Source organism: Micromonospora sp. NPDC049900 (genome assembly GCF_044461025.1).
Taxonomy (GTDB): Bacteria; Actinomycetota; Actinomycetes; order Mycobacteriales; family Micromonosporaceae; genus Micromonospora.
Genome location: NZ_JBITKM010000005.1, coordinates 227149 through 342491, shown reverse-complemented (window position 1 = coordinate 342491; position 115343 = coordinate 227149). Strand labels below are relative to the sequence as shown.

The following is a 115343-nucleotide window of genomic DNA, read 5'->3' as shown; positions in this document are numbered from 1 at the left end:
CGCCCGCGCGGACGTGGACCGCGCGGGCGCCGCCGCCCGGTGGCGAGGGGTACGCCGGTCCGGGGTCAGGCGATCGCGCAGGGCGTGGCGTTGAGGGTGAAGGCCGACGGTGCGGCGGTGTTGCCGCCGTGGGTCGCCTGGAAGCCGATGGTGACCGAGGCGTTCGGGGCGATGGTGCCGTTGTAGGCGGCGTTACGGGCGGTCACCGCACCCGACGACGGGGCATAGGTGGCGTTCCAGCCGCCGGTGATGGTCTGCCCGCCGGGCAGCGTGAAGGCCAGACTCCAGCCGTCGACCGGGGTCGGGCCGGTGTTGGTGATCGTCACCGAGGCGGTCAGCCCGGTGTTCCAGGCGTTGACCGTGTAACCCACCCGGCAGCCCGTACCCGGCGGCAGGGTCGGGGTCGGCGGCACGGTCGGGGTCGGCGGTGGGGTGGTGGGGGTGGTCGTCGGCGTCGGGGTGGTGGTCGGCGGCGTGCCGTCCAGGCCGAAGAACCGCAGCGCCCCGGCGGCGTCGACCGGCAGGTTGTGCGACACCCCCTGCATGCTGATCGCCTCGACCGGCGCGGTGCCGCCGCTACTCCCGTAGCGGGTCCGGGTGTAGCCGGCCTGCGGACTGTCGGTCGCGGTCGGGGTCTGGCTCAGCCCGTGCACGTTCGTCCACTGTTTGACCTGCTCACCGAAGTTCGGATACCGCAGGATGTCGTCGTTGGTGCCGTGCCAGATCTGCATGCGCGGTCGCGCTCCGGTGTAGCCCGGGTACGCGGCCCGCACCAGGTCACCCCACTGCTGCGGGGTACGCGTCACCTGCCCGTTGGCGCACTCGCTGTTCCACTCCGAGCCGTTGGTGGTGGCGAAACAGCCGAACGGTACGCCCGCGAAGGCCGCACCGGCGGCGAACACGTCCGGATAGACCCCGAGCAGCACGTTGGTCATCATCGCGCCGGACGAGACACCGGTGACGAAGATCCGTGACGGGTCGACCGGGTAGCGCTGCCGGACGTGGTCCACCATCGACATGATGCCCACCGGGTCGCTGCCGCCACCCCGGCGCAGCGCCTGCGGCGAGGAGACGTCGAAGCACTGGCTGCTGCGGGTCACCGACGGGTAGACCACGATGTAGCCGTACCGGTCGGCCAGCGACGCGAACTGGGTGCCGGAGTGCAGGGCCGGGCCGCTGCCGGTGCAGTAGTGCACCGCGACCAGCAGCCCCGGCCGGGGTGCGACCCGGTCCGGCACGTAGAGGTACATGCGCAGGTTGCTCGGGTTGGTGCCGAAGTTGGTGACCTCGGTCAGCGTCGCTGCCGAGGCGGGGGTCGGGATCGACAGCGCGGCCAGCGCCGTCAACGCGATGGCCGCCAGGGCGGCGCAACACAGTCTGATCGCCGTTCTCATCGGGGCGTGTCCTCCGGACGGGGTGCGGACAGGGCTGTTCCGATCGAGGGCTGCCCGGTGCCCATGGTCGTCCGGCTCAAGGAACATCGATGATTATCAGTTGGCGGGGTGGCGGGTGGCAAGCCGCCGCGCTGTCGACCCGACCCGGCTGACGGTCGCCGTCAGCGCCGCCGGGCAGGGGTGCCCGTGCTCACTGCTCGTCGTCGACCACGTCGGTCTCGCCGTCGTGCGAGAACAGCGACGGCAGATGCTCGTCGGGCTGTGGTGCCTGCGCCGGGTCGTGGTGCGGGTCGCCGTCGGGGGAGAAGAGCACCTGGTCGGTCTTCGCGGTCTTCTCGCGTTCTTCCTCCGGCTCGGTCACGACCCGCTCCTCCGCTCGTGGGCGTTGCTCCTCGACGCTACGTGCGGTCGGCGGCACGTCAGGGTGGGCGGTGCCGCCGACCACCCGAACGAGGTCAGGGCCGCAGCAGCACCGGACCGGCGTCGATCCGGGTGCGGAACAGCGCGTACGGCTTGCGGCGCAGGTCCCGTCCCCGGTTGAACGGCGGTTGCCGGTGCACCTGGTTGGCGATCACGTACAGGTGTCGGTCGACGGCCACGCTCAGCGTGTCCGGCCAGAGCAGCCGCGCGTCGTGCACCACGGTCTCGTACCCGCCGTCGGGTCGTCGGCGCAGCACCGCGTTGTGCTCGTAGTTGGTGAGGTAGAGGCGTCCGGCGTCGTCGGACTCCAGCCCGTCGGCGCCGCCGCCCTTGTCTCCCTCGTCGACCACGCTCGCCGCCACCGCCGCGTCGTCCAGGGTGCGGTCGGCCAGCGCGTCGGTGGCGACGCTGTACCAGCGGCGGGTGGCGAGGGCGCAGTAGTAGAGCCGGGCCCCGTCGGCGGAGATGGCGATGCCGTCCGCACCGACGCCCACCGGTTGCGGCGGGCCGTCCGGCGGCCGGACCAGGAACGGGCGGCCCTCGACCACCGGGCGGAAGTCGGCCAGCGGTGCGGCCTTGGTCGACGGGTGGTCGTTGAGTCGGCGCCACGACTCGCCGCTGGCCAGGTCCACCACGATCAGCGCGTTCGGCGCCCCGTCGGCGGAGTCGGTGAGGTACGCCAGACCCGCCTCGCCGCGCCGCAGGTCGAAACGGACGTCGTTGAGGTACGAGGTGGGCAGTGCCACGTCGGGCGGGAACGTGATCACCTGGGCGACCCGGTCGGTGCGCAGGTCGATGCGGACCAGCTTCGGCCCGCCCGGTTCGGTCGGTTGGAACATCGGGCTGCCGGTGTCGAGCGCCCAGAGCCGGTCGGCGGGGTCGACCACGACGCTCTGCACCGACACGAAGGCGGAGGGGTCGTCGTTGCCGGACGGGGTGTTCCACGCCCGGTCGGGGTAGGCGACCTCGCGTCCGCGCCGCAGCTCGACCACGGTCGCGGGCACCTCGTCACCCCAGCGGGGGAAGTTGACGAAGATCCGCCCCCGGTGTGAGACGGTGACCCCGGTCGGCATCGGGCCTCGGAACCGGTGCACCACGTCCAGCGTGCCGACCGGTTCGTCGGTGGGTAGTCCGTTGCGCATCTGCGACCTCCCGGAAGATCCCGGCATCGGTTGATCTCTCTATATCAATCATTGCAAATCGGGCAGGGGGTTCGACACCTCGCGTCAGCCATCCGACCCACCGACGGCCGGAAATCCATTCGTCACGCAACCGTCATGCGTCCGCGCGGTACCCGCCACCTGCCGTCGGCAGGGTGGGTCAAACCCCTCCGTGTGGAAAGGAGCGCGCTATGGCCGTCGGACTGGACGACCACCTGGTCACTCTGACCTGCGACAACTGCGGTGACATCGTCACCGGGTCGGGTGCGCCCTCGGGCGGCGAGGTGGTGTGGACGCTGCTCTCCGAGCACGGCTGGAGCGGCTCCCCGCTCGCCGACGGTCCGCACCGATGCGCCCACTGCACCCGACTCGGCCCGGCCTCCGACGGCGTACCCGGCGGCGTCACCGGCATCGAGCACCTCGACGGCGTGACCGTGGTGACCATCGCCGGTGACGTCGACCTCGACACCGGCGACGCCCTGGAGTTGGCGTTGCGGCACGCGACCGACATGGGCGGCCACGTGATGGTGGACCTCGGCCGCACCGACCTGATCGACTCCACCGCGCTGGGACTGCTCGTCCGGGCCCACCACCGCCTCGCCGAGCGTGGCGCGGCGCTCTGTGTGGTGACGAGGTCGCCGCTGATCCGTCAGGTGCTCCAGGTCACCCGCCTGGACGAGGTGTTCCCGCTCGTCGAGACCCGCGCCGACGCCTTCGCCCGGCTCGGCGGCGCTGCCGCCGACTCCGCCCACTGACCGGAGACCGACCCGGTCGCGATGCCCGGTCCCGTTCGCCGATCGGCGGGCGGGACCGTCGTCGTCTCCGGTGCTGTTCCGCGAGCGACACCGCGACGGGTCGTGTCGCCCGATCCCGGGCCCTGGGGGAGGGGCCCGGGACCGGTCCGGCCGCGGGACCTGGCCGGGGGATAGGCGACACGGGGTGAACAGATCCGGCTCGCCCGTACCAGCCGGTGCCTGGCGGTACGGGCGAGCCGAAGCTCAGTGGCGGCTGCGCCGGGTGTTGGCCAGCCGCAGGGCGTTACAGACGTCCACCACACCTTCGACGTCCCAGGCCAGCTCACCGGCGGCCCGGCGGGTCTCCGCGCTGCCGACCAGCCCGGTGAGGATCACCACGCTGTTCTGCACCATCACGGTGATCTGCTGCCGTCGGGTGGTCCAGTCGGCGCTGAGTCGTTGGGCGACCAGGGCGGCCAGGCGGACGTCCTCGTCGTGGTGTTGCGGTTCGTCCCAGAGCGCACGGAAGGAGTGGTCGTCGGGCATCGGCCAGGGCCACGGCATCACCACAGCGGTCTCCTTCGTCGTCGACGCCGGCGACGCGAGGCGCCGTCCCGATCGACCACCACACTGCGCAACGACCTTGGAGTGGACCGCACGGTTGGATGACATTTGCATGACAGATCCTGCCGATGCCCGCCGCCCACCGATGCCCGCGCCCGGCGTCGGGCCCGTCCCGGCCCGGCAGCCACGCGGCAGAAGGCCAGGTCAGAGTGGTGCGGTGACCGGCGGTGGGGCGTCGTCGGCCCGGTCCGCGGCGGGCAACCACAACACGAAGACGCTGCCCGCGCCGGGCCGGGAGAAGACCGCCGCCTGCCCGCCGTGCGACTCCACGATCTGCCGCACGATGGCCAGCCCGAGCCCGGTACGCCGGTCACCCGAGTCGCCCCGCCCGGTCTCGCCGCGCCAGAACCGGTCGAAGACCCGGCGCTGGTCGTCCTCGGCGATACCCGGCCCCTCGTCCGCCACCGCCAGCCACAACCAACCGCCCGACCGACCGGTCGCCACGTGCACCGCACCGCCCAGCGGGGACAGGCGTACCGCGTTGGAGAGCAGATTGCCCGCCGCCCGGCGCAACGCGTCCGGGTCGCCGATGAGACCCAGGTCCGTGCCGAGCGCGTACCGCAGCCGCAGCCCGCGCCCGGCGGCCAGCGGGGCGAAGTCCTCACCCGCCTCGCGGGCCACCGCGCTCAGGTCGACGTCGGTGTCGGCCATCGCGTCGGCGTCCCGGCGTGCGGTGGCCAGCAGATCCTCCACCAGCCGCGACATCCGGGTGGTCGCCCGGTCGATCGTCGCCACCGCCGCCGTACGCTCCGGCTCGGTCGCCTCCGGCGAGTTCAGCGACGCGTCCAGGTTCGCCCGGATGATCGCCAGCGGACTGCGCAACTCGTGCGAGGCGTCGTCGATGAGCTGACGTTGGGCGTGGAAGGCGTGGTCCAGCCGGTCCAGCATCGAGTCGATGGTGTCGCCGAGATCCCGCAGCTCGTCGCGGGGACCGGCCAGCCGGATCCGGCGGGACAGGTCGGTGGCCTGGATGTCCCGGGCGGTACGCGCGATCGCGCCCACCGGACGCAACGCCCGCCCGGACAGCACCCACCCGATGCCGAGACTGGCCACGAAGAGTCCACCGAGCGCGATCAGCGAGTAGTCCCGGACGGTCTGCAACAGCCGCAGGTTGACCTCGTCCTCGATCTGCTGCACCTCGGCCACCTCGATGGTGGTGCCGGTGGCCACCGTCCGGCCGTCCTCCTTCTGCTTGTAGAGCTGCGCCTCGTACCGTTTGCTGATCGGCTTGGGGTCCACCGCCCGGTCCACCGCCACGTACGCCACCGCCAGCCCCGCCCCGGCCAACGCGAACAACAGCGTCGAGTAGAGCACCGTCAACCGGAACCGGATCGACCGGAACAGCCTCACGCCGCCACCTCGCTCACGCCGCCACCTCTCGCAACCGGTAGCCGCGCCCGATCACCGTCTCGATCGGTGGCTCGGTGTCGGTGCCGGTGAGTTTGCGCCGCAGCGTACCCACGGTGACCCGGACCGTCTCGGTGAACGGGTCGGCGTTGGCGTCCCAGACGTGCTCCAGCAGTTCCTCGGCGGGCACCACCCGACCGGGATGCGTCATCAGGTACTCCAGCACCCCGAACTCCTTGCGGGTGAGCTGGAGTTCCCGTACGCCCCGCCGGGCCTCCTGCCGCGCCACGTCCAGCGTCAACGCCCCGACGGTCAGCACCGCCCCGGTGCCGCCGGTGTCCCGCCGCAACAGCGCCCGGACCCGCGCCAGCAGCTCGGCGAGGGCGAACGGCTTCACCAGGTAGTCGTCGGCGCCCTCGTCGAGCCCGCGTACCCGGTCGCCGAGCGCGCCCCGGGCGGTCAGCATCAACACCCGCAGGTCCTGCCCAGCGGCGACCTCCACCGCGCCGGAGCGGATCGCCCGGCACACCGCGAACCCGTCCTCGTCGGGCAGGTTGACGTCCAACAGCATCAGGTCGTACGCGTTGACCAGCAGCAGCTCGTACGTCTGCGCCGCGTCCACCGCGACGTCGACGGCGTAACCGGCGCGGACCAACCCGAGCCGCAACGCGCCGGCCAGGTCCTCCTCGTCCTCCACCACGAGCAGCCGCATGTCCCGTCACCCTCTCGCGATCAGCCTCTGCGCCACCTGCGACGCGCGGTCGATCGGGACCGCGAAACCGATCCCGATGTTGCCGCCCCCCTCCAGTGTGGCGATGGCGGTGTTCACCCCGACCACCTCGCCCCGACCGTTGACCAGCGGCCCGCCCGAATTGCCGGGGTTGATGGACGCGTCGGTCTGCACCGCCGGCTGCCGCGCGCCACCACCGAGCCGGACCGGGCGGTCCAGCGCGCTGACGATCCCGGCGGTCACCGTGCCGGAGAGCCCCAGCGGCGAACCGACGGCCAGCACCGGCTCGCCCACCCGAGTCTGCCCGGTCGGGGCCAGCGGCAGCGGGCGCAGCCCGTTGCCCGGATCGACGCGTAGCACGGCGATGTCCGTACCCGGATCACGGCCGACCAACCGCGCGGTCAACCGACGGCCGTCCTGACCGACCACCTGGATGGTGCCGCCCCGGGCCACCACGTGGTCGTTGGTGACCACGTGCCCCCGGTCGTCGATGAGGAAACCGGAACCGGAGGCACCGCGCCCGCCGGACGAGGTCTGCACCGACACCACCCCGGCCAGGACCCGGTCGGCGGCGGCCACCAGGTCGCCACCGGGCCCGAGGGCGAGCGGCGGTGCGGCGGCCTCCGCCGCCTCCGGCGCGTCGTCGCGGGCGGCGAGGTGACCGGCCACCCCACCGGCGCCCGCGGAGACCGCCACCAGCGTCAACCCGACCAGCAACATCCGGGGCCACCGCGACGGCCCACCGCCGGGGGAGACGTCCGGCGGCGTGTCCGGCCCGACCGCCCCACCAGCCCCGGTGGGTACGCCCGGCGGAGCCGGTGTGCCTCTCGGTACGCCGTTCGGGGCGGCACCGGGATGCAGGTTCGGGGAGACGAATCGCGGCCCGCGCGGCTCACCGAGGCCCGGAATCGTGCTCGTCATGAACTGTCCCTTCGAAGTCGTCACGGCAGGCGGGAGAACCAGAACATCGACGCCGCCGCGGCCAGCAGCGCGAGCACCAGCCCGCCACCGATGAACCGGGCCGACACGTCCTGGCGTTCCATCCGGTAACCCACCGACGAACCGATGTCGGCGTACGCCTCGCGCAACTCGGCGCTGCTGCCCGCCTCGTAGTAGCCGCCCCCGGACTGCTCCGAGACGACCCGCAGGGTCTCCCCGTCGACCGGTACGCGCTGACCCGCGCCGATCTGACCGTCGAGCGTGCCGAAGGAGATGGTGTCGACGGGTACCCCGGCCTCCACCGCGTCGCCCGCCGCCGAGGTGGGGTTGCGTCCGGTGGTGTTGGCCCCGTCGGAGAGCACCACCACCCGGGCCGGTGGCGGCTCGGTGACCGCCTGCGCGTCCAGCGTGCGGATCGACTCCAGCGAGGCGTCGATGGCGTCGCCGATCGCGGTGCCCTGCACGCCGGTGACGCCCTCGTCGAGCCGGTCGATACCGGCCGCCATCACCTCCCGGTCGCCGGTGGGCGGCACCATCACCTGGGCGCTGCCGGCGAACGCCACCAGCCCCACGTTGAACTCCTCCGGCAGGTCCGCGACGAACTCCCGGGCCGCGTCCTTGGCGGCGATCAACCGATCCGGCGGTACGTCGTCGGCGAGCATGGACCGGGACACGTCCACCGCGACCATCACGGTGGCCCGTTCACGCGGCACGCGTACCTCGTCGGTGGGCCGGGCGAACCCGACCACGAGCAGCGCCAACATGGCGACGAACAGACCGGCGGGTACGTGTCGACGCCACGCCGGACGGCTCGGCGCGACCTTGTCCAGCAGTCGCAGGTTGGTGAACCGTACCGCGTACCGGCTGCGTCGCCGCTGCGTCACCAGGTAGCCGACGACCAGCGCGACCACCCCGGCGAGCAGCCACAACCTTTCCGGGGACTCCCAACTCACGCGCTTCTCCCTCCAGCCGGTCGGGTGGCTCGGGCGAGCCGTCGTTGGGCGTGGACGTGACGGACGATGTCGGTGATCCAGTCCCGGTCGGTGCTCAACGGCAGGTGTGACGCACCGGCCCGACGCAACGCCCGGTTCACCGCCAGTCGCTGGGCGGCTGCCGCCGCCGCGTACCGTTCCCGCAGCTTGCGGCTGCCGGTGGACACCTCGCGGCGCCGACCACTCTCCGGGTCGACGAGGGTGATCAGGCCGACGTCGGGCAGCTCCAGTTCGCGTGGGTCGCGGACCTCGACCGCGAGCACCTGGTGCCGGGCGGCCAGCCGCCGCAGCGGTCGCTCCCAGTCCGGCGGCGGCCCGTCCGCGCCGCCCATCCCCTCGTCGGGCAGGCCGTCGAGGAAGTCGGAGACCACCACGGCGAGCCCACGCCGACCGGCGGAGCGGCGCAACCCGTCGATCCCGTCGGCCAGCGCCACCGGCTGGGTGGCGGGCCGGCCCCGGGGCACCTCCATCAGCGTCCGCAGCAGACTGATCAGGTGGTGCCGTCCGGTACGGGCGGGGAATCGGCGTACCCCCGCGTCACCGAGCAGGTGCGCGCCGAGCCGGTTGCCGGTGCCGGCGGTGAGGAACCCGACGGCGGCCACGGCCGCCACCGCCAGTTCCCGCTTCTCCAACTCGGCGGTGCCGAAGTCCATGCTGGGCGTGGCGTCCACCAGCGTCCAGGTGGTCAGCTCCCGGTCCGCGTCCACGGTCCGCACGTGCGGCACGGCGGTACGCGCCGTCACCGACCAGTCCATCCGCCGAACCTCGTCCTCACCGGCCCGGTACTCGCGGCTGCCCGCCGGCTCGCTGCCCGCACCGGGCAGCAGCCCCAGGTGCTGGCCGTGCAGCAGCCCGTCCAGGCGGCGGGTGACCGTCAACTCCAACCGGCGCAGCCGACGCTGCGGTGCGAGCCGCCCGACACTCGTCGTGTGCGCGTTCACGCCGCCGCCCCCAGGCCGGGCCCCTGCTGCTCCTGAGCGGGGGCGATCTGCGGCGGCGGCACCGCCTCCACGATCCGCCGCACCAGCTCACCGGCGTCCACGTCGTCGGCGACCGCGTCGAAGCTGAGCACCAGCCGGTGGGTCAGCACGTCGGCGGCGATCTCCCGCACGTCGGCGGGAAGGACGTAGTCGCGGCCCCGCAGCAGGGCCAGCGCCCGTGCCGCGGCGACCAGGCCGAGCGTGGCCCGGGGACTGGCCCCGTACGCGAGCTGGTCCGCCACGTCGGCCAGCCCGAAGCGGCGCGGGTCCCGGGTGGCCAGCACCAGGCGTACGACGTACTCGGCCAACGCATGATGGACGAACACCTCGCGCGCCCGGGCCTGGAGCGCCACCAGTCGGCCTGGGTCGAGCACCGACCGCGCGGCCGGGCTGCTGGTGCCCATCCGATAGAGGATGCCCAGCTCCTCGTCGTCCGTCGGGTAGTCGACCACGACCTTCATCAGGAACCGGTCACGCTGCGCCTCCGGTAGCTGGTACACCCCCTCGGACTCGATCGGGTTCTGGGTGGCCAGCACCAGGAACGGGGTCGGCACCGGATAGGTGCGTCCACCGAGCGACACGTGCCCCTCGGCCATCACCTCCAGCAGCGCCGACTGCACCTTCGCCGGAGCCCGGTTGATCTCGTCGGCGAGCACCAGGTTGGCCATCACCGGTCCCAGCTCCACGTCGAAGCTCTCCGTCGACGGGCGATAGATTCGGGTGCCGAGGATGTCCGACGGCACCAGGTCCGGGGTGAACTGGATCCGGGCGAAGCTGCCGCCCACCGCCGTGGCCAGGGTCTCGGCGGCGAGCGTCTTCGCCACCCCCGGTACGCCCTCCAGCAGGCAGTGCCCCCGGGCCAGCAGCGCGGTCAACAGCCGCTCCACCAGCCGGTCCTGCCCGACGATGACCCGCTTCACCTCGAACAGGGTCTGTTCCAACAGTCGGGCCGCCCCGGCGTGCTCGCCGATGACGTCGAATTCGCGTATGTCGGTCGTCGTCACGCAGTCGCTCCTCGGTCGCGTCAGGGACGCGGGTACCCGACCCACGGGGAAGGCCGGGTACCCGCTCCTGACCCATTGGGCCAGAGCCCCCCGAAAGACAACCGAACGACGACCGTGAAGGCCGGGGACCGCCAGGTCGATGGACCCGGTCTCCTTCCCGGCGAGGTGAAGTGGGGTTTGCGGGCACTATCGAGCTGATGGCACAGACGGATCGCGGCCCCGGCCCGCGCACCGTCGCATCACGACGGTGCCCGTCGCGATCGCAGCTCGACAGGTCCCAGACCCACAGATGCACGCCGACCCTGGTCGCGCACCGGTTCGGCAGTTGAGCGTTCGACCGCCTCGCCGAGATCACGCTCGATCCTGGATCGAGTGGCATCCCAGCGCCACGACAACCACTCGATCCAGCATCGAGCACGACCTTGACGTCGAGGCGCGAGTGAGCCGGCGTAAGCACCGCCCACCGGCTCGGCGACACCATCGAGGCGGCACGCCGACGCCCAGCCCGAGGTGATCAAGGGGTTTTGGCCCCGTAGACGCACCGCTAGCGACCAAAACTTCTTGATCTGGAGGCGGCACAGGGCAGGTCGACCCGTCGGGGCGGCTTCCCGGACCTGCTGGGGTGATCAAGGAGTTCTGGTTCTGTGGGCGTACCAGGGGTGACCAGAACTCCTTGATCAACGGGCCGAGGGTGGGTGGGGTGGGGGTGGGGTGGGGGCAGGGGGTAGGGGGCAGGGGGGTCAGGGGCGGTTGCGGTGGGTTCGGTAGCGGCGGATGAGGGCGGCGGTGGAGCTGTCCAGGGTGGTCAGGTCGGGCTGGTCGCCGGTGAGCAGGGGGGCGAGCTGGTTCGCCATCACCTTGCCGAGTTCCACGCCCCACTGGTCGAACGGGTTGATGTCCCAGATCGCGCCCTCGGTGAGGACGATGTGCTCGTAGAGGGCGACCAGTTGGCCGAGCGTGGCGGGAGTGAGACTGAGGGCCGTGATCGAGGTGGTGGGGTGGTTGCCCGCCATCACCCGGTGCGGTACGAGGTCCGTCGGGGTGCCCTCGGCGGCGACCTGCTCGGCGGTGCGGCCGAAGGCCAGCGCGGCGGTCTGGGCGAAGAAGTTCGACATGAACAGGTCGTGCATGTCGCCGATCTCGTGGTTGGGCTCGCTGAACCCGATGAAGTCGGCCGGCACCAGCCGGGTGCCCTGGTGCAGCAACTGGTAGAAGGCGTGCTGGCCGTTGGTGCCCGGCTCGCCCCAGAAGATCTCCCCGGTGTCGTACGACACGGGCTGACCGTCGGTGCGGACCGACTTGCCGTTGCTCTCCATGGTGAGCTGTTGCAGGTAGGCCGGGAACCGGTGCAGGTACTGCGAGTAGGGCAGCACCGCGTGGGTCTGCGCGCCGAGGAAGTTGACGTACCAGATGTTCAGCAGCCCGAGCAGCACCGGGGCGTTGCGGGCGAGCGGCGCGGTGCGGAAGTGCTCGTCCACGGCGTGGTAGCCGGCCAGCATCTCGTCGAAGCGCGCCGGGCCGATGGAGAGCATCACCGACAGGCCGACCGCCGACGGCAACGAGTAGCGTCCGCCGACCCAGTCCCAGAAGCCGAACATGTTCGCCGGGTCGATGCCGAAGTCCGCGACCCGCTGGGCGTTGGTGCTGACCGCGACGAAGTGCCGGGCCACCGCCTCGTCGCCCGCGTCGAGCCCGGCCAGCAGCCAGCGTCGGGCCTGGTGGGCGTTGGCCAGGGTCTCCTGGGTGGAGAAGGTCTTCGACACGATCACGAACAGCGTGCTGGCCGGGTCCAGGTCGGCGGTGGTGTCGTGGATGTCGGTGGGGTCGATGTTCGACACGAACCGGCAGGAGATGCCGGCGTCGCGGTACGCCTTGAGCGCCTCGTACGCCATCACCGGCCCGAGGTCGGAGCCGCCGATGCCGATGTTGACCACGGTGCGGATCCGCTCGCCGGTGTGCCCGCGCCACTGGCCGGACCGCACCTGCTCGGCGAACTCGGCCATCCGCTGCCGGACGGCGTGCACGTCGGCCACCACGTCCTGGCCGTCCACGGTCAGCGTGGCGTCGCGGGGCAGCCGCAGCGCGGTGTGCAGGACGGCCCGGTCCTCGGTGCCGTTGATGTGCGCTCCGGCGAACATCGCGGCGATGCGGTCGGTGAGTCCGACCCGCTCGGCCAGCGCGGTCAGCAGGGCCAGGGTCTCGTCGGTGACCAGGTTCTTGCTGTAGTCGACGTAGAGATCGGCCACCTCGACGGTCAACCGCTCGCCCCGGTCGGGATCACCGGCGAACAGGTCCCGCAGGTGCGTCGCGCGGATCTCGTCGGCGTGCTTGCGCAGGGCCTGCCACTCGTCGGTGGTGGTGACGTCCGCAGCCATCGGATCGATCGTCTCCTCGCAGGGTAGGCACGCCGGCGTCGTCCGTCCGGCGGGATGGGACCAGCCTGCCACACGAAGATCGCCGCACCGGGCCGGACGCGGTCGGACCGGTCACGATCCGCGTGGGTGTCGATGCGCTGCGCGCACGGGCGGCGGATGACGGCGGGGTCGCTGCCCGGTCCCGGAACGGACAGGGCAAGGTGGAGGCATGACGACGTCGGCACCGAAGGCTCCCGCAGCCGCCTCCGAGACCTCCGCCACCCCTCGGCAGACGCTGCTGGTGCTGGGCGCCAGCGGCGACCTGACCGGTCGGCTGCTGCTGCCCGGGCTGGGCCGGTTGCTGGCCAGCGGCGCGGTCCCGAATCTGCGGCTGATCGGCAGCGGCATGGACGACTGGGACGACGAGCGGTGGCGTCGCCGGGTGGCCGACTCGTTCGCCAGCGTCGACGCGCAGGGCCCGGTGGAGAACGAGGTGCTCCGCGAGACCCGGTACGTGAGCGCCGACGTGACCCGCGAGGAGGACCTGCGGGGGCTGCTCAGTGGCTGTGCCGGCCCGGTGGTGATCTTCTTCGCGCTGCCGCCGTTCGTGACCGCCCGGTCGGCCGCCGCGTTGGCCCGCATCGGCGTACCGCCGGGCACCCGGTTGATGCTGGAGAAGCCCTTCGGCGTCGACCGGATCTCGGCGCGCTCGCTCAACGAGCTGTTGGCCACGCTGGTGCCCGAGGACCAGGTGCACCGCATCGACCACTTCCTCGGCAAGTCCACCGTGCTGAACCTGCTCGGCCTGCGCTTCGCCAACCGGATCTTCGAGCCGGTGTTGAACAACAACCACGTGGCCTGCGTGGACATCGTCTTCGACGAGACCCTTGGCCTGGAGGGTCGGGCCGGCTACTACGACCGTGCGGGCGCGTTGGTGGACATGGTGCAGAGTCACCTGCTCCAGGTGCTGGCCCTGCTCGGCATGGAGCCGCCGCCCACGCTGAGCGCCAAGGAACTGCGCGGGCGCAAGGCGCAGGTGCTGCGGGCCGTCCGGCTGTGGCAGGACGACCCGGTGGCGGCGAGCCGCCGGGCCCGGTACACGGCGGGCGACGTCGACGGCCGCCACCTGCCCGACTACGCCGCCGAGGAGGGCGTGGACCCGGGCCGGAACACCGAGACCCTCGCCGAGGTGGTGCTGGAGGTGGACACCTGGCGCTGGGCGGGAGTCCCGTTCCGGCTGCGCTCCGGCAAGGCCACCTCGGCGGTACGCAAGGAGGCCGTCATCACCTTCAAGCAGCCGGCCCGGGTGCCGGACGGTCTGACCGGGTACGAGGAGCCGGACCGGCTGCGGATCGGGTTCGGGCCGGACTGTCTCGGGCTGAACCTGAACATCAACGGCCCCGGCAACCCGTTCGACCTGAACCAGGTGCACCTGACGGCGGACTTCGGCCCCGGCGAGTTGCCCGCGTACGGCGAGGTGCTGCGCGGCGCGTTCGAGGGCGACCCGACGCTGTCGGTGCGGGGCGACGTGGCCGAGGAGTGCTGGCGCATCGTCGAGCCGGTGTTGGCCGCCTGGAAGGCGGGGCACGTGCCGTTGCAGGAGTACGCGGCCGGTTCGGCCGGTCCGGACGACTCACTGCTCGGCCCGGTACGCGGCTGACCAGGGCGGCAACCGGCCTCCCACGTGAGGGACTCTCACTGATGGTGACAGTGCGATATCTCTCAGCTACTTTTCAGCCGCCGGTGCTAGCTTCCCGACTCGACGGGATCCATGATGGACGGCGCCGATCCCGTTGCGACGCAACGGCTTAGGCGTAGAAGTCTCACGTCCGTGCCACGGTCGCGCCTGTTGTCGAGGGAGAAGCTCGTGGTGTTCAAGAAGATGCTGGGTGCCTTCGGGATCGGCGCGCCCAGCGTCGACACGGTCCTGTCCGACCCGGGCACCCGCCCCGGCTCGGTGCTGACCGGCCAGGTGAACCTGACCGGCGGCAGTCAGGACGTGGACATCGACCAGGTCGTGTTGAGCCTGGTCACCCGGGTCGAGGTCGACGGCGCGGACGGCGACCACGACGCGACCGTCGAGTTCCACCGGGTGCCGGTCGCGGGCGGGCTGCGCCTCGCGGAGGGGCAGCACCTGGCCCTGCCGTTCCAGATCCCGATGCCGTGGCAGACCCCGGTGACCGACGTCTACGGCCAGCGGCTGCCCGGCATGACCATGGGCCTGCGCACCGAGGTCGCCATCCGTGGCGCGGTCGACAAGGGCGACCTCGACCCGGTGTTCGTGCACCCGCTGCCGGTGCAGGAGCGGATCCTGGAGGCGTTCGGACGGCTGGGCTTCCGGTTCAAGGGCGCCGACCTGGAGCACGGGCAGATCGCCGGGGCGTACCAGACGCTGCCCTTCTATCAGGAGATCGAGTTCTTCGCCGCGCCGCAGTACGCCCACGAGGTCAACGAGGTCGAACTGACCTTCCTCGCCGACGAGCAGGGCGTCGACGTGGTGCTGGAGTTCGACCGGCGCGGCGGCCTGTTCACCGGCGGGCACGACACCTACGGCCGCTACCGTGTCGCGCACGCCGACGCCGACCAGCGGGACTGGGCCGCCGAGGTCGACGGCTGGTTCCGCCAGGCGCTCGACCAGTACCGCACCCTGCACCCCGGCGCGGGCTTCGCCCAACCCGGCCCGCAGGGCTACGGGCAGCCAGGTTACGGGCAGCCCGCCTACGGCCAACCCGGTTACGGGCAGCCCGGCTACCCTCAGCCCGGGTACGGGCAGCCGGTCGGCTACCCGCCGCAGCAGCCCACGTACGGGCACTACCAGGAGGAGCACCACGAGCGGCGCGGGCCGGGCGTGGGCGCGGTCGCCGCCGGTGTGGTCGGCGGCGCGGCGCTCGGATTCGTCGGCGGCATGGTCGCCGAGGAGGTCTTCGATTCCTTCGGTGACGACGAGGGTGGTGACGAGGGCGGCGAGGAGTGAGCCGCTGATCCTCGTCGCCCCGTCGACGTCACCACGAAGCGGGTGTCCACCCGCGACGGCCGCCCGGCCGCCAGGCTCCCCACTGGTGGTCGGGCGGTGTCGTGTGCCGGGTCAGTGGTGGGTCAGCACCGGTCGGTCCGCCTCGAACCGGGCCCGGGTGAGGAAGGCGAGCTGAGCCCGCTTGTCCGGCATGTCGATCTCCTCGGCCAGGGTGAACCCCTCGGCGAGCAGTCGACGGCGGGCCGCGTCGTTGCGCACGTCGGGCTCGACGACGATGCGGTCCCGGGTCGGGTCCAGGAACAGGAACCGGGCCAGGGCGGCGCCGACCGGGCTGGCCAGCGCGCGGGGCAGACCGGGTGGCGGGGCGAGCAGCAGGTGCATGCCGATGTCACCGGGGCGGACCGGGTAGCGCTCGCCGACCGGGTCGGCCGCCGGCTGGTACGTCTGGAACAGGCCGATCGGCACGTCGTCGAGCCGGATCAGGTAGGCGTGGTGGGTGGTCAGGGCGTCGACGAACTCGTAGATCTCGCGTACCTCGTCGAGGGTGTGCGAACCCATGCCCCAGAACACCGCACGGGGTTGGGTGACCCAGCCGTGCAGGAGTTCCGCGTCGACCATCGGGTCGACCGTGGTCAGGCTGAGGGTGCCGAGGTCGGCGATCTTCTCCTGGTACATGCTGCCTCACTTCGGAGGTGTCTCTCGCCAAGATCGGCGAGTTAGGTTAACCTAACCTAACTTTTCGGCACGGTAGCAGGAGGCACGGGTGAAGCGGAACTGGGAGTCGCTGGTCCTCAAGGCGATGGGCGGACGGAACTTCCGACTGACCGTCCTGGACTCCGCGCCGGTGAACGAGCGCTACCAGCGCCTGCTGGTCGACGGTGGCGGGCTGCTCCAGGAGTGCGAGGTCCACCCGACGATGTGGATCCGGCTCTGGTTCGACAACGACGGACGGGCGCACCAGCGGGCGTACACGCTCGTCGACCCGGACCCGGAGACCGGCCGCTTCCATCTGGAGTTCGCGCTGCACGACGGCGTCGCCGCCCGCTGGGCCGGCGCGGCCCGCCCCGGCGACACCATCGAGGCGACCGTGCACGGCACCGGGTTCGCCCTGCCCGACCCGGCGCCCCGGCACCTCTATCTCGTCGGGGACGCGGCCTCACTGCCGGCGGTGAACAGTCTGCTGGACAGCGCGCAGGACATCCCGGCGACGGTCTGGATCGAGTACGCCCACGAGGACGAGAAGGAGCTGGCCGCCCGCGCCCGCGCGCACCACGAGGTGGTGTGGGTGCCGCGCCGCGACGACGGGCGGCACCTGGTCGACACCGTCCGCGACGGGATGCCGGCCAGCGACGGCGGTTACTACTGGGTGGCCTGCGAGGCGGCCACCACCCGCAGCATCGTCAAGCACATCCGGCGCGGGCTCGGCGTGGGCCGCCAGCAGTTGACCGGAGTGGGCTACTGGAACGCCCGCTGAGCGGCGACCCCGGCGGATCTGCGCCGGGGCCGCCCCCGGTCAGCTCGTCGGGAAGTCGTCCGGCGTCCGGATGCGCTCGCGCATGAACGCACCCGAGGTGGTGAGCACGGACGTACCCGTGTAGTTGCCGCCGTTGCAGGTGCCCGGCCGCAACGCCGCGCTGCCCTCGGCCTTGTCGGAGAACGTCCAGTTGGCGTACCCGATCTTCAGCCGGTCGAGCAGGTCCAGCCACTGGGTGCTGCTGGCCAGGTCGGCGGCGCCGTCACCGGTGTAGTCCACGGTGCCGAACTCGGTGACGAACAACGGCAGCCGGGCGGCGGCCCGCTCGACCTCGGCCCGGTAGTTGTCCCGGTGCGACGCGGCGTAGAAGTGGAACGCGTACATGACGTTGCTCGCGTTCACCGGGTTGTTGACGATCTCGGTGTGGTTGGCGCCCTCCGAGACGCCCAGCGAGGACCAGCCCCGGGTGCCGACGATGACCACCGCGTCCGGGTCGTTGGCGCGGATGACCGGGATCACCTGGTCGGCGTAGTTCTTGATGGTCGACCAGCTCACCCCGTTGGGCTCGTTGGTGATCTCGTAGATCACGTTGTTCTTCGACGCGTGCCGCGCGGACACCGCGGCGAAGAAGGTCTTGGCCCGCTCCAGGTTGTGCATCGGGTCGCCGGGCGTGAGCGTGTGGAAGTCGATCATCGCGTACATGCCCCGTTCGGTGGCCTCCTCGACCAGGGCGTTGACCCGGTTGGTGAAGCCCGCCGGGTCGGTCTCGTACCCGTCCTCCTGGACGTACATGGCGATCCGGAACAGGTCGGCCCGCCAGTCGGTGGCGAGCGCGTCCAGCGAGGCGTCGTTGTAGCAGTTGCCGAACCACTGGAGACCGTGGCTGCTCATGCCGCGCAACTGGATCGGCCGGCCGTACTGGTTGCAGAGGTTGACCCCGCAGACCCGCAACTGTCCGTTGATCGCCACCGGGGTCTGCCCGCCGGGCGGCGGGGTGGTCGGTGGTGGCGTGGTCGGCGGGGGAGTGGTGGGCGTGGTCGAGCCGGTGCAGACCGTGCCGTTGAGGGTGAACGAGGTCGGTGCCGGATTCGCGCCGGTGAAGGTGCCGTTGAAGCCGATGGTGGTGCTCGCGCGGGTGGCGAGCGACCCGTTCCAGCTCGCGTTCCGCGCGGTGACCTCGCTGCCGCTCTGGCTCCAGGTGGCCGACCAGCCCTCGGCGAGGCGCTGGCCGCCGTCCGGGAAGCGGAAACCGAGCGTCCAGCCGGTGACCGGGTCGCCGACGTTGGTGATGGTCACGCTGGCGGTGAACCCGCCGGACCAACTGTTCGTCGTGTAGGCGACCGAGCAGCCGGGCGCGGCCATCGCGGCGGTCGTCGGCAGGGCGGCCAGCGTGCCGAGGGTCAGCGCGCCGACGGCACCGGCCGCGACCAGGAGGCGTCGGGTACGGCGCGGGGGATGCTTCATGGGGACCGTCGCAATCTGGTCGTGGTGGGGTACGGCCCTCCGGCGAGAGGGGACGGAGGCTCGGGAGCGCTCCCACGGGAGCCTACGATGGCTGGAAACATCGGCGCAATATTTAGCGCCATCGAAGCGATCTGACGCGGCGACGCCCCGGGAGGCACTCCCGGGGCGTCGCGGTGGACGTCGCGACGTACGTCAGAGTTCACCAGCGGCACGTCGCCGGTCGGCCTCGGCGTCGGCGGCGCCGACCGGGGTCGGGTCGGTGTCCCGCTGCGCTCCGGTCAGGTCGATGTCGGCGCCGGCCCGGGCGGCGTCGGCCGCCGCGTCGTCCGCGCCGACCAACTCGCCCGCCTCCGGGGCGCCGTCGTCGCGTACGAGATCTCCGGCCGCGGCGAACGCGATCGGCGTGTATCGGGGCTCGGTCATGTCGTCCTCCTCGTCGCCGGTGTCCTGGTCTGGATACCCGCCACCGGCGCGGCGCACACCGGCACGGGGTGTCCACCCCGGACCGGTCGGGGGTCTCCGCGAGAGCCGCCCCGTTCCTGAACGCACGATCAGGCGTGCGGGGGAGTTCGTCGATGTCCGGGATCGTTGCCGATTCGTTGCCTCCGCTTGTCGTATGGCAAAGATCACGCTGAGTGCCTAGGATGGCCCGTTTTCCCATGGAGCAAGGTCGAAGATCGGCGCTCCGCAGCACAGTGGATACCCAGAGTGAGGGTTCTCGGGAGGTCGCGTGTCCACGTCACGGGACCGTGGCACAGGTGTGCCACCAGGATTTGCGCTGCTCACTACCCTGATCCTGATCATCGGTAGTGAGCCTCTCGACTTGACAAGGGTTTCAGATGAGCGACAGCCACTCTCCGTACGGAGGGCAGCCGGACCCGAACGCCGCCCCGTGGGGTAACCCGCCCGGTTCCCCGGTCGGTCCGCCGCCGATGCCGCCCGGCAGTCCGGTGGGCTACCCGATGCCCCCGGGTTCCCCCACCAGCGGGCCCGGTGCCCCGGGGTACCCCACGAGCGGACCTGGTGCGCCGGGGTACCCCACGAGCGGGCCCGGTGCCCCGGGGTACCCGTCGTCGCCGTACGGCGCACCCACGCCCCCTCCTCCGCCGCCCTACGCCGTCCAGCCGCAGAAGTCCGGTGGTAACCGGGGCGTCTGGCTCGGCCTGGGCATCGGCGCCGCCGTCATGGCCGTGCTGGTCGCCTGCGGCAGCACCATCGGGTACTTCGTGCTCGGCGACGACGACGAGCCCACGCAGATCGCCGCCAGCAGCAGCCCCTCGCCCGACGGCGACAACGGCGGCGAAGGCTCGGAGCCCTCGCCGACGCCGGCCGAGCCGGACAACGACGGCGGCAACGGCAACAACAACGCCGTCACGGCCCGCAACTCCAGTGACTTCAACGCGGTGTGCGACGGCAACCCGGTGCTCAACGCGGCGCCGTACACCTCCGCGAAGGGCGCCAAGGTCTACACCTTCGCCAACAACCCGGACCGCCCCGGTTCCTGGCTGAGCAAGTCGGTCGGCTTCAACAAGCCGTACTACGCCCGGACCTCCGACTGGTCGACCGTCTCGGTCGTCGGCTGCCTGACCTTCGTCCAGGGCAGCGAGGGCGAGCCGCGCAAGTGCCAGTACAAGGACCGCGACGACAAGCAGATCACGGTCGACTACATCTCCTCGCGCTACACGCTGACCTTCCACAACGCCCAGACCGGCGAGAAGATCGGCGACGGCGGCCGGATCAACGCCCCGGCCGGGCGCTGCCCGAGCTTCATCTCCTACAACCGGGAGACCCTGAAGTCGTACGCGCAGCCGGACAACGGCGCCATCGAGCTGGCTCTGGACAAGTTCACCTCCTGAGCGCAGACGTCTGATCGGCGGGGGCGGGACCGGAAGGTCCCGCCCCCGCCGTCGTCGCGGTGTCCGACCCGGGTACTAGCCTGTCGTCGTGACGCGACGGGCGGGCGGAAGGGGTCCTGATGGCTGACGCGGACGACGTCCGTCGGCTGGCGCTCGCGCTGCCCGAGGCGGTCGAGATCGACAGCGACGGCTTCGACTTCCGGGTGGCCGACCGGGGGTTCGTCTGGTCCTATCCCGAGCGCCTGCCGGGCCGGCCACGGGTGATCCGCACCGACGTGGCCGTGCTCTACGTCGGAGACGAGGCCGAGAAGCAGGCCCTGCTGCTCGGTGAGCCCGACCTGTTCTTTACCACCCCCGGCTACGACGGGCTGCCCCTGGTCATGCTGCGTCTGGCGGCGGTGCAGGTGGACCGGCTCGCCGAGCTGGTCACCGACGCCTGGCGGATGCGCGCGCCGGAGTCGCTCGCCGCCGACCTCGACGAGGCCGCCGTCCGCTGACCCCGCCGCCCGGCGTCGGCGCGGGCGGGCGGTGTCGGGTTTCCTCCTCGGGGACTGCGTTGCGCGAGGGCCCGGTGACAGACTGGACGACAGTCGATGTCTCGGGGGTGCGCGATGTTCGGTCGTTGGCGCAGGCGCAGTGCACCACCGTCGGGCGCGCAACGACCGTCGGGCGGGACACGGCCGGCCGGGGCCGGCGGACCGGGCTTCACCGTCACCGCGCTGCCCAGCGAGACGGCGGCCCGGCAGGCGGCCGAGGGCGGGTCGCCGGAGGACATGAACCGTCTCGGCATCACCCTCAAGCTCGGCGGCCGGGCGGACGAGGCCGCCGAGTGGTTCCGCAGGGCGGCCGAGGCCGGCAACACCGACGGGATGGCCAACCTGGCCCTCTACCTGATGGGGCAGGGCCGCAACCGGGAGGCCGCCGAGTGGTTCCGCCGCATCGGCGACCCGCTCGGCGAGGCGTTCGCCCGCCGGTTGTCGGCGGAGCCCGACACCCCGCCGGACCGGTGACCGGCATCCCCGACGCCTGGGGAACACCGCAGTACCACCTGCTGGTCGGTGTGTGCGGACAGGCCGAGGCGCACCACGACACGTACGAACGCACCGGGTCGCTGCGGGAGCTGGAGCTCGCCCTCGCCGTCTTCACCGAGGTGTTGACGGTCGCCCGGAACGTCGACATCCGCAGCACCGCCGCCAACGGTCTCGGTACAGCCCGCTGGTCCCGCTACGAGCGCTTCGGCGACCTGGCCGACCTCGACGCGGCGATCGGGCTGTTCCGCGACGCGTTGGCGATGTACCCGAACGAGCGCACCCCCGCCACGCCGTCCTTCCACGCCAACCTCGGCGGCGTGCTGCGGCTGCGCTGGCGGCGTACCGGTGTCGAGGCGGACCTGGTCGAGTCGGTGGCCCAGGCCCGTGCGGCGCTGGCCGAGACCGTCCCCGCCCACCCGCGCCGCGCGGGCCGGTTGACCAACCTCGCCGACGGGCTGCTCACCCTGTCGCTGCGGTACGACGACTCGTCCGCCCTCACCGAGGCGGTCGAGTTGTCCCGCGAGGCGGTGGCGGTGGCCGGGCCCGGTGACGACCTCGCCGGGATGCTCTCCAACCTCGCCGAGATGCTGCGACTGCGGTACCGCTCGACGAACGGTCGGGAGCGGGCCCTGCTGGACGAGGCGGTCGAGCGGGGCCGTGAGGCGGTGGCGGCGGCCGGTGACCGACACCCGCTGCGGGCGCGCTTCGAGTCGAATCTCGCGCTCGTCCTGGTCGAGCGGTACGCCGCCGGGCGGCATCCGGCCGACCTGGCCGAGGCGGGCTGGCTCGCCGAGCACGCGGTGCGGGCGACCCCCGAGGGGCACCCCAACCGGGCGGAACGGATGCTCGTGCTGACCAACATCCGGCGGGCGGAGGTGACCCGGCTCGCGGCCGAGGTGCCCCGTCCCCGGGAGGCCCGCCGGGTGGCCCGGGCCGCCCGGGACGCGGCGGCGGCCGTGCCCGACGGGCACTACCTGCGGGCCGATGCCCTGCTCGGCGAGGCCGCCGCGTTGACCGTGTGGGCGGTCAGCGGCGAACCCAAGGCGTACCGGGAGGCGATCGCGATCCTGCGCCGGGTCGCGTGGGACCCGATCGCACCGGTCCGGGTACGCGTCGAGGCCGCCCGACGGTGGGCCAACGCCGTGCTCGCCAGTAGCCGGGGACGGGACCTCGCCGAGGCCCGACAGGCGTACGATCTCGCGGTCGGACTGCTGCCCCGGACCGCGCCGAGGCGCGTCACGCACACCGACCGGGAGCGGCACCTGGCCGCCTTCGTCGGTCTGGCCCGGGACGCCGCCGCCTGCGCCCTCGCCGCCGGTGACCCGCTCGACGCGCTGCGGCTGCTCGAACACGGCCGGGGGGTGCTGCTCGGACACGCCCTGGACACCCGGACCGAGCTGACCGAGTTGCGGCGGCGGCGAGCCGACCTGGCGGATCGCTTCGAGGCGTTGCGGAGCGCCTTCGACCGGCCGGAGGGGGTCGGCTTCAGTTCCCGGCCGGACGACGTGACGATGCCCGGCGAGGACCGGCACGCGCTGGCCCGGGACTGGGACGCGCTGCTGGACGAGATCCGTCGCGTCGACGGTCTCGCCGGGTTCCTACGCCCGCCTCCGGTCGACGACCTGCTCGCCGAGATCGCCCGGCGCGGGCCCGTCGTGGTGCTCAACATCAGCGGGTTGCGGTGTGACGCCCTGGTGCTCACCGGGGGCCGGGTCCAGGTGGTGCCGCTGCGGCTGGGTCTCGATGAGGTGGTCGATCGGGCCCGGCGGCTGCGCGCGGCCGTCACCCGCACCAACCGGCCGAGCCTGCCCGCCCGACTCCGCGAGGAGGCCCGGGCCACGGTCGCCGAGACGCTGGTCTGGCTCTGGGACACCGTCGCCGCTCCGGTGTTCGACGTGCTCGCCCCGCCGCCCGGCTCCCGGATGTGGTGGGTGCCGACCGGGCCGCTGAGCAGTCTCCCGCTGCACGCCGCCGGGCCGGCGGACGGGCCGGGCGTGCTGGACCGGGTGATCTCCTCGTACGCGCCGACGGTGCGCAGCCTGGTCACCGCCTGGCGGTCCCGCCCGCCGACCCGGACGGCCGTGCCGCTGGTGGTCGCCCTGCCGCAGACACCCGGACGGGGTGATCTGCCGAACGTGCCGGCCGAGGTGCGGATGCTGACCACCCGGTATCCGGCCGGTCGGGTGCTCCTCGGTGATCGCGCGGTCCGGCGGTCGGTGCTCGACGCGCTGCCCCGGCACCCGTGGCTGCACTTCGCCGGCCACGCCGTCACCGCGGCCGACGGGAGCGCCGACGGTCACCTCGTCCTGCACGACCACGCCGCCGCCCCGCTGACCGTGGCCGACATCGCGCGGCTGCGGCTGGCGCACGCCGAGGTCGCCTACCTGTCGGCGTGCGACACCGGGGTCTCCCACGAGGACCTGGACGACGAGGCCCTGCACGTGGCCGGTGCCTGCCACATCGCCGGCTTCCGGCACGTGGTCGGCACGGCGTGGGCGATCGACGACGCGGTCGCCCCCGGCGTCGCCGCCGACTTCTACGCCCGGCTGGTCGGCGTCGACGACGCCGCGTCGGCCCTGCACCAGGCGGTGTCCGCGCTGCGCGCCGCGCGACCGGACCGGCCCACGCTCTGGGCGCCCTTCCTGCACGTCGGTCCGTGACACGATGGTCGATGTGACCGAACCGCGTGACGACGTCAGCCGTGGTGTACCCGAGCTTCTCATCGGTGCGCTGGCCGGGTCCGCACTGCTGCCGTTCGTCCAGGCGCTGGCGACCAAGGCGGGGGAGGACGTCTACCAGATGATCCGGGACAGGCTGTCCCGCCGGGCCCGCCGCGACGTGCGGGACGAGATCCGGGCCGAGGGCACCGTCACGCTCACCGCCGCCGCCGCGCGGGTGGTGCTGCGGCTGCCGGAACGGGTGACGCCCGAGATGGCGCTGCGGTTGGAGAACCTGCACCTGCCGCCGTACCGATCCGGCTGGTTGCTGCTGTCCTGGGACGCCACCCAGCGCCGCTGGGTCAGCACCGGCCTGTCCGGGCCGCCGGAGACCGCCACCAGTCTCGACCCCTGACCGTCCCGCCCGCCACCGGCCGGGAAGCCGGGTCCGGCTTTTCGATCTTGTTGGTGCCGTGTGACATGGTGGCGACATGGAACCGCAGGTGGATGCCGAGCGCCGCGCTCTGCCCGAACCCGTCCGGGTCGCCCTGCGGGTGCTGCGCGACTACCGGCCGACCTTCGCCCGGGTCCGCGCCCTGGTGCGCAGCATGGCGGCCTCGTTCCTGGTGCTCAGCGTGACGTTCTGGCTGCTGCCCGGCGTCACCATCAGCGGCCTGGTCGGGCTGCTCTGGCTGGTCGCCCTGGTCACCGGCGTCGGTGCGGTGCTGCGCCCGGTGCTGCTGGCCCTGGCCACCGCGCTCGGCGGTCTCGGTGCGCTGACCATCGGTGTGGGCGTCCAGGCCGTGGTCATGTACGTGGCGTTGCAACTGGCCCCGGAGGCGCACGTCGCCGGGTTCGCCGTCGCGTTCGCCGCCGCCTGGCTCGCCGTGGCCCTGGCCGCCGCGGTCAACTGGCTCGCCGACGCCGGCACCGACGACACCTTCGTCAGCGAGATGCTGCGGCTGATGAGCCGGGTCCGGCGGTCCACCGACCGGGACGGCCGCCGCTGGTGGCGCTGGCGCCGCCGCGCGCCGGCCCGGCGGGACGCGGTCGGTGACGCCCCGCCCGAGGGCCTGCTCGTCGTCCAGCTCGACGGGGTGGCCGCACCGGTGGTGCAGTGGGCGGTGCGCGCCGGCAACCTGCCCACCATGGGCCGGTGGCTGCGGTCGCGCAGTCACCGGATGACCCGCTGGCACACCGGACTGCCCGCCACCACGCCCGCCGCCCAGGCCGGCCTGCTGCACGGGGAGTTCGGTCGGGTGCCGGCCTACCGCTGGTACGAGAAGGCACCGCCCGGCCCGGACGGGACCACCCCGGCCGGGCGGCTCGTGGTGACCAGCCGTCCCCGGGACGCGGCCGAGGTCGAGCGGCGACTGTCCACCGGTCGGGGACTGCTGCGCGACGGCGGGGTGAGCATCAGCACCGCCTTCTCCGGTGACGCCCCCACCACCCTGCTGACGGTCAGTCGCGCCGGGCTGCCTGGCCGCTCCACGGCCGGCTACGCGGCGTTCATGACCAGCCCGTACGGCTTCGCCCGGACGGTGGTGCTCGGTGCCGGGCAGGTGCTGCGGGAACTGCACGCCGCGCGGCGGCGACGGGTGCGCGGTGTACTGCCCCGGGCTGACCGGGGCGGCTCGTACCTGGCGTTGCGTCCGCTGGCCAGCCTGCTCAACGACCTCAACGTGTCGCTCATCGCCGAGCAGATGGCCCGGGGCGCCCCGGTCATCTTCTGCGACTTCGTCGACTACGACGAGGTGGCCCACCACGCCGGCCCGGCCCGGCCGGAGGCGATGGCCGCGCTGGAGTCGCTCGACCACACGCTCGGCATCCTGCAACGGCTGGCCGCCGAGGCGACCCGGCGCTACCACATCGTCGTGCTCAGCGACCACGGCCAGAGTCAGGGCGCCACGTTCCGCCAGCGGTACGGCGAGTCCCTGACCCAGGTGGTGTCCCGGCTGGTGGCACCGGGTGCGGCCGAACCCGTTCCGGTGCCGCGACGCCGCCCACGCGGGCCGGGCCGGGACACGACTCTCGCCGGTGGCGAGCACGAGACCACCCGCAACGCCGAGGAGCGGGCCCGGGTGGACACCCTGCTCAGCGAGGTCTCCGGCCGCAGCGGGGTGACCGCCACCGCGACCCGGATGGCGGTCCGGGCCCGCCCGGCGACGGCACGCGGCCCGCACCCGCCGCCGCATCGGGCGCACGAGCGGGCTGCCGCGTCGACGCGTACCGAACCGGAGACCGTGGTGGTGGCCTCCGGCAACCTGGCGATGGTCTATCTGACCCGGCATCCGGGGCGGCTCACCCGCGAACGGATCGACGAGGTGACGCCGGGGCTGGTGGCGGGTCTGGCCGCGCATCCCGGCGTCGGGATGGTGGTCGTCGACTCGGCCGCCGGACCGCTCGCGGTGGGCCGGTCCGGGACCCATCGCCTGTCCGACGGGCACGTCGAGGGTGACGACCCGCTGACGCCGTACGGGCCGAGGGCCCGGCACGACCTGCTGCGGCACCAGGACATGGACCACGTCGGTGACCTGGTGTTGATCAGTGCGGTGGACCCCGGCCTGGAGGAGGTGACCGCCTTCGAGGAACTCGTCGGCAGCCACGGCGGGCTGGGCGGCTGGCAGAACGACGCGCTGCTGGTGCATCCGGCCGACTGGCCGCAGGAGGGCGAGTTGGTCGGCCCGGACGCGGTGCACCGTCAGTTGCTCGACTGGCTGTCCCGGCTCGGGCTGCGCAGCCCCGACGGCCCCGACGACCCGGCGGACGGGGCCGACGCGGTGACCCGTTCCGAGGCGGGGGAGGGTGCCGGCAGAACGGCCGGGCCCGAGCCGTCGGATGCGGTGGCGCGGCCCGCTCCGGGGGAGGCGGGGCGGCGGATACCGGTCATGGCGTCGCCGGTGGATGGAGCGGCTCGGGCCGGCGTCGCCCCAGCAGGCTCAACCCCTGAGTGATCAGCAGGACCAGCACGATCGCGGCGAGCACGCTCTGCCACGGTTCGGGGAAGATGGCCCGGCCGAGGACGCCGATCATGGCGTAGAGGACCGACCAGAGCAGGGTGGCGGGCAGGTTGGCCACGGCGAACCGTCGCCAGGTCATGCCGGCCATCGCCGCGGCCAGCAGCACCGGCAGCCGGCCGCCGGGCACCAGCCGGGAGACCAGGAGCATCGGCACGCCGCCCTCGCGGACCCGCGCCGACATCCGGTCCAGTCGCTGCGGCCCGCGCAGCCAGCGCAGCCGCCGGGCGATGCGTTCGCCGCCCCAGCCGAGCACCGCGAAGACCACCAGATCACCGAGGTACGCGCCGAGCGCCCCGGCGAGCACGACCAGGAGCACGGTCACCGGATCCTGGTGGGCGGCGAGCGCGGCGGCCCCGCTGACCGCCGCACCGGTGGGCACCACCGGGACGACCGCGCCGAACAGCACCACCAGCGTGAGCCACGCCAGCGTGCCGAGGATCTCGGTCATGAGCCGGGCACGGTGAGGGACTCACCCGGCTCGAGGACGCGTACCCGGGTGTCGGGGGCGATCCGTCGCGCGTGCCGGGCGAAGTCGTCGCCGGGCGCGAAGAAGCGGTCCGGCCGGACCCGGTCGCATCCGATCGGCCAGAAGGTGCCGTAGTGGATCGGCACCGCCCACGCCGCCGCGACCCGCCGGGCCGCCTCGGCCGCGCCCTCCGGGTCGAGGTGACCCGGGCCGAGCGTGGGTCCCCAGCCGCCGACCGGGATCAGCGCCAGGTCGAGCGGACCGAGCGAGTCCATCTCGGTGAAGAGTCCGGTGTCCCCGGCGAACCAGGTGCGGGCTCGCCCTTCGACGAGGTACCCGATGGCCGGGGCCCGGTGCCGTGACCAGGGGCCGCGTCCGGCGGGGTGGGCGGCGGGCACGGCCGTGACGGTCACCTCGCCGACGGTGGTCGCCTCGCCGGGCGTCAACTCGGTGTACCGGTCGGCGGTGGTGCCCAGCGCCCGCCGCACCAGCGGCGCGGCCCCGGCCGGCAGCACCAGGCGGGTGGCCGGGGGCAACCGACGCAGCGACGCGAGGTCCAGGTGGTCGGCGTGCAGGTGCGACACGAGTACGGCGTCCGGCGCGTCCGGTAGCCGGGGCGTGGTGCCGCGCCGCCGCCGCAGGTGGGCGAGCCGGTCGCGGAGCAGCGGGTCGGTGAGCAGCCTGGTGCCGGAGTCCTCGATCCACACGGTGCTGTGACCGTGCCAGGTCAGCTCGACCACACCGTCACCCGCACCGACGTCGACACGCCTGCCACCGTAACGGGTGTCGGCGGGCGGCCATGATCAGGGGCCGCGCCGGGCCCATCTCCGACCCGGCAAGGGATAGATGGTCATCCTTGTTTGTGTGATCGCTCACATGTTAGCGTTGCCATCGGTGGTGGAGGTGAACACGGCTTCCGCAGCTCTCCGGTGAGCGGCCGAGGCGTTGATGTTTTCGCTAACACCGCCTCGGTCACGGTCGACCGGCACTGCTCGCCCCCGCTGTTCCCGTCCCCGTACGGCTGGTCCGGCGAGCGCGCCACCACCCTTACAGGAGTCCGTTGTGAGCTTCGTGTCCGCGCTGCCGCGCAGCGCCAGAGCCAGACGTGGCATCGCCTGGCTGATGGTTCCGATGATGTTGGTGACCTTCTTCGCCGCTCCGGCGAAGGCGGACAATCCGCTCGTGCAGCACGTCTACACGGCCGACCCGGCGCCGCTGGTGCACAACGGCCGGGTGTACCTCTACACCGGACGCGACGAGGACGGCTCGACCTACTTCACCATGCGGGAGTGGCGGGTCTTCTCCTCGGCGGACATGGTGAACTGGACCGACCACGGCGTCCCGATGAACCTGGGCACTTTCGCCTGGGCCGACGCGAACGCCTGGGCCGGGCACGTGGTCGCCCGCAACGGCCAGTTCTACTGGTACGTGCCGGTGCGGCAGCGCTCGAACGGGCAGATGGTGATCGGTGTCGGCGTCTCCAGCTCGCCGACCGGGCCGTTCCGCGACGCGCTGGGTCGGCCGCTGGTCGGCAACAACGAGATCGACCCGCACGCCTTCATCGACGACAACGGCCAGGCGTACCTGTACTGGGGCAACCCGAACCTGTGGTACGTCCGGCTGAACGCCGACATGATCTCGTTCTCCGGCAGCCCGACGCAGATCCCGCTGACCACGGCGGGCTTCGGCACCCGGACCGGCAACGCGAGCCGACCCACCCTCTACGAGGAGGGGCCGTGGGTCTACAAGCGCAACGGCGTCTACTACAACGTCTTCGCCGCCGAGTGCTGCTCGGAGTTCATCGGCTACTCCACCGCGCCCGGCCCGACCGGCCCGTGGACCTATCGGGGCACGGTCATGCCGAGGCAGGGCAGCAGCTTCACCAACCACCCCGGCATCATCGACTTCGCCGGGAACTCGTACTTCTTCTACCACAACGGCGCGCTGCCGGGCGGTGGCGGCTACACCCGGTCGGTGGCGGTGGAGCGTTTCAGCTACAACGCCGACGGGTCGATCCCGACGATGAACATGACCACCGCCGGGCCACCCCAGGTGGGCACGCTCAACCCGTACGTGACGCAGGAGGCCGAGACCATCGACTGGGCCAACGGCATCGAGACCGAGGCGTCCAGCGGGGGCGGCATGAACGTCGGGTTCATCGAGAACGGCGACTGGATCCGGGTCAAGGGTGTCGCGTTCGGCACCGGTGCGTCGTCCTTCACCGCCCGGGTGGCCTCGGGCACCAGCGGCGGGAACATCGAGCTGCGGCTGGACAGCACCACCGGCCCACTGGTCGGCACCTGTGCCGTGCCGGGCACCGGCGGCTGGCAGAACTGGGCGAACACCACCTGCAACGTCAGCGGCGCCACCGGCACCCGCGACCTGTACCTGCGCTTCACCGGCGGCAGCGGCTACCTGTTCAACATCGACAACTGGCGGTTCACCGGCGGCACCGGCACCGGCGGCAACCTGGTCACCAACGGCGACATGGAGAGCGGTACGACCGGCTGGACGGTCTTCGGCGCCGGCACGCTGGCGTCGAACACCAGCGTGGTCCGGGGCGGCACGCGCTCGCTGCTGCACTCCGGGCGTACCGCGTCGTGGAACGGCCCCAGCCAGGACGTGACGTCGAAGCTGACCAACGGCCGCACGTACACCACGACGCTCTGGGTACGGTCGCAGAGCGGCACCCCGTCGGTGCGGCCGACGCTGGCGGTGACCGCCAACGGCACCACGAGCTACGTACAGCTCACCCCGGCGGCCACGGTCAACGCGAACGGCTGGACCCAGCTCACCGGCACCGCCACGGTCTCGTGGAGCGGCAGCCTGACCGGCGCCCGCCTCTACGTCGAGACGGCGGCCGGCACCGACGGCCTCTACCTGGACGACGTGTCGTTCCAGTGAACCGCCGTACCGTGGGCCCGGTCGTCGGCCGGGCCCACGGTCGTGCCGGTCAGCGGGCGTCGAGTTGGGCGAGCAGGGTCTTGGGTGCCACCACCCGATACCCGTCCTCGATGACCTCGGCGAGTTCCGTCTCGTCCACACCGGTGTCCAGGCGGACACCCACCCACCCCCGATGCCCCACATAGGGCGGACGGAAGTAGGTCTGCGGGGCGGACGCGATCAGCTCCTCGGCCGAGCCCGGTGGCGCGGCGCACCACAGGTGCGGGAAGTCGTTCTGGTGGTGGCCGTCCGGCCACACCTGGGCGAAGGACTTCCGGCCCCGGATGAACCAGGCCGGCGTCCCGTGGCTGGGGCGTTCGGTGACCTCGGGCAGGTCCAGGCACACCCGCCGGATGGTCGCCACCAAGTCGGTCATCGGCACACCGTACGGCACCCGGACGCCGGGCTGGGCGAACGCCTCGCGGCCGTCACCAGCCGGCCGGCGGTGGTGGCGGCACCACCGGCGGACGGTCGTCGCAGGTCAGCGTGTTCGGCAACAGCCAGTCGGCCAGCCAGCCCCCGTCGTTGCCGCCGAGGTCGGTGAGGCGGAACTCGGAACCGGCCGGGGTGAAGCGGAACGTGCCGCAGTTGTTGACGCCCACCGCGCCCACGTGCCGGGCGTCGACGTTGGCGAAGGAGGCCGATCCGGCGGTGCGGGCGCTCACCACGGAGGTGCCGGTGCCGTCCACCCGGACGTCGCGGAAGTGCACGCCGTCGATCGCGTACAGGTCCTTCACGCCCCACTCGCTGACCAGCATGATCGCGTTGTAGGTGTTGTCGAGGTACGCGTCGCCGGTCACCTCGATGCGCGCGTCGATGCTGCGGTCCAGCGCGTACAACCAGATCGCGCCGAGGCCGATGTTCCAGTTCAGCTCGTACGTGCCGGCGCGGGCGGTGGTGTTGTCGCTGATCCGCAGATACCCGTCGAACGGTTCCGCGCCGAAGCGGGCGCCGACGTGCAGGGCGCTGCCCTCCCGGACCGGGTCGGCGATCAGGTTGCGGGAGACGGTGTTGTCGGTGCCGCCGTAGATCGCGATGCCGTTGGCCAGCACCGGCGACTGCACGGTGTTGCGGTCGATCACGTTGCGCGCGTTCGCCGTCGACTCCGACCAGAGGGCGAGGCCGTCGTCTCCGGTGTTGCGGACGAAGTTCTCCGCGATCAGCGAGTCGGTGACGCCGGTGTGGAAGTTCACCGCGTCGGCGATCTGGTCGACGATGATGTTGCCGGTGATCCGGACGTTGCGCATCGGGCCGTCCAGCCAGATGCCGACCTTGGTGTGCCGGATGTGCAGCCCGTGGAAGGTGGAGTCGGAGAACGCGCCACCGATGGCGTTGACCTGGTCGGTGTCGATCCGCTCCCGGACGTCGCCGAGGACCGCGAACCCGGACAGGTGCACGTTTCGGCTACCGCCCTCGGCGGCGTCCCGGCCGTAGAAACCGACGCCGGTGTGCACCGACCCGTCCGGCGCGGGCGTCGGCAACGCCACCTCGCGGCCCCTGACGACGGTGTACCAGTTGCCCGCGCCCTCGATCGTCACGTCGTCGACGGCGATGTGCCGGTTCACCTGGTAGGTGCCGGGCGGCAGGTAGACGGGCAGTTTGGCACGCTTGGCGGCGACGATCGCCCGTTCGATCGCGGGGGCCGCGTCCCGCCGCCCGGTGGGGTCGGCACCGAAGGCCAGCACGTTCGCGGCGCGCAGCCGGACCCGGGGCGGCCCGACCAGCTCCGAGTCGAGCAGGTCGATCACGGTCCAGGCGGCGGTACTGCCCTGCGGCATGGTGAGCCTGATCTTCTCGCCCGCCCGGTGGGTGCGGCCGAGCAGCAGGCGCTCCTCGTCGTAGAAGTGGCTGGGCCGGAAGGGCTTCTGGATGCTCGGGTACGGCGTGGTCTCGGCCGGTACGCAGGAGCACTCGGTGATCCACCAGTCCGGGTGCAGCAGGTCGGCGTCGGGATCGTTGGTGAACGGATACTGGTTGTAGAGCCAGGAGTACTGCGAGGTCAACGTCATGGTGCGCAGGTGCCGGCCGTTGGCCGCGACGTCCAGCGGCGCGGTGATCCCGCCGCCGCCGGGCGCGTCCGGGATGCTGTAGCGCACGGTGATCGCGTTGGCGGCGGCCGGCAGCACGAACTCGACGTACTGGCCGGCGCGCAGCTTCACCGCCCGCCGCCCGCTGGCCTCCGACGGCAGCGTGTAGGCCCGCCGGTCGGGACCGATCACCTCGCCGTTCGTGGTCGCGTTCTCCGCCTCCTGCTCCAGGAAGGCGACCCGCGCGCCCCGGCCGGTGACCAGGGCCGGATCGAGGGCGGCCCGGGTCACCACCGGCCCCGAGGCGTCGGGCCGGCCGGCGGCACCGGCGGGTGGCCCGGCCAGGATCGCGCCGACGGTGGCCAGGGCCGTGACGGCGGCGGTCACCCGCAGCCGGGCCGGGGATCTGTCTCGGTGCATGGGTGACTCGTCTCTGCTCGGTGGTGGGGGAGGCGACCGGGCACGGTCAGGCGGCGTAGACCTCGAACTGGGAGAGCTGGCCGGCGGGCCAGCCGGTGTTGCCGGTGAACCGGACCCGGACGTACCGGGTCGGCGAGGCGGCGACGGTCAGCGTCACCTGGTTGCCGGTCGCCGGGTCGAACACCCGGCCGGCCTCGGCGACCAGCGTGGTCCAGGTCGTGCCGTCCGTGCTGCCCTGCACCGCGAGCGTCTGGGTGCGGGTCTGCCAGGCCGGTGAGGGCGGCACCCGGAGCACCACGCGCCCGGCGGTGCCGACCGTGCCGAGGTCGACCTGCACCCACTGGGGGAAGGCGTGGTTGGCGCTCTCCCAGTAGCTGTTCGGGTCGCCGTCGACCGTGGCCGGGCTGGGGTAGGCCGGCAGACTGCTACTGGCGGTGGTGGGCCGACCACGGGCCAGGTCGGTGCCGGGCGGTGGTCCGTCGCCGACGACCGGCGGGGTGGGCCGCACCGGGGTGAGCGCCAGGTGTCCCTTCAGCATCCGTCCGCCGTCGGCGGTGATCCGCAGGTAGTAGTCGGCGGAGCAGAAGGTGCCGTCCTCGTCGAGCGCGCGGATGCCCGCGCCGGCCGGCGTGCTCGCCCGCGTCTCGGTGGTCTTGGCGATCTGGTTGCCCTCGTTGTACTCGTCGAACATCGACACGTAGAGGCCCTGCGCGCCGAGCCGGACCATGTTGTAGAGGTGCCGCCAGTAGAAGTCGCCGTGCCGGCGGTGCCCCTGGGACAGGTCGCCCGGCATCACGCAGGGCTGGTAGTCGATGCCGTGGGCGGCGCAGTCGGCCAGGTCGGGGACGTTGACGTTGGCGTGGAACCAGTCCAACCCGTCCAGGGTGCCGGTGCGCCCGACCATCCACGGCGAGAGCATGTGGAACGCGCGGTAGACGTCGCCGAAACCGGGCCGGGAGTCGTTGACGCCCTGCCGCCAGTAGGTCGGCACCCCACCGATCACGTAGCAGCCCTGCGCCTTGAACCAGGTGACCACGTCGAGGCAGGGTCCCGGGGCGAACGGACGCCCGTCGTCGGCGAAGCCGAAGCCCCAGATGCAGACGACCGGCCTGCCGTTCTGCCGGGCGTACGCCGACGAGGCGGTGTACGCCGCCATCCGCGTCGTCCAGTCCTGCTTGATCTGCGACTGCATCGACGTCCAGCCGGTGACGTCGTACATGATGTAGAACCTGCGCCCGTGTCGTTCGGCCGCGTCGCGCACCTTCGCCGCCATCGCGTCGCGGGTCGGCCCCTCGTCGCCGAACGGGTTGAACCGCTGCAACGCGGCGGTGTCGCAGCCGTGCTCGCGCATCCAGCGGAAGTGGGTGTCGACCGTCTGCTGGTCGTAGGAGGAGAACAGCGTCGCGGGTCGACCGTCGCCGAGGTTCGGGTACGCGGTCGGGTAGCCGCGCGTGTACTCCCGCATGTCGGGCCAGGACACGATCGTGGTGTTGCCGGGGGAGGGCGGCTGGAACCGGTCCCTGCTCCAGTGCCACCAGCCGCCGATCGGGGCGCCGTCACCCGGGCAACTGAACCAGCCCTGGTAGCCGACGGTGACCTTGCCGACCACGTCGCCGGGCGGACTGGCCGCGTACGCGGCGGGGGTGACGGCGGGCAGCGTGTCGCCGACGGCGGCGAGCGCGGAACCGGCGGCGATGGAGCCGAGCACGGTGCGGCGGGTGAGCGCCATGCCGACCACTCCTTCGAATCCTACGAGGGCAGGGGGTGAATCGACGGTCATGATGCCAGCCGTGGACACGGACTCGCAATACTCCGACCATCGAATGAAAGACTGCGGCAATATGAGTGTAAGAAGCGCATGCTCATGTCGGCCGCCGCCGGTCGGAGCAGAGCAAAGGGGACGCACGGCGGCCACTGCCCGGGGGTGGGACGTGGCGTCGCGGCGGGAAGCGGGAGTGTGAGCGGAAGCGGGAAGCGGCCTCAGTGACGTGGCGCGGGCGCGGCGATCTGCTGGTGCAGCCGGTCGAGCCGTTCGAGCACGTCGAACATCATGATCCGGAGCGAGGCGGTGTCCGCGTCCCGGTCCGTGGCCACCCGACCGAAGGTCGCACCGTAGTAGAGCGCGGACAGTACGGCGGGGGTGACCACCTCGGTGAGTCCCACGTCCCGCAGCACTGCCCCGGCCGCGCCGTCGTCGGTGGTCAGCCCGAGCAGCAGGTGGCTGCCGGCGATGGTGGCGGACCCGTGGTCGGCGGCCTGGGTGGCGGCTGTGGCCAACGTCGTGCGGGCGCCGGCGCCCAGCGTGGGTGGCGTGGCCCCGCCGTGGCGTCGCGAGGGGCGGGACCGCCCCGGCCGACGGCCGACGGCTCCGTCGATCGCGGCCTGGATCGAGGCGGCCGGGAAGCCGAGCAGGTCGACGGCGTTCAGCACCAGGCTCTCGCCCTCGTCGAGGAACGCCTGGAGGAGGTCGACCGGTTCGACGACCGCCGACCCGCGAGCCGCCGCGACGTCGTACGCCTGGCGCAGGATCGCCGCGACGTGGTGGTTCGGCGGCGGCGTCAGCGTGACCGGCTCGGGCAGTGCGAGGTCGGACACCGCGTCGTGCGCGACCCGGTCCACGCCGTCGAGCGCCCGGGTCAGCGCGGTCTGGCAGATCCGGGAGATCGGCAGCCGCGCCTGGCGTACCCGCTCGGCGAGCGCGTCGGGCAGGTAGACGTTGATTTTGGGCATGGTGGGGGGTCCTGTCGCGGCTCGTCGGTGTGGGGGCGGGGTCGGCGTGGAGGCTGGGGTGCAGGTCACAGCGTGCACCGGCTTGATCTCCTGTAAATCCTAGGGGCATACTAGGGTTATGCCAACGCCGCTGACCGCCCGCCGCGCGGTCGACTACGGTCGCACCGGCAGCGCGCTCTGTCCCTGCCGCTGACCCGGCCGCAGATCGCCGGGGCCCGCGCGAAGGCATCCACCCCCCACGCACCGGTACACGTACGCGTCCGACCACGGACGCGACCCGCGCCTGCCCGCCGCACGGTGCGTCGACCGGCACCCCGACTACGACAAGGCAGTCACCCCATGACCCAGCACGTCCCCACCCCCTCGGCACGACGGGCCGCACCGTTCGGCACCGACGAACTGGCCGCCGCCCGCACCGACCTCACCACCGCCGTCAACCGGATCTTCGCCGCCTCGGCGATGTCCGCCAGCGGACACGGCAACATCAGCGTCCGGTTGCCGGGCCATCACGACCTGCTCGCGATCAACGCGGGTGAACTGCTGCGCCCGTGGCCCGCCGACGACCTGCGCGTCGGCGTACCCGCCCTGCGGACCGTGAACGACGAGGTCGTCGTGGTGAACCTCGACGGCGAGGTGTTGTACGGCACGCCCACCACGTCGGTGGCGGCCATCCTGAAGATGCACGTCGGCGTCTACCAGGCCCGCCCGGACGTGGCCGCCGTCATCCACACCCACTCGCCCCACGCCACGGGCTACGCGCTCGCCTCGACCAGCCTGCCCGCCCGGTACGAGGCGTTGCTGGTGCACGGCCAGGCCGTGGACGTACCGGTCGCGCCGTGGGCGCCGCGCGGCACCGCCGAGGCGGTCCGCGCCATCGCCGACACCTACCGGGCCCACCCCGAGACGTACGGCGTCCTGCTGGGCAACCACGGCCTGCTCGTCGCCGGGGACGATGCGAGGCACGCGGCGAGCCTGGTGGTCGCCATCGAGGAGGCCGCCGTGTCGAGCGTCGTCGCCCGGCCGCTCGGTGGACCGGTGCCCTTCCCGGAGTACGTCAACGACCTCGACCTGCGTCTGCGTTTCTGACCGACCCCGTCAGCCACCCGAGAATCGAGACAGACCATGTTCCGCACGACCCCGACCCTCCGGCGCGTACCCGCCACATCCGCCGTTCGCCGCGGCCTGGCCGGCGTCCTCGCCGCCACGCTGTTGACCACCACCCTCGCCGCCTGCTCCTCCGCCGACGACTCCGTCGACGCGGCCGGCACGGACGGCCTGACCACGGTCCGGCTGGCCTCCGCGCCGCTCGGCCACCTCGCGCCGATCTACCTCGCCCAGGACAACGGCATCTTCGCCGAGCACGGCCTGCGGGTCGAGGTGGACACCCAGACCTCCGACCTGACCTCGGTGCCGTCGGTGCTGGCGGGCAAGGTGGACTTCGCCACCGGCGACCTGACCACGCTGATCGTGGCGCGCACCCAGGGGCTGGACGTGAAGGCGGTGGTGCCCGCGTCCGCGTCGACCGGTAAGGCGGGCGCGGACTACGGCGCGCTCGTGGTGGCCGGCGACTCCGGCATCACCAGCCCCAAGCAGCTCGAAGGCAAGACGGTGGCGGTGAACATTCTGACCAACATCGCCGCAGCCGCCGCCCGCGAGGCGGTTCGGACCGCCGGCGGCGACTCCGACTCGGTGAAGCTGGTAGAGATCCCGTTCCCGCAGGTCCCGGCCGCGATCAGTGAGGGACGGGTGGACGGCGCCTGGGTGGTGGAGCCGTTCCTGTCGGCGGCCAAGGCGCAGGGCGCGGTGCCGATCGGCTGGGGCTTCACCGACCTGGCCGAGGACCTGACCGTCTCCGCCTGGTACACCTCCGGCACCTACATCGGGCAGCGCCCGGAGGTCGTCTCGGCCTTCCGCGACGCCATCCGGGAGGCGTACGCGTACGCCCGCGAGCACGAGGACGAGGTGCGCGCGAAGATCCCCACCTTCACCCAGATCAGCCCCGAGGTGGCGAACACCATCACCATCACCGGCTGGCGGGACGAGGTGAGCCGGCAGGCCGCCGAGAAGCTCGCCGGGTACGCGCGACGCGACGGTCTGATCAGCACCACGCCGAACCTCGACGAGCTGATCCTGCCGTGACCACGAGCAGCCGCACGCCGGCCCCCACCCGGGGGTCGGCCGGCGGCCCGGTCGCCGGTCGCCGGCTGCTCGGCGTGGTCGGGCTGCTGGTCGCGGCGGCCGGGTACGAGGCGGTGACCCGCGTGTTCTTCTCGCCGCTGCACGTGCCGCCGCTGTCCGCCGTCGCCCCGGAGGCACTCCGCCTGCTCACCGAGGCCCGGTTCTGGACCGCGACCGGCCGTACCCTGCTGGCCGTCACGTCGGGTCTGGTGATCGCCGTGGTGGCCGGGATCGTCGTCGGCTTCGCCATCGGCTCGGTGCCGTGGCTGCTGCGGGTCACCTCGTCCACCCTGGACTTCCTGCGCCCGGTCCCGTCGATCGTGCTGATCCCGGTGCTGGTCCTGGTGCTGGACGTCGCGCAGATCACCGGCCTGCTCGTCGCCGTCTCCTGCTTCTGGATCGTGCTGTTCCAGGTGTTGTACGGGCTGCGCGACGTGGACCGGGTGGCCGTGGACACCGCCCGCAGCATGCGACTGGGCCCGCTGGCCCGGGTCGTCCACGTCACCTGGCCGACGGTGCTGCCGTACCTCGGCACCGCGCTGCGGCTGATCGTCTCGGTGGCGCTCGCGCTGGCCATCACCGGCGGGCTGGTGATGGGCGCCGCCGGTCTCGGCGAGCTGATCTGGAGCAGCCAGGAGTCCGGCGAGTTCACCGGCATGTACGCGCTGGTGCTGCTGACCGGCGGGGTGGGGATCCTGCTCGACCTGGGCGCCCGCCTGGCCGAGCGCCGGTTGCTGCACTGGCACGTGGCGACCCGGCGGGAGGTGGCGACCGGATGACCGGCCCACGATCCGTCCCGCTGCGCACCGGCCTGGCCCGGGGTGCCTCCGCCGTCGGATTCGCGCTGGGGCTGCCGGTGTTGCTGTTCGCCCTCTGGTGGGTGCTCAGCGCGGACAGCACCAACATCTTCCTGCCGCCGCTGCGCCGCATCGTCGAGGCGTTCGGTCAGGTCTGGCTCTCCGACGTCCTCGTCCGCGACGTGGTGCCGAGCCTGCGCCGGCTCGCCACCGGGTACGCCGCCGCGCTGGTGATCGGCGTCGGCGTCGGCTACGTGGTCGGCCGCTGGTCGGTGGTACGCGCACTGACCAGCCCGATCCTCGCCTACTTCCGGGTGCTCCCGGCCCCGGTGATGATCCCGGTGCTGCTGGTCGCGGTCGGCATCGGCGACGCCACGAAACTGATCGTCATCGTGCTCGGCGCGGTCTGGCCGATCCTGCTGAACACCGCCGACGGCGTACGCGCCGTGGACCAGGTCCACCTGGAGACCGCCGCCGCGTACCGGCTGCCGAGCTGGACCCGACACGGCCTGGTCCTGCGTGCCGCGAGCCCGCAGATCTTCGCCGGTGCCCGCCAGGCGCTGGGCATCTCGCTCATCGTCATGGTGGTCAGCGAGATGCTGATGAGCACCGACGGCCTGGGCTTCACCGTGATCCGGTTCCAGCGCACCTTCGCCATCCCGCAGATGTGGAGCGGCGTGCTCCTGCTCGGTCTGCTCGGCTTCGCCCTGGCGAAGGTCTTCGAGCTGGTCGAGCGGCGTGCCCTGCGGTGGCACCGAGGCACCACCGGACGAGAGGAGTCATCGTGACAGTCGGACCCGACCTGCTGCGGATCGACGCGCTGGGCAAGTCGTACCGGGCCCGGGAGCGCACCGTGGACGCCCTGGCCGGGGTGAGCCTCACGGTCGGCGACGGCGAGTTCGTCACCGTCGTCGGGCCGTCCGGCTGCGGCAAGACCACGCTGCTGAAGATCGTCGCCGGGCTGCTGCCCGCGTCGACCGGGGAGGTGTACCTGGCCGGGCAACGGGTCACCGAGCCCCCGGCCGACCTGGGCGTGGTCTTCCAGGAGTACGGCCGCAGCCTGTTCGCCTGGAAGACGGTGCAGCAGAACGTCGAGCTGCCGCTGCGGCACCGGGGGCTCGGTCGCGCCGCACGTCGGGAGGCGGTCGCCGAGGCGCTCGACGCGGTCGGGCTGGCCCAGACGGCACGGGCGTACCCGTGGCAGCTCTCCGGCGGCATGCAGCAACGGGTCGCCATCGCCCGCGCGATCGCGTACCGGCCCCGGCTGCTGCTGATGGACGAGCCGTTCTCCGCGGTCGACGCCCAGACCCGCGGTGACCTGGAGGATCTGCTGGCCACGCTCTGGCGGCGGTACGCGATGACCGTCCTGTTCGTCACCCACGACATCGACGAGGCGGTGTACCTCGGCCAGCGGGTCGTCGTCCTCGGTGCCGCCCCGACCGGCGTCGTCGCCGAGTTCCCGGTCGACCTGCCGCCCAAGCGTGACCAGCTCGGCACCCGTTCCTCGGCCCGCTTCGGCGAACTGCGCGCCCAGGTCTACGCGCGGGTCCGCCGCGCACCCGAACCCGAAACCCCGCGAACCCACGAGGTGACCCGATGAGCGAGCAGTCCCCGGAGACCGCACCACGCTGGCAGGACACCGGCGGCGGGGAGGGCCCGCTCTGGTCCTTCCACGTCGGCGAGGTGGAGGTCTTCCCGATCCGCGAGGTCGACTACCTCCCGCGCCCGACGGACTTCTTTCCGCAACTGGAGACCGAGTCCTGGACCGACGGTGCCTTCTACACCGCCGAACCGTTCACCCGCGACGGCCGGATCGTGCTCAACCAGGAGGCCCACCTGCTCCGGACGAAGGACCGGCTGATCCTGGTCGACGCCGGTGGCGGCAACGGCAAACCCCGCAACGGCGGCGTCTTCGACCGCGCCGACCGACCGTTCCTGGAACAGTTCGCCCGCGCCGGGGTCCGCCTCGACGACGTCGACACGGTGGTCTTCACCCACCTGCACGTCGACCACGTCGGCTTCGCCACCAGCGCCGACGGCTCCGGCGGCTGGGTGCCGACCTTCCCGAACGCCCGCTACCTGGTGGTCCGCGAGGAGTTCGACTGGTGGACCGGCCCCGACGGCGCGGCGGCGCTGCGGCGCACCGGCGACTACCTCGCGGACAGCATCCTGCCGCTGCGCGACGCCGGTGTGCTCGACCTGGTCCCGGCCGATCACGTACTGACGCCGGAGATCCACCTCGTGCCGGCGTTCGGGCACACCCCCGGCAACGTCTACCTGGTGGTCGAGTCCGCCGGCCGACGCGCCCTGTTCGCCGGGGACATGCTGCACCACGGGGTGCAACTGGAGCGTCCCGAGTGGAGCATCCGGTACTGCGTGGTGCCGGGCGACTCCGCCGACCAGCGCCGCCGCCTGCTGGAACGGGCCGCCGACTCCGGTGACCTGCTGGTGCCGACGCACTTCCCGTTCCCCGCCGCCGGATACGTGCACCGGGCCGAGCGCGGCTTCACGTACACCTTCATCGAGGTCTGATGCCGCCGCTGTTCGTCGCCGACTTCCACACCCACCACGCCTGTCCGGCCTATCCGGCGCTGCCGCCCCGGCACGCCGCCCCGGAACTGGCCGAACGCTGGCGCGGGCTGGCCCGCCGGATCGCCGACCTGGAGGGGCTGCTGGCCGACACCGGTCGGCACGGCATCGACCTGCGGGTGCTCAGCGCGCCACCGGCGCTGGTGACGCCGCACGGCGAACGCACCCGCCCGGACGACCTGCGGCGGCTCAACGACCATCTCGCCGAGGCGGTGGCGAGCGCACCGGACCGCCTGCGGGGCCTGGCCACCATCGACGCCTTCGCCGGTGACCCGGCCGCCGACGAGGCGGTACGCGCCGTGCGGGAACTCGGGCTCTCCGGGCTGGTGGTGGACTGCGCCACCGACGGGCTCCTGCTCGGCGCGAAGGCCGCCCGCCCCACCCTGGCCGTCGCGGCGGACCTCGGCGTGCCGGTCTTCGCGCACCCGATCAGCCCGGTGGCGATGACCACCGCCTTCGCCGGTCTCGGTCGGTTCGGCACCTCGCTGGCCCGGGGCACGATCAACGCCGCGGCGCTGCTGTCGTTGCTGGTCGACGGCGTGCTGGCCGAGCTGCCGGGGCTGCACGTGGTCTTCCCGATGCTCGGGGTGGCCGGGCTGTCCCTGGCCGCCGCCACCGACGGGGGAGAGGTCCTGACATCGGCGGCGCCCGCGTCGCAGCGCGCGCACGTCTATCTCGACACGATGGGGTTCGCACCGGCCGCCATCAGGTTCGCCACCGACCTGCTCGGGGCCGATCACGTGCTGGTCGGCGGGGACTGGCCGATCGGCCCGCGCGCCACCAGCCGCGCCCGGGTCGAGTCGGCGCTGGCGCGGGCCGGACTGGACGAGGCCGACACCCGGCTGGTCGCCGGGGGCAACGCGCTGCGGCTGCTCGGTGCCGGGCCGGACCGCTGACCTGGGTGGGTAGGTCTCTCGTCGTCCGAGCGACACGAGACCTACCCACCTGCCCGCTCAGGCGGCGGGCCGGTCAGCTCACGGTTGCGCGGCCCAGAGCAGAGCCCGACCCAACTGCGGCTGGAGCCCCTTGGGGTGCAGCCGGAACGTCGGGTTGCTGCCGAACAGCACCACCCCGTTGCCGCCGGGGCTCACGCTCCGGACGATGCTGGCCTGGTGCGCGGCGGCGGCCTGCCCGTTCGCCCCGGTGGTCGCCCACCAGCCGGCGAGCAGCGGATCGGCGGCGTACGACTGCTCCACGGTCACCCCGGCACCGAGGTTGGTGAACCAGACCGGCTGGCTGATGAACGTGTACGGGCTGGCGTCGGTGCTCACCGGGCCACCCCGGTTGACCACGTTCGCCACCCCGCTGGCCAGCGAGGGCCCGGCGGTCGCGGTGACGCTCAGCAGGGAGGTGGCGTTGCCGAAGGCCGCCCCGGCGGTGCCGAGACCGACCACGCCGCCGCCCCGTGCCAGGAACGCGTCCAGCGCGGCCCGGTTCTCCGGCGTCAGCGTCGCCACGTTCAGGTTGCTCGCCACCAGCAGCACGTCGACCTCGTCGGTCAGCGTGCCGGCAAGCGTCGCGGCGGTCACCTGCCGCGCCTCGAAACCGAGGGCGGCCAGGGTGTCGCGCTGCTCCACGCCACCCAGGTAGCCGACGACGATCTCCCCCACCGGGGTGCCCTGCCAGCGGGCCGGAGCCCGCTCGAAGGTCACCCCGTGCGTCCGCACCGCCTCCTGGAGCAGCTTGCGGCTGCCCGGGGTGGACGGCACCACCACCGACCCGTCGGCCAGCCGGTATACCCGCAGTCCCTTGCGGACCAGCGAGTTGACCACGAGCAGGTCGGCGGCGTCCTGGATGTCCAACCGGAGGTCGGCGCTGGCCGGCGGCAGCGTGCCCTCGGCCACCCCGTCGTGGACCCGGGTCAACTGCACCTTCGGCAGCTTCTCGTCCCACAGGGTGTCGACGGTGGCGCCCCAGGTCAGCCCCTGGCTCCACGCGGCCGGGCCGGCGTACAGGTCGTTCACCCGGTCGGTCAGGTCGATACCCGGTTCGAGCAGCGAGTTGACCAGGCCACGCTTGGGCTGGTGCAGGTCGATCACGTACGAGCCGGCGGGGTAGCTCCTACCGTCGGCCCGGAAGGACTGCTTGGCCTTCCACACCCGACCGCCGCTGCCGATCAGCAGGTCGACCAGGCGCGCGGCGGCCGGCGCGGAACGCTGCCCGGCACCGGTCGGGATGACGTACGCCCGGGGGAAGACGGTGTTGTAGTTGTCCTCCGGGCCCCAACCCGGCACGAAGTCGTCGGGGATGTCCCGCAGCGGCTCACCGGCCCACCCGCGCCGGTACACCTCCGCCTGGTCGAACAGCACCTGCGCGCGGTTGTCCTGGATGTACCGCAGCGAGGACTTGATCGCCACCTCGTGCACGTCGGTGTTGATGCCCGAACGACGCACCCGTTCCTGCGGCGTCAGCGTCGTGCCGCGCGGGTTGAGCGGCGCCTCGATCGTGTACGGGATGCTGCTCTGCAACAGCGCGAACGACGGCACGTAGATCGGCGGGAAGTCGTCCCACACCCCGGGAGCGTCGTCCCGGAACGGGATCCGGGCCCGCTGCGTCTCGGCGTGACCGAGCGCCCGCAGGTCCTCCTCGATGCCCAGCGCGTTCGGCAGCGCGTGCTTGATGAACAGGTCGTACTCGTTGTTGACGTTGTGCGGCGGAGTGCTCGGGTGCAGCAGCGTCGGGCTGACGTAGCCGTGCAGGTCGAGCGTGATGATCGGCTTGGTGTCGACGACGAGTTCGCGGATCAGGTTCGTCTCCGGCTGCGAGACGATGGTGAGATCCCGGTTGAGGTCGTACCCGTTGCCGTTGGCCCGGGTGCCGGCGACCCGGCCGTCCGGGTTGGCGGTGATGTTGAAGATCAGTCGGTTACGCGTGAGCAGCGTCGCCACCTCGGGATCGGTGCTGGTGGCGTACTCCTCGATGACCCGCAACGCCGCGTCGGTGCCCTCCCACTCGTTGCCGTGGATGTTGGCGTTGACGAACAGCGGCGTCTTGTACCCGGCCAGCAGCTTGCGGTCGGTGCGGGCCCGGACCGGGTCCTCCTCGATCAGGCGCTTCCACTCCTCCTGCTGGCGGGCCTCCTTCCGGGACTCCGGGGCGGTGACGACGACCGCGTACAGGTCGTGGCCGCCGCTGGACCGGCCGGCCACCCGGGCGGAGACCCGGTCACTCGCGGCCTGGAGGGCGTTGAGCTTCGGGGCGATCTCGTCGTAGGGGATGACGCCGATCGGGATGGAGGCGTCGGCGGGGTTGTCCGGCCAGACCGGCAGCACGTTCTGCCGGGGGTAGCCGGCGATCTCGTGCAGGCCGGGCGCCGACGGCGGCACCGCCGGCAACGCCGAGGCGTTCGCCGGTGCGGCCCAGGCCGTCGTGCCGAGCAGGGTGAGGGCGAGCCCGGCGGTGGCCAGACGTATGGACGTTTTGTGCACGATGGACAGCTCTCCTGTCGGGATGGAGCGGTGCCGGTGACGGGCGCGACGGTAGGGCCGGAGACCTAACGCGGATGGCGACGCCCGCGACGGGCGGAAGAGGGGGAACCCGGCGTCAGCGGCAGGGTCGACAGGCAGCGCTGGCGACGCGCAGGAGGTCGATGTGACCCCGCTTGGTCAGATAGGCGCTTCGCACGCTGAGGATCTTTCCCCGGACCATCCCCGAATGTCAATGTGCTGATCGACCTCGTCACACCGGCGGCGGGTCAGCGGGACACCACACCGTTCTGGTACGCCCAGACGACCGTCTGCAACCGGTCCCGTACGCCGATCTTCGCCATCGCCCGGCCGAGGTGTGACTTGACGGTGCTGGTCTCGATGAACAACTCGGTGGCGATCTCCACATTCGACAGACCCTGGGCGAGCAGCCCGACGATCTCGGCCTCCCGGGCGGTGAGCTGGTGCGCGGCCACCGCGTCGGTGCGCGGTGCGGCGGTGCGGCGGGCGAACTCGGTGATCACCCGACGGGTGACCGCCTGGTCGACGAGCCCGTATCCGCCGGCCAGGCGGCGTACCGCCTCGATCAGCTCCTCGGGCTCGCAGTCCTTGAGGATGAACCCGCTGGCACCGGACTCCAGCGCGCCGAAGACGTACTCGTCGAGGTCGAACGTGGTCACCACGAGCACGGCGGGCGGCGTCTCGGTGGCCGCGCCGACGATCCGGCGGGTGGCGGTGAGCCCGTCGCCGCCGGGCATCCGGACGTCCATGCAGATGACGTCCGGCCGGTGTCGGCGGGCCAGGTCGACCGCCGCGTCGCCGTTCGACGCCTCGGCCACCACCTCGATGTCCCCGGCCTGCTCCAGGATGACCCGGAACCCGGCCCGCACCACCGCCTGGTCGTCGACGAGCATCACCCTGATCATGTCGGGTCCCCCTTCGCGGTCGCCGTCGCGACGCGGGCGGCCTCCGGTCCGGTCGGCAGGCTCACGGTGACCGCCCAGCCGCCGTCGGCGGTCGGTGCGGCGGTGAACTCGGCGCCGATGAGCTGTGCGCGTTCCCGCATACCCACCAGGCCCACGCCACCGGTGGCGCGGGTGGCCGGCTCGGGCCGCCGGGTCGGCGGGTCGTTGCGTACCTCAAGCGTCACCCGACGGTCCAGGTAACGCAGCGCCACCCGGACCGGGGCACCGGGGGCATGCTGGCGGGCGTTGGACAGCGACTCCTGCGCCACCCGGTAGAGCGCCACGTCGGCGATCGGTGGCACCTCGCGCGGCTGCCCCTCACGGAGGAACTCGACCGGGCCGCCGAGGTCACCGGCGGTGCGGACGAGGTCGTCGAGGACGGCCAGGCCGGGCACCGGGACGGTGCCGTCGCCCGCGTCCGCCCCGGTCCGCCCGCGCAGGACCCCCACCACCAGGCGCAGGTTGTCCAGGGTCTGCTTGCCCTGGGCGCGGATCCAGGCCACCCCGGCGCGGGCCGCCGCCGGGTCGCGGTCGATCAGGCGCTCCACCGCCGCCGCCTGCACCACCATGCCGGACAGGTGGTGGGCGGCCACGTCGTGCAGCTCCCGCGCCATCCGGGACCGTTCCGCGCCGATCGCCGCCTGCACGCCCGCCTGCTGCGCCCGGACCGCCTCGTCGGCCCGGAGCCGGACCAGCTCGACGTAGCGCCGATAGGTGGCGACGTAGCCGCCGACGAAGGCCGCGCCGAGGTAGGTCAGGGCGCTCGCGGTGAGGCTGCCGATCGTGGTGAGGAGGAGGTCGGAGGCGGCGGCGACGGCGGTGGTGACCACCGCGCCCGCCGTCTCCGCCAGCGTGGCGGCCCCCGCGATCAGCAGCGCCGTCCGGACCGGCCGCAGCGTGCCGACGGTGTACGCGGCGACGAACGGCGCGATGCCCCGGATCGACAACTCCGGCAGGGACAGACCGACGATCACCAGTTGCAGGGCGACGACCAGGGCGAGACAGAGCAGCGGACGGACCCGGCGCAGGCAGAGCAGCATCGCCTGCACGCCGCAGAGCAGGAGCAGCGGCCAGGCCCGCGCCGGATCGAGGGAGAGCCCCTCCGCCGGTGCGACGATCCAGAACAGCAGCGCCAGCAGCAGCAGGGTGAGCACGGTGAGTGCCGCCGCGAGCAGGCAGTCCCGGGCGAAGCGGCCGGTCACGCCGAGTCGGGTGAGCTGTTCGTCGAGCCGCCCGGTCAGCCGGGGCGACCGGGGAGTCGCCTCGGTCTGCGGATCAGGGTGGGTGCTCATGCGGTGGACTTCCTTGCTCCGGTCCGTCCCGGATCGACGCGTCAGTAGGAGATGCTAGGCGCGAGCAGCATGAACTCGACGGCGAACCAACCCGTACAGGCGAGCGCCAGCAGGATCAGGGCGCTGGCGGCGACCCGGTGCCGGCCGACACGACGCCGTACGTCGTCGACCAGCCGTACCCCGGCGGGCAGCACCCCGAGCAGGCCGATCACCTGGAGCGCCTGGATGGTGCGCAGCGAGGCGGCGGAGACGTCCTGCAACCCCATCACGGTCACCACGCTCACCGCCCAGCCGGTCAGCGCGAGCAGCGCACCGGCGACCGCGACGCGGCTGAGCACCCGGGCGGTACGTCCGGCCGGGTCGCGGCGGGGTCGACCGAGCACTCGCCGGACGAGGGCGCCGAACGGCCAGGAGAGCACGGTCAGCGCCAGCACCAGGACCGAGACGCCGAGCACCGGTACGACCACCGCCGTGGCCCGTGCCGGTTCGACCGGCAGCAGGGTGAACGCGGAGTCGTAGCTGATCGCCGTCACCCGGTCGTCGGTGACCCGCATGGCGAGCGTGCGCTGCCCGCCCACCTCGCGCCAGACCCAGGGGGCCACCTCCTCGTAGCGGGCCGGGGTGGCCGACAGCGGGCCCGGCTCGAAGAGCAGGCGGTTGTCGTCGGTGACGCTGACCGTGGTCCGGCCGACCAGACCGATCAGGGTCAGGAAGTTGCTGCCGATCCCGCGCGATTCGGTGTACGTGCCGGACGCCGCGGCGGCGTGTGCGGCAGTGGTCTCCGCGTCGACCCCCGTCGGCTGGTCCGACGTGGCCGGGAAGTAGCGGTCGGCGAAGCCGTTGACCACCGCCTGACGCAGTTCGTGGCTGTCGAATCCGCCCCGGCCGCCGCCGTTGAGCGAGACGAAGATGCCGGCCCGTTCCTGCGGGTAGATCTGCAGGTGCGAGTGGAAGTACAGGGTGTCGCCGCCGTGGCCGAGGATGCGCCGGCCGTTGCGGCTCTCGTCGAACAGCCCGAGCGTCATCCGGGGGCCGTCCGCGAGGGTGCCGAGCGAGGTGGCGTCGAGCGCGGGCCGCTGCATCAACTCGCGGGTGGGCGGGTCGAGCAGCGGACCCTCGCCGACCGTCTCGCCGGCCAGCGCCAACATGAACCGGGCCATGTCGGTGGCGGGTGCGCTCAACGCGCCCGCCGGGACCGTGCCGACGATCTCGAACGGGCGGGCGACACCGGCGGCGTCGTGGCCCCTGGCCATCCGGTCGGCCAGCGCCTGCGGCAGTGGCTGCGCGAACGTCGACGACGCCATGCCGGACCGGGCCAGCACGTGACGTCCCACGTACTCGTCGAACGGCGTGCCGCTGACGCGTTCGACGACGTACCCGGCCAGGGCGTTGCCGTAGTTGGAGTACGCGGGCGTCGTACCCGGTCGGTAGAGCTGCTCCGGCGGGTCGGTGGCCAACGCCGTGCGCAGGTCCGGGCTGCTGCCGTCGCGGCCGATCAGGCCGGCGACCCGCTCCTCGAACCCGGCGGTGTGGGTCAGCAGGTGCCGCAGCGTGATCGCCTCGTCGTAGCGGCGGGGCAGCGTGAAGTCCAGGTACTCCTCGACGTCGGCGTCGAGGTCGAGGTCGCCGCTCTGCACGTGCTGGAGCACCGCGACGGCGGTGACCAGCTTCGCCACCGAGCCGACCCGGAACAGGTGCCGGTCCGGGTCGACCGGTACGGGCTGGCTGGTGCCGGAGCCGGTGTCCGCGTGGCCGTAGCCACGGGCGGTGAGGATCTCGCCGTCGCGGACGACGGCGACGGTGGCGCCCGGGATGCCGGTCCGCTGGAGCGCGGCGGGCAGCAGGCCGTCGAGCCAGGCGTCGACGTCGGTGGCGTTCAGCGCGGCCGGGTCTCCCGGCGCGCCCGGAGCGGGTGGCGTGGGGACGGGCGCGACGGTCGGCGCGGTGCCGCACCCGGCGGCGGTGGCGGCGACGGCGACGACCGCCACCAGGGTCGCGCCGAGTCGGCGCAGGCGGGAGGCCCGGGATCGGGCGGGATCTTGGACAGGCACGACAGGCTGCTACCTTCCAGGCCGATCGGGTGTCCGGAGGGATCCGTGTGGCGTCACCCGGCGCCTGGGGAAAGCCTGCGGGAACGGGGACGTGGTGCCATCTGGCGCAGGACGGCAATCGGCCTACGACCTTTGTCGGAAATCGACCTAGCTGCCGAGTTCCCGCATATCGCGCCGATGTCCGGGGTACGTCGATCTTCAGCGACCGTGGCGGGGATGGTGCGCCGGTCTCCCGACCGGGAATCCCCGCCGCCGGAGGAGGAGTGGATGATGTCGATGCGTAGGTGGCTCGCCGGTGCGGGCGTGGCGGCGTTGGTGGTCTCGACGGGGGCGTGCGGTGAGGCGACCCCGGACGCCGCCGCGACACCCGACGTCACGGGCACGCCGGCCGCCAGCGCGACCTCCGCCGCGCCCAGCCCGACGGAGGCGTCGCCGTCACCGACCACCGCCAACCCGCCGATGCTCTCCGGTGACCGTCAGGTCACCATCACCCGGGTCGACGCGGTCGAGTCGGGGCTGTCGTTGACCGACGAGCGGCTCGCCGAGGTCGACGGCGACGAGGGCCGGCAGTTGTTCGTGCCGACCCCGGTCGACGGGCAGACGTTCCTGATCAAGTCGTACCGGGGTGCCGGTGGTGGTCCGGGCACCGGCGAGCCGGTCTGCTGGCAGGTGCAGAACCCGGGCAACTCGCAGCCGCTGCGGGTGCAGGGCGCCGAGTGCCAGGAGAGCGAGCCGCGTCAGATCTTCACCATCGCGCCGAACCCGGAGAACGCGGAGACCTTCCTGATCAGCAACAACTCGGCGTTCCTGCGGAACTCGCAGAACAACGGCCTGATCCTTGAGGAACTGGGTGACGCCGCCCCGTTCGACAGCTTCCGGTTCAACGACAACGGTGCCGCGCCGTCGTCGTAGTAGTCGTAAGGAAGGGTCCCCTGCTATACATCAGGCGATAGCAGGGGACCCTTCCTTACATCCCGGAGCGGGCTCTCAGCCGCGCCGCCACTTCTGGTTCGCGCCGCCGAGGCACTCCCAGAGGGCCAGGCGGGCACCGTCGGCGTTGACCCATCCGCTGATGTCGACGCACTTGTTCGCCTGCGGGTTGACCAGGTCACCGGCGGCGGAGAGGACGAACTGCTGCGCCGGGTTGCCGCTACAGGTCGCGATCTGGATCACCGCGCCGTTGTCCCGGGAACCCCAGGCCACGTCCATGCACATGTTGTTCTGCGTACGCAGGGTGCCGTTGACGAAGCTCCACGACTGCGCCGCCGTGCCGTTGCAGTTCCAGGTCTGCAGCGGTACGCCGTCGGAGAAGTTCGAGCTCGGCACGTCGATGCACTTGTTGTTCCAGTTGCTGATCAGCCGGGTCCCGCCGCCACCGCCGCTGGTGACCAGCGTGAGCCCGTACGCGCCGAGGATCTCGTTGACCGGCTGGAACCAGGTCTCCCCGCCGGTGGAGCAGTCGCCCCAGCCGCCGGAGGTGACGCCCTGCGCCTGGTTGCCGCTGAGCCAGGCACCGCCCGAGTCGCCGCCCTGGGCGCAGGCATTGGTGCGGGTCAGCCCGTGCACCGCGCCCTGCGAGTAGTTGACCGTCTGGTTGCGGCCCAGCAGGGTGCCGCACCGCCAACCGGTGGTCCGGCCGGACCGGCACACCGAGCTGCCGATCGCGGCGTCCTGGGAACCGGCCACCGCCACGTTGCCGCCGGAGTAGTTGTTCACCCACGGCTGCGGGGTCCAGTTGCTGTTGGTCCGCACCCAGCCGTAGTCACGGCCGGGGAACGTCGAGCCGGCGAAGGTGCCCTGGGAGACGTTGTTGTAACCGAGCGTCGGGCTGCCGACCCGGCCACAGTGGCCGGCGGTGACGAAGCCGCCGTGCACCGCGAAGCCGACCGAGCAGAGCGTGTTGCCGTTGATGACGTACTGGTCCCCGCCCCGGATGTCGTAGTTGATCCGGGGCGCCTCGGCGGACTCGACGATCCGGACCAGGGCCGCGTCGACGCCGCTGGCCTTGACGAAGGCGGCGGCCTCGGCGGTCGCACCCCGGCCGGCGGTCACCACGATCCGGTTGGTCGGCACGTCGACCGCCCAGCCGTGGACGGCGGCCGGTGGCGCCTTGCCGGCGTGCCGGTCGAGCGTTCGTTTCACCCCGTCCAGGGTGGACTCGCTGCGGGCGGCGGTGGTCACCTCGGCACCTTCGGCGCGTACGGCGGCGGCCAGCGACGGGTCGGTGACGGCCACGGTCAGCCGCGTTCCGCCGGGCGGGATCCAGGCACCGGCGAAGGCCGTACCGAGTCGGGCGCGCAGCCGACGTTCGACGGTGGCGGCGCCGGCCTCGACACGCAGCCGGGTCAGCACCTGCGCGTCGGTCAAGCCGAGGTCGCGGCGCATGGCGCGGACCATCTCCGGCGCGAGGCCGGTGACCGAGGTGTCGGCGGCGGTGGGAGTGCCGGTGGTGTCGGCGGCGAGGGCGGCCGGCGGGGCGGCGAGTGGGGCGAGACCGGCGACCAGGACGGCGGCCAGGGCCGCGCGCAGGACGCGTGGCGCTCGTGGCATGGGACTCCTCCTACGGGGGTGGGGCGACGCGGGGGCATCGCCGGGAGTACGGCCAAGAGAGCGCTCTCACGATCAAGCATGTCGATGTCACGGGTAACTGTCAAGACTCCTGTCAATTGCCGGTGACGCCTGGTTCGTCCAGGTCGGACGGCGGGACGGTCAACGGGGGCGTGGTCGAGGTGGCAGCCAGCCGAGAAACCGCTCGTGCAACTCGGCCGGGTTCGTCCCCGGGTGTCGTTCGGTGAGCTGCCGGAGCGCCTCCTCCCATAGGGTCGCCAGGTAGACCAGCAGGTCGGTGCGCCGGGTGCCGTACTCGGCCACGAGGTCCGCCCTGGCCCGTCCGCACGGCCAAGCGGTCCCGCAGCCTCGGCACCGCCAGGTGGGGCGCGACGCCACGTGGTCGCGGTGGTGCGCGGTGGGTGCGACGTTCGCCGCTCTGGTCGCGGGCACGGCATTCCTCCTCCGTCGGCGGGGGGTGGCGCCCGCCCGGCGGCGGCCCCCGGGCGACGAGGGCGGACCCCCACCGAGCCGCGTCGCCTGACCGATACCTTGCCCAGAGTCTCGGAACTATCACACAGAGTTGCGGCATCTCCCTCTGTCAGTCGCACTGTTCCGGCGAGGAGCAGGCACGAGACAGCGAGACCGGCCCGGAGGACGTGTCCTCCGGGCCGGTGCTCACCACGTCGGTCGGATCAGGCGACGAAGCGGGTTCGTCGGCGACGGGCCAGCAGGAAGCCGCCCGCTCCGGCGGCGACCAGCAGGAGGCCCGCCCCGGCGAGCAGGCCGGTGGAGGCGCCGGTGATCGGCAACTCACCGCCCGCTCCGCCGCCGTTCGGGTTCACCCGGATCGCGGCGGTGTCGTTGCCGGGGTCCAGATCCGCCGTCGGGCCGTCACCCGACCTGGTCTTGAGCGTGACCTTGCCGGTCTGACCGCCGGCCCGGTCGATCCGGAGACCGAACTCGAAACCCACCCGCTCACCCGTGCCGACCGTGCCGCCCGCCTGGCAGACGTAGCGCCGCCCGCCGGGCTTGCCGGGCGCGTACTCCTCGGAGTCGAGGTCGAGGCAGGACGTCGGCACGGTGACGGCGGTGACGCCGTCCGGCAGGGTCACGTGCGTCGGGACCTGTAGACCACCCTGGCCGTCGGCCCCGGCCCGCGCCGGACCGTTGTTGAGATAGCCGACCCGCATCGGGACGGTGACGCCGACCGCGCCTCGGACGGTCGCGCCCTCGGCGGCGACGTCGCCCCGCAGGTCACCGGCGACGTCCAGCCGTACCGAGATCTCGTTGCTGAATCCGTCGATGTCGGTCTGGGGGAGCGAGCGGGCCCGCATCCCGTCCACCGTCACCAGCGTCAGTTCCTCGTCGGTCCCCCGGGGGCCGATCGACCCGGGTTTCCGGATCAGGTCCTGGTACTCCTCCCAGTCGGCCGGGGTGAACCAGGTGTAGTGGCTGTGGTGCCGGTTCGGTGCCCAACTGTCGGTCGGCACGGTCCCGCCGAAGGTCGAGTCGACCCGCATCGTCTCCCCGGGCTCCAGCGAGTCGTCGAACGTGCAGACGAACTGGCTGCTGTCCTGCGCGGGATCCTCGTACTCACAGTTGCGGTATCGCTTCGACGGCGTGAAGCCGAGCGAACCGTGCACATGCAGACGCAGTCCGTGCGCGGTCGTCGTGCCACGGTTCGACACCGCCAGCGGGACGCCGACGCGGGCACCGAGACTGCTGTCGAGGCGCAGGTCGCGTCCGTTCGCGCTGACGAGGTCGACGCCCTCGCCGACGGTGACGGTGGCCCGGTATTTCCCGGCGGCGAAGCGGGGCTCGGTGACGGTGACGACCACCTCACCGCGTCGGCCCGGCTTCGCGTCCGCCGCCGCCGTCACGAGCAGGCTGAACAGCTCCGTGCCCCAGTCGGTGTCGGTCGTCACCGCGCAGTCCAGCACGGGGCCTGTCGTCGTGCAGATCGGAGGGCCCTCCGCGTGCCGGACGTCGGCGAACGCCATCACGTCGCTGCGGTCCACCCGCATCCGGTAGGTGGTGGCGTAGTTCCCGCCCCACTGCTGGACCGACATCCACTTGCGTCCGACGCCGGGAGCGACGGTGACGCTGTGCAGGCGGATGTCGCTTCGCGGTGGGGCCGTCCGGTCGGCGGCGGCCGGAGCCGGTGCGGTCGGCGTTGCGACCGCAGCCGGGGCGCTCGGCGCGGAGGTCGGTTCGGCCGCGGCGGGTGCGCCGCCGACGGCCGTGGCGACGAGTACGCCGACGACGGCCACACTGGCGAGCCGACGCCGGAGAGCGGTAGATGACATGGCGGTTTCCTCATGGTGCGGACGACGGTACGAGAACGGCACGGTCCGGCGGACGGTGTGCCGCGCGGGCCGTTTCCAGGGCACGGAGCCGGAGCGTGGTGGTGCGGCGGATCCTGAGCCGGGTAAGCCTCTCATTGCGACGGGCCGGAGCGGATCAGCCGGCCGGTTGCCGTCGCCGGTGGGAGAGGTCGGCGTGGTGGTGCCCGCCGGGGTGGCTGTCCGGGTCGGTGTGCACGGTCGCGCTGGTCAGCCGGGGCACCGCGTGGGTGAGTCGGTGCTCCGCGTCGGCGGCGATCTCGTGCGCGGCGACGAGGCTGAGGTCGGCGTCGACGACCAGGTCCGCCTCGGCGTGCAGACGATGGCCGATCCACCGCAGGCGTACGGCGGTCACGTCCCGGACGCCGTCCACGTCGCGCAGCGTACGTTCGGTTCGGTCCACCAGCGTCGGGTCGACGGCGTCCATCAGTCGGCGATAGATCTGGCGCCCGGCGTCGGCGAGCACGACGGTGATGGCGACGGCGATGGCGAGACCGACCACGGGGTCGGCCCAGCGCCAGCCGAGGGCGGCACCGCCCGCCGCCGCGACCACCGCCAGCGAGGTGTAGCCGTCGGTGCGGGCGTGCAGGCCGTCGGCGACCAGGGCGGCCGATCCGATCCGTCGGCCGACCCGGATGCGGTAGCGGGCGACCAACTCGTTGCCGACGAACCCGACCACACCGGCACCGGCCACCCAGGGGATGTGGGTCATGTCGGTGGGGTGCAGCAGCCGGTCGACTGCGGTCCACGCGGCGGCGACGGCCGACGCGGCGATGGCCGCCACGATGACGATGCCGGCGATGTCCTCGGCCCGCCCGTACCCGTACGTGTAGGTGCGGGTGGCCGCCTTGCGTCCGAGCAGGAAGGCGATGGCGAGGGGAACGGCGGTCAGCGCGTCGGTGACGTTGTGCAGGGTGTCGCCGAGCAGGGCCACCGAGCCGGAGTACGCCACGATGAGCGCCTGGGCGGAGGCGGTGACACCGAGCCCGACCAGCGAGATCCACAGTGCCCGCAGCCCCTCGCGCGAGGTCTCCAGCGCGGGGTCCACCCGAGTACGCGCATCGTGCGAATGCGGCACCGCCGCGTGCCGCAGCCGGTGCCACCGACCGGGGCTGCCGTGGTCGTGGTGATCGTGGTGATGGTCGTGCCGGCCCTGGGTCACGTGTCCTCCCGGAGGAGAGCGGGGCCTGTGGTCCCGGGCATAATATGTGCTCATGTACGCACGCGACAACGTTGCAGGAGCCAGTGAGCGGCAACAACCCACCCCTGGCGACGATGAGGTCGAGGCGGCCGTACAGATGTTGCGGATGCTTGCCGACGGCACCCGGCTCCGCCTGATGTGGTTGCTCAGCGCCGACGAACACGACGTCGGTTCACTGGTCACGGCAGTCGGGGCGGCCCGCCCGGCGGTCTCCCAGCACCTCGGCAAACTCCGCCTCGCCGGGCTGGTCAGCGTACGCCGGGACGGCCGTCGCGCCCTCTACCGTGCCCGTGACGGCCACGTCCGCCGACTGGTCGCGGAGACGCTGCACGCCGCCTCCCACCGGGTGACCGGAACCCCCGAACACGACTGACCGGCCTACCGTGGCCCCGGAACCATCGCCCATCGCTGAGGGGTCCGCGGGTACGTGTCGGAGTGCTTCGCGGTCGGTTCGGTGGGCGGTCCGCTGCGGCCGGGCACAGGGTGCGTGGACACTGTCGACCTGAGAGCACGAACGGTTCAGCTCGACATGGCCCCCGCTGTAGGTCACCTGCCCTCAGCTTCGGCCACGGCTCGGCCGATCCGAGCACCGGTCAGGACGAGGCGTCCTGCACCAACCGGAGCTGGCCGATCTCGGCGACGTTCTTCATCAGCTCGGCGTTGACCCACGCGAGCAGGTGCGCGACGGTGTGCTCCGGGTCGCGCGACCAGGGGAAGGGGGCGACCTCGTCGAGGTCGGCGTCGGTGAGCCGGTCCAACACCTCCGACCACTCGGCCCGCAGCTTCCGCAACCAGGCGATGGTGGGCTCACCGTCACCCGGCCAGGACACCTCGGTTCGGTCCCGTGGCGGGCGGCCCTTCAGATGGTCGGTGGCCACGCTCCACCACCAGCCGATATGCCAGGTCAGCCAGGCGATGGTCGGGACCGGCACCGGGTCCGGCTCGGTGTCGGCCCAGTCCGGCACCCACCGGCCGGTGGCGTCCGGGCGGACCGTCCAGGAGAGCGCGGCGACCTCGCGGCGGAAGTGCGCCGGCTCCAGCCGCTCCAGGTGGTACTCGAACAGCGACCAGGTCAGGTCGAACTGCCAGCGCAGCAGGTCACGACGGGAGGACGGCATCCGGCGATCCTCACACCCGGCGGCGGACCGGTCGACCGGTTATCCGGGCGTGCCGGTGCCGACCGCCGCCGGGGACCACGGCCAGGGCACGTCGCGGAAGGCCGCCTCGACCAGTAGCGCCTCGACGCCGCGCAGGAACGGCTCGACCCGCTCGGCCGGGAAGTAGCGGGTGTCGGCGGTGACGACCAGTTCGACCGCACCGGGGGCGTCGAGGACCTGGACCCGGCAGCGCCACGGGAACCGTGCCAACTCCGGCAACCAGTGGAAACCGCTGTCACCGACCATCGCCCGCAACGCGGTCTCGTCCGGGGCCACGTCCGTCGGGTCGACGTCGCGCGCCAACCGGGCGTCGTTGAGGTAGCAGTACGGGGACAGGAAGGTCCGGTGGTCGTGGCCGAGGTCGGTGAAGGTGCGTTCCCAGACGGCCGGGTCGTAGTAGGCGTGCCGGTAGGCGTCCAACGCGCCTCGCCGGGCCCGGGACAGCAGTTCGGCGAAGCCGGGCCGGTCGGCCAGGTCGAGGCGGCAGAGCCCGATCTGGTTGAGGGTGCCGACAGCTTCCTGGTGCCCCGGCTGGAAGCGGTTGTTGGCCATCACCACGATGCCGCAGGAGTCCTGCCCAGCGGCTCCGGTCAGCCCGGCGGCGGTCGCCGCCAGCACGACGTTGGAGGTGCTGACGGCGTTGCGGGTCGCGATCAGGCACGCCGCGTGATGGACGGCGCGGGAGACCAGCGACCCACGCCGGTAACGGGGTGCCGGCGCGGCGCCGACCGGCTCGGAGAGGTTCGCCCCGAGGCCCGGGAGCTGCCGCAGCCAGTACGCCACCGCCCGTTCCGACCGTCGTCGTCCGGCGTCGCGTTCCCGCCCGGCGAGGTCAACCGACTGGAGTCCGACCGGCGTGTCCAGCGTGCCGCGCCGCAGGAGCCGGCGCAGGTCGCGCAGGACGACGTCGGTGGCGTGGAAGTCGACGGTGGCGTGGCTGAACACCAGCACGACCTGGCGTACCCGGTCGCCGACGGTGACCAGGGCGACCCGCAGCGGCCACTCGGCGACGTGGTCGAAGCGCGACGCGCGCAGCCGGACGGCCAGCTCTGCGGCGAGGGCGCGGCCGTCGGGGTCGTCCACCGGCCGGGGTACGTCGTGCACGCCGACGGGAAGCCGCCCGGTCGCCGCCATCTCCTGGTGCACCTCGTCGTCGCGGCGACGGAACCGGGTGCGCAACGACCCGTGCCGGGAGACGAGTGCGCCGAGGGCCTGCACCGCCTCGGGGACGGTCACCTCGGTCCGTGCCGACACGGCGACGGTGCGGTCCAGGCTCAGCACCCGGTACGCGGCGGGAGACTCGAACTCCTCGACGGTCCGCCACATGGCGCGCTGTCCCCAGGTCAGCGGTGCGCTGGCGGCCCGCCCACCGGCGAAGTCCGCGTACGTGGTCGCCTCGACGTCCCCGGCACCGGGCGGGACCGGCCCGCTGGCGGCGCTGGACGTCGGCGACCAGGGCCACCGCACGTCGCCGAAGGCCGCCTCGACCAGCAACTCCTCCATGCCCCGCAGGAACGGCTCGACCGAGTCCATCGTGAGGTGCCGGGTGTCGACGGTGAGCGTGACGCCCACCGCGTCCGGTTCGTCGACGACATGGGCCAGCAGGTGCCAGGAGGCGGCGTTCAGCCCGGCGGTCCAGGAGAAGGTGCTCTCCGCCGTGGCGGCCCGCAGCGCGTCCCGGGTCACCTCGGGTGGCTGGTCGAGGCCGCCCAGCGGCAGCCGGACGTCGTTGAAGTAGTGGTGCGGGTGGAACGCCGTCTCGTGGTCGATGCCCCGCTCCTCGAAGGCGTGCCGCAGCGCGGACGGCTGGTAGTACGCGTGCCGCAGGCCGTTCAGCGACGTCGCCCAGACCCGGTGCAGCAGGTCGGCGAAGTCGACGCATCCGGCCAGGTCCACCGCACCGAAGCCGATCTGACCGAGGTTCGCCACCGCCTGGGCGTACTCGGTGCGGAACCGGTTGTGGGACATCGGGAAGAGACCGGACAGCTCGCGCCCGCAGGTGCGTACGGCCATCGCGTGGTAGCCGGCGAGCAGCGCGGCGGAGACGCTGACCCGATAGCGGGCGGCGACGAGCCGGGCGGCCCGGTCGAGGGCGGGGGAGACCAGGACGCCCCGGCGCAGGTGCGGCTCCAGGCCCGGCCCGGACGGGACCAGCGGCTGTCGGGGGAGCCGGTCGAACTCGCGCAGCCAGTACGCCACCGCCCGCTGCGAGCGCGGCGAGTCGGGCCCGCACTGGAGCCGGGCCACGTCCGCCGACTGGGGTCCGGCCGGGGTGGACAGGCTGCCGCGCAGCAGGAGCAACCGCAGGTCACGCAGGACGATCTCGACGGCGTGGGCGTCGACGGTGGTGTGACTGAACACCAGCACGATCTGTCGTACCCGATCGGCCGCCGTCACCAGCGCGACCCGCAGTGGCCACTCAGCCGCATGGTCGAACGCGACGTCGCCGAGCCGGTCGGCGACCTGTCGTGCGGTCGCCGCGCCGTCGCCGGTGCCGGCCTGGACCAACAGCGGAACCAGCCCGGCCGGGGTGATCTCCTGGCGGGGCTCGCCGTCGACGACCGGGAGCCGGGTGCGTAACGCGGAGTGTCGGCTGACCAGCGCACCCACCGCCCGGGTCGTGGTCGCCACGTCCACCCCGGCGCGAGGCGAGACCGGCACGGTCCGCCGCAGGTTGAGGAAGCGGTGGTTGGAACCGAATCGGGCGATCGAGCGCAGGAGGACCTGCTGGGCCCAGGTGGGCGGTGCCGTCCCGGCACCGCCGCCGGAGAACTCGGCGTAGCGCAGCGGCTCTGACGCCCACTCGGCGGGGATCACCGTTTCCGCGAATCGCATTCCCGACGGTACGACGGTCCGTTCCGCCGCCGGATCGATCGATCGAGTCCACACAGTGGACCGATCAGCCGATCCACCATGTGGGAGGCGGGATGCAGACTACTGACTCCCGTCCGTCATCGGATTGAGGCATAGCGTGACGAACGTCGACGTGCCGGCCCGAGACACCACCATCCCGACCACGACTTCGCGCCTCGCCGCGCCCCGACTCTCCTTCGGCCAGGAACGGATCTGGTTCACCGAGCAACTCGTCCCGGGTACCGCCGCGTACCTGGTCCACTCGACCGTGCGGCTCCGGGGAGCGGTGGACGTCGAGCTGCTGCGGGCCGCCGTCGACGCGACCGCCGCCCGGCACGACAGCCTCCGCATGCGGTTCACCGAGAACGCCGACGGCGAACCGGTCGTGCACGTCGCCTCCGACGTCCGGGTACCGCTCACCGTCACCGCCGCACCCGACGAGGCCGCCGCCCGCGAGCTGGTGGCCACCTCGGTACGCACTCCGTTCGACCTCGGCACCGCCCCACTGCTGCGGGTGCTCGTGGTCCGGCTCGCCGACCGGGAACACCTGGTGCATCTCGCCATGCACCACATCGTCAGCGACGGCTGGTCCCTGAACCTGCTGCTCGACGAGATCGCCGCGACCTACGGCGCACTGCGCGACGGCACGCCCCCGCCCACGGCACCGGCCACCGGCTACCTGGACTACGCCGCCTGGCAGCGGGACCGGCTCGACGGACCGGCCACCGGGGACGGGTTCGCCTACTGGACCCGGGCACTGGCCGGCGTACCCGCGCTGGAACTGCCCACCGACCGGCCTCGCCCGGCGGTGCAGTCGTACGCCGGTGGCGTCCACCGCTTCGCCCTCGACGCCGACCTCACCGACGGCCTCCGCCGGCTCAGCCGGGCCCACCGGGCCACCCTCTACATGACCCTGCTCACCGGCCTACAGGCGGTGCTGTTCCGCTACAGCGGCCAGCGGGACTTCGCCATCGGCTCGCCGGTCGCCGGCCGGGTGGTGCCGGAGCTGGAGAACCTCGTCGGTCTGTTCGTCAACACCCTCGCCCTGCGCGCCGACCTGTCCCCGGTCGCCGCGACCGCCGACACCGCAGGCACCGAACCCAGCTTCGCGACCCTGCTGCGGCGGACCCGGACCACCGTCGTGCGCGCCCTGGCCCACCAGGAGATCCCGTTCGAACGCCTGGTCAAGGACCTCAACGTCGCCCGGGACGTGAGCCGCTCCCCGGTCTTCCAGGTGCTGTTCACGTTGCAGAACTACGCGCCCGGCGGCACCCGGTGGCCCGAGGACCTGCACGTCGAGGGCGTCGGGACCGACACGGCCAGCGCCCGCTTCGACCTGTCGCTGTACGTCGGCGAGACCGCCGACGGACTGCGCGGCATGGTCGTCCACAACACCGACCTCTTCGACACCGCCACCGTACGCCGGCTCACCGCGAGTCTCGCCACCCTGCTGCGCGCCGCGGTCGCCCGGCCGGACCTACCCGTGGTCGACCTGGACCTGCTCGACGCGGACGAACGGGACCGGATGCTGGCCCTGGGCCGACCCGAGCATGATGCGGTGGCCGGGGTCACCGGGCCGGCGACCACGCTGGCCGAGCTGATCGGCCCGCACGTCGCCGCCACCCCCGACGCACCAGCGGTGGTGCTCGGCGCGGACGCGCTCACCTACCGGGAGCTGGACCGGCGGGCCAACCGGCTCGCCCACTGGCTGCGCGGCCGGGAGATCGGCCCGGACCGGCTGGTCGGGGTGCTGCTCGACCAGTCGGTCGACCTGGCCGCGACGCTGCTCGGGGTGCTGCGGGCCGGTGGGGCGTACCTGCCGCTGGACCCGGAACAGCCCACCGCCCGGCTGGGCCTGATGCTCGCCGACGCCCGCCCCGCCCTGGTGCTGACCAGCCCCGACCTGCGGGACCGGCTGCCCGCCGGGACGACCACGGTGGTGCTGGACGAGATCGCCGCCGAGGTCGCGGCTCAGCCCGCCCGCACACCGGAGACCGCCACCACCGGCGGGGACCTCGCATACGTCATCTACACCTCCGGGTCCACCGGCACCCCGAAGGGGGTCGCCGTGGCACACCGGCAGGTGCTGCGGTACCTCGACGGGGTGGCCGACCGCCTCGCGGTCGTCCCGGCCGCCCGGCACGGGCTGATGCAGTCGATGTCGTTCGATTTCAGCGTCACCCTCTTCTATCTGGCGTTGGCCACCGGTGGCGCGGTGCACCTGCTGCCACGTCGGTGCACCGGCGCCGAACTCGCCGAGCGGCTCCGGGCCGCGCGCATCGACTACCTGAAGATCACCCCGTCGCATCTGTGGGCGTTGACCGCCGAGGTGGAGCCGGGGGAGCTGCTGCCCGCCCGCGCGCTCGTCCTCGGCGGCGAGTCGTCCGAACTGGACCGGGTCGGCCCGCTCGCCGCCGCCGGGTCGGCCCGGGTGTTCAACCACTACGGGCCCACCGAGGCCACCGTCGGCGTCACCACGTACGAGGTCACCGCCGACGGGCCGAGGACCGGGCCGGTGCCGCTCGGCCGACCCCTGCCGTACGCCCGGGTGTACGTGCTCGACGAGCGGATGCACCCGGTGCCGGTCGGCGTACCCGGCGAGCTGTACCTCGGTGGTGACCGGCTGGCGCGCGGCTACCTGAACCGGCCCGACCTGACCGGCGAGCGTTTCGTCCCCGACCCGTACGGTCCACCCGGCGCGCGCCTCTACCGCACCGGCGACCTGGGCCGCTGGCGCGCCGACGGCCAACTCGTCTTCCTCGGCCGCCGCGACCACCAGGTCAAGATCCGTGGCTACCGGGTCGAGCTCGGCGAGATCGAGGCCGCGCTGCGGGACTCACCCGGGGTACGGCAGGCGGCGGTGCTGCTGCGCGACGACCGGCTGGTGGCGTACCTGGAACCGGTGCCCGACGTGGCCGCGCCCGAGCCGGCCGAGTTGCGTCGCCGGCTCGCCGACCGGTTGCCCGAGCACATGGTGCCGAGCCGGTGGGTGTGCCTGGAGCGGCTGCCGTTGCAGGAGCACGGCAAGGTGGACCGGCGGGCCCTGCCCGAGCCGGTCGACGACACGCCGACCGGCGAGCGGGAGACGCCGACCGGGCCGGTGGAGAGCCTGGTGGCCGAGGTCTGGCGGGCCGTGCTCGGGGTGTCCCAGGTCGGCGCCACCGACGACTTCTTCGAGCTGGGCGGGCACTCCCTGCTGGCCACCCAGGTGGTGGCCCGGCTGCGTCGGGAACTGCCCGACGTGGTCGGCCCGGGCGCGCCGCCGGTCAGCGTGATGGACCTGTTCCGCCACCGCACCGTACGCGAGCTGGCCCGGCTGGCCGCCGGAGACGGCGGGGAAGGCGGGCTGCTGCACGAACTGACCCGGCCGACGCCCGCCGCCACCCGGATCGCCACCCTGGTCTGCGTCCCGTACGGCGGCGGCAGCGCGGTGGTCTACCAGCCCCTGGCCGACGCCCTGCCGGCCGGGTACCGGCTGCTGTCGGTGGCCATGCCCGGGCACGACATCGGCCTCGCCGACGACCCGGCACCCGTCGCGGAGGTCGCCGCCGACGTCGTCGCGGAGATTCTGCGTCGGGTCCCCGGGCCGCTGATCCTCTACGGTCACTGCGGCCCCGGCGGGGCGCTGGCCGTGGAGGTCGCCCGCCGACTGGAGGCCGCCGGCCGGGACCTGGAGGCGGTGTACCTCGGCGCGGTCTTCCCGTTCGCCCGCCCCGTCGGCGGCCTGCTCGGCCCGCTGCTGCGCCTGCGGTTGGCCGAGCGCCTGCGCAGTGACCGGATCTACCGCACCTGGTTGCAGGCGCAGGGCACCGCCGTCGGGTCGTTGGCACCGGACGAGGTCGCGTTCCTGATCCGCGCCATGCGGCACGACGCGGAGGTCTCCGAGGAGTACTTCACCGAACTGATGCGGCAGCGGGTCGACCGGCTGCGCGCGCCGGTCGTCTCCGTCGTCGGCGAGCGCGACCGCAGCACCGACTTCCACGAGGAGCGCTACCGCGAGTGGCACTTCCTCAGCGACCGCACCGCGCTCGCCGTGATCGACGAGGCCGGACACTACTTCCTCCGATACCGCGCCGCCGAACTCGCCGAGATCGTCACGGCCGTACACCGGCACCTCGCCGCCGCACCGCGCCCGGACGGCGTGCCGGCGACCGCCGAGCCGGACGGCCCGCAGCCCGCCTGGCAGCTCGCCGCCGTCTCCCACCGGGGACCGGACGGACCTTCCGGCGCGACCAGCCCGACGGCCGCCGCGCCGCCGCCGAGCATGCGGCGCTTCGGGCTGGTCGCGGCCGGGCAGATCGTCTCCGGCATGGGCACCGCGCTCACCACCTTCGCTGTACCACTGTGGATCTACACGCAGACCGGCTCGCTCGCCCGCTTCGCCCTCTTCGCAGTTCTCGCGCTGATGCCCGGTCTGCTCGTCGCGCCGCTGGCCGGTGCGGTGATCGACCGGTTCAGCCGACGGCGCGTCCTGTTGAGTGCCTGCCTCGCCGCCGGTGGCGGCAACGCCGTGATGGCCGCGCTGGTGCTGACCGACCTGGCCGAGGTCTGGCACTTCTACCCGTTCACCGCCTGGCTGTCGGTGGCGCTGGCCTTCCAACGGCTCGCGTTCGTCTCGGCGGTGCCGCAACTCGTGCCCAAGCGTTTCCTCGGCCACGCCAACGGGCTCGCCCAGACCGCCGTCGGCCTCACCCAGTTCACCGTGCCGCTGATCGCCGTGGCGTTGCTCCAGGTCGTCGGGCTGCGCGGCATCCTGCTCATCGACGTGGCGTCGTACCTCTTCGCGGTCGGTGTGCTGGCGGTGGTGAGGTTCCCCCGTACGCTCGCCCTGCAACGCCGCGAGAGCATCGGCGCGGAGATCGTCGCCGGGCTGCGGTACGCGCTGCGCCGCCGGGAGTTCCGCGCCATGCTGGCGTTCTTCGCCGCGCTGAACTTCTTCCTCTTCCCGGTGCTGTTCCTGCTCTCCCCGCTGGTGCTCGGCTTCGCCGACCTGGACGAGGTGGCGCGGATCGCGCTGACCGGCGGGGTCGGCGCCGCCACCGGCGGCCTGGTGATGCTGCTCTGGGGCGGCCCCCGCAAGCGCCGGATGCGGGCGGTGCTGCTCGGCACGCTCGGCATCGCGGTGGCCGCCGTGGTGACCGGGCTGCGGCCGAACCTGCTGGTGATCGGCGCGGGCGCGTTCGGCATGTACCTCGCGCTCGCCATCGTCAACGGCGTCTACCACACGATCATCCAGACCAAGGTGCCACCCCGGGTGCACGGGCGGGTCTTCGCGCTCAACCAGATGGTGGCGCAGTCCACGCTGCCGCTGGGTTGGGGTTTGGTCGCCCCGTTCGCCGCCCGGGTGACCGAGCCGATGCTGTTGGCCGACGGCGTGCTCGCCGGCACGGTCGGCGCGGTGATCGGGGTCGGGCCGGGGCGCGGCCACGGGCTGCTCTATGTCCTGTTCGGGCTCTGCATCGCGGTGACGGCGCTGGTGTCGCTGGCCACGCCGGTGCTGTCCCGCTTCGACGACGAGGTGCCCGACGCGCCCCCGGACGACCTGGTCGGCATCGAGGAACGCCGGGCCCGGTCGGCGAGGGCCGGGGACGAACGGGAACCGGTCGCCGTGACCGGTGGGGAAGGCGGGCCGAGGTGAGTACGGCGGCTGCCGGGCGTACCGTTCCCGAGCTGCTGGACTGGCGTACCGCTCTGCATCCCGACCGGGTCGCGGTCGAGGTGCACGGGGTGGCCCGGCTGACGTTCGCCGACTGGTCCGCCGGGGCGAGTGCCGTCGCCGCCGCGTTGTCCCGGCGCGGCCTGCGGCGCGGTGACCGCGTCGGCCTCTGTTTCGGCGCCCGGGACTGGACCGGCTTCGCCGTCGCGTACGTCGGGGTGCTGCGCGCCGGTGGCGTCGCCGTGCCGCTCTCCGACCGACTCGCCGCCGGGCAGCTCGGCTACGCCCTGGAGCACTGCGCGGCCACCGCCGTGCTGCACGGCGACGACACCCCGGCCCCGCCGGTGCCGTCCGGCCTGCCGGTCTGGACCTGCGCCGAGCTGCTGGCCGAGCCACCTTGGGACGGCGAGTCCGTCGCCCGACCCGGTGACCTCGCGCAGATCCTCTACACCTCGGGCACGACCGGACGCCCCAAGGGAGTCGCCGCCAGCCACGCCAACCTCACCGCCGGTGCGCCGTACCATCCGCGCCGGCTGGCCCTGGCCCACTCGGAACGGTTCCTGCACGCCTTCGCGATCGGCACCAACGCCGGGCAGACCATGCTGCTCAACGCGGTGACCGCGCAGGCCGCCGCCCTCACCCTGCCCCGGTTCACCCCGGCCCGGTTCGCCCGACTGGTCGAGGTCGCCGGCACCGTCTTCGTCGTCCCGTCGATCGCCGTCGAACTGCTCGACTCCGGTGCCCTGCGCGGGCGGGACACCAGCGGCGTACACCTGATCGGCTCCACCGCCGCGTTCCTCGCACCGGCGGTCGCGGCCCGGCTCGCCGCGACGTTTCCGCAGGCCACCATCGTCAACTACTACACCTCCACGGAGGCGGCACCGGCCCAGACCACGATGATCTGGGACCCGTCCCGGCGGGACGCGGTCGGTCGGCCGGTCGGCGGCCGGCTCATGGTCGCCGACGCCGACGGCAATCCGCTGCCCGCCGACACGACCGGTGACGTCTGGCTGCGCGCGCCGTTTCCCCGCGCCTACTACCGCGACGAGGCGGCCAACCGGGCCACCTTCCGCGACGGATGGGTCCGCATGGGCGACGTCGGCCGGATCGACGCCGACGGCTACCTGTACCTCACCGACCGGCACCAGGACGTGATCAAGACCGGCGCGTTCAAGGTCTCGACCCTGGAGGTCGAGGCGGCGCTGCACGACCATCCGCTGGTCGCCCAGGTCGCCGTCGTCGGTGTCCCGCATCCGGTGCTCGGCTCCGCCGTGGCCGCCGCCGTGGTGCCCCGACCGCAGACCGAGCCGGGTGGACTGTCCCTGCCCGTGCTGCGGGGATTCCTCGCGGACCGGCTGGCCGACTACCAGTTGCCCGCCCGGCTCCTGCTGCTCGACGAACTGCCCCGTAACGAGGGCGGCAAGGTGCTCAAGCGGCAACTCGTCGATCTCTTCGAGAACTGACCACCACCCGCACAACCCTGGGAGCAGATGTGGGCACCGCCGAGGCGACCTCCGCACAGCACGCCGTCTGGTTCACCGAGCGGGCCGGGGTCGCCGGCACGGCCTTCCACATGGCGGTGGGCGTACGGTTCGGCGCCGCCCTCGACCGTCGGGCCCTCGTCGCGGCCTGCGCCTCGGTGACCGACCGGCATCCGATCCTCGCGGCCAGGATCGTCGTCGGTGACGACGGCACCCCGCACCTGGCCCCGGCCGACAGCCGTCCGGCGGTCGGATTCGGGGAACTGACCGACGCCCGGGTGGCCGAGGAGATCGCCCGGGCGTACGACCTGACGGCCGGTCCGCTGGCCCGTTTCACCCTGCTCACCGACGCCGACGACACGCACCTGCTGCTCGTCACCGCCCACCACCTGGTCTTCGACGGCATGTCGAAGGACATCCTGGTCCGGGACCTGGCCGCCGCGTACGCCGCCGCCCGCGAGGGCGCCAACCTGGACCCCGCACCCCGACCCGACGAGTACGCGGGCCTCGCCGCCGCCGAACAGCAACGCCTCGCCGCCGACCTGCCCGCCGCCCGCGACCACTGGGCGCGGCACTGGTCCGGGCCCGGCGACGTGGTCCTGCCCGGACTGCGGCGGCTGCCCACCGCCGCGGAGCCCGGTGCCGCCGTCCCCGTGGACCTGCCCACCGACCTGGTGCAGGGGCTCGACCGGACCGCGCGGTCGCTCGGGGTGACCCGCTTCGAACTGCTGCTCGCGGTGCTGCACGCGTTGCTCGCCCGCTACGGCAACCGGGACACCCCGGTCGGGGTGGCGCTCTCCACCCGTACCCCCGACCAGGCCGACCGGATCGGACTGTTCGTCAACGAACTGCCGGTCGCCGCCGACCCGGCCGACACGACGTTCCGCGCGCACGCGCGCACCGTCCGGGCCCGGCTGCGCGAGGTGTACCGGTACCGGGCGGTGCCGTTGGCCCAGGCCGTCCCCGGCCTGCGTCCGGCACCGGCGTCGACCCCGGTCAGCATCGGCTACCGGAAGCGCGCCGACGCACCGGTCTTCTCCGGGGTGGCCAGCGAGGTCGACTGGACGATGTTCTGCGGTGCCGCCCGCAACGCGCTGCACGTCCAGGTGGTGGACGCGTCCACCGGCCTCACGGTCAGCCTCCAGCACAGCCCGGCGGCGATCGACAGCGCCGCCGTAGGCCGCATCGGTGCACACCTGCGCACCCTGCTGGACGCCGTGGTCGCCGACCCCGACCGACCGGTGGCGGAACTGCCGCTGCTGACCGCCGACGAGTTCGACCAGGTCACCCGGGCCTGGAACGACACCGCCCGGGCGTACCCGGTCGACGCCACCGTGCCGGCCCTCTTCGCCGCCCGGGTCGCCGCGGACCCGCACGCGGCGGCCGTGGTCGACGGTGACCGGACGCTGAGCTACACCCAGCTCGACACCGCCGCCGCCCGACTCTCCGCACTGCTGCGACAGCGGGACGTCGGTCCCGGCTCGGTCGTCGCGGTCGCGTTGGACCGTTCCTGGGAGGCGGTGGTGACCATGCTGGCGGTGTGGCGCTGCGGGGCCGCCTACCTGCCGGTCGACCCCGGCCACCCGCCGGCCCGCCAGCAGGCCGTGCTCGCCGACGCCACGCCGACGCTGGTGGTGACCGGTGTCGCCGCGCCGGACCCCGCCTGGCCCACGCTCGCCCTCGACCAGGGCGACCTGCGCGCCGCCCCGACCACGCCCGTCGCCGGCCCGCCGCCGACCGCCGACGACCTCGCCTACGTGCTCTACACCTCCGGATCGACCGGACACCCGAAGGGCGTGGCGGTGCGCCACGGGTCGCTGGCCAACCTGCTGCTCGGCGTCCGCGACCTGGTGGGTGGCGGTCCGACGCACCGGTGGCTGCACCTGACCTCGCCGTCGTTCGACATCTCCACGGTGGAGGTGTTCCTGCCGCTGGTCACCGGCGGCACGGTGGTCGTGGCCTCGGGCGTCAGCGCACTGGACGGCGCGGCTGTCCGGCGACTGATCCGCACCGCCGGTGTCACCCATGCCCAGGCCACCCCGTCCGGCTGGCGGGTGCTGCTGGAGGCCGGCCTCGGTGACCCGACGGAGTCGGCGGACGGGGACGTCCCGCTGGTCGCGGTCACCGGCGGGGAGGCGTTACCGGTCGCCCTCGCCCGGGAGTTGCGGTCCCGCACCGCCCGCCTGATCAACGGGTACGGTCCGACGGAGGCGACCGTGTACGCGACGATGGCGGAGATCCCGGCCGACCCCGCCGAGGTCACCATCGGCCGACCGCTGCCCAACGTCCGGGCGTACCTGCTGGACGAGGCGGGTCGGCCCACGCCCGTCGGGCTCCCCGGTGAGCTGCACCTGGGCGGTGCCGGGGTGGCCGTCGGCTACCGGGGGCGCGACGACCTCACCGCCGACCGGTTCGTCCCCGACCCGTTCGGCGCGCCCGGCGACCGGCTCTACCGCACCGGTGACCGCTGCCGGTGGCTGCCGGACGGGCGGATCGAGTTCCTCGGCCGCGCCGACGACCAGGTCAAGATCCGGGGGCACCGGATCGAGTTGGGCGAGATCGAGGCCCGGCTGCTGGAGCACGCCGAGGTCACCGCCGCGGCCACGGTGCTGCGGCGCGACGCCGACGAGCCCCGCCTCGTCGCGTACGTGGTGCCCCGGCCGGGCGCCGTCGCGGAGCCGGCCGAGCTGCGTCGGCACCTGGCGTCGAGCCTGCCGACGGCGGTGCTGCCCACCGATTACGTGACGCTCGACCGGCTGCCGCACAACCCGAGCGGCAAGGTCGACCGCGCCGCCCTGCCCGCACCGGCCCCCCGCGACGCCGCGACCGACTCGCGCGGCGCGGGGACCCAGGCGCCCGGCGGCGCGGAGGGCGACGGTGGTGACGATCCGGTGGTGGCGCAGCTTCGGCTGATCTGGCAGGAGGTGCTGCGGATCCCCGACATCGGCGTGCACGAGGACCTCTTCGACCTCGGTGGACACTCGTTGACGGTGACCCGGATCAGCGGCCGGATCCAGCAGCGGCTCGGGGTCGAGGTGCCGCTCGACGCCTTCTTCGACACCCCCACCATCGCCGAGATCGCCGACATCGTGCGGCAGTCCGGGAAGGAGTTCTGATGACGGCCGACCCCGAACTGCGGGCCCGGATCGCCCAGATGGTCAGCGAGGCCACCGCAGGGGAGGTCGAGGCGGCCGATCTCCTCGCCGGCGGGTCCATGATCGCGTTGGGTGTCGACTCCCTCGGACTGCTGCGCCTGGTCGACGCGATCGAGCTGGAGTACGGCGTCGAGGTCGAGCTGACCGGCACCGGCCGTCGGCTGGACACCCTGGACGACCTCGTGGCGATGCTGGCCGACGCCGGGCGGTGAGCCCGGCGTCGACTCACACGGTCAGCACGAGCTTGCCGAGGGTGTGCCGGCCGACGAAGTCGGTGAGCGCGCGTACGCCCTCGGCGAGTGGGTACCGGCGGCCGACGGTCGGCGTGAGGGCGGCGACCTCGCGCATCCCGCCGAACCGGCCCTCCACGTCGAGCACCAAATCGAAGCGCACGTCACGGCGGTCGAGGAAGGCCGGATCCGGCTGGGGAAAGGTGATCGTGTAGAGCCGTCCACCGGGCCGCAGCGCCCGTCCGACTCGCTGGAGGCGGTCGCTGGGCAACACCAGGTTGAACGCCAGGTCGACCTGGTCGGGGTACTCGTCGGCGTAGTCGATGACCTCGGTGGCGCCCTTCGCCCGCAGCAGGTCCGCGTCCGGCGGGCGGCCGGTGGCGATCACCGTGGTGCCGGTGAGTCTGGGCAGCAGGGTGGTGCCCACGCCGCCGCTGGCCCCGACGACCAGGACGGTCTCCCCGGGCTGCGGTGCCGCGGTGGCGAGCAGGGCCTGGACGGTGAGGCCGACGGTCGGCAGCGCAGCGGCCTCGGCGACGTCCAGCGCCGCGGGCCGGTGCGCGATGAACGGCGTGTCCGCCTCGAAGACGGCGTACTCGGCGAGGGTGCCGGTGGTCAGGCTGGGCCGTCCGGCGTCGACCATCGCCCGTAGCGCCCGGGGCACGGCGTGCCCGAACACCTCGTCGCCCACGTGGTACGCCTCGACGCCCGCGCCGACCTCGCTGACCTCGCTGACCGTACCGGCGAAGTCGTTGCCGAGGACGTGCGGGAAGGCCAGCTCGGCGGCGTCCCGAAAGTCACCGGCGGGAAGCCGTACGTCCATCGGGTTGATCGAGGCGGCGGCGATCCGTACCTGGACCTGCCCTGGCCCCGGCCGGGGGATCGGCATGTCGGCGACGGTGAGGTGTCCGGGTGGCCCGTATCCGGTGGCGACGACGGCTTTCATGATCCCCCCGTTCGGCAGGCCGGTCCAAAGCGGACCGTGCGGTCAGGTTAGCGATAAACGGACCGTGTGGTCAACTTGTAGGCTGGGCCGGTGACCGCCTCGATCCGACCGCTCCGCGCCGACGCCGCGCGCAACCGGGCGTCGTTGCTGGCCGCGGCAGAGGCGGAGTTCGCCGAGCGCGGCCCGGACGCTTCGGTGGCCGACATCGCCCGGCGGGCCGGCGTCGGTAAGGGCACGGTGTTCCGCCACTTCCCGACCAAGGACGATCTGCTCGCGGCGGTGGTGCTCGACCGGATCGACGGGCTCGCCGAGTTGGCGCGGCGGCTCGGGGACGCTTCCGACGCCGGTGCCGCACTCCTGGAGTTCCTGGACGCCGCGGCGAGTCGGCAGCAGCAGTTGGACCTGTCGTTCCTGCGTGAGTCCGGCACGCTCAACGACCACCTCGCCGAAGCCCGAGGACGCCTCTTCGTGGAGATCACCGCCCTGGTCGAACGCGCGCAGGCGGCGGGCGCGGTCCGGCACGACGTCACCGGGACGGACGTGATCCTGCTGATGTGCGCGCCGAGCCACGTCGTCAGCTTCGTGCCGCAGGCGTCACCGGAGCTGTGGCGACGTTATCTGGCGATCATCTTCGACGGGCTCGGGCCGAACGGTGCCCGGCCACTGCCCCAACCGCCGCCGGACCCGGTCTCGGGGGAACTCCACCACCCGCGCTGACCGGTACGTCCCTGGCACCGGGCCGGGACCCGGTGCCAGGGACGCCTGCACTCAGCTCGCCGTGCAGGTCGGTGTCGGCGCGCTGGGCGTGCCGGTGGTGGAGCCGAGGAAGCCGAAGGTGGTGCTGGCCCCGGCGGCCAGCGTGCCGTTGTAGCTGACGTTGCGCGCGGTGACCGCCGCGCCCTGGCTGGTGACGGTCGCGTTCCACGCCTGGCTGACCGTCTGACCACCGGCGAACGTCCAGGTCACCGTCCAGCCGCTGATCGCCCGGTTGCCGGCCGTGACCCGCACCTCGCCCTGGAAACCGCCGGTCCACTGGCTGGTCACCGTGTACGTGGCGGTGCAGCCACCACCACTCGGCGGGGGAGTGGTCGGGGGCGGCGTGGTCGGCGGGGGAGTCGTCGGCGGGGGCGTGGTGGTGCCACCCCAACCGGCGGTCGAGTCGAGCCAGGCCGCCCGGCGCAGCATCCAGTCCCGCATGACCTGCACCTGGCCCTGCCAGGTGGGGGCGGTCGGCGTGACGAAGAAGCTGACCATCCGGCTGGTCAGGTTGGGCCAGCGCTGGAAGTTGCGCTGGGCGCCGTTGGCCAGGGGGGCGCTCAGGGTGTTGATCCGGGCCTGCAACGACGCGTCGGAGAGCAGCCCCCGGCGAAGGGTCTGCCAGCGCTGCCGCACCTCGTTGACGAAGGCCGGATCGCGTAGCAACTGGGTGAACCAGTCGTTCGCCACCGGTTGGCGGACCTGCTGGTGCTGCCACCCGGCGGTCTGGTCGTTGGCGAAGAATCCGCCCACGCTGAAGCTCAGGTCGTAGTCCCAGAGCGGACCGGCGAAGATCTTCGTGTCCCGGTCCTTGTAGAAGTAGGCGCTGCGGACGTACGAGTCCATCTCGCGGCTGAGTTCGTTGAGGATGAGTTGGTCGATGAAGGAGCCCACGTCGATGTACGCCCGGTAGCCGCTGACCGGGTCGGCGAAGTTCGGCGCGCGCAGCACGTTGTGGAACTCCTGGATGTGGTCGCGCAACCAGTCCCGTTGCTCCGGCTGCAACGGCGACGGGTCGGCCACCTCCAGATAGTTCCAGCAGCTCGCGGCCGGACCGGTGCACGGCAGGATCGGTTCCTCGGCGGCCATCCACTCGAACTTCCAGATGTAGCCGCCGGTGATCCTCGGCAGCGTCCGGTCGTCGGCGCGCAACTGCTTGAGGTCGAGCCGGTTCTTGGAGTTCTTGATCGTCTCGACGATCATGTAGACGCCCATGTAGTCGTCGGCCCCGACCGGCCCGGCGTCGGTGTTCAGATAGAACTCGGCGAAGGCGTAGCGCGGGGCGGGCAGCCCCATCTCGCGACCGAGGTCGTAGACGAACGCCTCCCGGATCAGCGCCTTGTCGGTGAACGGCCCGCGCAGCACCCAGTCCGAGTCGGCGGGCATGCCGAGCACCGGGTAGTCCGCGTCGTCGTCATCGTTGTCCCAGAATTCGAGGCGGAACGGCGTCTTCTCGAACGTGGCCGAGGACTGGCCGCGAAGGCGGAACCCGGCCCGGGTGGCCACGGTGGGCGCGGCGGCCAGCGAGGTGGTGCCACCGCGCGGCTCGAAGATCATGGTGGCGGCGTCGAAGTACTCCCGGTCCGGCCGCCCGGCGCCGTACGAGTCGATGAGGACCACCGGCAAGTCGTGGGCGGTGGTGGTGTTCTGGGCGACGTACATGGCGGTGCCCGGCGCGCCGGAGGCGGTCTGCCCGACGAACGCCTGGGCCCGCAGTTGGGTGGTCCGGGTGAAGCGCAGCCCGCTGCCCGAGTAGAGCGGCGACTGTGCGGTGGGCAGGTTCCCGTCGGTGGTGTAGCGGATCTGCGCGCCGCTGACGGTGGTGCTCAACGCCACCGTCACCGCGCCCTGGAAGGTGCCGCTGGGCACCGAGAAGCCGATGTCGCCGACCAGGTCGTCGGCCGCGACGGTGGCCGCCGCCTCGGCGGCGCTGGAGATGGCGGCGTCGGCGATCGGCTCGGCGCCGGCGGGTGACGGTGAGGGGGCGAGCAACCCGGCGACCAGTACGGCGACGGCTGCGATCGCGGCGGTGCGCAGTGGTGCCGCCGCGGTGCGGACGGTCAGACGCACGATGCCTCCTGAACGGATCGGTGGGGGGTGATGGTCGGTGCGGTGCCCACCGGTGCGAAGCCGCCCTGGAAGTGCCGCCGCAGCGTGCGTCGCCACGGTGAGTCCGGCAGGTCCGGACGGAGGGCGGCCAGACCGGTGGCGTACTTGGAGATGCGGACCGGACGCAGCCCGGCGCGCCAGAGCAGCCGGTCCGCCTGCGTGGCGGCGGAGCCGGTCTTGGTCTCGACCACCGCCAGGTCGGGCAATCGCAGGACGAGGTCGCCGTCCTGCCAGGTCAGGCCGGTGTCGACGGTGACCCGGCTGGCGGTGGCCGGTAGCAGCAGCGTGGTACGCCGGTAGCCGGTGACCAGGACCGGCTCCAGGCTGCTGCCGGCGGTGGCGGGCGCGACCGCCTCGCGGACCAGCGCCTCGTCCACGAACGCGCGGCCCGGGTCGACGGTGGCCCGGTCCTGCGGGAGGTACGGCAGCCGGTGCTTGGTGATGTTGCCGCGTGCCCCGCTGATCTTGACTTCCAGCCAGCACTGGGCGGAGTCCAGGTAGGTGCGGGTCCGCACCTTGAACCGTCGCCGTCGCCGGTAGGCCGCGCAGTGGTAGCTGGCCAACAGCGGGGTGTCGAAGTAGACCGACTCGTAGCGGAAGCTGCGCGCCCCGTCGATCTCCAACACCTGCGCGTACGCGGTGAGCCGGTCCAGCAGGTCGGGCAGTGCGTGGACCGGCACGACGTACTTGCGGTCCACCCTGGTCTGGAGGGCCGCCTGCCCGAGGACGTCGGCGAGACCGACCGGGGTCATCGCCGAGACGACCGGGATGACGGACGCCCCGCTCACCGCTGGGCTCCCGCCGGTGCGGCGGTGCCGGCCGGGGACACGGCGCTGGCCCGGCCCTTCACCGAGTACCGGACGTCCACCACGGTGGTCTCGTTGACCAGGTCGAGCCGTTGCACGGTGACCACGTGCACCCGGCCGCCGAGGAGCTGTTCGAGTTGCGCGACGAGCGCGAGATGGTCGGTGACGGCCGAGTCGAGCACCAGGATCTGGTGCCGGTAGTGGCGTAGCAACCGGGGATGGTCGCCGAGGAACATCACCACCAGGATGAGACCCATCAGCCCGGCGCTGAGCCAGAGCTGGGTGGTGCTCAGCGCGCCGAGGATGCCCAGGGCCAGCGCCGAGAAGTAGTACGCGACCTCGTGCTGGTCCAGCTCGGTCGAGCGCAGCCGGATGATGGACAGGACGCCGAACAGGGCCAGGCCCAGCCCGAGTCCGGCACCGACGTTGCTGGCGCTCAGGGCACTGGCCACCGCCAGGACGCCGACGTTGACGCCCAGATAGGCGACGACGAGATCGCGGCGGCGGTGCCGGGGGAAGTAGAGCCCGAAGACGAGCAGGGCCACCGCGCCGATGTCGATCGCGAACAGGATGAGCTGCGACATCTCGTACGTTCCTCCTGGATCGCCACCGCGTCGGCCGGCGACCGGCCACGACACCTCCGACGCGTCGTGCAGGGCCAGCCGAACGCCTCTGAAATTTCCGGTGAACTTGCCGGAAGTAGTTCGGGAATATTAGACCGCGATATCGAAGCGGGTCAATAACTCTCCGTGTCTTCCCCGGTTGCGGTCGGCGAGCGGTGTCTGCTGTCGATCGACCGCAGTGGCGCGTCGGCGCTGGTCAGTGGTGCCGCCGTGGGTGGGTGCCGCCGTGGGTGGCGTGGTCCGGGTGGGTGATGGTCGTCGTCCGCCGACGGCTCACCGGGCGTGCTGCGGGGGCGTCGCTGCTGGTCGGGCCGTTGCCCACGGTGACGGGAGATCGACGGGTGGCCGCGCGGGCGCGACCGGAATCCTACGGTGTGTCCGATGTGGCGTCTCGATCTCCGGAAGTTTCAGTCGCCGGGCCCGCCGGCCCCTCTCCGTCGCTCCGTGCAGGGCCGGAAGGGTGTGTGGGGCCCGGCGGGTCGGCCTTGGACACGCCGAGCCGTCATCGGAACTTGCGGAAAACTTCCGGAAACCATTGACGGGCGTGAAACCCCGCTGAAATACTCCCGTCCAGTAAGGCCGATGCGGTCCCTTTGTCAGGGATCGCGGGCATCATCCCTATCCCGCGCGTCCGGATTCCTGCTGCCCACCGTCGGGCCACCGGACCCGGAAGGAGCATGAGATGAGCAACGACTCTTCCCCCGCACCCAAGCGGCCGAGACGACTGCGGGCGGCCCTCGTGCTGTCCGCCGTCGGCATGCTGGCCGTGGCAGGTGCCGTGGTGTTGCCGGGCAACGCCAGCGCGGCGAGCACCCTGGGTGCCTCGGCCGCCGAACGCGGCCGCTACTTCGGCACCGCCGTCGCGGTGAACCGGCTCAACGACTCGGCGTACACGACCATCCTGAACCGCGAGTTCAACCAGGTCACCGCCGAGAACGAGATGAAGATCGACGCGCTCCAGCCCAACCAGGGCCAGTTCAACTACGCCAACGGCGACCGGCTCGTCCAGCACGCGCTCAGCCGTGGCATGCAGGTCCGCGGCCACACCCTGGCCTGGCACTCGCAGCAGCCGAGCTGGATGCAGAACATGTCCGGCACCACACTGCGCAACGCCATGCTCAACCACGTGACCCAGGTGGCCACCCACTACCGGGGCCAGATCGCCTGGTGGGACGTGGTGAACGAGGCGTTCCAGGACGGGTCGAGCGGGGCCCGCCGCGACTCCAACCTCCAGCGCACCGGCAACGACTGGATCGAGGCCGCCTTCCGCGCGGCCCGCCAGGCGGACCCGAACGCGCAGCTCTGTTACAACGACTACAACATCGACAACTGGAACGACGCCAAGACCCAGGCCGTCTACCGGATGGTCCAGGACTTCAAGAACCGGGGCGTACCGATCGACTGCGTCGGCCTCCAGTCGCACTTCACCGGCGGCTCGAACTACCCGAGCAACTACCGGACCACGCTGTCCAGCTTCGCCGCCCTCGGTGTCGACGTGCACATCACCGAGCTGGACATCCGCAACGCGCCGACCGACGCGTACCGCAACGTGGTCAACGACTGCCTCGCCGTGGCGCGCTGCAAGGGCATCACCGTCTGGGGCATCCGGGACTCCGACTCGTGGCGTTCCAACGAGAGCCCGCTGCTGTTCGACGGCAACGGCAACAAGAAGGCCGCCTACGACGCCGTGCTCACCGCGTTGAACAACGGCAGCCCCGGCGGCGGCGACCCGACGTCCCCGCCGACCACCCCGGCGCCGGGCGGCTGCACCGCGACGATCACCCCGGGTCAGGTCTGGGGCGACCGCTACAACACCTCGGTCACGGTCAGCGGTGCCAGCACCTGGTCGGTGGTCGTCGCGATCACCTCGCCGCAGCGTGTCTCCGCCACCTGGAGCGGCAACCCCACCTGGGACAGCAGCGGCAACGTGATGACGATGCGTTCCAACGGCAGCGGCAACACGTTCGGCTTCACCACCATGACGAACGGCAACTCCTCGGCCCGTCCGCAGATCCGGTCCTGCTCCGTCGGCTGACGCCGAGCCGCACGGCCGACCTCCACCACCACGCGAGCGCCCGTCCCCGAGACCCGGGGGCGGGCGCTCGCCCGTGCGGGTCAGGCGTGACCGGTCGGGCGGTAGTCGAACCAGTCGAAGGCCGCGCTGCCCTCGGTCACATAGAGGCCGAACACCCGACCGGTGAAGCCGGCGGCGACCTCGGTGGACAGGTAACGCCCGTCGAGTTCGGCGAGTACGACCGGCCCCTGCTCGGTCAGCACCGCGAAGCCGACCGTGTCGCAGGCGGCGGCGCGTACGCCGAACGGCGCACCGGCGGCGGTGACCTGGTCGGCGGCGGTCACGGTCGGCGGGAGCAGGTCGTCGGTCCGGGTGGCGACGGTCAGGGTCACCGGACCGGCGGGCACCGGCCGCTCACCGAAGACCTGACGGAACGGCCCGACCCGGCCGACCACCCGGACCAGACCGTCACCGACCTCGATGTCGTAGTGGTGGGCCTCGTCGATGCGTACCGTCAACCCGGCCCGACCCGCGCCGGGGTCGACCCGCACGGCGGCGCGGCAGTCGTGGTGCTGCTGACGGCGGGCCATCATGGTGACGCCGGCCCGGTCCAGGGTCGTACCGGCGGCCCGCAGGGTGAGCCAGCCGGGCCGCTCGGTCAGCGACCAGGCGTCCGCCGGTCGGTCACGCAGCGAGATCCACTCCGGCGCGAGCACGGCGGCGTCGAAGTCGTCCCGGTACGCGGCCGGTCCGGGCGGCGCGGCCAGGGCGGGCGGACTGCCGGCCGGCGCGACGGTCACCTCCTGCACCGGATCGACCACCGGCCAGTCGTCCTCCCAGCGCACCGGCACCAGGAAGGTCTCCCGTCCGAGCACGTGGTAGGGCGGCCACTGCCCCTTGGCCCGGATGCCGAGCAGCACCATCCACCAACTACCGTCGGTCGCCTGCACCAGGTCGGCGTGCCCGGTCGCCTGCACCGGGTGACCGGTGCTGCGGTGGGTGAGGAACGGGTTGCCCGGGGCGGGCTCGAACGGGCCCCGGACGCTGCGCGAGCGGGCGACGGAGACGGCGTGCCCGGTGTGCGTACCGCCCTCGGAGACCAGCAGATACCACCACTCGCCGATGCGGTAGAGGTGCGGCGCCTCCGGGTACTGCCCGCCGCTGCCGGACCACATCGGGACCGGTCCTTCGAGGACCTTGCCCCCCTCGGGGTCGATCCGATAGGACGCCACCCCGGACAGGGTCAGCCAGCAGTCGCCGTCGTCGTCCCAGGCCAGCGAGGGGTCGATGTGTGGCAGGTCGAAGTAGACCGGGTCGGACCAGGGCCCGGCCGGATCGGTGGCGGTGACGATCAGGTGCCGGCCGATGCTGACGTTGGTGGTGACCATCCAGAACCGGCCGTCGTGGTAACGGATGGTCGGCGCGAAGACACCGCCCGAGGCGTGCGCGTCCGGAGGCAGGTCGAGCTGGCTGCGGCGGTCCAGCACGTTGCCGATCTGCCGCCAGGTGACCAGGTCCCGGCTGTGGAAGACGGGTACGCCGGGGAAGTACTCGAAGCTGGAACAGACCAGGTAGTAGTCTTCGCCGGCCCGACAGACACTGGGGTCGGGGTGGAATCCGGCGACGACGGGATTGCGGAACGTGGGGGCAGCGGACACCTCGGGGTCACCCTTCGTCGTCTGGGCGAATCAGCCATCCCGGTCGATGTTATGCGTCGCCGGGTGGCCCACCCGTCACTCCGGGAGGTGGCCCCGCAGCAACTCCACGGTGCGCTCGTAGAGCCGGTCCTGGACCTCCGGGTCGACGGACTGCGGATGGGGTCTGCCGGGGACCCGCTCGTCGTAGTAGGTGCCGTTGTCCTCGCGCTGCGCGGCGACCCGCACGATGGTCTCGGCGGCCTGCTCCGGGCGCTGTCCCTGGACCGGGAACATCGCGTGCAGCAGGCCGGTCGAGATCACGCCCGGGTGCAGACTGACCACGTCCAGCGAGGGTGACGGCCGGTTCCGGGCGAGCCATCCGGTGTACGTGACCAGGGCGAGCTTGGCGTGTGCGTACGCGACCGACGGGGTGTACGCCTGCCGGCTCAGGTCGAGGTCGTCCAGGTGCAACGTGGCCGAGTGGTGGGTGGCGGAGACGATGTTGACGATCCGTCCCCGGTCGTGGCCCACGACCAGGTCGATCAGGTCGGTGGTGAGCAGGAACGGTGCCAGGTAGTCGACCTGGAAGGTGATCTCGTTCCCGGCGTCGCTGAGCGTGCGGGTGGCCGGCGCGGGGCGGCCGGCGTTGTTGATCAGCACGTCGATCGGGTCGACCTTGACGCGGATCCGTTCGGCCAGCCGGGTGACCTCGGCGAGGTCGTGGTAGTCGGCCGCCACGTACGTCAGCTCGGCACCCCGGCGTTGCCGGGACCGCACCTGGTCGAGCAGGTCGGCGACCTGGCTCTCCGGCTCCGGCCCGTGCAGGACGAGACTGCCGGGCCGGTCGGCGATGGCCAGCGCGGTGGCACGGCCGATCCCGCTCGTCGCACCGGTCAGCACGACGGCGGCGTCCCGCAGTGCGTCGGCGTGCTGTGCTGTCGGCACGACCTGCTCCCGTCGTCGAGCCACGCCGTGTACGGCGTTCACCGGCGGCATCGGTGATGAACCTAGCGGCTGTCGCCGGGACGGTGGTGTGCTTGGCGAGTTTCGCTCCCGGTCGGCCGACTTTCGGCGCCACCATCGAAAGGTGTCATTGACCTAAACGGTTAACACTCTTTAAGATTCTGCTGCCTCGAGGAAACCACCCTGTCCACCCGTACGCTCGTCCGGCGCCCACGACCACCGGCGCCGGGCGGCGGCACGGCGCCGTGATCCGTACCGGGAAGGCCCTCGATGTCCGCACCACGTCCCCGCCCCCGTTCGGCCCTGGCCGCCGGCCTGCTCGCCCTGGTCACCGCCGGAGCGACTCTCGCCGTCACCCCGACCGCCGCGCACGCCGTGGTCCTGCCGAACAACTTCAAGAGCGTCGGCTACATGCCCTCCTGGACCGGCAACGTCAACTCGGTCCAGTACGGCAAGCTCACCCACATCAACTACGCGTTCGTGCTGCCCAACAGCAACGGCACCCTGCGGCCGGTGGAGAACCCGAGCAAGCTCTCCTCGCTGGTGTCGCTGGCCCGGGCCAACAACGTCAAGGTCTCCATCGCCGTCGGCGGCTGGAACGACGGCGACGACAGCGCCTTCGAGGCCCTCGCCGCCAACGCCGGCACCCGCACCACGTTCGTCAACAGCCTGGTCTCCTTCGTCAACCAGTACGGCCTCGACGGCGTCGACATGGACTGGGAGTACCCGGACCCGGGCGCCTCGGCCGCGAACTACGCGCTGCTCATGCAGCAACTCGGCAACGCGCTGCGCCCGCAGGGCAAGCTGCTGACCGCCGCCGTGGTCGCCGAGGGCTACTACCGCGACGGCGTGCCCACCTCGGTCTTCAACCACGTCGACTTCCTCAACATCATGGCGTACGACGGCGGCAGCCCACACGCCAACTACGACTGGTCGATCAACGCGGTGAACGGGTGGAAGGCGCGCGGACTGCCGGCCGCCAAGGCCGTCCTCGGCGTGCCCTTCTACAGCCGACCCGGCTACTACACCTACACCCAGCTCGTCGGCATGGATCCGGCCAACGCCAACCGGGACTGCACCACGGTAGGCGGCGTCCAGCAGTGCTACAACGGCATCCCGACCGTCAAGCGCAAGACCCAGTGGGCGATGGCGAACGCGGGCGGCATGATGAACTGGGAGCTGACCCAGGACACCACCGGCTCGACCTCGCTGGTCAGCGCGATCTACGACACCGTCATGGGTGGTGGCACCCCGCCGCCGACCGGCCGGACCGGCCCGATCACCGGCATCGCCGGCAAGTGCGTGGACGTGGCCGCGGCCAGCTCCGCCAACGGCACGGCCGTGCAGCTCTACACGTGCAACGGCACGAATGCGCAGAGTTGGACGGTGGCCTCCGGCGGCACCCTGCGGGCGCTCGGCAAGTGCCTCGACGTGACCAGTGCGGGCACCGCCAACGGCACGCCCGTCCAGCTCTGGGACTGCAACGGCACCACCGCCCAGGTCTGGCAGGCCCAGTCCAACGGCACGCTGCGTAACCCGGCTTCCAACAGGTGCCTGGACGCCACCGGTAACAGCTCCGCCGACGGCACCCGGTTGCAGATCTGGGACTGCTTCGGCGGCGCCAACCAGGTCTGGCGGCTGCCGGCCTGACCAGCGCCGACGTTCGGCACCGGCCGGGCTGACCGGCGTCGAAGGGCTCGGGGCGGCATCGCCGCCCCGAGCCCCGCTACGCGACCACCATGCTGCGGGCCTGGGTGAGACCACCGACCATCTCCCGCAGCGCCGCGACGATCGACGACTCGATCTCCGGCCGCAACCGGGAGACCGGAACGGAGATGCTCACCGCGTCCACCGCCGGGGACGACAGCGGGACGGCCATCGCGAAGCAGACGATGCCCTCGGCGTTCTCCTCCCGGTCCACCGCGTGCCCGACTTTCCGGACGTCGGCCAGCGCCGAGTGCAGGGCCTCTCGGTCGCAGACGGTGTGTGGGGTGAGGCGGGGCAGCGGCCAGGTCAGCATCGTGTCGACCGCCTGCTCCGGGTGCCCGGCCAGCAGGGCCTTGCCGAGGGCGGTGGCGTGCGCCGGCAACCGTCGGCCGATCGCGCTGTAGAGCCGCAGCCGGTGTACCGACTCCCGCTTGGCCAGGTAGACCACCTGGTCGCCGTCGAGCCGACCGAGGTGGACGGCCTCGCCGAACCGGCGGGACAGTTCGTCGAGGACGCTGCCGAGCAGACCGACCCGGTCGTCCCCGTCGAGATAGGCGGCGCCGACCCGCAGGGCCCGCAGACCGAGCCGGAACCGGGTGCCGGTGTCGTCGGTCTGTACCCAGCCGCGACTGGTCAGCGTGCGCAGCAGCCCGTGCAGGCTGCTCTTGGGGATGCCGAGGGCGCGTGCCAGGTCGCCCAGGGCCCAGGAGCGCGGCTGGTCGGCGAGCAGTTCGAGCAGGTCGAGGGTGCGCCCGGCCGACTTGACGGGCTGGAACTCCTCTGGCGCGGTGGGCACCGGCCCACTCTAGCGAAGCCGGTACGCCTCCAGTAAGGTCACGTACGTGACTATCGTTCAAGGATCTGAACAACCTGATCGAGGATCTGGACAGCCTGATGTCGGACGGGTGCTGCCGGTGGTGGTCCTCGAGGAGGCTCGGCACGCCGATCCACTCGCCTCGGCTCTGGTGCAGGGCGGTCTGTCGGCGATCGAGGTGACGCTGCGTACCGCCGCCGGGCTGGACGCGATCAAGGCGGTGGCCGGGCGCGGAGACTTGACGGTCGGTGCCGGCACGGTGCTCACCGCCGAGCAGGCCGAGCGGGCGGTCACCGCCGGTGCCCGGTTCGTGGTGACCCCCGGTTTCGCGCCCGCCGTGGTGCGTTTCTGCCAGGAGGCGGGCGTGCCGGTCTTTCCCGGCGTGGCCACCGCGACCGAGATCCAGATGGCTCTCGACGCCGGCCTGAACGTGGTCAAGTTCTTCCCCGCCCAACTACTGGGCGGCGCGCCGATGATCAAGGCGCTGGCGGCGCCGTTCCGCGACGTCCGGTTCATCCCCACCGGCGGCATCACGCCCGCCGTGATCGACGAGTACCTGGCCCTGCCCGCCGTGCTGGCCGTCGGTGCGACCTGGATGGTGGCGTCGGACCTGGTCGCCGGTGAGCGGTGGGACGAGATCACCGACCGGACCGCTGCGGCGGTGGCGGCGGCGGGAGGTCGGGCATGAGCGAGCGAATCATCGGGTTCAGTGCGGCGGGACCTCGTGGCGGCACGCGGCGGAACGGAGTGACGGCATGAGCGAGTTGACCCCTCGGCCGAAGGACGAGTGCCGGTACGACCTGGTCTCGCTCGGCGAGGTCATGCTGCGGCTCGATCCCGGTGAGGGCCGGGTCCGCACCGCGCGTCAGTTCCGGGCCTGGGAGGGCGGTGGCGAGTACAACGTCGCCCGGGGTCTGCGCCGCTGCTTCGGTCTGCGGACGGCGGTGGTCACCGCGTTCGCCCAGAACGAGGTCGGCCGACTGCTGGAGGACCTGATCCTGCAGGGCGGCGTGGACACCAGCTTCGTCACCTGGCTGCCCTACGACGGCATCGGCCGCAGCGTCCGCAACGGACTGAACTTCACCGAGCGCGGATTCGGCGTCCGCGGGGCGGTCGGCACCTCCGACCGGGGCCACTCCGCCGCCAGCCAACTCAAGCCGGACGACGTCGACTGGGACCACCTCTTCGGCACGCTCGGGGTGCGGTGGCTGCACACCGGCGGGATCTACGCCGCGCTGTCCGAGACGGCCGCCGAAACCGCCGAGGCCGCGATGGCCGCCGCCCGCCGGCACGGCACGATCGTCTCCTACGACCTGAACTACCGGCCCAGCCTCTGGAAGGCGGTGGGCGGCCAGGACCGCGCCCGCGAGGTCAACCGTCGGCTCGCCGCCCTGGTCGACGTGATGATCGGCAACGAGGAGGACTTCACCGCCTGCCTCGGCTTCGAGGTGCCGGACACCGACATCCACAGCGGCGCGCTGGACACCGGCAACTTCAAGACGATGATCGAGTCGGTCGTCCGGGAGTACCCGAACTTCAAGGTCGTGGCGACCACGCTGCGCGGTGTGCACAGCGCGACGGTCAACGACTGGGGTGCGGTGGCGTGGGCGAACGGCGCGTTCGCCGAGGCGACCCACCGGCCCGGCCTGGAGATCATGGACCGGGTCGGTGGTGGCGACAGCTTCGCCTCCGGGCTGATCTACGGCCTGCTGGAACGCGACGGCGACCTGGCCCAGGCCGTGGAGTACGGCGCCGCGCACGGCGCCCTGGCGATGACCACCCCCGGCGACACGTCGATGGCCAACCTCGCCGAGGTGGAGGCACTGGTGCGCGGAGCCGGCGCCCGCGTGCAACGCTGACCTGCGACCGGCCGGGTCGGGACTATCCGATCCGGCCGGTCAGCACGCAGACGCGGACGTGCTCGCGGAACCGGGTGGCCGGGCCCAGCGCGTCGCGGATCATCGTGGACAGCTCCGTCCGCTGCTCCTCCGGGGGCAGGGCGTCGACCGGGAAGCTGGAGTAGACGCCGCCGAGAAGAGCGTCCAGGTCGATCTCGTCGGTGTATTCGACCACGGTCTCGGTGACGTGGTAACCGTGCCGGGCGAGTGCGTCAGCGTACCGGCGTCGGCTGTCGGTGTCGGTGGTCGGACCGGCCGCGACCGGCCAAGGCATTCTGCTGACGGCAGCACGCGGCGAGGATCCGCCGACCTGTTTGCCCCGCCGTCACGGTGTTGACATGCTTCACTCATGTCATCACCGTCCGTGCCCGACTTCGAGCGGGTCATCGACGCGCCACTGCGGGAGCAGTTCGAGGTCTTCGTCGACCAGCACCGCGCCGAGCTCCAGCACTGTCTCGACGGGCTGACCGAGGAGCAGGCGCGTCGATCGTTGGTGCCGTCCCGGACGACCCTGCTGGGTCTGGTCAAGCACGCGACCTTCGTGGAGAAGGTCTGGTTCGACGAGGCGGTGACGCGCCGGTCGCGTGCCGAGATCGGCATCCCGGCCACGCCGGACGAGTCGTTCCTGCTCGACGACGGTGACACCGTCGCCGGCGTCCAGGAGGCACACCGGCAGGCGTGTGCGGCGTCCCGTCGCGCCACCGCCCCGCTGGGGCTGGACGACCTGCTACACGGCAACCGACGCGGCCCGATCCCGCTGCGCTGGGTTTACCTGCACGTGCTGCGCGAGCTGGCCGAGCACTGCGGTCACGCCGACATCCTGCGCGAGCAGATCCTGGCCGACTGACGGCGGGAGCGGTGCGTCGTACCGGAAGGGGCGTGTCGGTTGACCGAGCCGGTGACTCCGGCGGCCGTGACGGCGCTGCGGGAGGCCCGCCGCGTGGTGATCTTCACCGGGGGTGCCACGGTGATCCAGGTCGACCCGGCGGCGACGCCGCTGGACGCGGTCGCCGACGGGAACCTGCGCGGCTCTGCCGCCCGGGTGCTGCCCGCACTGGTCCGGGCCGCGTGGGGCACCGGCGCACCGGGATGACACGGGTCGGAGCGACCGGCTCGTCGGCCGGAGTTGTCGGTGTCGGCGACTATCCTCACGCCTCGTGACCTCGCAGTTGAACGACCTTCCCACCGACCTGACCGAGCTGTTCGCCGACGCGCAGTCGCGCCGCCGCACCCTGCCCGTGTCGCTTCCGCGAGGCCGGACGGTCCGCAGCGAGGAGGCTCCCGACGAGCGTCCCGCGCTGTGGCTCAGCGACGGCCCGGCCCCGTCCGGACTGTGGCCGGAGCTGCACGCGGCGCACGCGACGTCGGGGCTGTGGCCGCTGCTCCTCGACCACCTGCACGGCGATCCGGACCGCCCCTGGTCCGACGGCGAGCTGTGGCCGGCGAGCAGTTCCGACCCGGCGGAGCACGACCCCGAGCGGCTGCTGGCCGGATGGTGGTCAAACCACACCACCAACTACGAGGGTGGTGAGCCGACCAGCCGGCAGCTCGCCGTCATCGCGCCGTACGGCCAGGACTGGCCCGGTCTGGCCGCACCGGCGTCGCCCCGGGTGGCGCCGCAGGAGCACGCCGACCACTGGGCCGAGCAGTTGTCGCTGGCCCAGCCCGACATGCGGCTCGGTCTGGTCGCCGCCGAGCGGGGCAGCGACGCGCTGGCCGTCGTCGGCTGGCAGGGGCCGGTCAACTACACCAACGACGCCGGCCGACTCTCCGCGGTGCTGCGCAGTTGGGAGGACCGGTTCGGGGTGCGCGTGATCGGCCTCGGCTTCGCCGAGCTGTACCTGTCGGTCGCCGCCCCGCCGACGACCGTCGAGGAGGCGCTGCCGATCGCGGCCGAGCATTTCGCCTTCTGCCCGGACAACATCTGGCAGGGGCAGAGCCCGTGCACGCTCGCGGGTTACGCGGACCGCATCGTCAACGCCCCGACCTGGGCGTTCTGGTGGGACTGACTGCCGCGGCCGTCAGGCGGCGGGGTGTTCGGCCCGCTCGGTGGTGAGGGTGACCAGGAACGCCGCGTGGTCGGTCGTGCCGCGCATGCCGATCGACCTGCTGGAGGTGACCGTCAGGTCCGGGGTGGCCATGAACTGCTGCACCCCGCCGTCGTGCAGGTGCTGGTAGTCGGCGGGTACGCAGGACCGCACGTCGGGCGTGCCGCCGTGCCGCAGGTTGAGGTCACCGCTGACCACGGTGGGCTGGTAGCCGGCACCGGCGTGCAGCTCGGGCACGGCCACCCCGAGCAGGTGCCCGCACTGGGCCAGCGCCAGCGTCGAGCTGGTGTACGCCAGGTGCGTGGTGCACGCGTAGAACACGGTGCTGGCGTCCACGCAGAGCCAGGCGCGCTGCTCGGGGTCGGCCGGGTCCTGCGCCGGGAAGACCCCCCGGTGCAGCTCGTGCCCCCGGTACGGGTCGGCGATGTGGGTCACCAGGCCGACGCCGTACTGCTGGCCGTTGACGCAGCGGTAGGGCTCTCCGGTGCGACCGTTGCGGGCGGGCTGGAAGGCCGCGACCACGGTGCCGGAGTGCACCCCGGTCATGGCGCGCTCCAACGCGTCCACGTCACCGGAGCAGATCTCGTTGAGCGTGACGATGTCCGGGCGTTCGGCGCGGATCACCTCGGCGGCCTGGTCCACCGCCCGCCCGGTGTAGCAGCCGGTGGCCATGCCGCTGTTGCAGAGGTTCATCTGGAGCACTCGCAGCGGGGTGGGCGTGGTGGGCGGGGCGGTCGCCGTGCAGCCGGCCAGCAGCGCGGCGGCCGACAGCAGGCCGAGGGCGGCGCGCAGCGGACGGGGGACGCGGAAGCGACGACGAGCCAATGCACCTGTCCTGGACGTGCGGAGGGGTGGCAAGTGTATCGGCAGCTCCGTCGCGGTCGTGACGCTGCGCGACCGGCATGATCGGGGCGGGTGGCCGCGCCGGTGGTCCGGACCGGTCGGTCCGGACCACCGGGTCGCGGACGGCGGGTCAGGGCGCCCAGGGACTCGCGACCTGCCAGGTGCTGTCCACCGCCCAGAGCGCGGGCGACTGGTACGCGGCACCACCCGCGCCGTTGCTCAACCACACCTGCGAGTCGTAGTGGCGCAGGAAGGACCCCCGATAGTTGTACGACTCCAGCGACACGCCGCTGCCGGTGAGCCCGGTACGGGCGCACCAGGTGGCGTCCGCGCGCATCAGCGCGGATCCGTCGTCGGGCGAGTTGCGTACCCGGGAGTCGGCGTGGCGAAGGTACTGCCCCGGGTAGTTCACCGACTCGAAGGAGTAGCAGCTCCCATCGGCCAGGCCCGTCCGGATCGTGTACGTGGCGTCCTGTTTGAGCAGCGCCGCGCTGCCCTCGGTGACGATCTCGGTGTACGCCAGCCCGTTCTGGTGCCGCAGGTACCGCCCGGTGTGCCCGGGCGTGGTCACCTGCAACGAGCGGCGGGCGCCCACCGGCAGCGCGACCGGTTGCCGGGGCGTGATCGACCGGGACGCGTCGATCAGGGCGCGGTTGGCGGCGCGTACCCGGGCCTCGTCCATCTTGACCACCCGGCGGTCGTAGGTGAGGAAGCCGTTCAGCTCGCCCTCCAGATCGATGATCTCGGTGTAGACCGAGGCGCTGAGACCGGTGCCGACCATCAGGTTCCGGGTGCCCTCCACCAGTCCGACGTACCGGTCGGTCAGCGCCGTCGAGGTGGGCTGCCACTCGTACGCGAAGAAGCCGCCGCTGGGGCTGTACTCGTGCCCGGGTACCCGCAGTCCGAGGCCGCCGAACTCGCCGAGCACCGCGATCCGGGAGGCGGACGGCGCGGGGGAGGCGGGCCCGAGATAGACGTGCCAGTCGTCGATGTCGCCGTTGCCCGGGTCGCCGAGCGACTGGCAGCAGTTGTAGCCGCTGTGCGTGTTGACCAGCCGGGTCGGGTCCTGGTTCTTGACGTTCTGACCGACCCGTCGGGTGTCGGCGAGCGCCCGTTCACCCCAACCCTCGTTGTAGACCGTGTAGGCGACCACCGCCGGGCTGCTGCGGTGCTCGTCGACGATCTCCCGGGCCTCCGCCTCGAACTGGGCCTGCTGGGCGTCGGTCGCGTCGACCTCCTGCGCGGTCAGCGACGGGATGTCCTGCCAGACCAGCAGGCCGAGGCGGTCGGCGTGATAGAACCACCGCTGCGGTTCGACCTTGATGTGCTTGCGCACCATGTTGAACCCGAGGTCCTTGTGTTTCCGCAGGTCGAAGGCGAGGGCTTCGTCGGTGGGCGCGGTGTAGAGGCCGTCCGGCCAGTAGCCCTGGTCGAGAGTGCCGGCCTGGAAGACGAACTCGCCGTTGAGCAGCGGACGCAGCACACCGCCGACCATCCGGGTGGTGATCTCCCGCATGCCGAAGTAGTGGGTGGTCCGGTCCACCGGCGCACCGGCGGCGTTGCGCAACGTGATCCGCAGGTCGTACAGGAACGGGTCGTCGGGGGACCAGCGGCGGGCGTTCGGCACCGGCACGGTGAACTCGGTGAAACCGCCGGTGGCGGTGCCGACCACGGTGCCGCCGGTCAGGGCCTCGGCGAGCACGCGGTGGCCGGTGACGGTGCCGCGGGTGTGCACCCGCACCCGCAGCGTGTCGTCGGCGAGGTTCGGGTACGTGTCGACCCGGCTGATCGAGGCGGCGGGCACGGGTTCCAGCCAGACGGTCTGCCAGATGCCGGAGACCGGCGTGTAGAAGATGCCGTTCGGTGTCCTGGTCTGCTTGCCGATCGGCGGAAGGCTGCCGTTCTGCCGACTGTCGGTGGGGTCCCAGACCTTGACCACGATCTCGTTCTGGCCGGTGCGCAACTGCGGCGTGACGTCGAAGCTGAACGCGTCGTAGCCGCCGCTGTGGGTGCCGACCCGGGTGCCGTTGACCCAGACCGTGGCCTGCCAGTCCACCGCGCCGAAGTGCAGCAGGACGCGGCGGCCCGACCAGTCGGCCGGCACCGTGACGGTGCGGCGGTAGTGCAGATGGTGACGGTTGTCGGCGGCGGCGCGCTGCACCCCGGACAGGGCGCTCTCCACCGGGAACGGCACGTTGACCCGCTCCGGCAGGTCGACGCCGAACTGCGGGGCGTCGTCGGTGGCGGACTGGCGCAGTTGCCACTCGCCGTTGAGGTTGAGCCAGTCGGGTCGGGTCATCTGCGGTCGCGGGTACTCCGGCAGCGGCGTGCCGACCAGCGCCTGGCTGGTCCAGGGGGTGGTGAGCGGGGGCGTCTTCGGCGGCACGGCCCGGGCGGGGGGGACCGGTGTGAGCAGCGCGGCCAGCACGACGAGTACGGCCAGGGGGGACAGGACGCGAGCGTGACGTGTCATGCGGTCTCCGATGTGGACGGCCCGTCGGTGGGGCGGCGTGGTGGTGGCCCCGCGCGACGGGGGTGGGCGGATCACATCGACATCAACCACCATCTATAGCAGGCCGTCGGCGGGTCGGGCTACGCGCGCCGGTGCCGGGTTCAGTCCCGCAGCGGGTACGGAATGAACGTGCTGCGGTTCTCGTCCAGGTCCAGGTGCCGGCTGATCGGCGGGGCGGCCCGCTGCGGGCAGCTCATCCGCTCGCAGGTCTTGCAGCCGGGCCCGATCGGGATGGCCGCCTCGGCCGCGTGCAGGTCCATCCCGGTGGAGTAGACCAACCGCCCGGCGTGCCGCGTCTCGCAGCCCAGCCCGATCGCGTACACCTTGCCGGGTTGGCCGTAGCCGCCGTGGTGGCGGGTGATGGTGCGGGCGATCCAGAGGTAGCGCTGCCCGTCGGGCATCGCGGCGACCTGGGTGACCACCCGTCCGGGCGCGCCGAACGCCTCGTAGACGTTCCACAGCGGGCAGGTGCCGCCGGTGCGGGAGAACGGGAAACCGGTGGCGGACTGCCGTTTGGACATGTTGCCGGCCCGGTCCACCCGGACGAAGGAGAACGGCACGCCGCGCGCCCGGGGGCGTTGCAGGGTGCTGAGGCGGTGGCAGACCGTCTCCCAGCCGAGGGCGTAGTGCTGGGTCAGCAGGTCGATGTCGTAGCGGCGCTGCTCGGCGGCGGCCAGGAAGTGCTCGTACGGCAGCAGCAGCGCCGCCGCGAAGTAGTTTGCCAGGCCGACCCGGGTGAGGATCTGGGTCTGCACGTCGTCGAAGTTCTCCGACTCGACGATCTCGTCGATCACGTCGGCGAACTCCAGCAACGCGATCTGCGCGGCCATCCGCATCGCCTCCTGCCCGCCCCGCAGTGAGGTGGACAGGTGCAGCGTGCGGGTCTGCGGGCGGTAGCGGTGCAGGTCGCCGCCGAGCGAGCCGGGCTCCTCGCGGGTGACGCGTACCCCGTGTCGCTGCGCCAACCGGTCGCGCAGCAGGACGCGCACCTCGCCCCGGCGCAACGCCATCCGGGCGGCCAGTCGCTCGGCCTCCTCGTCCAGGTCCGGCACGTAGTTCTGCCGGCGGTAGAAGAACTCGGTCACCTGGTCGTGCGGGCTGCGCCCGATCCGCTCCCGGTCACCGACCAGCTCGGCGAGCTGCTCGTCGACCTGCTGGTAGCGCCGGTGCAGGTCGATGACGGCGGCGGCGACGTCGGGCAGCCGGGTGGCGAGTTCGGTGAGTTCGGTGATCCCGGCCCGGGCGGGCAGGGCCTCGCGCAGCCCGGCGACCAGGCGCGGGGTGTCGTGCGCGGCGAACACGGTCGGGTCGACACCGAACAGCTCGGTGATCCGCAGCAGCACCGGCACGGTCAACGGGCGGGTGTCGTGCTCGATCTGGTTCAGGTAGCTCGGGGAGATGCCGAGGTGCCGGGCCAGCTCCGTCTGGCTGATCCCACGCTCCTCGCGCAGCCGGCGCAGGCGAGCGCCGGCGAAGGTCTTGGTCATCGCCGCACCTCCCGATCGGCGGACTGGGTCGGGCCACATTAGCACTGCTGCGAATAGGTGCTTTCGCAACTTTGCAAAATCGCTCTCCGGCTTTTCAATAATTGGCTGTTTCCGTCTCTCGACCGGCCCCGACAAGCCGTGTGACCGTCTGTGGCACATCGGTGAACGGCGTCGCCGTCGACGCGCCGACAGGTCAATCGGAAACCCGAAGGGGATGAATACGATGCTTTCCGCGGTCGAGCAGTTGCAGCACGAATGGGAGACCAACCCGCGTTGGCGCGGAGTACGGCGCAGCTACCGCGCCGAGGACGTCATCCGGTTGCGCGGCGCCATCCAGGAGGAGCACACCCTGGCCCGGCACGGCGCCAACCGGCTGTGGCGGCTGCTCACCAGCGAGGACTACGTCCACGCGCTGGGCGCGCTCACCGGCAACCAGGCGGTGCAGATGGTCCGGGCCGGACTCAAGGCGATCTACCTGTCCGGCTGGCAGGTGGCCGCCGACGCCAACCTGGCCGGACACACCTATCCGGACCAGAGCCTCTACCCGGCCAACTCGGTGCCGGCGGTGGTGCGCAGGATCAACAACGCCCTGCTGCGGGCCGCCCAGATCACCACCGCCGAGGGCGACACCTCGGGCATCGACTGGCTGGCCCCGATCGTCGCCGACGCCGAGGCCGGTTTCGGTGGCGTGCTCAACGCGTACGAGCTGATGAGCGCCATGATCGCGGCCGGCGCGGCCGGGGTGCACTGGGAGGACCAACTCGCCGCCGAGAAGAAGTGCGGCCACCTCGGCGGGAAGGTGCTCATCCCCACCGGGCAGCACATCCGTACGCTGGAGGCAGCCCGCCTCGCCGCCGACGTGGCCGGGGTGCCGACCGTGGTGGTGGCCCGTACCGACGCGCAGGCGGCCACGCTGCTCACCACCGACGTGGACGAGCGGGACCGCCCCTTCGTCACCGGCGAGCGCACCCCGGAGGGCTTCTACCGGGTCCGCAACGGCATCGAGCCGTGCATCGCCCGAGGGCTCGCGTACGCCCCGCACTCCGACCTGATCTGGATGGAGACCAGCACGCCGGACCTGGAGGTCGCCCGCCGCTTCGCCGAGGCGGTCAAGGACGAGTACCCGGACCAGTTGCTCGCCTACAACTGCTCACCCTCGTTCAACTGGCGCAAGCACCTCGACGACGCCACCATCGCCAAGTTCCAGCGCGAACTCGGCCACATGGGATACCGGTTCCAGTTCATCACGCTGGCCGGCTTCCACGCGCTGAACTACTCGATGTTCGACCTGGCCCGGGGCTACGCCGCCGAGGGGATGCCGGCGTACGTGTCGCTCCAGGAGCGGGAGTTCGCGGCCGAGTCGGCCGGCTACACCGCGGTCAAGCACCAGCGCGAGGTGGGCACCGGCTACTTCGACCTGATCAGCACGGTGCTCAACCCGGCCGCCGAGACCACCGCGCTGCGCGGGTCGACCGAGGAGGAGCAGTTCGCATGAGATACGAGATCATCGGCCCGGTGGCGGAGCGCTTCGCCGAGGTGCTCACCCCCGAGGCGTTGGAGTTCCTGGTCACGCTGGACAGCGAGTTCGCCGCCCGCCGGGTGGCGCTGCTGGACACCCGGCGGGCCCGCCGGGACCGGTTCGCCACCGGCCAGTTGCCCGACTTCCTGCCGGAGACCATCGGCGTCCGCGCCGATCCGAGCTGGCGCGTGGCGCCACCCGCCCCCGGGCTGGAGGACCGGCGGGTCGAGATCACCGGCCCGCCGGACCGCAAGATGACGATCAACGCGCTGAACTCCGGTGCCCGGGTCTGGCTCGCCGACTTCGAGGACGCCACGGCCCCCACCTGGGACAACGTCATCCGGGGACAGCTCAACCTGATGGACGCCCTGGACCGGCGGATCGACTTCACCGACGCGCGCGGCAAGCGATACGCCCTCGGCGACGACCTGGCCACCATCGTGGTCCGCCCGCGCGGCTGGCACCTGGTGGAGAAGGGGATCGTGGTGGACGGGCGGCCGATCTCGGCCAGCCTGGTCGACTTCGGGCTCTACCTCTTCCACTGCGCCCGGCGGCAACTCGCGGCCGGTGCGGGACCGTACTTCTATCTGCCGAAGCTGGAGGACCACCGCGAGGCGCGGCTGTGGAACGACATCTTCGTCTTCGCCCAGCACTACCTGCGGCTGCCGCAGGGCACGATCCGGGCGACCACCCTGATCGAGACGATCACCGCCGCCTTCGAGATGGAGGAGATCCTCTACGAGTTGCGGGACCACTCGGCGGGGCTGAACGCCGGCCGGTGGGACTACATCTTCAGCATCATCAAGAACTTCGGGCAGTGGCCGGACTTCGTCCTGCCGGACCGCGCCGAGGTGACGATGACCGTGCCGTTCATGCGCGCGTACACCGAGCTGCTGGTGCGGACCTGTCACCGGCGCGGGGCGCACGCGATCGGCGGAATGGCCGCGTTCGTGCCCAGCCGGGACCCGGAGGTCAACGAGACGGCGCTGAGCCGGGTGCGGGCCGACAAGCAACGGGAGGCCGCCGCCGGTTTCGACGGCTCCTGGGTCGCCCACCCCGGCCTGGTGCCGACGTGCCGCGAGGTCTTCGACGCGGTGCTCGGCGAACGCCCGCACCAACTCGACCGGCAGCGCGACGACGTCGAGGTCACCGCCGCCGACCTGCTCGCCGTGGACAAGACCCCCGGCCGGGTCACCGAGTCCGGGCTACGGTCCAACATCGCGGTGGCGCTGCACTACGTCGACGCCTGGCTCGCCGGGGCCGGTGCGGTGGCGCTGTGGAACCTGATGGAGGACGCGGCGACCGCCGAGATCGCCCGCTGCCAGGTCTGGCAGTGGCTGCACCACGGCACACCGCTGGCCGGTGGCGGCAGCGTGACCCACGACCGGGTCCGGACCATCCTCGCCGAGGAGTCGGCCGCCCTGGTCGCGGGGCGCGGCGACGCCGCCGGGCGCGAGCGCGCCGGGCACGCGGCGCGCATCGTCGAGGAAACCGCGCTCGGCGAGGACCTGCCGGCCTTCTTCACCACCGGCGCGTACGCCCGACACCTCAGCCCGGTGCGCCCTGCGACGCCGGTCGCCGCCTGAGTCACCTCCGCCGTGGACCGTCATCTCGCCGGTGCGGGCCCTGCTCCGGTCGGGCCGCTGTCGAGCTGACTCAGTGGACTGCCCGGTCGGTGGCTGCCCGGTTGGTTGGTCACGATGGGCGACGGCGTGAACGGTTCAGCTCGACAGGCGCCGCACCGGAAACCATCGGGGCCCGAACGTCAGATGACGGCGCCGCGCAGGAGCGGACGAGGGGCGCGGGTCGACCACCCACCGGTGGCCTGGTCTCGCCGCCGTCGGAGGGACGGCGGCGAGACCGGGCCGGACGGTCAGTTGTCGATCCGGGTGATGTTGCGGAACTTGTTGGACGCGTCCAGTGCCGCGACCTTGTACGCCTCGGCCAGCGTCGGGTAGTTGAACACCGTGTCGACCAGGTAGTCGACCGTGCCGCCGCAGCCCATCACCGCCTGTCCGATGTGGACGATCTCGGTGGCGCCGGTGCCGAAGACGTGCACGCCCAGCAGTCGACCGTCGTCCGGTGAGACGAGCAGCTTCAGCATGCCGTACGAGTCGCCCACGATCTGGCCGCGCGCCAGCTCGCGGTAGCGGGCGATGCCTACCTCGAACGGGGTGGCGCTCTCGGTCAGCTCGTCCTCGGTCCTCCCGACGAAGCTGATCTCCGGGATCGTGTAGATACCGATCGGCTGCAACTCGTGCATCGGGCGTTCCGGCTCGCCGCAGGCGTGCTGGGCGGCCAGCCGGCCCTGTTCCATCGAGGTGGAGGCCAGCGCCGGGAAGCCGATCACGTCACCGACGGCGTAGATGTTCTCCACCGACGTCCGGTAGTTCGCGTCGACCTCGATCCGGCCGCGCCGGTCGGCGGTCAACCCGGCCGCCTCCAGGGCCAGCCCGTCGGTCTGGCCCTGCCGTCCGGCCGAGTACATCACCGTGTCCGCGACGATCCGCTTGCCGCTCTTGAGTACGCACAGCGCCGCGTTCTGGTGCTTCTCCACCGCGGCGACCTCCTCGCCGAAGCGGAACGTCACCGACAGGTCGCGCAGGTGGTACTTGAGTGACTCGATGATCTCCTCGTCGCAGAAGTCGAGCATCCGTTCGCGGCGTTCCACCACGGTCACCTTCGTGCCCAGCGCGGCGAACATGGAGGCGTACTCCATGCCGATCACACCCGCGCCGACCACCACCATGCTGCGCGGTACGGCCTGGAGGTTGATGACGCCGTCGGAGTCGACGATGGTCCGGTCGTCGAAGTCGACGCTGTCCGGCCGGGCCGGGCGGGTGCCGGCGGCGATGATGGCCTTGTCGAACGTGATCTTCGAGTCCCGTCCGGAACCGCCGTCGACCCAGACCGAGTGCGGGTCGGCGAAGCGGCCGGTGCCGGTGATCAGGGTGACCCGGTTGCGGGTCAACTGGTTGCGGATGACGTCGGTCTGTCGGTTGATCACGTGTTGGGTACGGGCCGCCAGGTCGCTGACGGTGATCTCGTCCTTCACGCGGTAGCTGCTGCCGTAGAGGTCTCGTTGGCTCAGTCCGGTCAGATAGAGCACGGCTTCGCGTAGGGTCTTCGAGGGGACGGTGCCGGTGTTGATGCAGACTCCGCCGAGCATGTCGCGCCGATCCACGACGGCCACCCGTCGGCCGAGTTTGGCGGCGGCGATGGCGGCCTTCTGACCGCTCGGCCCTGAGCCCAGTACCAACAGGTCGTAGTCATACACGATCACTAGCGTCGCAAGATGTCGTGGACCGCGCCAGGCCAGCCGACCAAGCGGTACAAGGGTTTACCTTCCTGGAATGTTGACCTGGTGCCCTCTCCCCACCAGGTCGTGATCATGATAGGTTAGCCTTACCTAACAGGAGGTGTTCATGGGGTTCGCCGCACAGGTGCGCGAGTTGACCAGGGCGGACCACCGGGCCGCGCAGCACGCCACGTATTTCGACGCCCTGCTGTCGGGGCAGCTCGACCGGGCCGGGTACGCGGCGCTGTTGGAGCAACTCCACGTCGTCTACCAGACGTTGGAGGAGGCCGCCGAGGCGATGCGGGACGACCCGGTGGCCGGGCCGTTCGTCGTCGAGGAACTGCACCGCCTGCCCCGCATCGTCGACGACCTGCGGTTCCTGCACGGCCCCGACTGGGCCACCCGGATCGCGCCGAGCCCCGCCACCCGGCAGTACCGGGAACGCCTGCGCGAGGTCGCGTTCACCTGGCCGGCGGGCTTCGTCGCCCACCACTACACGCGGTACATGGGTGACCTCTCCGGGGGGCAGGTCATGGTGCGGGCGGTACGCCGCACGTTCGCGCTCGACACCGACGGTGTCCGCTTCTTCCTCTTCCCGGACCTGGACGCGAAGGACTTCAAGCAGCACTACCGCGAACTGCTCGACACGGCACCGTGGGACGAGGTCGAGCGGCAACGCTTCCTGGACGAGGTGTCGTGGGCGTACCGGCTGAACACCGAGATGATCGCCGAACTGGGCCGCGACGTGGTGCGGGGGAGTGCGGCGTGAGCGCGGCGGAGCCGTTCCCGCCCGACGTGGTGTCGGCCGTCATGCAGCACATGAACACCGACCACGCCGACGACTGCCGGCTGATCTGCCAGGGGCTGGGCGGTGCGTCGGCCGCCACCGCGGCGACCATGTCCGGCATGGACGCCGAGGCGATGTACTTCACGGCCACTGTGGACGGTGACCAGGTCCCGGTGCGGGTGCCCTTCAGTGCCCCGCTCACCGAGCGGCGGCAGATCCGGGCCGAGGCCGCCCGGATGTACCGGGAGGCGTGCGCGGCGCTGGGCGTGACCCCGCGTCCCGACGCGAGCTGATTCGTGCGACGTACGACGGCCCGCCGGTCACCACCGGCGGGCCGTCACCCGTCGGTGCGGACCGGCAGCACCAGCGGTACTCCGGTGCGCGGGTGCGGCAGCACCTCGATCTCGTGCTGGTAGACCTCACTGAGCCGGTCGGCGGTGAGCACCTCGGCCGGTGGCCCGTCGGCGACCAGCCGCCCACCGGCCAGCAACGCGATCCGGTCCGCGTACGCGGCGGCCAGCGCCAGATCGTGCAGGACGACCACCACCGCGCCGCCCTGGCGGGCCCGCTCGCGGGCCAGCCGGAGCACCAACTCCTGGTGGTGCAGGTCGAGCGCGGCGGTCGGCTCGTCCAGCAGGAGCACCGGGGTCCGTTGGGCGAGCACCCGGGCCAGCGCCACCCGCGCCTGCTCGCCACCGGAGAGCGCGGAGAAGACCCGGTCGGTGAAGGACGCCGTGCCGGTCAGCCGCATGGCCTCGCCGACCGCGTCGTCGTCCTCGTCGGCGTACTTGGTCCCGGCCCACGGGGCGCGGCCCATCGCGACCACCTCGCCGACGGTGAACGGGAACGTCATGGTGGCGCGTTGCGGCAGCATCGCGCGGAGCCGGGCCAGCTCGACCGGAGCCCACCCGTGCAGCGGCCGACCGGTGAACGCGATGTCGCCGCAAGCCGGGGCCAGGTCACCGCAGATGGCGCCGAGCAGGGTGCTCTTGCCGGCGCCGTTCGGCCCCACCAGCGCCAGCAACTCCCCGCCCCGGACGTCGAGGGTGACATCGGTCAGGATCGGTCGGCCGCCGCGCCGGACACCCAACCGCTCCACCCGCAGACCGATCGGATCGCGACCGACCTCCGGCACCGCCGTACGCCGCCTCATCCCCAACCTCCCGCCCGGGCCCGGGTCCGGCGCAGCAGCCAGAAGAAGCACGGGCCGCCCACCACGGCGGTCAGCACGCCGAGCGGCAGTTCCTGGTAGTCGACCAGGGTGCGGGCGGCCAGGTCCCCGGCGACGACCACGATGGCCCCGCCCAGCGCGCTGGCCGGCAGGAGCAGCCGGTGGCCCGGCCCGGCGACCATCCGGACCAGGTGCGGCACGACCAGCCCGACGAAGGAGATCACTCCGGTGAAGGCCACCGCGGCGGCACCGAGCAGCGCGGTCACCCCGATCATGGCCAGCCGCAACCGTTCCACGTGGACGCCCAGGTGCCGGGCCGACCGGTCACCGAGGGCCAGCAGGTCCAGACGGCGGGCGGTGGCGAGGGCGATCGCGATGCCGACCGCCGCGCACGGCAAGGTGACCCCCACGGCCGCCCAGTTGGCCTGCGCCAGGCTGCCGAGCTGCCAGAAGGCGATGGCGCGTACGGCGTCGGCGTCACCGAAGAACATCAGCAGGCCGATCAGTGCGCCGGCCACCGCGTTGACCGCGATGCCGGTCAGCACCAGCGTGACCACCTCGGTGCGTCCGCCGGTGCGGGACATCGAGTAGACCAGGGCGGTGGCGGCGAGACCGCCGAGGAAGGCCCCGACCGCGACGGTCCAGCCGCCGAGGGTGGCGACACCGGTGACGATGACCGTGGCGGCACCGACGGCGGCACCCGAGGAGACGCCGATGACGCCCGGTTCGGCCAGCGGGTTGCCGAAGAGTCCCTGCATCAGCGCGCCCGCGCAGCCGAGCGCGGCGCCGACGACGACGGCGAGCACGACCCGGGGGAAGCGCACCACCCAGAGTGCGCTCTCCCCGTGCGGGGCGCTCGGCAGTGGCCCCACGTCGAGCCCGATGCGGTGCAGCAGTGAGCCGAGCACCTCGGCGGGGGGCACCCGGACCTGCCCGGTGCCGGCCGCGACGAGGCAGAGCAGGACCAGGGCGACGCCCAGCCCGACCAGCAGCAGTGGCCGTCTCATGCGCACGGTCGGTGGACCGCATCGGCGAGGGCCTGGATGGTGCGGCCGGTCCGGGCCCCGAAGCTCAGCAGCATCCCGTCGTCCATGTCCACGATCCGGCGGTGCTGACCGGCCGGGGTCTGGCCGACGCCGGGCAGGGCGAGCAGGCCGTCCACGCCCTTGACCGACTCCAGCCCCTCGGTCATCACCAGGATGACGTCCGGTGCCGCGTTGATCAGACCCTCGCTGGTCAGCGGCCGGAACCGGGACAGTCCGATCTCGGTGCCGGCGTCGGTCGCGCCGATGGCCCGGATCATCTCGTCGGAGCCGGCGCCCTTGCCGCCGATCAGGTACACCCCGGCGGTGCCCCGGACGTAGAGGAACGCGATGCGCAGCGGAGGGCCGTCCGCCGGGGCACTGCGGCGGGCCTGCGCGATCTCCCCCTCGACCCGGGACACCAGGAGTTCCCCGGCCGCCGGTACGCCGAGGGCGGCGGCGATGGCCCGGATGTTGCGGGGGATGGCGGCGAGGCTCTGCTCGTCGTCGATCAGGACCACCGGGATGCCGGCCCGACGGAGTTGGGTGAGCACCTCGGGCGGGCCGATGCTGGTGTCGGCGAGCACCACCGTGGGGTTCAGCCGCAGCACCGCCTCGGCGGCCAGGTCGTGTCCGGCCGGTGTGACCACCGGCAGGTGCGCGGCGGCGGCGAAGGTGGTGGAGGTGTCCCGCCCGATCACCCGCCCGCCGAGGCCGAGGCTGAAGACGATCTCGGCGATGGAGCCGTACAGGTTCACCGCGAGGATGCGGCTGGCGTCGGTGACGGTGACCGTCGTCCCGTCGGCCGAGTCCACGGTGGCCGGCAGACTGCTGCCGGGGTCGCCGCCGACCGGGGCCACGTCGGTGTCGGTCACCACGGCGGTGGCCGGTCCGCAGCCGGTCGCCGGGGTGGCGCCCGGTGTGCCGGCGGTGGCGTCGCAGGCGACGAGACCGAGCAGCGCGGGCAGTGCCAGCAGCGCGGGCAGCACGCGCCTCACCGCTGCGCCTGCCGACGTCGGCGGATCCGCAGAACCACCAGCAGGACCAGCAGCACGGCGAGTCCGGCCACCGTGACGGTGAACCAGCGCCCGGCCGGTCCACTGTCGCTGACCTGGGTGGTGAGCAACTGCTGGTCGCCGCTGACCGGGTCGGTGCCGGTGCCACCGGTGCCGGTGACCGTGCCGACCTCCGGCGCGGCCGAACCGCCGACGGCGTCGGTCGAGGGGGCCGTGCCGGAGGGCGCGCCGGAGGCGGCCGGTGCCGGGGCGGCGGAGGTCCGGGTCGTGCCGCCGGGCACCGGCGACGTCGGGGCGGCGGCCCGGGTGGTCGGGCTGGCCGCCGGTGCGGCGAAGGTGACCGGGACCTTGACGTCCTGCGACCGGTCGGAGCTGCGGGTGTGGTCGTTGCGGCTGGCCACCACGCAGCGCCGGACGGTGCAGTCCACGTCGCCGATCGTCGCGGTCAGCCGGAGCTGGACGTTGAACGAGCCGCCGGAGCCGTACGGGACGGCGAGCCCCTCGCCGTAGGCGGGCGGGTTCGACGAGATCCAGTGCGAGGCGCCGCTGGCACCGGTGGTGTCGATGCCGCCGCCGCAGGGCGAGGGCGGCGCACCGGCACCATTGTCGACGCAGAACGCCACGTAGACGCCCTTGGCGGTGTCGTAACCGGAGCCGGAGACGGTGACCGTGGCACCGGCGAGCGGGATCGCGCTGGTCCGGGTGACGGAGAGCCGCTGACCGTCGGGGCCCCTGCCGACCGTGTCCGCGTACGCGGGGCCGGCCGCGAGGGCGCCGATGACCAGCAGCACCACGCTGACCAGGGCGGCGGCGAGGCGGGCAGGCATGAGTGACCTCCGAAGATTGGTTAGGCTAACCTAAGTAGATCTTGTGGAATCCGCAAGAGGGTGTTCGGAGGATTTCCCAGAAGATTAGGTGAGCCTAACCTAATCACGCCCTATCCCCTCCGAGAGGAAGACTCATGTCCGTACCCAGACCCGGCGGTATCCGCCGACGGTCGTACCGGTGGGCGTCGGCAGCCGTGCTCGGCGCCGCCGCGTCACTGGCCGTGGTGGCCCCGGCGACGGCGGCACCCGCCGACGTCACTGCGGGAAGCCTCGACTGGGGCTTCAAGAGCTCGTTCCGGGCGTACGTCTCGACCGGTAACGGCAACCCGCCGATCGCGGTCGCCGACGGTGCCACCCGCAACGCGGACGGCACCTTCAAGTTCCCGGTCGCCGGCGGCACGTACGACAGCGCCACCGGCGCGACCACCGTCAACTACGGCGGCACGGTCGTGTTCTCGTACCCCTCGCACTTCTTCAAGATCACCCTGGCCAACCCCACGGTGGTGGTGGACGGCGCGGGCGGCTCGCTGCTCGCCGACGTCGACCTGGAGGTCAGCGGCGGCGGGTTCGAACCGGTGCAGATCGAGCAGGCCGCCATCGCCACCCTCGGCACCGGCGGCACCAACCCGACCGTCTCGGGCGACTCGGTGAGCTGGAGCAACCTGACCACCACGCTCACCGAGACCGGGGCCAGCGCCTTCGCCGGCTTCTTCACCGCCGGCACGGCACTGGACCCGACGTCGTTCACCTTCACCACCGGCACGGGCGGCGGCGGCCCCGCCACCCCGTCGGTGACCGTGGACCCGTCCGCCGCCCTCGACCCCGAGGGCACGTCGGTCACCGTCACCGGCTCCGGGTTCGACCCGGACGCCAACGGCGGTGTCGGCGTCTACGTGGCGTTCGGCCCGAAGGTCGACAACCACTGGACGAACTCCCGCCCCTACAAGCCGGTGAAGTGGGTGCACAAGAACGCCTCGTCGTCCGCGGCGCAGGTGAAGCTCGCCGCCGACGGCACCTTCTCCACCACGTTGGACCTGGTGCCGAGCTACACCGACGGCAACGGCGACACGGTCGACTGCACGGTGACCCAGTGCTACGTGCTGACGTTCGCGGCACACGCCTCCAGCGACCGCAGCCAGGACACCTTCACCCCGGTCACCTTCCGGGGAGCCACCGGTGGCCCGAGCGGCGCCGAGCAGGAGATCACCGCCACGGTGCTCCAGTCCGGTCCGCTGACGCTGACCTCGTCCGGCAGTGCCGTGGCGCTGTCGGCCGTGCACCCCGGCGCGGTCGCCGACGGTGCGCTCAACGCGGTGACCGTCAACGACCTGCGCGGCACCAACGCCGGCTGGAACGTGGTCGGTCAGGTGGAGGACTTCACCAGCGCGCTCGGTGGCACCATCGCCGCCGACAACCTCGGCTGGACGCCGAACGCGTCCGTGCTCGCCGACGAGCTGGTGGGCTCGTCCGGGGTGGTCACCCCGGGCGGACGGGCCAACCCGGGTGACGGCACGGGACTGGGCAGCGCCCGGACCCTGTGCGGCTCCGCCGCCGGTGCCAGCGCCGGCAGCTTCCGGTGCGGTGCCGACCTGGGCCTCGGGGTCCCGGCCGCCACCGGTCCGGGTGACTACACCGCCACCCTGACCCTGACCCTGTCCTGACGCGTGGAAGGGCATCTTGTTGTGCGCAGATCGATGACGAGGTGCCCTTCCCCGCACCTGGTCGCCGTGACCGTGGTCCTGCTCGTCACCGTGCTGGCGGGCGGACCCGCCGTCGCCCTCGCCGCGCCGGCTCCCGCCCCGTCACCGTCGCCGAGCGACGCCGGGTTCACCTGGGCGGTGCAGCCGTCCGGACCGTCCGGCCCCACCGGCCGCAGTTACTTCGTCCACGACGCCGACCCCGGTCAGGTGATCGAGGACCGGGTGGCGTTGACCAACCTGAGCACGACCGCGATGACGTTCGCGGTGTACGGCGCCGACGCCTTCACCACCGACGACGGCGGCTTCGCGCTGCAACCGGCGAGCCGTCCGGCGGTGGACGTGGGCGCCTGGACCCGGTTCGCCGAACGCACCTACCGGGTGCCGGCGGGCGAGCAGGTGATCCTGCCGTTCCGGATCGAGGTGCCGGCCAACGCCAGCCCCGGTGACCACGCCGGTGGTGTGGTCGCCTCGATCGCCCAGGTGGCGGACGCGGGCGGGCAGGTCAGGCTGGACCGTCGGGTGGCCGCCCGGATCTACCTGCGGGTGGCCGGCCCGGTGCGCCCCGGCCTCCAGGTCGAGGCGATGCGGATCGGCTACGACAACCCGGTCAACCCGTTCGGCACCGGGCCGGTCGTGGTCAGCTACCGGCTGCGCAACACCGGCAACACCCGGCTGACCGGCACCGCCCAGGTACGCCTGACCGCGCCGTTCGGCATCGGACTGGCCCGCACCGCACCGGTCACCGTGCCCGAGCTGCTGCCCGGCGCGGCGATCACCGTCACCGAACAGATCAACGGCGTGGTGCCGGCCGGACGGCTCGCCGCCGACGTGGCCGTCGACCCGGCCACCCCGGACCGGATGCTGCCCACCGTGCACCGCACCACCGCGACCTGGGCCGTGCCGTGGGTGTGGACGGCGGTGCTGCTCGTCGCCCTGGGGGCGCTGCTGGTCAGCCGGGTACGGGCGATCCGGCGGCGTAGGTCGACGCCGGCATGAGGTGGTCCGCGTACGGTGCCGTCGCGCTGCTCGCCGCGCTCACCCTGACCGGTGCGCCGACGCCGGAGCCTCGGGTGACGCTGGACCGGGCCGAGGCGAGACCGGGGGAGCAGGTGCTGGTCCGGCTCACCGGCTGGCCCGCCGGCACCGTCGTGATCGAACTGTGCGACACCGGTACGCCGTCCCGCTGCGCGGTGGACACCTCGGCCCAGATCCACCTGCCCGACACCGGCGCCGGTGGCACGCCGCTGACCGTCGCCGCCCCGCCGGACGGCTGCCCCTGTCAGGTGCGGGTGCGCACGATGGAGGGTCGGCTCTCGGCGACCGCCCCGCTGCGCGTGACCGGTGCGACCCGGCGACCCGGCGGCACCGTCCGGTCGGTGGCGACCCGACCTCCGGTGGTCGTCGGGGCACACGTGGAACGCGACGGCGGCTGGCCCGCCCTGTTCGGTGCCTCCGCGCAGCGGACCGTGGTGCTGCGGCTGCGCAACGACGAGTCGGCTCCGGTGGCGGTGGCGTTGTCGTTCAGCGTCGGCCGGGGACCGGAGCCGACCGGCTTCGTCGCGTCCCCCGACGTGCCGGATCTGGCCGCTGGGGAGGAACGCGTCGTCCGGATCCCGATCAGTCTGCCGGCCCCGGCCGTCGGCGACTACCGGATCCACGGTGAGCTGGTCACCTCCGGCTCGGCGCGCCGGGTCGAGGCGACCACCGACCACCAGCCGTGGGGGCTGGCCGGGCTGCTCGCCCTCGCGGTGCTCGTCCCGGTGGTGGCCGAGCTGCGTCGCCGCCGGTCGTCCGGGCGGTGAGCCCGGCTGCGACGGTCCCGCGCCAGGGAATCCGGTGACGCCTCTGGCGCGTCGACGACTGTCGTTACACAATGTGAAGCTATGCATCACGGTGAGCAGCCGCCGGACGCGGTGATCCGGATTCGGCACCGGGACGACCCGGTGGAGCTGGTCACCGAGCACGACGCGGTCGAGCGAGCCGGCGCGTACCCGACGCTGCGGCTCGGCGCCCCGATCTTCGGCTACGCGGTGGACCTCGGCGGTGGACGCTGGCAGGTGCACGAACTCGTCGAGGAGACCCCGCAGGCCGCGCGGGACGCGTTGGCGCACCGGCTGCGGGACCGGATCGCCGAGACCGCCGACGCGGACCTGCTGGCCGAGCTGACCTCGGTGCGTACCGTCCTGGACTGGCAGAAGGTCGACGAGGTGACCGTCGGCGGCCGTCGACACCGGGTGATCCGGGCGGACACCTTCGCCCGCTTCGGCCCGGACGGGCCGGAGCCGCCTCGCCCCACCGACCCGGACCCGCGTGACGCCGACACCTCGGACAGCTTCCTCGGCGGCGCCGACCTGGTCGCCGACCCGGCCGAACCGACCGGCGTCGGCGCGGCGGTGCTGAAGGTCGAGCTGCTGCCGGCCCGCTATCCGCGTGCCCAGGTGCCCGCCGACGTGTACGCCGACAGCGTCGCCGCGGTGCGCTCGCATCCCGACGGCGTGCTGCTGCCGACCCGCTTCGCGGTGGCCGAACAGGTCGGGGCCGGATGGCATCCGACGAGCCGGGCGGTGGCCACCCCGCAGGAGGCCCGTGACCTGATCACCTTCGAGTTCCGCTGGCTCGTGCCCCGGCTGGCCGATCCGACCGAGGCGGAGGCGGCGGAGTACCGGCGGGCCGCCGACCGGATCGACGCCACCCGGACGCACGAGGTGACCGTGCTGGGCCGCCGGTTCCGGATCACCCGGGTCGAGACGCTGCTGCGCTTCTCCGCCGACGGCCCGGAAGGACCCCGTCCCTCCGACCCCGACCCCGAACCACCCCCCGAGGTCCACTTCGCCCGACTCCGCGCCGAAGGCCGCCTACCCCCCCACCCCCACCCCCCCACCCCCACCCCCCACCCTCCCCGCCCCGGAGCGTTGATCAAGAAGTTTGGTGACGACACCTCGACGCTCAGCGCCAAAACCTCTTGATCAACCGGCTGTCGGTGGCGGGTGGGTGGCACGATTGGTGTGGGCCGATGACCGGGTCGCGCGGCGGTCCGGCCGGGGGTGAGTGGGAGAGTGGGGGCAGCGCGTGCGACGGCGTGACCGGTTGAGGCGCTCCTGGGACGACCGGGCCGGCGGGTACGACCGGTGCACCGCATCGGCGGAACGCCGACTGCTCGGGGCCAGTCGCCGGTGGGTGTGCCGACGCGCCACCGGGCACACCCTGGAGGTGGCCGTCGGCACCGGCCTCAATCTGCCGCACTACCCGGCCGACGTGCGGCTGCGCGGCGTCGACTTCAGTCCCCGGATGGTGCGGGCCGCCGGGCGGCGCGCCGCCGAACTCGGTCGTCGCGTCACGTTGGCCGCCGCCGACGCCACCGCGCTGCCCTTCGCCGACGCGCGGTTCGACACCGTGGTGTGCACCTTCGCGCTCTGCTGCGTCGCCGACGAGCGGGCCGCGCTGACCGAGGCGCTGCGGGTGCTGCGCCCCGGCGGCAACCTGCTGCTCGCCGACCACGTCGCCGCCTCCCACCCGCTGCTGCGCGCCGCGCAGCATGTCGTCGACCTGGTGAGCGTGCCGTTGCGGGGTGAGCACTACACCCGCCGCCCGCTGCACACCCTGCGGCAGCTCGACGTCGAGGTGCTCGCCGCCGAACGTCTCAGCTACGGCGCGATCGAACGCGTCCACGCGCGCCGACCGTAGCCGGGCCTGGGCCGGGGACAGGGATCACAGACTCGTACCGTTCGCCCTGTTTTGCCGACTCCGGCCAGGGTACCGCGATGGCATCTGGTCCTCGTGCTCAGGAGGTAGTCGCCGATATGGATGCCCGCAATCCCGCGAAGGTGGTCAAGGACGCGGTGGAGTCCGCCGCCGAGAAGGTCACCGACGCCCTCACGCCGGACGTGCCCGGCAAGCCGGGCAGCGCACCACCGACCGTGGCCGAGCCGACCACACCGCAGGACCCGCTGCCGCCCAAGCCGGAGCAGGGCAGCCCGCAGACCCGTACGCCGACCGGCGCACGCACCGGTGCGCCGGCCAGCGCGAACGGTCAGCAGGGTGCCTACCTGACCACGGCACAGGGGGCGCGGCTGCGCGACACGGACCACTCGCTCAAGGCGGGGCCACGTGGACCCACCCTGCTCCAGGACCACCACCTGCGCGAGAAGATCACGCATTTCGACCACGAGCGCATCCCGGAGCGGGTGGTGCACGCCCGAGGCGCGGGAGCGCACGGCGTGTTCACCGCGTACGGCGCGGCCGAGGCGGTGACCAGGGCGGGCTTCCTGCGCAAAGGCCGTACGACCGAGGTGTTCGTCAGGTTCTCCACCGTCCTCGGGTCACGCGGCTCGGCGGACACCGTGCGCGACACCCGGGGCTTCGCCACGAAGTTCTACACCGACGAGGGCACCTTCGACCTCGTCGGCAACAACATGCCGGTCTTCTTCATCCAGGACGCGATCAAGTTCCCGGACATCATCCACGCCGGCAAGCCGCACCCGGACCGGGAGATCCCACAGGCGCAGAGCGCGCACGACACGTTCTGGGACTTCGTCTCGTTGCACACCGAGGCGCAGCACCACACCATGTGGAACATGTCCGACCGGGGCATCCCGCGCTCGTACCGGACCATGGAGGGCTTCGGCGTACACACCTTCCGGCTGGTGAACGAGGCGGGCGAGACGGTGTTGGCGAAGTTCCACTGGAAGCCGAAGCTGGGCGTGCACTCCCTGGTGTGGGAGGAGGCCCAGATGCTCGCCGGCATCGACCCGGACTTCCACCGGCGCGACCTGTACGACGCCATCGAGGCGGGCGCCTTCCCGGAGTGGGAACTCGGCCTCCAGGTCTTCCCGGACACGCCGGAGGAGACGTTCGCCGGCATCGACCTGCTCGACCCGACGAAGATCGTGCCGGAGGAACTCGCCCCGGTGCAGTTGGTCGGCAGCCTGACGCTGAACCGTACGCCGACGAACTTCTTCGCCGAGACCGAGCAGGTCGCCTTCCACGTCGGCCACCTGCCGCCCGGCATCGACGTCACCAACGACCCGCTGTTGCAGGGCCGCCTCTTCTCCTACGTCGACACCCAGCTCACCCGCCTGGGTGGCCCGAACTTCGCACAGATCCCGATCAACCGGCCGCACGCGGCCGTCAACGACATGCTGCGCGACGGCTTCCACCAGCACGCCGTGCACGCCGGGGTGGCACCGTACCGGCCGAACTCGCTCGACGGCGGCAACCCGTTCCCGGCCGGTGACGCCGAGAACGCCTTCCTCGACGTGCCGGTACGGGTGGCCGAGGCGCCGAAGATCCGGGCCAACCCGGTCTCCTTCGACGACCACTTCAGCCAGGCGCGACTGTTCTGGCTGAGCATGTCCCCGGTGGAGCGGGAACACATCATCCGCGCCTACACCTTCGAGTTGGGCAAGTGCTTCCATCAGGAGATCAAGGAACGGCAGCTCCAGTGCCTGGCCACCATCGACCCGGTGCTCTGCGCCCGGGTCGCCACCGGGCTCGGGCTGCCCACGCCGGAACCGACGGTGCCGCTCGCCGACGTCACGCCCAGCGCCGTGCTGTCCCAGGTGGGGCGGCAGTGGCCGGCCGACGGGCGGACGGTCGGCATCGTCGTGGACCCGGAGGTCGACCTGGACACGGTCCGCGACGTACGCCGGGCGGTCTTCGCCGCCGACATGGTGCCGCTGCTGATCGCCCCGCACGGCGGTCTGATCGGTGACCTGCCCGCGCAGCGCAGCTTCGCCACCGGCCGGTCGGTCGAGCTCGACGCGCTGCTGGTCGCCACCGCCCCGGCCCCGGCCCCGGACGCGCTGCCCGCCCGTGACGCCAGGGCCGGCGCGGCTCCCGCGACCCGCCCGGTGGACCCCCGGGTGCTGCTCATGGTCGAGGAGTGCTGGCGGCACGCCAAGGCGGTCGGCGCCTGGGGCTCCGGCGTCGCCGTGCTGGAGCAGGTGGGGGTCGCCGGTACGCCCGGCGTCGTCACCGGCGACTCCGGCGAGGAGGTCTTCACCGGAGTGCACCGGCTGATGGCCGACCACCGGGTCTGGGAACGGTTCCCCGCCACGGTCGGCTGACCCACCGACCGGTCCTGTGGGGGGCGGTCCGTCGCACGGCGACGGGCCGCCCCCGCATCCGTGCACTGTCGGTCGCGCCCGTGCACTCACAGCCCTCCCCGGCCCGTCGGGCCGACGTTAGGTTTCGATCCGAGACCCGGTCCGCGCGATCGGTGCGATTCTCTCGCCCAGGCAGCGAAAGGACGGCAGGATGCCCTTCGTCACGACCGCGGACGGCGCGGAGATCTTCTACAAGGACTGGGGTGCGGGGCGGCCGGTCGTGCTCAGCCACGGCTGGCCGCTGAACTCCGACAGTTGGGAGGCGCAGGCGCTGTTCCTCGCCGGGCAGGGCTACCGGGTGATCGCGCACGACCGACGCGGGCACGGTCGCTCCACCCAGACCTGGCACGGCAACGAGATGGACACGTACGCCGACGACCTGGCCAGCCTGGTCGACACGCTGGACCTGCGCGACGTGACCCTCGTCGGGTTCTCGACCGGCGGGGGAGAGATCACCCGGTACATCGGCCGGCACGGCACCTCCCGGGTGGCCCAGGCGGTGCTGGTCTCCGCCGTACCCCCGCTCATGCTGCGCACCGACGACAACCCGGACGGCGTACCCGGGGAGGTCTTCGACGGTCTGCGGGCCGGGTCGCTGGCGGACCGGTCGCAGCTCTACCGGGACCTCGCCGACGGTCCGTTCTTCGGCAACAACCGGCCCGGCGTGGAGATATCCGCCGGGATCCGGGACGCGTTCTGGCGGCAGAGCGTGCAGGCCGGGCACCGCAACGCGTACGAGAGCATCGCGGCCTTCTCGGCCACCGACTTTCGGGGCGATCTCGCCCGGTTCGACGTGCCGACGCTGGTCATCCACGGCGACGACGACCAGGTCGTGCCCTTCGACGTCGGCGGCAAGGCGTCCGCCGCCCTGGTCAAGGACGCGACTCTGGTCGTTTACCCGGGCGCGCCGCACGGCATCACCGACACTCACAAGGAGCAGCTCGGCCAGGACCTGCTGGCCTTCCTGAAGGAGTACGACGCATGAGCACGATCGTCCTGGTGCACGGACTCTGGGTCACCTCGCGCAGTTGGGAACACTGGGTGCCGTACTTCGAGGCGCAGGGACACACGGTGTTGACGCCGACCTACCCGGGTTTCGAGGTGGAGGTGGAGGCGCTGCGTGCCGACCCGACGCCGATCGCCACGGTGACCGTCCCGGAGACCGTGGCGCACCTGGAGAAGGTCATCACCGCGCTGCCGGAGAAGCCGATCATCATGGGTCACTCCTTCGGTGGCACGCTGACCCAGCTCCTGCTCGACCGGGGACACGGCGCGGCCGGTGTCGTGATCGACTCGGCGCCGCCCGAGGGCATCCGGGTCAACCCGCCCTCGCAGATCAAGTCGCTCTTCCCGATCCTCAACAACCCGGCCAAGCGGCACCGCGCGGCCGGCTTCACCCCGGAGCAGTTCCACTACGCGTTCACCAACACGCTGCCCGAGGACGAGGCCCGCGCCGCCTACGACCGGTACGCGATCCCCGCGCCGGGTAGCTGGGTCTGGTCCTACGGCCTGCTCGCCAACTTCACCCCCGGCAAGCAGGAGACCTGGGTGAACTTCCGCAACGAGGAGCGCGCCCCGCTGCTGTTCATCGCCGGCGGCAAGGACCACATCATGCCCGCCTCGGTGAACCGCTCCAACGCCCACCACTACAAGGCGGCCGGCACCGTCACCGACTTCCACGAGTTCCCCGAGCGCTCACACTGGACGTGCGCGGAGCCCGGCTGGGAGCAGGTCGCCGACTACGCGCTCGACTGGGCCCAGCGCCACGCCGTCTGAGCCGGTGGGCTCCCGCCGGTACGCCGACGGGGGCCCACGCCGACTCAACCGGCGACCAGCATGCCGACGTCAACCCCCAGCTCCGGCGCGCAGTGCAGCAGGAACGCCGGCCACACGCTGCCGGTACGCGCCCAGATCCAGCCGAGCGCCAATCCCATCACGGTCGCGAAGAGGCCACCGGCGATGTTGACGCCCCAGACGCCGTCCAGGTCGACGAGGATGCCGTGGCCGGCGCCGAAGACCACGCTGGTCAGCACGATGCCCCAGCCGACCGGCGCGCCGAGCAGCATCCAGGGCGTACCGAAGGCCCGGTCGAGTACCGCGATCATCGCGGCCCGCCAGATCAACTCCTCGGTCAGGTTCGGGATCGTGGCGTCGTAGGCCACCTGCTCGGCGCTCACCGCCGTGGCGGCCGAGGGATCCAGCGCGACCGCCAGCGCGGTGAGCCCGACGAAACCCCCGAAGACGACGGCGATGGTGAGCAGCGCCGGCCGGGCCGAGCCGGGCGTGATGCCCAGCCGCAGGCCCGCCTCGGTCCGCGCCCACCGGTGCATCATGCCGAACAGGATGGCCAGCCAGAGCAGGTCGAGCACCTTGCCCTGCCAGTGTCGATCGAGCGCGTCGAACACCGGGAGCGGTGCCATCCGCCCGGAGACGGCGGTGAGCAGCACGAGGTAGCCGACCACGCCGACCGCGAGCCAGGTGCCGGGTGTCCGCGCGACCTGCCGCGCCGCGTCGGCACCGCGTCGGACCGCGGTGACCGCGAAGAGGACGAGAAGCGTCACGAGCAGCGTCCCGATCAGGGCCGCCCCCCAGGCCGTCGCCACCGCGACGCTCCGGGTGGCCGCACCCAGCCCGTCGGGAACGACCCACGCGTACGCGACGAAGACCACCACGAGCGGCACCAGCACGGGTACCACCCATCGGCCCGTATCCGCCGGTCGCACCGGTCGCCCGACGTCCCCCGCGCCCCTTCCCAAGATCCCCATGCGAGTCGACGCTACCCCGCGCCCGCCAGTCGGCCCGGCCGTGCTCAGCCGATGGTGCGCGGCGCGCCAGTGGTGGCCCCCCATGGCCTCGGCCCCTGTCGAGCTGACAGCACAGACGGATCGCGCCCGCCCCTTGCGCCGGTCGCGCGGAATCGCAGGGTCGTGGCCGGCTCCAGACCACAACTTCGGGGATGCTGCTGCCTCTGCCGACGTCGAGACAGCAGCATCTCGTACGCAGAGCGCGCGACGTCTGGACGACCATCGGATTCCGGCCGGCGTGCGGGAGCGTCCACAGTGGTGCCGGGCTCGGGATCGGCCGTCTGCTCGTCGGCCGGTGGGCGCACCTGGCCGGGGCGACGGTTGCGGCGATCATCGTGCCGAGGAATCGCGTCGCCATCGGCGATGGTGTGCGGTGGTCATCGCAGGGCGCGGACCGGGAGGTGGGTCGTCCCTGCGTGCGTCAGGATGCCGACCGCACTGCCGAACAGCAGGCCCCCCAACGTCGCCCACTCCGAGCCGACGACGGTCTCCAGCAGGGCGTCGAGGCCGAGACCGGCCGCGACTCCTGTCGCCAGGCCGGCGGCAAGGGCCCACCAGCGGTGCCGTACGCCCTCCGCGTGCTGGTGGAGGGCGGGCGACAGTGTGGCCAGGAGGATGAGTGTCGGCGGGTGGTAGGGGATCAGCAGCACCAGGGCGACACCGACGACCGCCCCGACGGCCAGGCCCGACAGGCCGAAGGCGACCACGTAGGGAAGGTCGGCCGGCTCGGGGTGGACGTCCGGAGAGCGTCGCCAGAAGCGCCGCCAGTTGTCGGCGGGAGACCGCCCGGGTGCGGCCCGGGCGGTCTCCGTCGTCGGCGGTGGTTCGCTCACAGGTTCCCCAGCGCCTGGTGCAGGCGGCGGGACTCGGTGACCAGGCGGCTGGATCCACCTCGGGCGGCCACCTCGGCGAGACCGGGCACGTCGAGGCGTACCCCGGTGGCGGTGGCGGTCTCGGTGGCCAGGGTCAGCATGTCGATGGTGCCGCGTGGCGGGGCGGGTGGGGTGAGCAGTGCGGGCAGTGTGGCGGCCAGCAGCCGCCACACGGTCAACGGTGCGCCGGCCTGGGCCGCGTCGCGGAGGGGCTCGACGACCCGCGACAGTTTGACCCTTTCCCCGGTGACCAGGGTGCCGAGCGCCGTGCCGGTGCCCGTCGCGTCGAACTGGTCGGCGGCGGCGAGCGTGAGCAGGGCGTCCAGGGTGGCGACGCGGTCGGTGGCGTGTCGGGCGCCGAGGCCGTACGCCATCGCCAGGGCGAGGGCGATCCCGCCGGGACCGGTGGTCTCCGCGAGCAGCGGCAGCACCGCCGTGCCGTCCCGTTGGTCCAGGTCGGCGGTGTTCGCGACGAGGGGGAGGACGGAGGCGGCGACGACGCCCCGGTGGCCGGGCAGCAGCGAGGGCCACAGGTTCACCCAGCCGGTGTGCTCCACGCCGATCGAGGACGGGGGCAGGGTGAGCAGGCCGTGGGGGTCGGTGTGGCCGTCGGGTGGGCTCAGCTCGACCAGGAGCCGCTCCGGCGGCATGTACGGATGGTCCCAGTTGTACTGGCCCTTCCGCTTGCGGTGCAGGGTGCTCTGCCGCATCACCGGTTGCGGCAGGCCACCGTCGCGCAACCAGGCGGCGAGGCGGTCACCGGCCGGGGTGCCCAGCGCCGCCGCCTTCCCGGCGACCGCCTCGTCGGCCCCGGTCGGCAGCCGCAGCAACGCCTGGGTCAGGTCCCAGTGTCCGGGCGTACGCCCACCGAGCGCGGCGAGCCGTTCCACCAGGACCATCGGGTCGAGGGCGCCGTTGGCGGACGTGGGCAGCGCCAGCAGGCCGGTGTCGCCCCGGTCGGTGACGTGTGCGCCGATCTCGGCGAGCCGGGCGCGCAGCAGCCGGTGCACCGGGGGCACCCGGGGGCCCGTGCCGACCAGCTCCGGCGCCGACGGTTCGCTGCGGCGGAGCGCGGCGAGCAGCGCCTGCCATCGGGACCGGGGTTGGGCGGGCTGCTCCACTCCGGCGCTGGAGAACACGTCGACCAGCACCTGGCAGAGGCAGAGCGGGTCGTACCGGTGTTCGTTCGCCCAGGACCAGTGTTGGCGTTCGATCACCGGGTCGAGGGCGGCGCGTACCCGCACGGCGTCGGTGGCGGTGAGCCGGACCAACCCGTCCAGGATCCGTTCCAGCGACGCGCCTTCGTACCGGGTGCCGAGCAGCGCGGCGACCTCCTCGGCCAGCTCGTCGACATCGGTGATCGGCTCGGGGGCCGGGGCGGGTGGCGTCGGGGCGGGCAGGTCGTCGCCGCGCGGGGCGGTGACCGCCGCGCCGAGGTCGGGTGGGACCGGCGCGACGCCGTGGCGGGCGGCCAGGGTGGTGGCGCGGTCGCGCAGCTCGATGGCGGGATGGTCGGCGCCGAGCGCGATCACCTCGGCGATCCCGGCGGCCCGGTCGGGGTGTCGGCGGGCCAGCTTGTCGAGCCAGGTGAGCTGGGTGCGGACCAGCGCCTTGTCGGGGCGGGTGAGTACCTGGCGGGAGGCGTCGAGGACCGACTCCAGCTCCAGGTCGGGCACCTGACGCAGCGCCTTCTGCGCCATGGTGGCGACCGGTGCGGGCGCGTCGGTGAGCAGGCGCAGGTAGTCGGTGGCGTGCGCGGCGATCTCGGCGGTGCTCAGCGCGAGCAGGCCGAGCAGGGTGGTGAAGGCACGCAGCGCGGCCGGTCGGTCACCCCGCAGCAGGCGGCCGAGCGCACCGTCGACGAGTGCCGCCCGGTCGATCACCCCCTCGGCGGCGAGTTGCACCAGCGCGGTCGGCAGGGCGTGCCGTTCCCGGTCGGCCCACCTCTTCCAGACCACGTCGAACATCATCTGCGTGCCGATGCCGTCCACCTCGAACAGCCGGGGCAGCATGGCCGGCAGGAACGGGTCGTCGCGCAGGCGGTCCGCCACCGGGGTCGGGCTGCCCCGGCGGCCCCGGTCGGGGAACTGCACGGCGGTCAGCCACTGCTGCACCGAACGGTCGTCGGTGGGCGGCGGCGCCCCCTCGGCCTGCAACAACGCGGCGACGAACTGCCACCGGTCGGCCCCGGACCGATCGTTGAACCGCGCGGCCACCCGGTAGGCCAGGTCACCGAGCCAGGTGACGCCGCGTTCCTCGGCGACGGCGAGGACCAGTCTGGCCGCGCGTTTGCCGTCCACCGGCACCGAGGCGCGCCCGATGATCGCGGCGGCCTGGGCGGCGGTCGGCAGGCAACCGACGACGGCGACCGCGAGCGCGGTGCCCGGCCCGGAGGTCCACCAGGTCTCCCTGTCCCGCTTCTTGAACCAGGCGGTCAGTTCCGGGCCGATCTCCCGGCGGCGCTGCTCGGGCAGCCCGGCCAGCGCCTCCGCGACCTGTTCGGCGGAGCCGTTGCCGACCAGGTCGAACAGGTCGCTGGTGCCGCCTTCGGCCAGCTCCCGCCGACGTCGCGCCATGCTCGTGATGATGTCGACCTGCGTGGGACGCCTCATACCCGCTCCTCGACCCGGTTGGTGACCATCATGCGGGCGGCCAGGGCGTGCCGGCACGGCCCCCGTTCCCCCCGGTGCTTGGCCCACCAGGGGCAGGTGCAGGTCAGCGCGCCGTCGGGCAGCAGCCGGACCCGGTACACCTGGTCGCCGCTGCGGATGGTGGCCGACGCCCCGTCCACCTGCACCGCTCCGGCGTCGAGCAACGCCCGCGCGCCGACCAGCCGGGGATTGTCGCGTTCGGCCCGGCCCGCGTCGTACGGCATGACCCGGTGGAAGTACGCCGCCTCGGAGACGTCGTACCCGACGCGGCCGGCGGTGCCGAGTTGCGCCAACGCGCCCCGTACCCGGTCGGCATCGATACCCGCCTCGCCGGCCAGCCGGTCCACGTCGACGGTCGGGTCCCAGGACAGCAGCGCGGAAACCAATTCGGCGTCGTCGACCACGTCGTCACCGGCGAGCGCGGTCAGCGCCGCGCCCTCGCCGGAGAAGCCACGGTAGGGCTCGGGGGAGAGGGTCAACGACAGCCGCAGCGCCCCGGTGTCCAGCTCCCACACGCTGGGCAGCGGCGCGGAACCGGCCCGCACCGTCGGACCGTACACCCGGAGGGTCTTTGCGAAGCGCAGCATCGGGTGCAGCGCGACCAACCGGCTCGGCCCGGCCAGGCAGACCGCGCCGGGGACCGGACGGGAGGTCAACCGCAGCGACCGGCCGGCCGGCACCACCCACAGCACCGAGCGGCTGCCGCCCTTCGGCAGCCGCCGCAGGAACGCGGTGGCCTCGGCCGCC

At 72.5% G+C, this 115343-nt stretch carries 95 protein-coding genes (1 of these 95 running past the window's edge); 44 read left to right on the top strand and 51 right to left on the bottom strand.

Annotated elements, in window-relative coordinates; all coding sequences use genetic code 11:
- Positions 1-65: 65 nt before the first annotated feature.
- The 3 genes from ACIBMZ_RS15420 to ACIBMZ_RS15410 form a co-directional block, all read right to left on the bottom strand.
- A complete protein-coding gene (locus ACIBMZ_RS15420) occupies positions 66-1394 on the bottom strand; it encodes a PHB depolymerase family esterase (protein ID WP_396694083.1) in 1329 nt (442 codons plus the stop codon).
- Positions 1395-1584: 190 nt separating this feature from the next.
- Positions 1585-1755 (bottom strand): hypothetical protein, encoded by a 171-nt coding sequence (locus ACIBMZ_RS15415; RefSeq protein ID WP_162854384.1) that lies wholly within the window; start codon positions 1753-1755, stop codon positions 1585-1587.
- A gap of 94 nt (positions 1756-1849) precedes the next feature.
- Positions 1850-2956, bottom strand: coding sequence for an L-dopachrome tautomerase-related protein (locus ACIBMZ_RS15410; protein ID WP_396694081.1), 1107 nt, complete (start codon positions 2954-2956; stop codon positions 1850-1852).
- Between the two features lie 209 nt (positions 2957-3165).
- Here ACIBMZ_RS15410 and ACIBMZ_RS15405 point away from each other — a divergent pair, with 209 nt between their 5' ends.
- Positions 3166-3729, top strand: coding sequence for an STAS domain-containing protein (locus ACIBMZ_RS15405; RefSeq protein WP_396694079.1), 564 nt, complete (start codon positions 3166-3168; stop codon positions 3727-3729).
- A gap of 243 nt (positions 3730-3972) precedes the next feature.
- On the opposite strand, the gene ACIBMZ_RS15400 is transcribed toward ACIBMZ_RS15405, so the two are convergent.
- The 8 genes from ACIBMZ_RS15400 to pgi all read right to left on the bottom strand — a co-directional run bounded on the left by ACIBMZ_RS15400 (position 3973) and on the right by pgi (position 12699).
- A complete protein-coding gene (locus tag ACIBMZ_RS15400; protein WP_396694179.1) occupies positions 3973-4272 on the bottom strand; it encodes a BON domain-containing protein in 300 nt (99 codons plus the stop codon).
- 204 nt (positions 4273-4476) lie between these two features.
- Positions 4477-5682, bottom strand: coding sequence for a sensor histidine kinase (locus tag ACIBMZ_RS15395; RefSeq protein WP_396694077.1), 1206 nt, complete (start codon positions 5680-5682; stop codon positions 4477-4479).
- A 13-nt stretch (positions 5683-5695) separates the two neighbouring features.
- Positions 5696-6391 (bottom strand): response regulator transcription factor, encoded by a 696-nt coding sequence (locus ACIBMZ_RS15390; RefSeq protein ID WP_396694075.1) that lies wholly within the window; start codon positions 6389-6391, stop codon positions 5696-5698.
- A gap of 6 nt (positions 6392-6397) precedes the next feature.
- A complete protein-coding gene (locus ACIBMZ_RS15385; RefSeq protein ID WP_396694073.1) occupies positions 6398-7330 on the bottom strand; it encodes a S1C family serine protease in 933 nt (310 codons plus the stop codon).
- 20 nt (positions 7331-7350) lie between these two features.
- Positions 7351-8301 (bottom strand): VWA domain-containing protein, encoded by a 951-nt coding sequence (locus ACIBMZ_RS15380; RefSeq protein WP_396694072.1) that lies wholly within the window; start codon positions 8299-8301, stop codon positions 7351-7353.
- Positions 8298-9281 carry a DUF58 domain-containing protein gene (locus ACIBMZ_RS15375; protein WP_396694070.1) on the bottom strand — a complete coding sequence of 328 codons (984 nt, stop codon included), beginning with the start codon at positions 9279-9281 and terminating at the stop codon, positions 8298-8300. Before ACIBMZ_RS15375 ends, ACIBMZ_RS15380 begins: the two co-directional genes overlap by 4 nt.
- Complete coding sequence (locus ACIBMZ_RS15370) at positions 9278-10309, bottom strand: AAA family ATPase (RefSeq protein WP_396694177.1); 1032 nt, start codon at positions 10307-10309, stop codon at positions 9278-9280. Before ACIBMZ_RS15370 ends, ACIBMZ_RS15375 begins: the two co-directional genes overlap by 4 nt.
- Before the next feature lie 755 nt (positions 10310-11064).
- Positions 11065-12699 (bottom strand): glucose-6-phosphate isomerase, encoded by a 1635-nt coding sequence (pgi, locus tag ACIBMZ_RS15365; RefSeq protein ID WP_396694068.1) that lies wholly within the window; start codon positions 12697-12699, stop codon positions 11065-11067.
- Positions 12700-12907: 208 nt separating this feature from the next.
- Between pgi and ACIBMZ_RS15360 the strand changes: the two genes are divergently transcribed.
- Positions 12908-14338 carry a glucose-6-phosphate dehydrogenase gene (locus ACIBMZ_RS15360; RefSeq protein ID WP_396694066.1) on the top strand — a complete coding sequence of 477 codons (1431 nt, stop codon included), beginning with the start codon at positions 12908-12910 and terminating at the stop codon, positions 14336-14338.
- A 207-nt stretch (positions 14339-14545) separates the two neighbouring features.
- Positions 14546-15652, top strand: coding sequence for a sporulation protein (locus ACIBMZ_RS15355; RefSeq protein WP_396694064.1), 1107 nt, complete (start codon positions 14546-14548; stop codon positions 15650-15652).
- 111 nt (positions 15653-15763) lie between these two features.
- Here ACIBMZ_RS15355 and ACIBMZ_RS15350 read toward each other — a convergent pair whose 3' ends face one another.
- Positions 15764-16327, bottom strand: a complete 564-nt coding sequence (locus tag ACIBMZ_RS15350; protein WP_396694062.1) for a GNAT family N-acetyltransferase — start codon at positions 16325-16327, stop codon at positions 15764-15766.
- Positions 16328-16415: 88 nt separating this feature from the next.
- On the opposite strand from ACIBMZ_RS15350, the gene ACIBMZ_RS15345 reads away from it, so the two are divergent.
- Positions 16416-17126 carry a siderophore-interacting protein gene (locus ACIBMZ_RS15345; RefSeq protein WP_396694060.1) on the top strand — a complete coding sequence of 237 codons (711 nt, stop codon included), beginning with the start codon at positions 16416-16418 and terminating at the stop codon, positions 17124-17126.
- Positions 17127-17165: 39 nt separating this feature from the next.
- Here the strand turns inward: ACIBMZ_RS15345 and ACIBMZ_RS15340 are convergent, their stop codons facing one another.
- Positions 17166-18590 carry a cellulase family glycosylhydrolase gene (locus ACIBMZ_RS15340; protein WP_396694058.1) on the bottom strand — a complete coding sequence of 475 codons (1425 nt, stop codon included), beginning with the start codon at positions 18588-18590 and terminating at the stop codon, positions 17166-17168.
- Positions 18591-18782: 192 nt separating this feature from the next.
- A complete protein-coding gene (locus tag ACIBMZ_RS15335; RefSeq protein ID WP_396694056.1) occupies positions 18783-19013 on the bottom strand; it encodes a hypothetical protein in 231 nt (76 codons plus the stop codon).
- 416 nt (positions 19014-19429) lie between these two features.
- Here ACIBMZ_RS15335 and ACIBMZ_RS15330 point away from each other — a divergent pair, with 416 nt between their 5' ends.
- The 6 genes from ACIBMZ_RS15330 to ACIBMZ_RS15305 all read left to right on the top strand — a co-directional run bounded on the left by ACIBMZ_RS15330 (position 19430) and on the right by ACIBMZ_RS15305 (position 27088).
- A complete protein-coding gene (locus tag ACIBMZ_RS15330; protein ID WP_396694054.1) occupies positions 19430-20446 on the top strand; it encodes a hypothetical protein in 1017 nt (338 codons plus the stop codon).
- Between the two features lie 119 nt (positions 20447-20565).
- On the top strand, positions 20566-20943 hold the full coding sequence (locus ACIBMZ_RS15325; protein WP_396694052.1) for an MmcQ/YjbR family DNA-binding protein: 378 nt from the start codon (positions 20566-20568) through the stop codon (positions 20941-20943).
- A gap of 114 nt (positions 20944-21057) precedes the next feature.
- Positions 21058-21456 (top strand): tetratricopeptide repeat protein, encoded by a 399-nt coding sequence (locus ACIBMZ_RS15320; protein WP_396694050.1) that lies wholly within the window; start codon positions 21058-21060, stop codon positions 21454-21456.
- A complete protein-coding gene (locus ACIBMZ_RS15315) occupies positions 21453-24137 on the top strand; it encodes a CHAT domain-containing protein (protein ID WP_396694048.1) in 2685 nt (894 codons plus the stop codon). Before ACIBMZ_RS15320 ends, ACIBMZ_RS15315 begins: the two co-directional genes overlap by 4 nt.
- A gap of 13 nt (positions 24138-24150) precedes the next feature.
- A complete protein-coding gene (locus ACIBMZ_RS15310) occupies positions 24151-24549 on the top strand; it encodes a hypothetical protein (RefSeq protein ID WP_396694046.1) in 399 nt (132 codons plus the stop codon).
- Between the two features lie 76 nt (positions 24550-24625).
- Positions 24626-27088, top strand: a complete 2463-nt coding sequence (locus ACIBMZ_RS15305; protein WP_396694044.1) for an alkaline phosphatase family protein — start codon at positions 24626-24628, stop codon at positions 27086-27088.
- Here the strand turns inward: ACIBMZ_RS15305 and ACIBMZ_RS15300 are convergent.
- Together ACIBMZ_RS15300 and ACIBMZ_RS15295 are read right to left on the bottom strand one after the other, a co-directional pair.
- A complete protein-coding gene (locus tag ACIBMZ_RS15300) occupies positions 27021-27602 on the bottom strand; it encodes a DedA family protein (RefSeq protein WP_396694042.1) in 582 nt (193 codons plus the stop codon). The two genes, ACIBMZ_RS15305 and ACIBMZ_RS15300, sit on opposite strands and share 68 nt — an antisense overlap.
- Positions 27599-28360: an MBL fold metallo-hydrolase gene (locus tag ACIBMZ_RS15295; protein ID WP_396694041.1), complete on the bottom strand. Its 762-nt coding sequence runs from the start codon at positions 28358-28360 to the stop codon at positions 27599-27601. The genes ACIBMZ_RS15300 and ACIBMZ_RS15295 overlap by 4 nt, the downstream gene beginning before the upstream one ends.
- 322 nt (positions 28361-28682) lie before the next feature.
- On the opposite strand from ACIBMZ_RS15295, the gene ACIBMZ_RS15290 reads away from it, so the two are divergent.
- Positions 28683-30524 carry a family 43 glycosylhydrolase gene (locus tag ACIBMZ_RS15290; RefSeq protein ID WP_396694039.1) on the top strand — a complete coding sequence of 614 codons (1842 nt, stop codon included), beginning with the start codon at positions 28683-28685 and terminating at the stop codon, positions 30522-30524.
- Positions 30525-30573: 49 nt separating this feature from the next.
- On the opposite strand, the gene ACIBMZ_RS15285 is transcribed toward ACIBMZ_RS15290, so the two are convergent.
- The 4 genes from ACIBMZ_RS15285 to ACIBMZ_RS15270 form a co-directional block, all read right to left on the bottom strand.
- On the bottom strand, positions 30574-30939 hold the full coding sequence (locus tag ACIBMZ_RS15285) for an MmcQ/YjbR family DNA-binding protein (protein WP_396694037.1): 366 nt from the start codon (positions 30937-30939) through the stop codon (positions 30574-30576).
- Between the two features lie 52 nt (positions 30940-30991).
- On the bottom strand, positions 30992-33010 hold the full coding sequence (locus ACIBMZ_RS15280) for a glycosyl hydrolase family 28-related protein (protein WP_396694036.1): 2019 nt from the start codon (positions 33008-33010) through the stop codon (positions 30992-30994).
- Positions 33011-33056: 46 nt separating this feature from the next.
- Entirely contained in the window at positions 33057-34739 is a 1683-nt protein-coding gene (locus tag ACIBMZ_RS15275; RefSeq protein ID WP_396694034.1) for a discoidin domain-containing protein, read from the bottom strand.
- 251 nt (positions 34740-34990) lie between these two features.
- Positions 34991-35740 (bottom strand): Clp protease N-terminal domain-containing protein, encoded by a 750-nt coding sequence (locus tag ACIBMZ_RS15270; RefSeq protein WP_396694032.1) that lies wholly within the window; start codon positions 35738-35740, stop codon positions 34991-34993.
- Between the two features lie 339 nt (positions 35741-36079).
- On the opposite strand from ACIBMZ_RS15270, the gene ACIBMZ_RS15265 reads away from it, so the two are divergent.
- The 7 genes from ACIBMZ_RS15265 to ACIBMZ_RS15235 are packed head-to-tail and all read left to right on the top strand — an operon-like array spanning position 36080 to position 42200.
- Positions 36080-36826 carry a class II aldolase/adducin family protein gene (locus ACIBMZ_RS15265; RefSeq protein ID WP_396694030.1) on the top strand — a complete coding sequence of 249 codons (747 nt, stop codon included), beginning with the start codon at positions 36080-36082 and terminating at the stop codon, positions 36824-36826.
- 36 nt (positions 36827-36862) lie between these two features.
- Positions 36863-37879, top strand: a complete 1017-nt coding sequence (locus tag ACIBMZ_RS15260) for an ABC transporter substrate-binding protein (protein WP_396694028.1) — start codon at positions 36863-36865, stop codon at positions 37877-37879.
- Positions 37876-38697: an ABC transporter permease gene (locus ACIBMZ_RS15255; RefSeq protein ID WP_396694027.1), complete on the top strand. Its 822-nt coding sequence runs from the start codon at positions 37876-37878 to the stop codon at positions 38695-38697. Before ACIBMZ_RS15260 ends, ACIBMZ_RS15255 begins: the two co-directional genes overlap by 4 nt.
- Positions 38694-39503, top strand: coding sequence for an ABC transporter permease (locus ACIBMZ_RS15250; RefSeq protein WP_396694026.1), 810 nt, complete (start codon positions 38694-38696; stop codon positions 39501-39503). Before ACIBMZ_RS15255 ends, ACIBMZ_RS15250 begins: the two co-directional genes overlap by 4 nt.
- Positions 39500-40315: an ABC transporter ATP-binding protein gene (locus ACIBMZ_RS15245; protein ID WP_396694024.1), complete on the top strand. Its 816-nt coding sequence runs from the start codon at positions 39500-39502 to the stop codon at positions 40313-40315. The genes ACIBMZ_RS15250 and ACIBMZ_RS15245 overlap by 4 nt, the downstream gene beginning before the upstream one ends.
- The gene (locus ACIBMZ_RS15240) at positions 40312-41247 is read left to right on the top strand and encodes an MBL fold metallo-hydrolase (RefSeq protein WP_396694022.1); all 936 of its coding nucleotides are present in this window, start codon (positions 40312-40314) and stop codon (positions 41245-41247) included. Before ACIBMZ_RS15245 ends, ACIBMZ_RS15240 begins: the two co-directional genes overlap by 4 nt.
- A complete protein-coding gene (locus ACIBMZ_RS15235; protein ID WP_396694020.1) occupies positions 41247-42200 on the top strand; it encodes an amidohydrolase family protein in 954 nt (317 codons plus the stop codon). The genes ACIBMZ_RS15240 and ACIBMZ_RS15235 overlap by 1 nt, the downstream gene beginning before the upstream one ends.
- Before the next feature lie 78 nt (positions 42201-42278).
- Here the strand turns inward: ACIBMZ_RS15235 and ACIBMZ_RS15230 are convergent, their stop codons facing one another.
- The 5 genes from ACIBMZ_RS15230 to ACIBMZ_RS15210 form a co-directional block, all read right to left on the bottom strand.
- Positions 42279-44732 carry a M14 family zinc carboxypeptidase gene (locus tag ACIBMZ_RS15230; RefSeq protein ID WP_396694019.1) on the bottom strand — a complete coding sequence of 818 codons (2454 nt, stop codon included), beginning with the start codon at positions 44730-44732 and terminating at the stop codon, positions 42279-42281.
- A gap of 115 nt (positions 44733-44847) precedes the next feature.
- Complete coding sequence (locus tag ACIBMZ_RS15225) at positions 44848-44952, bottom strand: putative leader peptide (RefSeq protein WP_396694017.1); 105 nt, start codon at positions 44950-44952, stop codon at positions 44848-44850.
- Between the two features lie 46 nt (positions 44953-44998).
- Positions 44999-45655 carry a response regulator gene (locus tag ACIBMZ_RS15220; protein WP_396694015.1) on the bottom strand — a complete coding sequence of 219 codons (657 nt, stop codon included), beginning with the start codon at positions 45653-45655 and terminating at the stop codon, positions 44999-45001.
- Complete coding sequence (locus ACIBMZ_RS15215) at positions 45652-46986, bottom strand: sensor histidine kinase (RefSeq protein ID WP_396694013.1); 1335 nt, start codon at positions 46984-46986, stop codon at positions 45652-45654. Before ACIBMZ_RS15215 ends, ACIBMZ_RS15220 begins: the two co-directional genes overlap by 4 nt.
- Positions 46987-47027: 41 nt before the next feature.
- Complete coding sequence (locus ACIBMZ_RS15210; protein WP_396694011.1) at positions 47028-49037, bottom strand: serine hydrolase domain-containing protein; 2010 nt, start codon at positions 49035-49037, stop codon at positions 47028-47030.
- 270 nt (positions 49038-49307) lie between these two features.
- On the opposite strand from ACIBMZ_RS15210, the gene ACIBMZ_RS15205 reads away from it, so the two are divergent.
- Positions 49308-49949, top strand: a complete 642-nt coding sequence (locus tag ACIBMZ_RS15205; protein ID WP_396694009.1) for a hypothetical protein — start codon at positions 49308-49310, stop codon at positions 49947-49949.
- 75 nt (positions 49950-50024) lie between these two features.
- Here ACIBMZ_RS15205 and ACIBMZ_RS15200 read toward each other — a convergent pair whose 3' ends face one another.
- From ACIBMZ_RS15200 to ACIBMZ_RS15185, 4 genes are all read right to left on the bottom strand, one after another.
- A complete protein-coding gene (locus ACIBMZ_RS15200; protein WP_396694007.1) occupies positions 50025-51587 on the bottom strand; it encodes a ricin-type beta-trefoil lectin domain protein in 1563 nt (520 codons plus the stop codon).
- Between the two features lie 159 nt (positions 51588-51746).
- Complete coding sequence (locus ACIBMZ_RS15195) at positions 51747-52037, bottom strand: flavin reductase (protein ID WP_396694005.1); 291 nt, start codon at positions 52035-52037, stop codon at positions 51747-51749.
- 242 nt (positions 52038-52279) lie between these two features.
- The gene (locus tag ACIBMZ_RS15190; RefSeq protein ID WP_396694003.1) at positions 52280-53893 is read right to left on the bottom strand and encodes an LPXTG cell wall anchor domain-containing protein; all 1614 of its coding nucleotides are present in this window, start codon (positions 53891-53893) and stop codon (positions 52280-52282) included.
- A gap of 154 nt (positions 53894-54047) precedes the next feature.
- Positions 54048-55091, bottom strand: a complete 1044-nt coding sequence (locus tag ACIBMZ_RS15185; RefSeq protein ID WP_396694001.1) for a cation diffusion facilitator family transporter — start codon at positions 55089-55091, stop codon at positions 54048-54050.
- A gap of 52 nt (positions 55092-55143) precedes the next feature.
- Here ACIBMZ_RS15185 and ACIBMZ_RS15180 point away from each other — a divergent pair, with 52 nt between their 5' ends.
- The gene (locus ACIBMZ_RS15180; RefSeq protein WP_396693999.1) at positions 55144-55503 is read left to right on the top strand and encodes an ArsR/SmtB family transcription factor; all 360 of its coding nucleotides are present in this window, start codon (positions 55144-55146) and stop codon (positions 55501-55503) included.
- A 220-nt stretch (positions 55504-55723) separates the two neighbouring features.
- Here ACIBMZ_RS15180 and ACIBMZ_RS15175 read toward each other — a convergent pair whose 3' ends face one another.
- On the bottom strand, positions 55724-56248 hold the full coding sequence (locus tag ACIBMZ_RS15175) for a DinB family protein (protein WP_396693997.1): 525 nt from the start codon (positions 56246-56248) through the stop codon (positions 55724-55726).
- Positions 56249-56287: 39 nt separating this feature from the next.
- Positions 56288-59122, bottom strand: a complete 2835-nt coding sequence (locus ACIBMZ_RS15170) for a condensation domain-containing protein (protein WP_396693995.1) — start codon at positions 59120-59122, stop codon at positions 56288-56290.
- A 136-nt stretch (positions 59123-59258) separates the two neighbouring features.
- On the opposite strand from ACIBMZ_RS15170, the gene ACIBMZ_RS15165 reads away from it, so the two are divergent.
- The 4 genes from ACIBMZ_RS15165 to ACIBMZ_RS15150 are packed head-to-tail and all read left to right on the top strand — an operon-like array spanning position 59259 to position 69644.
- Complete coding sequence (locus tag ACIBMZ_RS15165; RefSeq protein ID WP_396693993.1) at positions 59259-64778, top strand: amino acid adenylation domain-containing protein; 5520 nt, start codon at positions 59259-59261, stop codon at positions 64776-64778.
- A complete protein-coding gene (locus tag ACIBMZ_RS15160; protein WP_396693991.1) occupies positions 64775-66259 on the top strand; it encodes a class I adenylate-forming enzyme family protein in 1485 nt (494 codons plus the stop codon). The genes ACIBMZ_RS15165 and ACIBMZ_RS15160 overlap by 4 nt, the downstream gene beginning before the upstream one ends.
- Positions 66260-66288: 29 nt before the next feature.
- Positions 66289-69393 (top strand): amino acid adenylation domain-containing protein, encoded by a 3105-nt coding sequence (locus tag ACIBMZ_RS15155; protein WP_396693989.1) that lies wholly within the window; start codon positions 66289-66291, stop codon positions 69391-69393.
- Positions 69393-69644 (top strand): phosphopantetheine-binding protein, encoded by a 252-nt coding sequence (locus tag ACIBMZ_RS15150; protein WP_396693987.1) that lies wholly within the window; start codon positions 69393-69395, stop codon positions 69642-69644. The genes ACIBMZ_RS15155 and ACIBMZ_RS15150 overlap by 1 nt, the downstream gene beginning before the upstream one ends.
- 13 nt (positions 69645-69657) lie before the next feature.
- Here the strand turns inward: ACIBMZ_RS15150 and ACIBMZ_RS15145 are convergent, their stop codons facing one another.
- Positions 69658-70608 (bottom strand): NADP-dependent oxidoreductase, encoded by a 951-nt coding sequence (locus tag ACIBMZ_RS15145; protein WP_396693985.1) that lies wholly within the window; start codon positions 70606-70608, stop codon positions 69658-69660.
- A gap of 90 nt (positions 70609-70698) precedes the next feature.
- On the opposite strand from ACIBMZ_RS15145, the gene ACIBMZ_RS15140 reads away from it, so the two are divergent.
- On the top strand, positions 70699-71325 hold the full coding sequence (locus tag ACIBMZ_RS15140; protein ID WP_396693983.1) for a TetR/AcrR family transcriptional regulator: 627 nt from the start codon (positions 70699-70701) through the stop codon (positions 71323-71325).
- A 51-nt stretch (positions 71326-71376) separates the two neighbouring features.
- Here ACIBMZ_RS15140 and ACIBMZ_RS15135 read toward each other — a convergent pair whose 3' ends face one another.
- Genes ACIBMZ_RS15135 through ACIBMZ_RS15125 form a run of 3 tightly spaced genes read right to left on the bottom strand, consistent with a single transcriptional unit; the run spans position 71377 to position 74863 of the window.
- Positions 71377-73434, bottom strand: a complete 2058-nt coding sequence (locus tag ACIBMZ_RS15135) for a CotH kinase family protein (RefSeq protein WP_396693981.1) — start codon at positions 73432-73434, stop codon at positions 71377-71379.
- Positions 73425-74261 (bottom strand): polyphosphate polymerase domain-containing protein, encoded by an 837-nt coding sequence (locus ACIBMZ_RS15130; RefSeq protein ID WP_396693979.1) that lies wholly within the window; start codon positions 74259-74261, stop codon positions 73425-73427. Before ACIBMZ_RS15130 ends, ACIBMZ_RS15135 begins: the two co-directional genes overlap by 10 nt.
- Positions 74258-74863 carry a DUF4956 domain-containing protein gene (locus ACIBMZ_RS15125; RefSeq protein WP_396693977.1) on the bottom strand — a complete coding sequence of 202 codons (606 nt, stop codon included), beginning with the start codon at positions 74861-74863 and terminating at the stop codon, positions 74258-74260. Before ACIBMZ_RS15125 ends, ACIBMZ_RS15130 begins: the two co-directional genes overlap by 4 nt.
- A 721-nt stretch (positions 74864-75584) precedes the next feature.
- Here ACIBMZ_RS15125 and ACIBMZ_RS15120 point away from each other — a divergent pair.
- Positions 75585-76937, top strand: a complete 1353-nt coding sequence (locus ACIBMZ_RS15120) for an endo-1,4-beta-xylanase (RefSeq protein WP_396693975.1) — start codon at positions 75585-75587, stop codon at positions 76935-76937.
- Between the two features lie 80 nt (positions 76938-77017).
- Here the strand turns inward: ACIBMZ_RS15120 and ACIBMZ_RS15115 are convergent, their stop codons facing one another.
- Together ACIBMZ_RS15115 and ACIBMZ_RS15110 are read right to left on the bottom strand one after the other, a co-directional pair.
- Complete coding sequence (locus ACIBMZ_RS15115; protein ID WP_396693973.1) at positions 77018-78574, bottom strand: glycoside hydrolase family 43 protein; 1557 nt, start codon at positions 78572-78574, stop codon at positions 77018-77020.
- Between the two features lie 75 nt (positions 78575-78649).
- Positions 78650-79498, bottom strand: a complete 849-nt coding sequence (locus ACIBMZ_RS15110) for an SDR family NAD(P)-dependent oxidoreductase (RefSeq protein WP_396693971.1) — start codon at positions 79496-79498, stop codon at positions 78650-78652.
- A gap of 288 nt (positions 79499-79786) precedes the next feature.
- On the opposite strand from ACIBMZ_RS15110, the gene ACIBMZ_RS15105 reads away from it, so the two are divergent.
- Positions 79787-81166, top strand: coding sequence for a glycosyl hydrolase family 18 protein (locus tag ACIBMZ_RS15105; RefSeq protein WP_396693969.1), 1380 nt, complete (start codon positions 79787-79789; stop codon positions 81164-81166).
- Between the two features lie 76 nt (positions 81167-81242).
- On the opposite strand, the gene ACIBMZ_RS15100 is transcribed toward ACIBMZ_RS15105, so the two are convergent.
- Entirely contained in the window at positions 81243-82019 is a 777-nt protein-coding gene (locus ACIBMZ_RS15100; protein WP_396693968.1) for an IclR family transcriptional regulator, read from the bottom strand.
- A 46-nt stretch (positions 82020-82065) separates the two neighbouring features.
- On the opposite strand from ACIBMZ_RS15100, the gene eda reads away from it, so the two are divergent.
- Both eda and ACIBMZ_RS15090 read left to right on the top strand, forming a co-directional pair.
- The gene (gene eda, locus ACIBMZ_RS15095) at positions 82066-82725 is read left to right on the top strand and encodes a bifunctional 4-hydroxy-2-oxoglutarate aldolase/2-dehydro-3-deoxy-phosphogluconate aldolase (protein ID WP_396693966.1); all 660 of its coding nucleotides are present in this window, start codon (positions 82066-82068) and stop codon (positions 82723-82725) included.
- Positions 82726-82792: 67 nt separating this feature from the next.
- The gene (locus ACIBMZ_RS15090) at positions 82793-83896 is read left to right on the top strand and encodes a sugar kinase (protein ID WP_396693964.1); all 1104 of its coding nucleotides are present in this window, start codon (positions 82793-82795) and stop codon (positions 83894-83896) included.
- 22 nt (positions 83897-83918) lie between these two features.
- Here ACIBMZ_RS15090 and ACIBMZ_RS15085 read toward each other — a convergent pair whose 3' ends face one another.
- On the bottom strand, positions 83919-84209 hold the full coding sequence (locus ACIBMZ_RS15085) for a hypothetical protein (RefSeq protein ID WP_396693962.1): 291 nt from the start codon (positions 84207-84209) through the stop codon (positions 83919-83921).
- Between the two features lie 75 nt (positions 84210-84284).
- On the opposite strand from ACIBMZ_RS15085, the gene ACIBMZ_RS15080 reads away from it, so the two are divergent.
- The 3 genes from ACIBMZ_RS15080 to ACIBMZ_RS15070 all read left to right on the top strand — a co-directional run bounded on the left by ACIBMZ_RS15080 (position 84285) and on the right by ACIBMZ_RS15070 (position 85944).
- The gene (locus ACIBMZ_RS15080) at positions 84285-84782 is read left to right on the top strand and encodes a DinB family protein (RefSeq protein WP_396693960.1); all 498 of its coding nucleotides are present in this window, start codon (positions 84285-84287) and stop codon (positions 84780-84782) included.
- 39 nt (positions 84783-84821) lie between these two features.
- On the top strand, positions 84822-85028 hold the full coding sequence (locus ACIBMZ_RS15075) for a hypothetical protein (RefSeq protein WP_396693958.1): 207 nt from the start codon (positions 84822-84824) through the stop codon (positions 85026-85028).
- Between the two features lie 64 nt (positions 85029-85092).
- Positions 85093-85944: a DUF4253 domain-containing protein gene (locus tag ACIBMZ_RS15070; RefSeq protein WP_396693956.1), complete on the top strand. Its 852-nt coding sequence runs from the start codon at positions 85093-85095 to the stop codon at positions 85942-85944.
- Between the two features lie 12 nt (positions 85945-85956).
- Here ACIBMZ_RS15070 and ACIBMZ_RS15065 read toward each other — a convergent pair whose 3' ends face one another.
- The 3 genes from ACIBMZ_RS15065 to ACIBMZ_RS15055 all read right to left on the bottom strand — a co-directional run bounded on the left by ACIBMZ_RS15065 (position 85957) and on the right by ACIBMZ_RS15055 (position 90825).
- Positions 85957-86808, bottom strand: coding sequence for an endonuclease/exonuclease/phosphatase family protein (locus ACIBMZ_RS15065; RefSeq protein WP_396693954.1), 852 nt, complete (start codon positions 86806-86808; stop codon positions 85957-85959).
- Between the two features lie 148 nt (positions 86809-86956).
- The gene (locus ACIBMZ_RS15060) at positions 86957-89299 is read right to left on the bottom strand and encodes an AbfB domain-containing protein (protein ID WP_396693952.1); all 2343 of its coding nucleotides are present in this window, start codon (positions 89297-89299) and stop codon (positions 86957-86959) included.
- Positions 89300-89439: 140 nt separating this feature from the next.
- Entirely contained in the window at positions 89440-90825 is a 1386-nt protein-coding gene (locus ACIBMZ_RS15055; protein WP_396693950.1) for a short-chain fatty acyl-CoA regulator family protein, read from the bottom strand.
- A gap of 214 nt (positions 90826-91039) precedes the next feature.
- On the opposite strand from ACIBMZ_RS15055, the gene aceA reads away from it, so the two are divergent.
- Entirely contained in the window at positions 91040-92320 is a 1281-nt protein-coding gene (gene aceA, locus ACIBMZ_RS15050; RefSeq protein WP_396693948.1) for an isocitrate lyase, read from the top strand.
- The gene (aceB, locus tag ACIBMZ_RS15045; RefSeq protein WP_396693946.1) at positions 92317-93930 is read left to right on the top strand and encodes a malate synthase A; all 1614 of its coding nucleotides are present in this window, start codon (positions 92317-92319) and stop codon (positions 93928-93930) included. The genes aceA and aceB overlap by 4 nt, the downstream gene beginning before the upstream one ends.
- Before the next feature lie 287 nt (positions 93931-94217).
- Here aceB and sthA read toward each other — a convergent pair whose 3' ends face one another.
- Positions 94218-95621 carry a Si-specific NAD(P)(+) transhydrogenase gene (gene sthA / locus ACIBMZ_RS15040; protein ID WP_396693944.1) on the bottom strand — a complete coding sequence of 468 codons (1404 nt, stop codon included), beginning with the start codon at positions 95619-95621 and terminating at the stop codon, positions 94218-94220.
- 148 nt (positions 95622-95769) lie between these two features.
- Between sthA and ACIBMZ_RS15035 the strand changes: the two genes are divergently transcribed.
- Positions 95770-96411: a heme oxygenase (biliverdin-producing) gene (locus ACIBMZ_RS15035; protein WP_396693942.1), complete on the top strand. Its 642-nt coding sequence runs from the start codon at positions 95770-95772 to the stop codon at positions 96409-96411.
- Positions 96408-96722, top strand: coding sequence for a DUF2470 domain-containing protein (locus ACIBMZ_RS15030; protein ID WP_396693940.1), 315 nt, complete (start codon positions 96408-96410; stop codon positions 96720-96722). The genes ACIBMZ_RS15035 and ACIBMZ_RS15030 overlap by 4 nt, the downstream gene beginning before the upstream one ends.
- Before the next feature lie 44 nt (positions 96723-96766).
- Here the strand turns inward: ACIBMZ_RS15030 and ACIBMZ_RS15025 are convergent, their stop codons facing one another.
- The 4 genes from ACIBMZ_RS15025 to ACIBMZ_RS15010 are packed head-to-tail and all read right to left on the bottom strand — an operon-like array spanning position 96767 to position 100465.
- Positions 96767-97582, bottom strand: coding sequence for a heme ABC transporter ATP-binding protein (locus ACIBMZ_RS15025; RefSeq protein ID WP_396693938.1), 816 nt, complete (start codon positions 97580-97582; stop codon positions 96767-96769).
- Positions 97579-98607, bottom strand: coding sequence for a FecCD family ABC transporter permease (locus ACIBMZ_RS15020; RefSeq protein WP_396693936.1), 1029 nt, complete (start codon positions 98605-98607; stop codon positions 97579-97581). The genes ACIBMZ_RS15025 and ACIBMZ_RS15020 overlap by 4 nt, the downstream gene beginning before the upstream one ends.
- Complete coding sequence (locus ACIBMZ_RS15015) at positions 98604-99620, bottom strand: hemin ABC transporter substrate-binding protein (protein ID WP_396693934.1); 1017 nt, start codon at positions 99618-99620, stop codon at positions 98604-98606. Before ACIBMZ_RS15015 ends, ACIBMZ_RS15020 begins: the two co-directional genes overlap by 4 nt.
- Positions 99617-100465 (bottom strand): hypothetical protein, encoded by an 849-nt coding sequence (locus tag ACIBMZ_RS15010; RefSeq protein WP_396693932.1) that lies wholly within the window; start codon positions 100463-100465, stop codon positions 99617-99619. Before ACIBMZ_RS15010 ends, ACIBMZ_RS15015 begins: the two co-directional genes overlap by 4 nt.
- Before the next feature lie 134 nt (positions 100466-100599).
- Between ACIBMZ_RS15010 and ACIBMZ_RS15005 the strand changes: the two genes are divergently transcribed.
- The 8 genes from ACIBMZ_RS15005 (at position 100600) to ACIBMZ_RS14970 (ending at position 110045) form a co-directional block, all read left to right on the top strand.
- The gene (locus tag ACIBMZ_RS15005; RefSeq protein WP_396693930.1) at positions 100600-102126 is read left to right on the top strand and encodes an HtaA domain-containing protein; all 1527 of its coding nucleotides are present in this window, start codon (positions 100600-100602) and stop codon (positions 102124-102126) included.
- 33 nt (positions 102127-102159) lie between these two features.
- Positions 102160-103161, top strand: coding sequence for a WxL protein peptidoglycan domain-containing protein (locus ACIBMZ_RS15000; protein ID WP_396693928.1), 1002 nt, complete (start codon positions 102160-102162; stop codon positions 103159-103161).
- The gene (locus tag ACIBMZ_RS14995; RefSeq protein ID WP_396693926.1) at positions 103158-103967 is read left to right on the top strand and encodes a hypothetical protein; all 810 of its coding nucleotides are present in this window, start codon (positions 103158-103160) and stop codon (positions 103965-103967) included. The genes ACIBMZ_RS15000 and ACIBMZ_RS14995 overlap by 4 nt, the downstream gene beginning before the upstream one ends.
- An 81-nt stretch (positions 103968-104048) precedes the next feature.
- Complete coding sequence (locus ACIBMZ_RS14990) at positions 104049-105131, top strand: DUF5954 family protein (protein WP_396693924.1); 1083 nt, start codon at positions 104049-104051, stop codon at positions 105129-105131.
- A 121-nt stretch (positions 105132-105252) separates the two neighbouring features.
- Positions 105253-105849 (top strand): class I SAM-dependent methyltransferase, encoded by a 597-nt coding sequence (locus ACIBMZ_RS14985; RefSeq protein ID WP_396693922.1) that lies wholly within the window; start codon positions 105253-105255, stop codon positions 105847-105849.
- Between the two features lie 116 nt (positions 105850-105965).
- Complete coding sequence (locus tag ACIBMZ_RS14980) at positions 105966-108230, top strand: catalase (RefSeq protein ID WP_396693918.1); 2265 nt, start codon at positions 105966-105968, stop codon at positions 108228-108230.
- Between the two features lie 190 nt (positions 108231-108420).
- Complete coding sequence (locus ACIBMZ_RS14975) at positions 108421-109254, top strand: alpha/beta fold hydrolase (protein WP_396693917.1); 834 nt, start codon at positions 108421-108423, stop codon at positions 109252-109254.
- Positions 109251-110045 carry an alpha/beta hydrolase gene (locus tag ACIBMZ_RS14970; RefSeq protein ID WP_396693915.1) on the top strand — a complete coding sequence of 265 codons (795 nt, stop codon included), beginning with the start codon at positions 109251-109253 and terminating at the stop codon, positions 110043-110045. The genes ACIBMZ_RS14975 and ACIBMZ_RS14970 overlap by 4 nt, the downstream gene beginning before the upstream one ends.
- A gap of 44 nt (positions 110046-110089) precedes the next feature.
- Here the strand turns inward: ACIBMZ_RS14970 and ACIBMZ_RS14965 are convergent, their stop codons facing one another.
- The 4 genes from ACIBMZ_RS14965 to ACIBMZ_RS14950 form a co-directional block, all read right to left on the bottom strand.
- The gene (locus ACIBMZ_RS14965) at positions 110090-110956 is read right to left on the bottom strand and encodes a lysostaphin resistance A-like protein (RefSeq protein ID WP_396693913.1); all 867 of its coding nucleotides are present in this window, start codon (positions 110954-110956) and stop codon (positions 110090-110092) included.
- Positions 110957-111450: 494 nt separating this feature from the next.
- The gene (locus tag ACIBMZ_RS14960) at positions 111451-111906 is read right to left on the bottom strand and encodes a hypothetical protein (RefSeq protein WP_396693911.1); all 456 of its coding nucleotides are present in this window, start codon (positions 111904-111906) and stop codon (positions 111451-111453) included.
- Entirely contained in the window at positions 111903-114557 is a 2655-nt protein-coding gene (locus ACIBMZ_RS14955; protein WP_396693909.1) for a DUF6493 family protein, read from the bottom strand. The genes ACIBMZ_RS14960 and ACIBMZ_RS14955 overlap by 4 nt, the downstream gene beginning before the upstream one ends.
- Positions 114554-115343: the 3' portion of an SWIM zinc finger family protein gene (locus tag ACIBMZ_RS14950; protein ID WP_396693907.1), read on the bottom strand. The gene runs 548 nt beyond the window's last position; the window shows 790 of its 1338 coding nt (coding positions 549-1338); its start codon lies off the right edge, out of view; it ends in the stop codon at positions 114554-114556. Before ACIBMZ_RS14950 ends, ACIBMZ_RS14955 begins: the two co-directional genes overlap by 4 nt.

Bases quoted from the DNA above. Each gene is read 5' to 3' on its own strand.
- ACIBMZ_RS15420 (WP_396694083.1), bottom strand. From the start codon at position 1,394: ATGAGAACGGCGATCAGACTGTGTTGCGCCGCCCTGGCGGCCATCGCG.
- ACIBMZ_RS15410 (WP_396694081.1), bottom strand. From the start codon at position 2,956: ATGCGCAACGGACTACCCACCGACGAACCGGTCGGCACGCTGGACGTG.
- ACIBMZ_RS15405 (WP_396694079.1), top strand. From the start codon at position 3,166: ATGGCCGTCGGACTGGACGACCACCTGGTCACTCTGACCTGCGACAAC.
- ACIBMZ_RS15400 (WP_396694179.1), bottom strand. From the start codon at position 4,272: ATGCCGTGGCCCTGGCCGATGCCCGACGACCACTCCTTCCGTGCGCTC.
- ACIBMZ_RS15390 (WP_396694075.1), bottom strand. From the start codon at position 6,391: ATGCGGCTGCTCGTGGTGGAGGACGAGGAGGACCTGGCCGGCGCGTTG.
- ACIBMZ_RS15385 (WP_396694073.1), bottom strand. From the start codon at position 7,330: ATGACGAGCACGATTCCGGGCCTCGGTGAGCCGCGCGGGCCGCGATTC.
- pgi (WP_396694068.1), bottom strand. From the start codon at position 12,699: ATGGCTGCGGACGTCACCACCACCGACGAGTGGCAGGCCCTGCGCAAG.
- ACIBMZ_RS15360 (WP_396694066.1), top strand. From the start codon at position 12,908: ATGACGACGTCGGCACCGAAGGCTCCCGCAGCCGCCTCCGAGACCTCC.
- ACIBMZ_RS15350 (WP_396694062.1), bottom strand. From the start codon at position 16,327: ATGTACCAGGAGAAGATCGCCGACCTCGGCACCCTCAGCCTGACCACG.
- ACIBMZ_RS15340 (WP_396694058.1), bottom strand. From the start codon at position 18,590: ATGAAGCATCCCCCGCGCCGTACCCGACGCCTCCTGGTCGCGGCCGGT.
- ACIBMZ_RS15335 (WP_396694056.1), bottom strand. From the start codon at position 19,013: ATGACCGAGCCCCGATACACGCCGATCGCGTTCGCCGCGGCCGGAGAT.
- ACIBMZ_RS15330 (WP_396694054.1), top strand. From the start codon at position 19,430: ATGAGCGACAGCCACTCTCCGTACGGAGGGCAGCCGGACCCGAACGCC.
- ACIBMZ_RS15325 (WP_396694052.1), top strand. From the start codon at position 20,566: ATGGCTGACGCGGACGACGTCCGTCGGCTGGCGCTCGCGCTGCCCGAG.
- ACIBMZ_RS15320 (WP_396694050.1), top strand. From the start codon at position 21,058: ATGTTCGGTCGTTGGCGCAGGCGCAGTGCACCACCGTCGGGCGCGCAA.
- ACIBMZ_RS15305 (WP_396694044.1), top strand. From the start codon at position 24,626: ATGGAACCGCAGGTGGATGCCGAGCGCCGCGCTCTGCCCGAACCCGTC.
- ACIBMZ_RS15300 (WP_396694042.1), bottom strand. From the start codon at position 27,602: ATGACCGAGATCCTCGGCACGCTGGCGTGGCTCACGCTGGTGGTGCTG.
- ACIBMZ_RS15285 (WP_396694037.1), bottom strand. From the start codon at position 30,939: ATGACCGACTTGGTGGCGACCATCCGGCGGGTGTGCCTGGACCTGCCC.
- ACIBMZ_RS15280 (WP_396694036.1), bottom strand. From the start codon at position 33,010: ATGCACCGAGACAGATCCCCGGCCCGGCTGCGGGTGACCGCCGCCGTC.
- ACIBMZ_RS15275 (WP_396694034.1), bottom strand. From the start codon at position 34,739: ATGGCGCTCACCCGCCGCACCGTGCTCGGCTCCATCGCCGCCGGTTCC.
- ACIBMZ_RS15270 (WP_396694032.1), bottom strand. From the start codon at position 35,740: ATGCCCAAAATCAACGTCTACCTGCCCGACGCGCTCGCCGAGCGGGTA.
- ACIBMZ_RS15265 (WP_396694030.1), top strand. From the start codon at position 36,080: ATGACCCAGCACGTCCCCACCCCCTCGGCACGACGGGCCGCACCGTTC.
- ACIBMZ_RS15260 (WP_396694028.1), top strand. From the start codon at position 36,863: ATGTTCCGCACGACCCCGACCCTCCGGCGCGTACCCGCCACATCCGCC.
- ACIBMZ_RS15250 (WP_396694026.1), top strand. From the start codon at position 38,694: ATGACCGGCCCACGATCCGTCCCGCTGCGCACCGGCCTGGCCCGGGGT.
- ACIBMZ_RS15240 (WP_396694022.1), top strand. From the start codon at position 40,312: ATGAGCGAGCAGTCCCCGGAGACCGCACCACGCTGGCAGGACACCGGC.
- ACIBMZ_RS15235 (WP_396694020.1), top strand. From the start codon at position 41,247: ATGCCGCCGCTGTTCGTCGCCGACTTCCACACCCACCACGCCTGTCCG.
- ACIBMZ_RS15225 (WP_396694017.1), bottom strand. From the start codon at position 44,952: ATGGTCCGGGGAAAGATCCTCAGCGTGCGAAGCGCCTATCTGACCAAG.
- ACIBMZ_RS15220 (WP_396694015.1), bottom strand. From the start codon at position 45,655: ATGATCAGGGTGATGCTCGTCGACGACCAGGCGGTGGTGCGGGCCGGG.
- ACIBMZ_RS15215 (WP_396694013.1), bottom strand. From the start codon at position 46,986: ATGAGCACCCACCCTGATCCGCAGACCGAGGCGACTCCCCGGTCGCCC.
- ACIBMZ_RS15205 (WP_396694009.1), top strand. From the start codon at position 49,308: ATGTCGATGCGTAGGTGGCTCGCCGGTGCGGGCGTGGCGGCGTTGGTG.
- ACIBMZ_RS15200 (WP_396694007.1), bottom strand. From the start codon at position 51,587: ATGCCACGAGCGCCACGCGTCCTGCGCGCGGCCCTGGCCGCCGTCCTG.
- ACIBMZ_RS15190 (WP_396694003.1), bottom strand. From the start codon at position 53,893: ATGTCATCTACCGCTCTCCGGCGTCGGCTCGCCAGTGTGGCCGTCGTC.
- ACIBMZ_RS15180 (WP_396693999.1), top strand. From the start codon at position 55,144: ATGTACGCACGCGACAACGTTGCAGGAGCCAGTGAGCGGCAACAACCC.
- ACIBMZ_RS15175 (WP_396693997.1), bottom strand. From the start codon at position 56,248: ATGCCGTCCTCCCGTCGTGACCTGCTGCGCTGGCAGTTCGACCTGACC.
- ACIBMZ_RS15170 (WP_396693995.1), bottom strand. From the start codon at position 59,122: ATGCGATTCGCGGAAACGGTGATCCCCGCCGAGTGGGCGTCAGAGCCG.
- ACIBMZ_RS15150 (WP_396693987.1), top strand. From the start codon at position 69,393: ATGACGGCCGACCCCGAACTGCGGGCCCGGATCGCCCAGATGGTCAGC.
- ACIBMZ_RS15145 (WP_396693985.1), bottom strand. From the start codon at position 70,608: ATGAAAGCCGTCGTCGCCACCGGATACGGGCCACCCGGACACCTCACC.
- ACIBMZ_RS15125 (WP_396693977.1), bottom strand. From the start codon at position 74,863: ATGTCGCAGCTCATCCTGTTCGCGATCGACATCGGCGCGGTGGCCCTG.
- ACIBMZ_RS15120 (WP_396693975.1), top strand. From the start codon at position 75,585: ATGAGCAACGACTCTTCCCCCGCACCCAAGCGGCCGAGACGACTGCGG.
- ACIBMZ_RS15105 (WP_396693969.1), top strand. From the start codon at position 79,787: ATGTCCGCACCACGTCCCCGCCCCCGTTCGGCCCTGGCCGCCGGCCTG.
- ACIBMZ_RS15090 (WP_396693964.1), top strand. From the start codon at position 82,793: ATGAGCGAGTTGACCCCTCGGCCGAAGGACGAGTGCCGGTACGACCTG.
- ACIBMZ_RS15085 (WP_396693962.1), bottom strand. From the start codon at position 84,209: ATGCCTTGGCCGGTCGCGGCCGGTCCGACCACCGACACCGACAGCCGA.
- ACIBMZ_RS15080 (WP_396693960.1), top strand. From the start codon at position 84,285: ATGTCATCACCGTCCGTGCCCGACTTCGAGCGGGTCATCGACGCGCCA.
- ACIBMZ_RS15060 (WP_396693952.1), bottom strand. From the start codon at position 89,299: ATGACACGTCACGCTCGCGTCCTGTCCCCCCTGGCCGTACTCGTCGTG.
- ACIBMZ_RS15055 (WP_396693950.1), bottom strand. From the start codon at position 90,825: ATGACCAAGACCTTCGCCGGCGCTCGCCTGCGCCGGCTGCGCGAGGAG.
- aceA (WP_396693948.1), top strand. From the start codon at position 91,040: ATGAATACGATGCTTTCCGCGGTCGAGCAGTTGCAGCACGAATGGGAG.
- aceB (WP_396693946.1), top strand. From the start codon at position 92,317: ATGAGATACGAGATCATCGGCCCGGTGGCGGAGCGCTTCGCCGAGGTG.
- ACIBMZ_RS15035 (WP_396693942.1), top strand. From the start codon at position 95,770: ATGGGGTTCGCCGCACAGGTGCGCGAGTTGACCAGGGCGGACCACCGG.
- ACIBMZ_RS15025 (WP_396693938.1), bottom strand. From the start codon at position 97,582: ATGAGGCGGCGTACGGCGGTGCCGGAGGTCGGTCGCGATCCGATCGGT.
- ACIBMZ_RS15020 (WP_396693936.1), bottom strand. From the start codon at position 98,607: ATGAGACGGCCACTGCTGCTGGTCGGGCTGGGCGTCGCCCTGGTCCTG.
- ACIBMZ_RS15010 (WP_396693932.1), bottom strand. From the start codon at position 100,465: ATGCCTGCCCGCCTCGCCGCCGCCCTGGTCAGCGTGGTGCTGCTGGTC.
- ACIBMZ_RS15005 (WP_396693930.1), top strand. From the start codon at position 100,600: ATGTCCGTACCCAGACCCGGCGGTATCCGCCGACGGTCGTACCGGTGG.
- ACIBMZ_RS15000 (WP_396693928.1), top strand. From the start codon at position 102,160: ATGACGAGGTGCCCTTCCCCGCACCTGGTCGCCGTGACCGTGGTCCTG.
- ACIBMZ_RS14995 (WP_396693926.1), top strand. From the start codon at position 103,158: ATGAGGTGGTCCGCGTACGGTGCCGTCGCGCTGCTCGCCGCGCTCACC.
- ACIBMZ_RS14990 (WP_396693924.1), top strand. From the start codon at position 104,049: ATGCATCACGGTGAGCAGCCGCCGGACGCGGTGATCCGGATTCGGCAC.
- ACIBMZ_RS14980 (WP_396693918.1), top strand. From the start codon at position 105,966: ATGGATGCCCGCAATCCCGCGAAGGTGGTCAAGGACGCGGTGGAGTCC.
- ACIBMZ_RS14975 (WP_396693917.1), top strand. From the start codon at position 108,421: ATGCCCTTCGTCACGACCGCGGACGGCGCGGAGATCTTCTACAAGGAC.
- ACIBMZ_RS14970 (WP_396693915.1), top strand. From the start codon at position 109,251: ATGAGCACGATCGTCCTGGTGCACGGACTCTGGGTCACCTCGCGCAGT.
- ACIBMZ_RS14955 (WP_396693909.1), bottom strand. From the start codon at position 114,557: ATGAGGCGTCCCACGCAGGTCGACATCATCACGAGCATGGCGCGACGT.